This is a genomic window from Parabacteroides sp. AF19-14 (assembly GCF_003635485.1).
GTDB lineage: Bacteria > Bacteroidota > Bacteroidia > Bacteroidales > Tannerellaceae > Parabacteroides > Parabacteroides distasonis.
The window spans coordinates 115,344-230,686 of the sequence record NZ_QTMJ01000004.1 but is presented as its reverse complement, the minus strand read 5'-3'; the positions used below and the strand labels follow the sequence as shown (position 1 = coordinate 230,686).

General features: G+C 46.7%; 95 protein-coding genes, 3 tRNA genes and 1 pseudogene (2 of these 99 cut by a window edge). 51 read left to right on the top strand and 48 right to left on the bottom strand.

The window, feature by feature from the left end; genetic code table 11:
• Window positions 1-502, top strand: the final stretch of a protein-coding gene (locus tag DWX33_RS05945) for an LruC domain-containing protein (RefSeq protein ID WP_122380010.1). It extends 1,751 nt beyond the left edge of the window; the window shows 502 of its 2,253 coding nt (coding positions 1,752-2,253); the start codon falls outside the window, past its left edge; it ends in the stop codon at window positions 500-502.
• A gap of 54 nt (window positions 503-556) precedes the next feature.
• Here the strand turns inward: DWX33_RS05945 and DWX33_RS05940 are convergent, their stop codons facing one another.
• Both DWX33_RS05940 and DWX33_RS05935 read right to left on the bottom strand, forming a co-directional pair.
• On the bottom strand, window positions 557-1,519 hold the full coding sequence (locus tag DWX33_RS05940) for a GNAT family N-acetyltransferase (RefSeq protein ID WP_122380009.1): 963 nt from the start codon (window positions 1,517-1,519) through the stop codon (window positions 557-559).
• A 3-nt stretch (window positions 1,520-1,522) separates the two neighbouring features.
• Window positions 1,523-2,440, bottom strand: a complete 918-nt coding sequence (locus tag DWX33_RS05935) for a DUF2156 domain-containing protein (RefSeq protein ID WP_122380008.1) — start codon at window positions 2,438-2,440, stop codon at window positions 1,523-1,525.
• Window positions 2,441-2,649: 209 nt separating this feature from the next.
• Here DWX33_RS05935 and DWX33_RS05930 point away from each other — a divergent pair, with 209 nt between their 5' ends.
• The 22 genes from DWX33_RS05930 (at window position 2,650) to DWX33_RS05820 (ending at window position 28,421) form a co-directional block, all read left to right on the top strand.
• Window positions 2,650-4,029, top strand: coding sequence for an FAD-dependent oxidoreductase (locus tag DWX33_RS05930; RefSeq protein ID WP_036631485.1), 1,380 nt, complete (start codon window positions 2,650-2,652; stop codon window positions 4,027-4,029).
• 10 nt (window positions 4,030-4,039) lie between these two features.
• On the top strand, window positions 4,040-5,500 hold the full coding sequence (gene gnd, locus DWX33_RS05925; RefSeq protein WP_122246544.1) for a decarboxylating NADP(+)-dependent phosphogluconate dehydrogenase: 1,461 nt from the start codon (window positions 4,040-4,042) through the stop codon (window positions 5,498-5,500).
• 4 nt (window positions 5,501-5,504) lie between these two features.
• Window positions 5,505-6,971 carry a glucose-6-phosphate dehydrogenase gene (zwf, locus tag DWX33_RS05920; RefSeq protein ID WP_008779707.1) on the top strand — a complete coding sequence of 489 codons (1,467 nt, stop codon included), beginning with the start codon at window positions 5,505-5,507 and terminating at the stop codon, window positions 6,969-6,971.
• A gap of 4 nt (window positions 6,972-6,975) precedes the next feature.
• A complete protein-coding gene (gene pgl / locus DWX33_RS05915; RefSeq protein ID WP_036628751.1) occupies window positions 6,976-7,677 on the top strand; it encodes a 6-phosphogluconolactonase in 702 nt (233 codons plus the stop codon).
• Window positions 7,678-7,926: 249 nt separating this feature from the next.
• The gene (locus DWX33_RS05910; protein ID WP_005857710.1) at window positions 7,927-8,451 is read left to right on the top strand and encodes a nucleoside 2-deoxyribosyltransferase domain-containing protein; all 525 of its coding nucleotides are present in this window, start codon (window positions 7,927-7,929) and stop codon (window positions 8,449-8,451) included.
• A gap of 88 nt (window positions 8,452-8,539) precedes the next feature.
• Window positions 8,540-9,415: a glucose-1-phosphate thymidylyltransferase RfbA gene (gene rfbA, locus DWX33_RS05905; RefSeq protein ID WP_005863000.1), complete on the top strand. Its 876-nt coding sequence runs from the start codon at window positions 8,540-8,542 to the stop codon at window positions 9,413-9,415.
• A 25-nt stretch (window positions 9,416-9,440) separates the two neighbouring features.
• The gene (locus tag DWX33_RS05900) at window positions 9,441-10,517 is read left to right on the top strand and encodes a GDP-L-fucose synthase (RefSeq protein WP_121962064.1); all 1,077 of its coding nucleotides are present in this window, start codon (window positions 9,441-9,443) and stop codon (window positions 10,515-10,517) included.
• A gap of 25 nt (window positions 10,518-10,542) precedes the next feature.
• Window positions 10,543-11,694: a GDP-mannose 4,6-dehydratase gene (gmd, locus tag DWX33_RS05895; protein WP_005862995.1), complete on the top strand. Its 1,152-nt coding sequence runs from the start codon at window positions 10,543-10,545 to the stop codon at window positions 11,692-11,694.
• A 107-nt stretch (window positions 11,695-11,801) separates the two neighbouring features.
• Window positions 11,802-12,947 (top strand): OmpA family protein, encoded by a 1,146-nt coding sequence (locus DWX33_RS05890; protein ID WP_005857701.1) that lies wholly within the window; start codon window positions 11,802-11,804, stop codon window positions 12,945-12,947.
• Between the two features lie 96 nt (window positions 12,948-13,043).
• Window positions 13,044-14,441: an undecaprenyl-phosphate glucose phosphotransferase gene (locus tag DWX33_RS05885; RefSeq protein ID WP_005862993.1), complete on the top strand. Its 1,398-nt coding sequence runs from the start codon at window positions 13,044-13,046 to the stop codon at window positions 14,439-14,441.
• Window positions 14,442-14,510: 69 nt separating this feature from the next.
• Window positions 14,511-14,933 (top strand): Holliday junction resolvase RuvX, encoded by a 423-nt coding sequence (gene ruvX, locus DWX33_RS05880; RefSeq protein ID WP_008772415.1) that lies wholly within the window; start codon window positions 14,511-14,513, stop codon window positions 14,931-14,933.
• 3 nt (window positions 14,934-14,936) lie between these two features.
• Window positions 14,937-15,494, top strand: coding sequence for a peptide deformylase (gene def, locus DWX33_RS05875; protein WP_005857695.1), 558 nt, complete (start codon window positions 14,937-14,939; stop codon window positions 15,492-15,494).
• A 20-nt stretch (window positions 15,495-15,514) separates the two neighbouring features.
• Window positions 15,515-17,062 carry an acyl-CoA carboxylase subunit beta gene (locus tag DWX33_RS05870; protein ID WP_005857693.1) on the top strand — a complete coding sequence of 516 codons (1,548 nt, stop codon included), beginning with the start codon at window positions 15,515-15,517 and terminating at the stop codon, window positions 17,060-17,062.
• 12 nt (window positions 17,063-17,074) lie between these two features.
• Entirely contained in the window at window positions 17,075-17,407 is a 333-nt protein-coding gene (locus DWX33_RS05865; protein ID WP_005857691.1) for an acetyl-CoA carboxylase biotin carboxyl carrier protein subunit, read from the top strand.
• A gap of 41 nt (window positions 17,408-17,448) precedes the next feature.
• Entirely contained in the window at window positions 17,449-19,572 is a 2,124-nt protein-coding gene (locus DWX33_RS05860) for a tetratricopeptide repeat protein (protein WP_036650911.1), read from the top strand.
• A gap of 90 nt (window positions 19,573-19,662) precedes the next feature.
• Window positions 19,663-21,618 (top strand): threonine--tRNA ligase, encoded by a 1,956-nt coding sequence (thrS, locus tag DWX33_RS05855; RefSeq protein WP_005857688.1) that lies wholly within the window; start codon window positions 19,663-19,665, stop codon window positions 21,616-21,618.
• A gap of 33 nt (window positions 21,619-21,651) precedes the next feature.
• Window positions 21,652-22,278, top strand: coding sequence for a translation initiation factor IF-3 (infC, locus tag DWX33_RS05850; protein WP_008779711.1), 627 nt, complete (start codon window positions 21,652-21,654; stop codon window positions 22,276-22,278).
• A 55-nt stretch (window positions 22,279-22,333) separates the two neighbouring features.
• Window positions 22,334-22,531 (top strand): 50S ribosomal protein L35, encoded by a 198-nt coding sequence (gene rpmI, locus DWX33_RS05845; RefSeq protein WP_005857684.1) that lies wholly within the window; start codon window positions 22,334-22,336, stop codon window positions 22,529-22,531.
• 106 nt (window positions 22,532-22,637) lie between these two features.
• A complete protein-coding gene (gene rplT / locus DWX33_RS05840) occupies window positions 22,638-22,982 on the top strand; it encodes a 50S ribosomal protein L20 (RefSeq protein WP_005857682.1) in 345 nt (114 codons plus the stop codon).
• Window positions 22,983-23,586: 604 nt separating this feature from the next.
• The gene (locus DWX33_RS05830; protein ID WP_005862983.1) at window positions 23,587-23,832 is read left to right on the top strand and encodes an RNA-binding protein; all 246 of its coding nucleotides are present in this window, start codon (window positions 23,587-23,589) and stop codon (window positions 23,830-23,832) included.
• 127 nt (window positions 23,833-23,959) lie between these two features.
• Window positions 23,960-26,137, top strand: a complete 2,178-nt coding sequence (locus tag DWX33_RS05825; RefSeq protein WP_048928231.1) for a family 20 glycosylhydrolase — start codon at window positions 23,960-23,962, stop codon at window positions 26,135-26,137.
• Between the two features lie 40 nt (window positions 26,138-26,177).
• Complete coding sequence (locus DWX33_RS05820) at window positions 26,178-28,421, top strand: GH92 family glycosyl hydrolase (RefSeq protein ID WP_005862979.1); 2,244 nt, start codon at window positions 26,178-26,180, stop codon at window positions 28,419-28,421.
• A 93-nt stretch (window positions 28,422-28,514) separates the two neighbouring features.
• Here DWX33_RS05820 and DWX33_RS05815 read toward each other — a convergent pair whose 3' ends face one another.
• Together DWX33_RS05815 and DWX33_RS05810 are read right to left on the bottom strand one after the other, a co-directional pair.
• The gene (locus tag DWX33_RS05815; RefSeq protein WP_005862977.1) at window positions 28,515-29,441 is read right to left on the bottom strand and encodes a magnesium transporter CorA family protein; all 927 of its coding nucleotides are present in this window, start codon (window positions 29,439-29,441) and stop codon (window positions 28,515-28,517) included.
• A 325-nt stretch (window positions 29,442-29,766) separates the two neighbouring features.
• Entirely contained in the window at window positions 29,767-30,954 is a 1,188-nt protein-coding gene (locus DWX33_RS05810; protein WP_122380007.1) for an immunoglobulin-like domain-containing protein, read from the bottom strand.
• A gap of 90 nt (window positions 30,955-31,044) precedes the next feature.
• Here DWX33_RS05810 and dnaB point away from each other — a divergent pair, with 90 nt between their 5' ends.
• Window positions 31,045-32,562 carry a replicative DNA helicase gene (gene dnaB, locus DWX33_RS05805; RefSeq protein ID WP_008772408.1) on the top strand — a complete coding sequence of 506 codons (1,518 nt, stop codon included), beginning with the start codon at window positions 31,045-31,047 and terminating at the stop codon, window positions 32,560-32,562.
• 129 nt (window positions 32,563-32,691) lie between these two features.
• Complete coding sequence (gene pulA / locus DWX33_RS05800) at window positions 32,692-34,689, top strand: type I pullulanase (protein WP_087344848.1); 1,998 nt, start codon at window positions 32,692-32,694, stop codon at window positions 34,687-34,689.
• A gap of 91 nt (window positions 34,690-34,780) precedes the next feature.
• On the opposite strand, the gene pgk is transcribed toward pulA, so the two are convergent.
• Both pgk and DWX33_RS05790 read right to left on the bottom strand, forming a co-directional pair.
• Complete coding sequence (gene pgk, locus DWX33_RS05795; RefSeq protein ID WP_005862970.1) at window positions 34,781-36,052, bottom strand: phosphoglycerate kinase; 1,272 nt, start codon at window positions 36,050-36,052, stop codon at window positions 34,781-34,783.
• Window positions 36,053-36,149: 97 nt separating this feature from the next.
• Window positions 36,150-36,611 (bottom strand): hypothetical protein, encoded by a 462-nt coding sequence (locus DWX33_RS05790; protein WP_008772406.1) that lies wholly within the window; start codon window positions 36,609-36,611, stop codon window positions 36,150-36,152.
• 100 nt (window positions 36,612-36,711) lie between these two features.
• On the opposite strand from DWX33_RS05790, the gene DWX33_RS05785 reads away from it, so the two are divergent.
• Window positions 36,712-39,027: an ATP-binding protein gene (locus tag DWX33_RS05785; protein ID WP_122380006.1), complete on the top strand. Its 2,316-nt coding sequence runs from the start codon at window positions 36,712-36,714 to the stop codon at window positions 39,025-39,027.
• Here DWX33_RS05785 and nrfA read toward each other — a convergent pair.
• From nrfA to DWX33_RS05760, 5 genes are all read right to left on the bottom strand, one after another.
• The gene (nrfA, locus tag DWX33_RS05780; protein WP_121962070.1) at window positions 39,024-40,484 is read right to left on the bottom strand and encodes an ammonia-forming cytochrome c nitrite reductase; all 1,461 of its coding nucleotides are present in this window, start codon (window positions 40,482-40,484) and stop codon (window positions 39,024-39,026) included. The two genes, DWX33_RS05785 and nrfA, sit on opposite strands and share 4 nt — an antisense overlap.
• Before the next feature lie 139 nt (window positions 40,485-40,623).
• Window positions 40,624-40,697: transfer RNA gene (locus DWX33_RS05775), tRNA-Arg, on the bottom strand.
• Between the two features lie 28 nt (window positions 40,698-40,725).
• Window positions 40,726-40,799: transfer RNA gene (locus tag DWX33_RS05770), tRNA-Arg, on the bottom strand.
• A 27-nt stretch (window positions 40,800-40,826) separates the two neighbouring features.
• A tRNA-Arg gene (locus tag DWX33_RS05765) sits at window positions 40,827-40,903 on the bottom strand.
• Window positions 40,904-40,979: 76 nt separating this feature from the next.
• Window positions 40,980-43,298, bottom strand: coding sequence for a patatin-like phospholipase family protein (locus DWX33_RS05760; RefSeq protein ID WP_057328350.1), 2,319 nt, complete (start codon window positions 43,296-43,298; stop codon window positions 40,980-40,982).
• 112 nt (window positions 43,299-43,410) lie between these two features.
• Here DWX33_RS05760 and DWX33_RS05755 point away from each other — a divergent pair, with 112 nt between their 5' ends.
• Window positions 43,411-43,734 (top strand): co-chaperone YbbN, encoded by a 324-nt coding sequence (locus DWX33_RS05755; RefSeq protein WP_005862963.1) that lies wholly within the window; start codon window positions 43,411-43,413, stop codon window positions 43,732-43,734.
• 57 nt (window positions 43,735-43,791) lie between these two features.
• Here the strand turns inward: DWX33_RS05755 and htpG are convergent, their stop codons facing one another.
• The 11 genes from htpG to DWX33_RS05700 all read right to left on the bottom strand — a co-directional run bounded on the left by htpG (window position 43,792) and on the right by DWX33_RS05700 (window position 57,540).
• Complete coding sequence (gene htpG / locus DWX33_RS05750; RefSeq protein WP_122144221.1) at window positions 43,792-45,846, bottom strand: molecular chaperone HtpG; 2,055 nt, start codon at window positions 45,844-45,846, stop codon at window positions 43,792-43,794.
• 170 nt (window positions 45,847-46,016) lie between these two features.
• Window positions 46,017-47,621: an MFS transporter gene (locus DWX33_RS05745; protein WP_048928236.1), complete on the bottom strand. Its 1,605-nt coding sequence runs from the start codon at window positions 47,619-47,621 to the stop codon at window positions 46,017-46,019.
• Window positions 47,618-48,688, bottom strand: a complete 1,071-nt coding sequence (locus tag DWX33_RS05740) for an HlyD family secretion protein (protein WP_122380005.1) — start codon at window positions 48,686-48,688, stop codon at window positions 47,618-47,620. Before DWX33_RS05740 ends, DWX33_RS05745 begins: the two co-directional genes overlap by 4 nt.
• Before the next feature lie 15 nt (window positions 48,689-48,703).
• Window positions 48,704-50,023, bottom strand: a complete 1,320-nt coding sequence (locus tag DWX33_RS05735) for a TolC family protein (protein ID WP_008772398.1) — start codon at window positions 50,021-50,023, stop codon at window positions 48,704-48,706.
• Entirely contained in the window at window positions 50,004-50,444 is a 441-nt protein-coding gene (locus DWX33_RS05730; RefSeq protein WP_122380004.1) for a MarR family winged helix-turn-helix transcriptional regulator, read from the bottom strand. Before DWX33_RS05730 ends, DWX33_RS05735 begins: the two co-directional genes overlap by 20 nt.
• Window positions 50,445-50,768: 324 nt before the next feature.
• Window positions 50,769-51,272: a flavodoxin gene (locus tag DWX33_RS05725; protein WP_005857641.1), complete on the bottom strand. Its 504-nt coding sequence runs from the start codon at window positions 51,270-51,272 to the stop codon at window positions 50,769-50,771.
• Between the two features lie 33 nt (window positions 51,273-51,305).
• The gene (locus tag DWX33_RS05720) at window positions 51,306-53,339 is read right to left on the bottom strand and encodes a thiamine pyrophosphate-dependent enzyme (RefSeq protein ID WP_005862955.1); all 2,034 of its coding nucleotides are present in this window, start codon (window positions 53,337-53,339) and stop codon (window positions 51,306-51,308) included.
• A 23-nt stretch (window positions 53,340-53,362) separates the two neighbouring features.
• The gene (locus DWX33_RS05715) at window positions 53,363-54,697 is read right to left on the bottom strand and encodes a dihydrolipoamide acetyltransferase family protein (RefSeq protein WP_005862953.1); all 1,335 of its coding nucleotides are present in this window, start codon (window positions 54,695-54,697) and stop codon (window positions 53,363-53,365) included.
• Window positions 54,698-54,801: 104 nt separating this feature from the next.
• On the bottom strand, window positions 54,802-55,545 hold the full coding sequence (locus DWX33_RS05710) for a lipoate--protein ligase family protein (protein WP_122268214.1): 744 nt from the start codon (window positions 55,543-55,545) through the stop codon (window positions 54,802-54,804).
• A 28-nt stretch (window positions 55,546-55,573) separates the two neighbouring features.
• Window positions 55,574-56,923, bottom strand: a complete 1,350-nt coding sequence (lpdA, locus tag DWX33_RS05705) for a dihydrolipoyl dehydrogenase (RefSeq protein ID WP_122297278.1) — start codon at window positions 56,921-56,923, stop codon at window positions 55,574-55,576.
• A 14-nt stretch (window positions 56,924-56,937) separates the two neighbouring features.
• A complete protein-coding gene (locus DWX33_RS05700) occupies window positions 56,938-57,540 on the bottom strand; it encodes a nitroreductase family protein (protein ID WP_036615787.1) in 603 nt (200 codons plus the stop codon).
• A 234-nt stretch (window positions 57,541-57,774) separates the two neighbouring features.
• Between DWX33_RS05700 and rpmB the strand changes: the two genes are divergently transcribed.
• The 10 genes from rpmB to DWX33_RS05650 all read left to right on the top strand — a co-directional run bounded on the left by rpmB (window position 57,775) and on the right by DWX33_RS05650 (window position 66,215).
• On the top strand, window positions 57,775-58,014 hold the full coding sequence (gene rpmB, locus DWX33_RS05695; protein WP_005857630.1) for a 50S ribosomal protein L28: 240 nt from the start codon (window positions 57,775-57,777) through the stop codon (window positions 58,012-58,014).
• A 19-nt stretch (window positions 58,015-58,033) separates the two neighbouring features.
• Window positions 58,034-58,222 (top strand): 50S ribosomal protein L33, encoded by a 189-nt coding sequence (gene rpmG, locus DWX33_RS05690; RefSeq protein WP_005857628.1) that lies wholly within the window; start codon window positions 58,034-58,036, stop codon window positions 58,220-58,222.
• 16 nt (window positions 58,223-58,238) lie between these two features.
• Window positions 58,239-58,391, top strand: a complete 153-nt coding sequence (locus tag DWX33_RS05685) for a DUF4295 domain-containing protein (RefSeq protein ID WP_005638125.1) — start codon at window positions 58,239-58,241, stop codon at window positions 58,389-58,391.
• 219 nt (window positions 58,392-58,610) lie between these two features.
• Entirely contained in the window at window positions 58,611-59,735 is a 1,125-nt protein-coding gene (gene dnaN, locus DWX33_RS05680) for a DNA polymerase III subunit beta (protein ID WP_005857626.1), read from the top strand.
• A 10-nt stretch (window positions 59,736-59,745) separates the two neighbouring features.
• Window positions 59,746-60,516, top strand: coding sequence for a 3'-5' exonuclease (locus DWX33_RS05675; protein ID WP_005857624.1), 771 nt, complete (start codon window positions 59,746-59,748; stop codon window positions 60,514-60,516).
• A 4-nt stretch (window positions 60,517-60,520) separates the two neighbouring features.
• Window positions 60,521-61,672 carry an iron-containing alcohol dehydrogenase gene (locus DWX33_RS05670; RefSeq protein ID WP_057326452.1) on the top strand — a complete coding sequence of 384 codons (1,152 nt, stop codon included), beginning with the start codon at window positions 60,521-60,523 and terminating at the stop codon, window positions 61,670-61,672.
• A 49-nt stretch (window positions 61,673-61,721) separates the two neighbouring features.
• Window positions 61,722-62,927 (top strand): bifunctional phosphopantothenoylcysteine decarboxylase/phosphopantothenate--cysteine ligase CoaBC, encoded by a 1,206-nt coding sequence (gene coaBC / locus DWX33_RS05665; protein WP_122380003.1) that lies wholly within the window; start codon window positions 61,722-61,724, stop codon window positions 62,925-62,927.
• Window positions 62,924-63,835, top strand: a complete 912-nt coding sequence (locus tag DWX33_RS05660; RefSeq protein ID WP_008772391.1) for a DUF4835 family protein — start codon at window positions 62,924-62,926, stop codon at window positions 63,833-63,835. Before coaBC ends, DWX33_RS05660 begins: the two co-directional genes overlap by 4 nt.
• Before the next feature lie 7 nt (window positions 63,836-63,842).
• Entirely contained in the window at window positions 63,843-65,507 is a 1,665-nt protein-coding gene (gene recN / locus DWX33_RS05655; RefSeq protein WP_005862919.1) for a DNA repair protein RecN, read from the top strand.
• A 75-nt stretch (window positions 65,508-65,582) separates the two neighbouring features.
• Window positions 65,583-66,215, top strand: a complete 633-nt coding sequence (locus tag DWX33_RS05650; protein WP_036615756.1) for a hypothetical protein — start codon at window positions 65,583-65,585, stop codon at window positions 66,213-66,215.
• On the opposite strand, the gene DWX33_RS05645 is transcribed toward DWX33_RS05650, so the two are convergent.
• Genes DWX33_RS05645 through DWX33_RS05625 form a run of 5 tightly spaced genes read right to left on the bottom strand, consistent with a single transcriptional unit; the run spans window position 66,212 to window position 73,436 of the window.
• On the bottom strand, window positions 66,212-66,991 hold the full coding sequence (locus DWX33_RS05645) for a LytTR family DNA-binding domain-containing protein (protein WP_199713274.1): 780 nt from the start codon (window positions 66,989-66,991) through the stop codon (window positions 66,212-66,214). The genes DWX33_RS05650 and DWX33_RS05645 overlap by 4 nt on opposite strands.
• On the bottom strand, window positions 66,984-68,024 hold the full coding sequence (locus DWX33_RS05640; RefSeq protein WP_122380001.1) for a sensor histidine kinase: 1,041 nt from the start codon (window positions 68,022-68,024) through the stop codon (window positions 66,984-66,986). Before DWX33_RS05640 ends, DWX33_RS05645 begins: the two co-directional genes overlap by 8 nt.
• Window positions 68,025-68,027: 3 nt before the next feature.
• A complete protein-coding gene (locus DWX33_RS05635; protein ID WP_122380000.1) occupies window positions 68,028-69,338 on the bottom strand; it encodes a TolC family protein in 1,311 nt (436 codons plus the stop codon).
• 10 nt (window positions 69,339-69,348) lie between these two features.
• Window positions 69,349-72,390, bottom strand: a complete 3,042-nt coding sequence (locus tag DWX33_RS05630) for an efflux RND transporter permease subunit (protein ID WP_122379999.1) — start codon at window positions 72,388-72,390, stop codon at window positions 69,349-69,351.
• 5 nt (window positions 72,391-72,395) lie between these two features.
• Entirely contained in the window at window positions 72,396-73,436 is a 1,041-nt protein-coding gene (locus DWX33_RS05625) for an efflux RND transporter periplasmic adaptor subunit (RefSeq protein ID WP_008772386.1), read from the bottom strand.
• 283 nt (window positions 73,437-73,719) lie between these two features.
• Between DWX33_RS05625 and DWX33_RS05620 the strand changes: the two genes are divergently transcribed.
• The 3 genes from DWX33_RS05620 to DWX33_RS05610 are packed head-to-tail and all read left to right on the top strand — an operon-like array spanning window position 73,720 to window position 75,514.
• Window positions 73,720-74,310, top strand: a complete 591-nt coding sequence (locus DWX33_RS05620) for a thymidine kinase (protein ID WP_122379998.1) — start codon at window positions 73,720-73,722, stop codon at window positions 74,308-74,310.
• 49 nt (window positions 74,311-74,359) lie between these two features.
• On the top strand, window positions 74,360-75,106 hold the full coding sequence (rlmB, locus tag DWX33_RS05615) for a 23S rRNA (guanosine(2251)-2'-O)-methyltransferase RlmB (RefSeq protein ID WP_008779732.1): 747 nt from the start codon (window positions 74,360-74,362) through the stop codon (window positions 75,104-75,106).
• A 27-nt stretch (window positions 75,107-75,133) separates the two neighbouring features.
• A complete protein-coding gene (locus tag DWX33_RS05610; protein WP_122379997.1) occupies window positions 75,134-75,514 on the top strand; it encodes a RidA family protein in 381 nt (126 codons plus the stop codon).
• Window positions 75,515-75,640: 126 nt separating this feature from the next.
• Here DWX33_RS05610 and DWX33_RS05605 read toward each other — a convergent pair whose 3' ends face one another.
• The gene (locus DWX33_RS05605) at window positions 75,641-77,491 is read right to left on the bottom strand and encodes a YgiQ family radical SAM protein (RefSeq protein WP_121960744.1); all 1,851 of its coding nucleotides are present in this window, start codon (window positions 77,489-77,491) and stop codon (window positions 75,641-75,643) included.
• 154 nt (window positions 77,492-77,645) lie between these two features.
• Between DWX33_RS05605 and DWX33_RS05600 the strand changes: the two genes are divergently transcribed.
• A complete protein-coding gene (locus tag DWX33_RS05600; protein ID WP_005862899.1) occupies window positions 77,646-78,647 on the top strand; it encodes a malate dehydrogenase in 1,002 nt (333 codons plus the stop codon).
• A gap of 84 nt (window positions 78,648-78,731) precedes the next feature.
• Here the strand turns inward: DWX33_RS05600 and DWX33_RS05595 are convergent, their stop codons facing one another.
• From DWX33_RS05595 to DWX33_RS05570, 6 genes are all read right to left on the bottom strand, one after another.
• Window positions 78,732-79,886, bottom strand: coding sequence for a carboxymuconolactone decarboxylase family protein (locus tag DWX33_RS05595; RefSeq protein WP_122380051.1), 1,155 nt, complete (start codon window positions 79,884-79,886; stop codon window positions 78,732-78,734).
• 198 nt (window positions 79,887-80,084) lie between these two features.
• Window positions 80,085-82,577 (bottom strand): prolyl oligopeptidase family serine peptidase, encoded by a 2,493-nt coding sequence (locus DWX33_RS05590; protein WP_122379996.1) that lies wholly within the window; start codon window positions 82,575-82,577, stop codon window positions 80,085-80,087.
• A gap of 11 nt (window positions 82,578-82,588) precedes the next feature.
• Entirely contained in the window at window positions 82,589-83,170 is a 582-nt protein-coding gene (locus tag DWX33_RS05585; RefSeq protein WP_048928246.1) for a class I SAM-dependent methyltransferase, read from the bottom strand.
• Window positions 83,167-83,982, bottom strand: coding sequence for a 4-(cytidine 5'-diphospho)-2-C-methyl-D-erythritol kinase (gene ispE, locus DWX33_RS05580; protein WP_048928247.1), 816 nt, complete (start codon window positions 83,980-83,982; stop codon window positions 83,167-83,169). Before ispE ends, DWX33_RS05585 begins: the two co-directional genes overlap by 4 nt.
• Before the next feature lie 793 nt (window positions 83,983-84,775).
• On the bottom strand, window positions 84,776-86,191 hold the full coding sequence (locus DWX33_RS05575) for an MFS transporter (RefSeq protein ID WP_005862883.1): 1,416 nt from the start codon (window positions 86,189-86,191) through the stop codon (window positions 84,776-84,778).
• 23 nt (window positions 86,192-86,214) lie between these two features.
• Entirely contained in the window at window positions 86,215-87,531 is a 1,317-nt protein-coding gene (locus DWX33_RS05570; protein ID WP_122379995.1) for a folylpolyglutamate synthase/dihydrofolate synthase family protein, read from the bottom strand.
• An 83-nt stretch (window positions 87,532-87,614) separates the two neighbouring features.
• Here DWX33_RS05570 and DWX33_RS05565 point away from each other — a divergent pair, with 83 nt between their 5' ends.
• Window positions 87,615-87,872 carry a TIGR03905 family TSCPD domain-containing protein gene (locus tag DWX33_RS05565; RefSeq protein ID WP_005862879.1) on the top strand — a complete coding sequence of 86 codons (258 nt, stop codon included), beginning with the start codon at window positions 87,615-87,617 and terminating at the stop codon, window positions 87,870-87,872.
• Here the strand turns inward: DWX33_RS05565 and DWX33_RS05560 are convergent.
• The 5 genes and pseudogenes from DWX33_RS05560 to DWX33_RS23145 form a co-directional block, all read right to left on the bottom strand.
• On the bottom strand, window positions 87,862-88,545 hold the full coding sequence (locus DWX33_RS05560) for a response regulator transcription factor (RefSeq protein WP_005862877.1): 684 nt from the start codon (window positions 88,543-88,545) through the stop codon (window positions 87,862-87,864). The genes DWX33_RS05565 and DWX33_RS05560 overlap by 11 nt on opposite strands.
• A gap of 24 nt (window positions 88,546-88,569) precedes the next feature.
• Window positions 88,570-90,090: a sensor histidine kinase KdpD gene (locus DWX33_RS05555; protein WP_122379994.1), complete on the bottom strand. Its 1,521-nt coding sequence runs from the start codon at window positions 90,088-90,090 to the stop codon at window positions 88,570-88,572.
• Between the two features lie 83 nt (window positions 90,091-90,173).
• Window positions 90,174-92,555, bottom strand: coding sequence for a response regulator (locus DWX33_RS05550; protein ID WP_121962080.1), 2,382 nt, complete (start codon window positions 92,553-92,555; stop codon window positions 90,174-90,176).
• A 95-nt stretch (window positions 92,556-92,650) separates the two neighbouring features.
• Window positions 92,651-93,532 carry an AraC family transcriptional regulator gene (locus tag DWX33_RS05545; RefSeq protein ID WP_036612620.1) on the bottom strand — a complete coding sequence of 294 codons (882 nt, stop codon included), beginning with the start codon at window positions 93,530-93,532 and terminating at the stop codon, window positions 92,651-92,653.
• Between the two features lie 295 nt (window positions 93,533-93,827).
• Window positions 93,828-93,908: pseudogene (locus DWX33_RS23145) on the bottom strand (cysteine hydrolase); the annotation flags it as partial.
• A 183-nt stretch (window positions 93,909-94,091) separates the two neighbouring features.
• Here DWX33_RS23145 and DWX33_RS05535 point away from each other — a divergent pair.
• Window positions 94,092-96,464, top strand: coding sequence for an outer membrane beta-barrel family protein (locus tag DWX33_RS05535; RefSeq protein ID WP_122379993.1), 2,373 nt, complete (start codon window positions 94,092-94,094; stop codon window positions 96,462-96,464).
• 76 nt (window positions 96,465-96,540) lie between these two features.
• Here the strand turns inward: DWX33_RS05535 and DWX33_RS05530 are convergent, their stop codons facing one another.
• Window positions 96,541-97,152, bottom strand: a complete 612-nt coding sequence (locus DWX33_RS05530) for a MarC family protein (RefSeq protein WP_005862832.1) — start codon at window positions 97,150-97,152, stop codon at window positions 96,541-96,543.
• A gap of 168 nt (window positions 97,153-97,320) precedes the next feature.
• Here DWX33_RS05530 and DWX33_RS05525 point away from each other — a divergent pair, with 168 nt between their 5' ends.
• Window positions 97,321-98,646 (top strand): PhoH family protein, encoded by a 1,326-nt coding sequence (locus tag DWX33_RS05525; protein WP_005857480.1) that lies wholly within the window; start codon window positions 97,321-97,323, stop codon window positions 98,644-98,646.
• Window positions 98,647-98,719: 73 nt separating this feature from the next.
• Here the strand turns inward: DWX33_RS05525 and DWX33_RS05520 are convergent, their stop codons facing one another.
• Window positions 98,720-99,109: a putative quinol monooxygenase gene (locus tag DWX33_RS05520; RefSeq protein ID WP_122379992.1), complete on the bottom strand. Its 390-nt coding sequence runs from the start codon at window positions 99,107-99,109 to the stop codon at window positions 98,720-98,722.
• 163 nt (window positions 99,110-99,272) lie between these two features.
• Between DWX33_RS05520 and DWX33_RS05515 the strand changes: the two genes are divergently transcribed.
• The gene (locus DWX33_RS05515) at window positions 99,273-100,277 is read left to right on the top strand and encodes a DUF4925 domain-containing protein (RefSeq protein WP_005862830.1); all 1,005 of its coding nucleotides are present in this window, start codon (window positions 99,273-99,275) and stop codon (window positions 100,275-100,277) included.
• A 91-nt stretch (window positions 100,278-100,368) separates the two neighbouring features.
• Here the strand turns inward: DWX33_RS05515 and DWX33_RS05510 are convergent, their stop codons facing one another.
• Genes DWX33_RS05510 through DWX33_RS05495 form a run of 4 tightly spaced genes read right to left on the bottom strand, consistent with a single transcriptional unit; the run spans window position 100,369 to window position 105,171 of the window.
• The gene (locus tag DWX33_RS05510) at window positions 100,369-101,454 is read right to left on the bottom strand and encodes an LptF/LptG family permease (RefSeq protein WP_005862828.1); all 1,086 of its coding nucleotides are present in this window, start codon (window positions 101,452-101,454) and stop codon (window positions 100,369-100,371) included.
• Between the two features lie 12 nt (window positions 101,455-101,466).
• The gene (gene tgt, locus DWX33_RS05505) at window positions 101,467-102,597 is read right to left on the bottom strand and encodes a tRNA guanosine(34) transglycosylase Tgt (RefSeq protein WP_057326442.1); all 1,131 of its coding nucleotides are present in this window, start codon (window positions 102,595-102,597) and stop codon (window positions 101,467-101,469) included.
• Between the two features lie 36 nt (window positions 102,598-102,633).
• Window positions 102,634-104,232: a 4Fe-4S dicluster domain-containing protein gene (locus tag DWX33_RS05500; RefSeq protein ID WP_122379991.1), complete on the bottom strand. Its 1,599-nt coding sequence runs from the start codon at window positions 104,230-104,232 to the stop codon at window positions 102,634-102,636.
• A 6-nt stretch (window positions 104,233-104,238) separates the two neighbouring features.
• Window positions 104,239-105,171 carry a DUF362 domain-containing protein gene (locus DWX33_RS05495; protein ID WP_005862822.1) on the bottom strand — a complete coding sequence of 311 codons (933 nt, stop codon included), beginning with the start codon at window positions 105,169-105,171 and terminating at the stop codon, window positions 104,239-104,241.
• A 237-nt stretch (window positions 105,172-105,408) separates the two neighbouring features.
• On the opposite strand from DWX33_RS05495, the gene DWX33_RS05490 reads away from it, so the two are divergent.
• The gene (locus DWX33_RS05490) at window positions 105,409-106,188 is read left to right on the top strand and encodes a hypothetical protein (RefSeq protein WP_121962085.1); all 780 of its coding nucleotides are present in this window, start codon (window positions 105,409-105,411) and stop codon (window positions 106,186-106,188) included.
• Window positions 106,189-106,191: 3 nt separating this feature from the next.
• Window positions 106,192-107,073, top strand: a complete 882-nt coding sequence (locus DWX33_RS05485; protein ID WP_121962086.1) for an aldose 1-epimerase family protein — start codon at window positions 106,192-106,194, stop codon at window positions 107,071-107,073.
• A 69-nt stretch (window positions 107,074-107,142) separates the two neighbouring features.
• Here DWX33_RS05485 and DWX33_RS05480 read toward each other — a convergent pair whose 3' ends face one another.
• Both DWX33_RS05480 and DWX33_RS05475 read right to left on the bottom strand, forming a co-directional pair.
• On the bottom strand, window positions 107,143-107,829 hold the full coding sequence (locus DWX33_RS05480) for a TrkA family potassium uptake protein (protein WP_121962087.1): 687 nt from the start codon (window positions 107,827-107,829) through the stop codon (window positions 107,143-107,145).
• Between the two features lie 12 nt (window positions 107,830-107,841).
• Window positions 107,842-109,662, bottom strand: a complete 1,821-nt coding sequence (locus DWX33_RS05475) for a TrkH family potassium uptake protein (protein ID WP_005857461.1) — start codon at window positions 109,660-109,662, stop codon at window positions 107,842-107,844.
• Window positions 109,663-109,902: 240 nt separating this feature from the next.
• Here DWX33_RS05475 and DWX33_RS05470 point away from each other — a divergent pair, with 240 nt between their 5' ends.
• From DWX33_RS05470 to xylE, 4 genes are all read left to right on the top strand, one after another.
• Entirely contained in the window at window positions 109,903-110,643 is a 741-nt protein-coding gene (locus DWX33_RS05470; RefSeq protein WP_057326437.1) for an NUDIX domain-containing protein, read from the top strand.
• 12 nt (window positions 110,644-110,655) lie between these two features.
• Window positions 110,656-112,140 carry a xylulokinase gene (locus DWX33_RS05465; RefSeq protein WP_122379990.1) on the top strand — a complete coding sequence of 495 codons (1,485 nt, stop codon included), beginning with the start codon at window positions 110,656-110,658 and terminating at the stop codon, window positions 112,138-112,140.
• A gap of 35 nt (window positions 112,141-112,175) precedes the next feature.
• On the top strand, window positions 112,176-113,504 hold the full coding sequence (gene xylA, locus DWX33_RS05460; RefSeq protein ID WP_057326435.1) for a xylose isomerase: 1,329 nt from the start codon (window positions 112,176-112,178) through the stop codon (window positions 113,502-113,504).
• Between the two features lie 96 nt (window positions 113,505-113,600).
• Entirely contained in the window at window positions 113,601-115,148 is a 1,548-nt protein-coding gene (gene xylE, locus DWX33_RS05455; protein ID WP_122379989.1) for a D-xylose transporter XylE, read from the top strand.
• A 74-nt stretch (window positions 115,149-115,222) separates the two neighbouring features.
• Here the strand turns inward: xylE and DWX33_RS05450 are convergent, their stop codons facing one another.
• Window positions 115,223-115,343: the end of an ABC transporter permease gene (locus tag DWX33_RS05450; RefSeq protein ID WP_122379988.1), read on the bottom strand. Its footprint extends 2,327 nt past the window's final position; only the last 121 of its 2,448 coding nucleotides appear in the window; its start codon lies beyond the right edge, outside the window; its stop codon occupies window positions 115,223-115,225.

Genomic DNA, 115,343 nt, shown 5'->3' with positions numbered 1-115,343 from the left:
AAACATAGAACCGAATCCTTCAGCGGCGGTGTTACCTTTGTTTGATGATGCGCATTGGATATTAAGCGGATCGCAGGAACGGACAATGCTGAATACCTCAAATACCTCTAAGACATTTTATCCGGTACGTACCATCATGTATGAATTGACTTTTGCCGGTGGCGTATCACAGGATGATTTGGATATATCTGCTTTGAACTTCTTTATCGTGAATGGCGGAAATGCAAACAATCGTTCAGAAGTACATTTAGCGGGCTATAGACCGACGGATAGAGTGAAAACGGAAACAAATGGTTATATCGCCAATGATCCGAATAACCTAGATAAGAAGATGTGGGGCTTTATAATTCCTACGGAGTTTAAATATGCGGCGGAAAATAATTCTATAAATGATGCCTATCCAGAATTCTCAGAGTGGTCTATAAGTTCAGGCAAACAATATAAAGATTGGTATGAACATCCTAATATGGATCATGTGTTTAAACCGAAAGAAACTGAGTAAAGAATAAGAAATAAAAACGGATTGCTTACCGGCAATCCGTTTTTATTTTAGTCATTAATCCAGCATCAAACTCATATAAGCCATCCTCCCCTGATAACCCATCAGCTGTCGTGTTAGCGTTTGGTTATCCATTTGTTCCAAGTCTTTTTTGGAGACGGGGCTTTCGTGTTGTTTGGATAGCCAGAGGTGAATCATGCGTTTCGTGTCGATGATGCGGGCCATACCCATAGGTAAGGTACCCGGAGGGGTGGGAGGGGTATTGACCGTCGCTTGCGATATGTTATTTTGCAGGGTAAGCTCTTGCAATAGTAATTCCTTGATCTCTTCCGAGTCGTAAAGAAGTTCCTTGATAAAAAGCTTTTTGTCGGACGGCGCTGTACCCGCCTCAAGAGGCAACGCGAAAGCCATGCCAACCACCTTCTCGTTCTCGTCCAAGGCTGTGTACATTCCTCCGTTATCTAATTGCAGATCCCGGAGTATTGTGATGAAATCATCCTGCGAGTGCAAGATACAGGAAGGGCGTTCACGTAATTTACGGTTGAAATAAGCGAACAATTCGTCGGTTGTCGGTACCTCCGGTTGGATAACCGTTATCTTCGGGAGTTGAACCGGCGTATTCGGGCGGATATACGTTTCCACGGAATAATCGAATGCCTCGGTATAACCCTGTTCCCGGTAATAGTCGAATAGCCAAGGATCGGCAGGGATCAAGGCGGAGATAGCGACCTCACGCCGTTCCATTTCCTCGAATGTCTCTTGCAAGAGTCGCCGCATAAGCCCCTGACCCCTTTCTTCCGGAGCCGTGCACACCCCCGAGATATAGGCCACCGAGATCTCGGTACCCAAATAAGTCATCGTATAAGGAACTATCTGCAAGGCAGATACTATTTTACCGTCCTTCTCGATGGTCATTGCGTTCTCGTCCTTGTAAACACGATCAAAATAAAGGCTGATAAATGCCTCGGAATCCCCGAAGCAGGTACGCCATAAGTTTACGATTTGTTGTTTCTTGTCCATAATTTATTTAGTTTGCGTAAGTTGCTTTTTTATTGCGGCGCTCTTCTCTAATAGTATGGTAGGCTGATAAGAAAGCTTCGCTTGGCGCAACCCCGGTATGCCGAGATCCTCCTCCCGGTTCACGTAAGTATACTGTTCCGGAAGGTGAGAAGCGAACTCTTGGTTAATCACCGTATAGGCACCGTCGAAATTCACGTCCGCTTTCTCCACGTGGACCCCGAACGTATTATGGTTGATGGGGGCCCCGAAAGAGAAAGCGATAATCTCGTTATCAACCCGGAGAGCGCCGCCGATCAGGCCTAGGCTGTCAAAATGATGCAAGGCATAGGTAAGGGAGCGACGTTCGTCATTAAGCTCTTCCTCGTCATTATCTCCATTGTTCGCCTTATACCATTTACATTCCAGTTTCAGGCATTGGGGGACGATATCCGGCGTGATAGGGACATACTCGTACGAATATTGTTTCTTGAAATTATTGATATGATTACGCTTGGATTGATATTTCTTGCCCCGTAAGGTAGCTAAATCCTCCCGTAAATAAATATAGTCGAAATAATCCCGTTCCGGGATATAGAAAAAGCTTCCGGGAAGTACGCCTTCCAGTTGCTCCTTGGCGTCGGGGGTGATACCCAGCATGCAGAGCGGATGTCCATATTTTAAGGAATCCTCTTCCAGCAAACGGACGGCACCCGCTAAATCTCCATCCCCGACAGGCATCATATAGGCGAAACGGCTCTTGTCCTCGATCATGAAACGGATTAATAAATAGCCATCCACGATAGCGAATTCACTGTCATATAAGAAACGCCAACTACACATGTTCGCGAATGAGAAATCACAATTGCGATAATCGCTGGGAAATGTAAATGAGGTTATAATCTCTTTGTCTTCTAACCTGATCGGTTTAAACGGTATATCCATAAATTTTCTTGTACTGTTTTACGAACTGCAAATATAAAACTAAAATGCGTGTGCGAATGTTCAAGGAAAAGGAAAAATGGCTAAACTTATAGGTTGAACAGCCATTTTGTAAAATAGGGGCTGGAGCTATTTTTGCAATATGAAATTCGCAACAATTAGGTTAAAACGAATGTTATTTTAATGTCTAACGAAAAGAAGATAAATCAGAGATGAAAAAGTACGACGCGATTATTATTGGTTTTGGGAAAGGTGGAAAAACCTTGGCGGCGGATTTGGCCAACCATGGATGGAATGTAGCTGTGGTGGAGCGTTCGACGGGTATGTACGGAGGTACTTGTATCAATATCGGCTGTATACCGACGAAAGCGCTTGTACATTACGCTCAAGTGACAGGGTATCGCAGACCTTCTACCTTCGAGCAATATGCGGAGGAGTTTAAGCAGGCTATCCTCGCCAAGGAGAAACTGACCTCTTTGCTTCGTGAGAAGAATTTCAAGAATCTGGATGATCGGGAGACCGTAACGGTCTATACCGGAGAGGCTTCTTTTCGTTCCCCTTATGAGATTGTCGTGAAAACGGATACGGACTCTTTCTTGCTGGAAGGCGAGAAGATATTCATCAATACCGGAGCCACGACGATTATTCCTACGATAAGCGGTATCGAGGATAATCCTTACGTATATACAAGTACTTCCATTATGGAACTGGAGAAACTGCCACGGCATCTGGTTATTGTCGGAGGCGGATATATCGGGCTGGAATTCGCTTCCATGTTCGCCGGTTTTGGATCGAAGGTAACGATCTTGGAGGCAGGGGAGGTGTTTATCCCTCGTGAGGACCGGGACATCGCCGATTCGGTGAAGTCTACGCTAGAGAAAAAAGGGATCACCATTCATTTGAATACGGTCGTGCAGACGATCGAGCAGGATGCCGAGCGGGCTACGGTGATCTGCCGTAACGCTATCTCGGGAGATACCTTGCGGCTGGATGCCGAGGCGGTGCTTTTGGCTACCGGCCGTAAACCGAATACGGAAAGCCTAAATCTGCAAGCCGCCGGAATACAGACGACTAATCGTGGCGCTATCGAGGTGGATAGTAAGTTGCGTACCAATATCCCTAATATCTGGGCGATCGGGGATGTACATGGTGGATTGCAATTCACCTACCTATCTTTGGATGATTACCGTATTATCCGGGAGGAGCTGTTTGGTAATGGTTTCCGGAGCTTGGACGATCGGGAAGCAGTGGCTTATTCCGTATTCATCGATCCTCCGTTGGCCCATGTCGGGTTGAACGAGACGCAAGCCCGTAAGATGGAGAAAAATATAAAGGTGGCCAGCCTGCCCGCCGCCGCCATGCCTCGTACCCGTACCATCGAGCAGACGGATGGCTTACTGAAAGCCGTGGTAGATGCGGATACCGGGAAGATCCTAGGATGTACCTTATTCTGCGCCGAGTCCAGCGAAGTCATAAATACGGTTAGCTTGGCGATGCGTCTCGGGCAAGATTACACGTTCCTCCGGGATTCGATATTCACCCATCCGTCGATGAGTGAGGCTTTAAATGATCTATTTGGATTAATAAAATAAAAACATAAATATGAAAACATCAAATATTGGATTAATTGGCTTGGCCGTGATGGGAGAAAACCTTGCGTTGAACATGGAAAGCAAGGGGTTCACTGTATCCGTTTATAATCGTACAGCGCCGGGAGAGGAAGGTGTGGTAGACCGCTTCATGAGCGGTCGTGGAAAAGGAAAGAATTTTATAGGAACCCATACGATACAGGAATTTGTCGAGTCTATCGAGCGTCCTCGCAAGATCATGCTGATGGTAAAAGCGGGTGCCCCGGTGGATGAGCTGATGGCTCAATTGATTCCTTACTTATCACCCGGTGACGTGATTATCGATGGTGGCAACTCGGACTTCCATGATACGGAACGACGGGTGAAGGAGATGGAGGCGCATGGGATGTACTTCGTAGGTACCGGAATCTCCGGAGGGGAGATCGGTGCCTTGTACGGACCTTCCGTGATGCCGGGTGGCTCGCCTGCCGCTTGGCCTTTGGTGAAGGATGTCTTGCAAAGCATCGCCGCCAAGCTGGACGATGGGACGCCTTGTTGCCAATGGATTGGTCCGGGTGGAGCCGGCCATTTCGTGAAAATGGTACACAATGGTATCGAGTATGGAGATATGCAGTTGATTTCCGAGGCGTATTCCTTATTGAAGAATCGTCTGGATCTGGACAATGAGGCCTTGGCTCGTATCTTTGAGGATTGGAACACGGGAGAGCTGGATAGCTACCTGATCGGTATTACGGCCGATATTCTCCGCTTCAAGGACGAGGCGGGAGAGGGCTATCTGCTAGATAAGATATTGGATGCCGCCGGCCAGAAGGGCACCGGTAAATGGAGCGCTATCGCCGCTATGGACGAGAATGATCCGCTGACGTTGATTACCGAGGCTGTTTATGCCCGTATGCTTTCTTCCATGCAGGAAGAACGGAAAAAAGCGTCCTCGCTTTATCCGAAGAGTGGCGTGCTGGGGCAGACCTTGATCTCGGAGAAAGAGATCAAGCAGGCTTTGTATGCCGCTAAGTTGGTTTCCTACGCACAGGGATTCTCTTTGTTGTGCCAAGCCTCCAAGCGATATGATTGGCAGTTGGATTACGGTACGATCGCCAAGATCTGGCGGAAGGGATGTATCATACGCTCTGTCTTTTTGGAGAAAATTACGCAGGCTTATGAGAAGAACCGGAATCTGGAGAACCTCTTATTCGATGAGTTCTTTATTCAAAAGATCGAGTCTTCCTTGTTGGCTTGGCGGCAAGTGGTAGCCGAGGGTGCCTTGCATGGAGTGGCTTTGCCGGCAATGAGCTCGGGGTTGAGTTATTTCGATGGATTGTCTACCCCACATTCTGCCGCTAACCTGATTCAAGCTCAGCGGGATTATTTCGGGGCTCATACCTATGAGCGGGTCGATTGGGAGCGTGGTAAGTTTTTCCATACCAACTGGACGGGTGAGGGAGGAAAGACGGTTTCTGGAACTTATAACGTATAAAGGTATGAAGAAAGCAGATAATCAATTATTAGTTATATTCGGGGCGTCGGGCGATCTTACCAGTCGCAAGTTGCTTCCCTCTTTGTTCGAGTTATATGTCCGGGGCTTGCTGCCCGACCGCTTCTGCATCTTGGGGGCCGCCCGTACCGCTTATGGTGATGAGGAGTTCCGTGCGGAGCAACATACGCATATCTTGGAGGCACAGAAGGGAAAGACTTACGACGAGGGCTTGATCGATGACTTCTTGGAGAATGTCTATTACCTCGCCTTCGATTCCACGAACGCCGATGAATACTACAAATTGCGTGAGCGCATCGAGTTCTTGCAAGAGAAACATGACTTGCCGGATAAGATCATCTATTACTTGGCTACCCCGCCGGTGATGTACGAGATCGTCCCGCAATGTTTGCTGGAGAGCGGTTTGAACAAGACCGAGTCTCCAGATGGTTTCAGGCGGATCATCGTAGAGAAGCCGTTCGGTACCAGCTTGGAGTCTGCCCGCCAGTTGAACGATCATTTACGACATATCTTCCATGAGGAGGAGATTTATCGTATCGACCATTATCTGGGGAAAGAGACCGTGCAGAATATCTTGGTATTGCGTTTCTCAAACGGTATTTTCGAGCCATTGTGGAATCATAATTATATCGATTCCATCGAGATCAGCGCTACTGAGACTTTGGGGGTGGAGAATAGAGGGAAATATTATGATGGAGCCGGGGCGATGCGGGATATGATCCAGAATCACTTAATGCAATTGATGTCGTTTATCGCCATGGAATCTCCCTCTATATTCGAGCCGGAACCGATTCGTGACGAGATCGTGAAAGTATTCCGCTCCATACGCCCGTATACGGTGTTGGATATGGATAAGATGGTTGTCCGCGGACAATATATCGGTTATCGGGAAGAGAAGAACGTAGCTTCCGACTCGAATACCGAGACGTATGTGGCGATGAAATTCTTCATCGATAACTGGCGCTGGAGCGGTGTGCCCTTCTATTTCTATACGGGAAAGAAGTTGCCGGAGAAGTCATCGGAGGTAGTGATCCACTTCAAGTCTACGCCCCATCAACTGTTTGTCGGTCAATGTTCGGGAGGTTCCTGCAATAAATTGACCATCCGTATCCAACCGAACGAGAGTATATCCTTGAAGTTCGGGCTGAAAATGCCGGGAGCCGGTTTCGAGGTGAAGCAAGTCAGCATGGACTTCCGCTACGATTCCCTCTCGAAGAGCTATCTTCCTGACGCTTACGAGCGTCTGTTGCTGGATGCCATGCTGGGCGATTCCACCCTGTATGCTCGTAGCGACGCTTTGGAGGCTAGTTGGAAATTTATCGATCCGATCTTGCTCCATTGGAAAGAGGAGGGTTCGAAGAACTTATTCTTCTATGAGCCGGGCGAGGACGGACCGGAGGAAACTGTTATTTTAGGTGCGGAAAAGAAAGTCTGCGCCTGCCAAAGAAGATAATTTTATGGAAATAAAGAGATACAATGAGATGAAAGAGGCGCTTCGGTCGATGACGGAGGACATGATGGCGATGATTCGCCGCAAAGACTTCGCTCCGTTTAACTTAGCGCTCTCGGGAGGGGAGACGGCGAAGCATATGTTTTCCCTCTGGGTAGATGAGTATAAGGATAAGATTGACTGGAATAACATCCGTTTCTTCTGGGTGGACGAGCGTTGCGTTCCACCAACGAGTCCGGATAGTAATTACGGTCATGCGAATCATTTGCTTTTTAAGCCTTTGCGTATCCCGGCGGACCATATCCACCGGATCAAGGGCGAGAACGAGCCGGGTACCGAGGCGATGCGTTATTCATGGGTCGTAAAGGAATTCTTGCCGTTGTTCAATCAAATGCCTACGTTCGATTGCATCATCCTCGGCGTAGGTGAGGATTCCCATACGGCATCCATTTTCCCTACCACCATGGAGCTATTGTCGGATAGCCGTAACTATGCGGTATCCCAGCAACCTTCTACCGGCCAATACCGGATCACCATGACGGGACCGCTTATCTTGAACGGCGCCCCCTTATTGGTCCCGATACTGGGCACGAACAAGGAACCCGTAATCCAGAGGCTCTCCAAAGGCTATTCCCCCTCAAACGACACGCCTGCGGCCTATATCTTATCGCATGCCGTACAGGCTACGATTTATGGGCTGAACCCATGATTTTGCTACATGCCGAGTCCTTCCAAAAAACATGTACGTGTTTTCGAAAAAACACGTACATATACTCTTCTCCTTGGAGAAGATATACTGCAAGTACCCTAGGAGATATACTTCACCGTCCAAGTAAGTACTACTTCTCGTGATATCCTATTAGTATATACAAGACTGTTGCCCACATTTAAAGTGAATGTATTTGTTGGATTCATGTTTTTTTGCGAAGTTTGTTGCTTGAAAAGTAAGCTTTGAGACATGAATATGAGAAATATTGTACTGTGTATATTATATTTGTTTTTGGTGCCGATGGGAGGGTTTGCCCAATCTGAGGTCGTTGTCTTGTATCCCGATACTGAAAATAAGGATTTGGATGAAGCTGTATACCAAAAAATCTTTTTGGCCGGCACGATCGATATGGGGAAAAGCGTGGATTGGCAGAAGGCTACCTGCGACTGGTTCCGGGCGCTTCCGGAGGGACGGTATCTCTTGTTCAATCCTCGTAGGGATAAAGGGTTGAGCGGGGAGATGTCCGATTTTGAGCATCAGGTGAATTGGGAACTGGAGCATCTGGAGAAAGCCGATCTGATTATCATGAACATTCTGGCGAGCAGCAAATCCCCGATAACTTTATTGGAGATGGGGCTGTTTATGCGCTCCGGAAAGTTGCGGGTGATTTGCGAGCCCGGCTTTTACCGGTATGATAATGTGCGCTTAACTTGTGCGCGCTATGGCGTCCCATTGTATCAGAATATGGACGATTTTTTGAAAACCATGCGCTAATCTATTATTATTTGTTTAACTTTGTATAGTTTTAGGGACGGTGTGGAATCGATCCTAAGCGAGTATTGTCGAACAAAATGGAAAGAATATGAAAGGTATAGTTTTAGCCGGTGGATCGGGTACCCGCTTGTATCCGATCACTAAAGGAGTTTCCAAGCAACTTCTACCTATTTATGATAAGCCGATGATTTTTTATCCGGTATCCGTGCTCATGCTGGCAGGGATACGGGAGATTCTTATTATATCGACCCCTCAGGATTTGCCGGGCTTTCGTCGTTTACTGGGCGATGGCTCCGATTATGGCGTTCGTTTTGAATATGCCGAGCAGCCTTCGCCGGACGGATTGGCGCAAGCTTTCATCATTGGAGAGCGCTTTATCGGTGATGACTCCGTTTGCTTGGTACTTGGCGATAATATCTTTTACGGACAGAGCTTTACCCGTATGTTAAAAGAGGCCGTTGACAAGGCGGAGAACGAACAAAAAGCGACCGTGTTCGGTTACTACGTAAACGATCCGGAACGCTATGGCGTGGCCGAGTTCGATGCGGATGGGAACGTCCTCAGTATCGAGGAGAAACCGAAGGAACCGAAATCGAATTACGCCGTGGTAGGATTGTATTTCTATCCGAACAAGGTGGTGGACGTGGCCAAGAATATCAAGCCTTCCGCCCGTGGAGAGCTGGAGATCACTACCGTGAACCAGTGGTTCTTGAAGGATGGGGAGTTGAAAGTGCAGCTATTGGGACGTGGATTCGCTTGGTTGGATACCGGGACTCACGACTCGTTGTCTGAGGCATCTACTTTCGTGGAGGTGATCGAGAAGAGACAGGGACTGAAGGTGGCTTGTCTGGAGGAGATCGCTTTCAAGCAAGGATGGATTGATGAGAAGCGACTTGAGCAAGTGGCTTTGCCGATGATTAAGAATCAGTACGGCCAGTATTTGATGAGGTTGATTAATAAGTAGAAGTAGTTCAGAATACGAGATATCGATGGAAAAAGACAGTAAAATATTTGTTGCCGGTCACCGGGGCTTGGTAGGCTCCGCCATCCTGAATAATTTGCGTAGCAAAGGGTATACGAACTTCCTGCTTCGTACGCATGCGGAACTGGATCTGACGGATCAAGCCGCTGTGAACGAGTTCTTTGCAGCCGAGCGGCCGGACTATGTGTTCTTGTCGGCGGCGCACGTCGGCGGTATCATGGCGAACAGTCTGTACCGTGCCGATTTTATCTACAATAATTTGATGATCCAGAATAATGTCATTCATGCCTCTTGGAAAAACAATGTAAAGAAATTATTATTCTTGGGAAGCACCTGCATCTATCCTCGTGGGGCTCCGCAGCCGATGCCGGAGGATTGCTTGCTGACATCTCCCTTGGAATATTCCAACGAACCTTATGCGATCGCCAAGATAGCGGGTATCAAGATGTGCGAGAGTTACAACCTGCAATACGGTACGAACTATATCGCCGTGATGCCTACTAACCTCTACGGGCCGAATGATAATTTCAATCTGGAGACCTCGCATGTGTTGCCTGCCATGATCCGTAAGATCCATTTGGCGAAATGCCTGCATGCGGGAGATTGGGAGGCCTTGCGTAAGGATATGGACATTCGTCCGGTAGAGGGCGTGTCTGGGAAGGCCTCCGAGCCGGAGATACTCTCCGTATTGGATAAACAGGGTATCCGTCCGGGCGAGGTGGAGCTGTGGGGAACCGGCAAGCCGCTTCGTGAGTTTTTATGGAGCGAGGAGATGGCCGACGCTTCTGTTTATATCATGGAACACGTGGATTTCGAGGATGTCCGCCAGAAGGAGGGCGAGGTCCGGAATACACATATTAATATAGGTACGGGTATCGAGCTTTCGATCCGTGAGGTCGCCGAACTGATCCGGCGAGAGATCGGGTTCGAGGGCGAGTTGAGGTTTAACTCGTCCAAGCCGGACGGTACACTTCGTAAGCTGACGGATGTAAGCAAGTTGCATGCCTTGGGTTGGCGCCATACGATCGAGATCGAGGAGGGCGTGAAGCGACTCTATGAATGGTACTTGGAAATTGAAAAATGAGAATTGAAAATTGAAAATTAGAGAAATGGGCAAAGTAGCGTTAATAACGGGTATTACGGGACAGGATGGGGCTTATCTTACTGAGTTCTTGATCAAGAAAGGATATACGGTACATGGTATCAAGCGTCGTTCTTCCATGTTCAATACGGATCGTATCGATCATTTGTATCAAGACCCGCATGTGGAAAACCGTAATTTGATTCTGCATTATGGCGATTTAACGGATAGTTTGAATCTTACACGTATCATTGGCGAGGTTCAACCGGATGAGATCTATAATCTGGCCGCCATGAGCCATGTAAAAGTAAGTTTCGACACTCCCGAATATACGGCGAATGCGGATGGTTTGGGCGTATTGCGTATCCTAGAGGCGGTCCGCTTGCTGAACTTGATCCCGAAGACACGTATTTATCAGGCATCTACATCTGAGTTGTATGGCTTGGTGCAAGAGGTGCCGCAGAGGGAGACTACTCCTTTCTATCCGAGAAGCCCTTATGCCGTAGCGAAACTATACGGTTACTGGATTACGGTGAATTACAGGGAAGCCTATCATATGCACGCTTCCAATGGCATCTTGTTTAATCACGAGTCTCCATTAAGGGGAGAAACATTCGTGACCCGTAAGGTAACCCGGGCGGTTTCACGTATCGTTTTGGGTATGCAAAAAAAGGTTTATATGGGTAATCTTTCCTCCAAACGGGATTGGGGACACGCAAAAGATTACGTGCGTGCCATGTACGCTATTTTGCAACAAGATGAACCCTCGGATTATGTCATAGCTACCGGGATTACTACAACGATTCGGGACTTTATCCGTATGGCTTTTGAGGAAATTGGCGTGGGAATCCGCTTTAAAGGAGAAGGGATAGACGAGGTTGCTATCTTAGAGTCGATAGACGAGGGGTTGTTCGTCAAGAAGGTTGGTGATGCCTATCTGGAAAACTTTAAGAAACGTGTGGGTGAGGAAGTTGTAGGAGTAGATCCGCAGTATTTCCGCCCTACGGAAGTAGAGTTGCTGATCGGTGACGCTACGAAGGCACGTACTCGTTTAGGGTGGGAACCGGAGTATTCATTAGCGGCTTTAATTGAGGATATGATGAAGAACGATATAAAACTAATGAAGAAGGAGTCTTATCTGAAAGAGGGGGGATATAAAATTTTGAACTATTTCGAGTGAGTTCGAAACAATTTGAAGATTTTATTTGTTGTAATTACAAAAAGAGTTAATTTTGTGTCAATTTTAAGATATTAGGTAATTGATTGTTTAATTAAAATGTTGAAAATATGAAGACTAAGGTTTTACTTTTAGCTTTGTTATCAGGTTTTGTATTCTCTGTGGCAGCACAGGAATATCAACCGCAGGTGGGGTTCAGCAATGAGGCTGGTTATAAGACTAATTTCAAGAAGAATAAAGCTCGCGACAATTGGTTTATTTCAATTGCGGGTGGAGCCAGCGTATTGTTAGGAGACCAAAATGGAGAGGCTGATTTCAAGAATCGTTTAAACTTCGCTCCACAAGTATCTTTTGGTAAGTGGTTTAATCCGTATTTAGGATTCCGTACCCAGTTAAATGGTGGTATTATCCACGGTTTTGAAGGTGATGGCGCACAGTTTATGCAACATAATAAATATGTAGCCGCTCACGTAGATTTGTTGTGGGATGTTACTAACTTCTGGGCTCCTTACAGAGAATCTAAAGTGTTCCGCTTGATTCCTTGGGTCGGTTTTGGTTATGCGCAGCGTTTCAAGACTACAGAGTCTTATGATCGTCCAAGAACGGAGTCTCCTACGTTGAACGCTGGTATCTTAACCGCTTTCCGTTTGAGCAAACGTGTTGATTTGAATGTTGAGATCCAAGGTTCTTTGTTGAACGAGCAGTTTAACCGTGTCGAGATGAATCACCTGACAGATGGTATCGTTCAGTTGAGCGCTGGTTTGACATTCAAATTGGGTAAGACAGACTTCGAGGTATTGGAGCCGATGGATTACGCTTTGTTGAACGACTTGAACGGCCAGATCAACTCTTTGCGTGCTGCTAACGATGAGTTGAGCAAACGTCCGGTTTCTTGCCCTGAGTGCCAAGAGACAGTTACTGAAGTTGTAAATAACTACGTTGACAATGTGGTTTATTTCCGCATCAACAGCGCTAAGATCGACAAGAACCAGCAGATCAATATCTATAACACAGCTGAGTTCATGAAGAACAACAACGCTCCGATCAAGGTAGTTGGTTACGCTGACAAGAAGACGGGTACTTCTGATTATAACATGGGTCTTTCTGAGAAACGTGCTAGAGCGGTCGCTAAGGAACTTATCGATAAATACGGTATCTCTTCTAGCCAGATCACTATCGAGTGGAGAGGTTCGGACGAACAACCTTATGGCGAAAATAGCTGGAACCGTGTAGTAATTATGAGCGCTAATAATTAATTTACGAATTAATACTTTAAAAAGGCCGTACTTCTAAGTGCGGCCTTTTTTTTGCGCCGAAAAATACTTACTTTTGTGAGAATTTATCGAATTGCTATGATATTGAACAAAAAACATGGTTATTTAATCCAATGGCTGATTGGTGTAGGAGATTTGATCGTATTGAATCTCTTGTTTATGGCCGTTTTTCATCTGCTTGGCCCGAAATACACGGAAGCGATATCCTATAATTTGAGAGAGGTTATTTTGTTATTGAATTTCTGTTATTTCTTCTCTTTATATTTTATCCCGATTCAATTGCATCAGGCGGTCGTGTTTATCGACAAGATTGTGCAACGGGCGTTCGGATTGGTTACCGTACTTATCTTTTTATTCGCTACTTGCTTGATCTTCTTGAATGTAGGGGATATTCTGGCTACCTTCCTCTTGGTCTATTACGGGGTTTCTATCATCTTGTTTTCGCTTTGGCGGGTTTTTGTGCGCTTATCCTTAAAGTTTTATAGGCGAAAAGGCTATAACTTTAAGAAGGTGGTGATTGTGGGTGCGGGAAAGAATGGTATGGAGCTTTACCAAGTTATGAAAGATGATTTGAGCTATGGGTTTAGTGTAAAGGGGTTCTTTGATGACAATGACTCGTTGAAAGACGTTTTACCTAATTATTTGGGTAAGACGAGTGAGGTGGAAGCGTATGTGCTGGAGCATGATATCGATGAGATTTATTGTACCTTGCCGGGTACGAACAACGGAAAGATCGTACGGCTTCTGAATTTCGCCGAGAAGAAGATGGTGCGTTTCTATATCGTGCCCGAGTTTTACCGGGATGTAAAGAAGAGTATGGTGATGGAGGTGATGGAATCGATCCCATTGCTGACGGTCCGCCGGGAGCCTTTGCAATCCGCCTATAACCGGTTCTTGAAACGGACGTTCGATATATTTTTCTCTTTGGTGATTTTGCTCACGATTTATCCGATCCTGTACATCGTGGTCGGTATAATGATCAAGTTAAGCTCACCCGGCCCGATCTTGTTTAAGCAGAAACGTACGGGATTGTATGGGCATGACTTCGAATGTTTCAAATTTCGTACGATGAAGGTGAATGCGCAGGCTGATACCTTGCAGGCCGTTAAGAACGATCCTCGGAAGACCCGGATCGGCGATTTCTTGCGCCGGACGAATCTGGATGAGTTCCCTCAGTTCGTGAACGTCTTGCTGGGCGATATGTCCGTGGTAGGCCCTCGTCCGCATATGTTGAAGCATACCGAGCAGTACTCGGCGTTGATCGATAAGTATATGGTGCGGCATTTGGTGAAACCGGGAGTAACGGGGTGGGCGCAAGTCACCGGTTACCGGGGTGAGACCAAGACGCTGGAGCAGATGGAAGGACGTGTGAAGAGAGATGTGTGGTATATAGAGAATTGGACGTTTTTCCTTGATTTAAAGATTATTGTGGTTACGGTACTGAATATGTTCAAGGGAGAGAAGAATGCGTATTAATCCGATTTGTTGCACACTTTTTGCGGATTTGTGTAATCTGTATTTATATTTATGCTATATTCGCGCTCGATGGGAAGAATAATTGCAATAGATTACGGCCGGAAACGTACGGGGATAGCCGCTACGGATATTTTACAAATGATCGCTAACGGCGTGGCGACAGTCCCAAGTGGAGAGGTTGTGAAATACCTGTCGGATTACATATCGCGGGAACCGGTGGATTTATTTGTGGTCGGGCTTCCGAAGCAAATGAACAATGAGCCTTCTGAGAACATGAAGTATGTGGAGGCGTTCGTGACCCATCTGAAAAGGACGATACCAAGTATCCCGGTAACTTATTACGACGAGCGGTTCACGTCGGTCTTAGCTCATAAGGCCATGTTGGAAGGCGGTTTAAAGAAAAAGAAACGGCAAGATAAAGGATTGGTCGATGAGATTAGCGCCGTTATTATTTTGCAAGCTTATTTAGAAAGTAAAAAATATCAGTTATAACTTATGATTTTACCCGTATTTTTATATGGTCAGCCCGTACTAAGAAAAGAGGCTGAGGATGTACCTAAAGATTATCCCGACTTGAAACAGTTGGTTGCCAATATGTTTGAAACGATGTATAATGCCGATGGGGTAGGACTTGCCGCTCCTCAGGTGGGCTTGTCTATCCGTTTGGTGGTTATAGACGGTGATGTGATGGGAGATGACTTCCCTGAATGCAAGGGTTTCAAGCGTGCGTTGATTAATCCCGAGTTCTTGGAACGTAGCGAGGAGGAAATAGCTATGGAGGAAGGCTGCTTGAGCCTGCCGGGTATACACGAGAAAGTGTCTCGCTCGAAAACGGTTCGTGTGAGATATTGGGATGAGAATTGGGAGGAGCACGAGGAAGTGGTGGAAGGTTTCGCCGCCCGTATTGTGCAGCATGAGTGCGAGCATCTGACGGGGCATGTCTTTATCGACAATGTCTCCGCTATTCGCCGTCAATTGAACAAAGGCAAATTAAATAGTATTATTAAAGGGACGGTTCGTTGCTCTTACCGGGCAAAAGCCGTTGGTAAATAATAAATCTATAAATAATCAATATGACAGATTTAAGTAAAAACATTGAGGCCCTCAGGGAAAAGAAAGCCGTTATCGAGATGGGCGGTGGTGAGGCTGCTATCGAAAAGCAGGTGGCGATGGGTAAGCTTACTGCCCGGGAGCGTATCTTGGCTTTGTTGGATAAGAACTCTTTCCATGAGTATGACATGTTCGTGAAACACGATGGCCGTGATTTCGGTATGGAGAAGAAGGTTCTGCCGGGTGATGGTGTGGTTACCGGTACGGGTACGATCTTTGGTGCCCCGGTTTGCATCTATGCGCAGGACTTTACGGTTGCCGGTGGTTCGTTAGGTTTGCAGCATGCTCGTAAGATCACCAAGATCATGGATCATGCGTTGAAGATGAAATGTCCGATCATCGGAATCAATGACTCGGGTGGCGCGCGTATCCAAGAAGGTGTTGGTGCTTTGGCTGGTTATGGTGAAATATTCTATCGCAATACGATCGCCTCGGGCGTGATCCCTCAGATTTCCTTGATCCTCGGTCCTTGTGCCGGTGGTGCCGTTTATTCTCCGGCGTTGACGGACTTCGTGTTTGTGGTTGAGAACATCTCTAAGATGTTTATCACGGGACCGAACGTTATCAAGACCGTGCTGGGTGAGGATATCTCTATGGAAGACCTTGGTGGCGCACGTGTTCATGCGGAGACTACAGGTAACGCTCATTTCTATGCCTTGAGCGAGCAAGAATGTTTCGATCAGGTGAAACGTTTGGTTAGCTTCATCCCTTGGAATAATCAGGAGCGTGCGAAAGTGGTTGAGCCGAAAGAGCCGTCTGCTATGCTGAATATCGAGCAAGTAGTTCCGGCGGACCCGAAACAACCGTATGATGTGCGAGACGTTATCAGATGTATCGTCGATGACTCGGACTTCTTGGAGATTCAAGAGTTGTGGGCCGCTAATATTGTGATCGGTTTTGGTCGTATGGCAGGAGAAACGGTAGGTTTCGTTGCCAATCAACCGATGGTTTTGGCCGGCGTGCTTGATTGTGATAGCGCTGACAAGGCCGCTCGTTTCATCCGTTTCTGCGACTCATTCAATATTCCTATCATCACGTTGGAGGATATGCCGGGTTATCTGCCGGGCGTAGATCAAGAGCATGCGGGTGTGATTCGTCATGGGGCTAAGGTTCTGTATGCGTATTCGGAAGCTACTGTTCCTAAGATCACGGTTATCTTGCGCAAGGCGTACGGTGGAGGTTATATAGCTATGAACTCCCGTCACTTGGGCGCTGACTTCATGTTCGCTTGGCCGAGCGCGGAGATCGCTGTTATGGGTCCGGAAGGCGCAGCTAACATCATATTCCGCAAGGAGATCATGGAGGCGGAAGATCAGAACGCTATGCGTCAGGAGAAGGTGAAAGAATATATCGAGAAATTCGCGAACCCGTACGTGGCGGCTTCCAAGGGATTTATCGACTCTGTGATCGAACCGAAAGAAACCCGTTCATTATTGCTACACGCACTGAAGCTTTCCATTCTAAAAGAGGAATACAGACCGGCCAAGAAGCATGGTTTGCCTCCGTTCTAAATTGATGAGAGTATGGAAAAGAAACACCAGCAAGAAGAATATGTAGACTTTGTGGTGACGGCACGTAAATATAAGACGTTGCTGACAGCGAAGTATAAGAGCCGACCGATGTGGCATAAGCCGTCGGCTGGTGACGTGGTTTCTCATCTTCCCGGAACGATTATCAAGATTATGGTAGAGGAAGGACAGGCTGTGGAGGCCGGGCAACTTCTGCTAATCCATGAGGCGATGAAAATGCAGAACCGGGTGGTCGCTCCCATATCGGGAGTCGTTGTCGAGCTCAATGTAAAAGAAGGTGATAAGATAACGAAGAATCATTTAATGGTAAAAATAGAGTCTAAGTAAGATAATTTACTTATTTTTGCCTCTCAATCATTTTTAATAGGATGAAGAAGGCAACACTCTTTTTGATATTACAGATATTTACGATTTCGCTTTTTGCGCAGATTAATACGGACCGTGTATTGGCCATTGGTAGGAACGCCCTTTATTTTGAGGATTATGTTCTTTCCATTCAGTACTTCAATCAGGTTATCAAATCCAAACCTTGGTTGGCGGAACCCTATTTTTATCGTGCGGTGGCGAAGATAAATCTGGACGATTTTAAGGGGGCCGAGGAAGACTGTACTTTATGTCTTCAGCGGAACCCTTTTTTAACGCAAGCGTATTACGCTCGCGGCATCGCCCGTCAAAGTCAGGAGAAATACGACGAGGCGATCGACGATTACCAGAAAGGACTTGAGTTCAAACCCGAGGACCGGCAGATGCTGGTGAATATGGCGGTGGCTTTTATCCAGAAAAAAGACTACAACGGGGCGGAGAAGACATTCGATGATTTAATGACCGCCCATCCGAAATATTCCATGAATTATATGACACGGGGCGCTATGTATCTGGAGAAAGGGGATACGTTGAAAGCCTTGGCCGATTATAATAAGGCGATCGAGATGGATCCTTATTATGCGCCGGCGTATGGCAATCGTGCGATCCTTCATTATCAAATGGATGATTACAAGGACGCTTTGGCCGATTTGAACGAGGCTCTACGTCTGGATACCCGTGAGAGCGGATATTATATTAACCGGGGGCTAGTTCGTTATCAGATGAATGACTTGAGAGGTGCGATGGCCGATTACGATCAGGTGATCAGCATGGATAGCCGGAACTTGATCGCACGGTTCAACCGAGGTTTGCTTCGGTTCCAAGTCGGGGATAATAACCGGGCTATCGAGGACTTTGATGTCGTTATCCAGCAAGAGCCAGATAACTATATGGCTTATTACAACCGTGCGTTGCTCCGTTTCGAGACGGGCGACTACCGGGGGGCCGTGCAGGATTACGACGTGGTCTTGAAGCAATATCCTACTTTCCTGCCGGGCTTTGTGAGCCGTTCGGAAGCAAAGCGTAAGCTGGGGGATAACGTGGGGGCAGACCGTGATTATTGGGCAGCCATAAAGATGGAGGAGCAGGCCAAGAACGGACAGCTCCCGAAGACATCGTCTTCTGGCTCCAATACGGCGGTGAACGGAGATGCCAAGGCGGACGATTCGGAGGAGAATACTCGTGAGCAATCCGATAAGAATATCAATAAGTTCAACCGCTTGGTGGTATACGATAAGGAGCAGGAGCGTAAAAGTAAATACCAAAGTGAGGTCCGTGGGCGTGTACAAGACCGGAATGTCCATGTGGATCTGGAACCCCAGTTTGTCTTGACCTATTACGAGAAGGCGGATCCCGTAAAGAAACTTGTTTATTACGACAAGATGGTGGAGGATTACAATGGCCAGATGGTCTTGAAGCGTAAATTGCGTATCACGAACGAGGAGGCCGCTTTGACTGAGGACCAAATCGCCGTGCATTTCGCCTCCATCGACGAGTATTCGGCGGAGATCGAGCGTGATCCGAACAACGCTAACGCTTATTTTGGCCGTGCGATGGACTTCATGTTGGTGCAGGATTTCTCGGAGGCGATCAAGAATTTCTCGGAAGCGATCGAGCGAGACCCGTCGTTCACGATGGCTTATTTCAATCGTGCCGTGGAACGTTATAAGCAATTGATGTACACCCAATCCCAGCAGGCTAGCAAGGATACGTACGACTTGAGTGGCTCGGGAATGAACTTGAATATTGGTAAGTCCGCACAGTCGCAGGTAAACGCCAACACCTCGGTGGACCTCCGGAGCGCTATGCTGAAGGATAATAAGCGAGCCTATGAGCATGAGCAGATCATGAGGGATTACGATATGGTGATCAAGCTGAACCCGGGTTTTGTGTACGCTTACTTTAACCGTGCGAATCTGCGTTGCGCCCAGCGTGATTTCCGTGCCGCTATCGTTGATTATAACGAGGCGATCGAGCGGGACCCTGAATTTGCCGAGGCTTACTACAATCGTGGGTTAGCCCGTCTGTCGCAAGGTGACGTGAACCGGGGCATCGCCGACTTGAGCAAGGCAGGGGAATTGGGTATCTACAACGCCTATAGTATCATCAAGCGAATGACAAGCCGGTGATAACGCAAATTATTCGAGTTAAATGTTTCGCTGATAGAAAAGAAATATTAACTTTGTGGGCTGAATATAAAGAATTTTAGAGAATAGAATATGATAAAGATTACATTTCCGGACAATTCCGTAAGAGAATATGCAAAGGGAACGACTGCTATGCAGATAGCGGAAAGCATTAGTTCTCGTTTGGCACAGGAAGTCCTAGCCGCAAGCGTGAATGGGGAGGTTTGGGACTTAAGCCGTCCTATCAACGACGACGCTACGGTGAAACTTTTGAAGTGGGAAGACGAGGAAGGTAAACATGCGTTCTGGCATTCCAGCGCTCACCTTATGGCAGAGGCTTTGCAGGAATTATATCCGGGTATTAAATTCGGTATCGGTCCGGCGATCGAGAACGGTTTCTATTATGACGTGGATCCGGGTGAGGCCGTGATCAAAGAGGGTGATTTCGCTGCTATCGAGGCTAAGATGCTTGAGCTGGTAGCCAAGAAAGAAGAGATCAAACGTCAGGACATTACCAAGGCGGATGCCATGAAGATGTTCGGCGATAGAGGTGAAGAGTATAAAACAGAGCTTATCAGTGAGTTGGAAGACGGTACGATCACTACCTATACGCAGGGTTCTTTTACGGACTTGTGTAGAGGGCCGCACTTACCGAATACCTCTTATCTGAAAGCTGTCAAGATATTGAGCGTAGCCGGCGCTTATTGGCGTGGCGATGAGAAACGCAAGCAATTGGTTCGTTTGTATGGTATCACTTTCCCGAAAAAGAAGATGTTGGATGAGTATCTGACATTGTTGGAGGAGGCCAAGAAACGTGACCACCGTAAGATCGGTAAGGAGATGGACTTGTTCATGTTCTCCGATACGGTAGGTAAGGGCTTACCGATGTGGTTGCCGAAAGGTACCGCCTTGCGTTTGCGTCTGCAAGAGTTCTTGCGTCGTATCCAAGCTCGTTATAATTATCAAGAGGTAATGTGTCCGCCGATCGGTAATAAATTATTGTATATTACCTCCGGCCACTACGCTAAATACGGAAAGGATTCTTTCCAACCGATCCATACACCTGAGGAGGGTGAGGAATACTTCTTGAAACCGATGAACTGTCCTCATCACTGTATGATCTATAAAAACTCTCCTCGTTCGTATAAGGACCTGCCGTTGCGTCTCGCTGAGTTCGGTACGGTTTGCCGGTATGAACAGAGCGGAGAGTTGCACGGATTGACCCGTGTACGTAGCTTTACGCAGGATGATGCTCATATTTTCTGCCGCCCCGATCAGGTAAAGCAGGAATTCTTGAACGTAATGGACATCATCTCGATCGTATTCAAGACGATGAATTTCGAGAACTTCGAGGCTCAGATCTCCTTGCGTGACAAGGTGAACCGTGAGAAATATATCGGTAGCGACGAGAATTGGGAGAAGGCTGAGCAAGCGATTGTAGAGGCTTGTGAGGAAAAAGGCTTGAAAGCTAAGATCGAATATGGAGAGGCCGCTTTCTACGGTCCGAAACTCGACTTCATGGTGAAAGACGCTATCGGCCGCCGTTGGCAGTTAGGTACGATTCAGGTAGACTATAACTTACCGGAACGTTTCCAATTGGAATATACGGGTGCCGACAACCAGAAGCACCGTCCGGTTATGATTCACCGTGCGCCGTTCGGTTCCATGGAACGGTTCGTTGCCGTATTGATCGAGCACACCGCCGGAAAGTTCCCGTTGTGGTTGACTCCGGAGCAGGTATGTATCATGCCGATCAGCGAGAAGTTTAATGATTACGCTTGGCAAATCGCACGTGAGTTGGGTAATCAGGAAATTCGTGCTATCGTAGATGACCGAAATGAGAAGATCGGTCGTAAAATTCGTGACAATGAATTGAAAAGAATCCCTTATATGCTCATCGTTGGAGAAAAAGAAGCAGAAAATGGTGAAGTTTCTGTAAGAAAACAGGGCGAAGGTGATAAAGGTTCGATGAAAATTGCTACCTTTGCAGCGCTTTTGAATGGCGAGGTAGAGGAAATGATGAATCGCTGGCAAAAAAGTAATGATTAAATAACTAATAACGAGGAGAATAAATCTTTTTGAATGAAGAATGACAATCTGAAAGAACAGTATAGAATCAACGAACGTATTCGTGTTCGTGAAGTTCGTTTAGTAGGTGACAATATTGAGACGGGTGTTTATCCGATCGCTCAAGCGCTGAAAATAGCGGAAGAGCAGGGGATGGATCTAGTCGAGATTTCACCAAATGCTGCGCCCCCCGTTTGTAGAGTAATCGACTACCAGAAATTCCTCTATCAGCAAAAAAAGCGTCAGAAAGAGCAAAAAGCGAAATCTGTGAAAGTGGTCGTGAAGGAGATTCGTTTCGGGCCTCAGACTGATGATCATGATTACAATTTTAAATTGAAGCACGCTAAGGGATTTTTGGAGGAAGGTTCGAAGGTCAAAGCCTACGTGTTCTTTAAAGGCCGTTCTATCCTTTTCAAGGAACAGGGAGAAGTCCTGCTGCTTCGTTTTGCCAACGATTTGGAGGATTATGGAAAAGTAGAGCAGTTGCCGGTATTGGAGGGAAAACGTATGATTATCATGCTTACTCCGAAGAAAGCGGGCACTGGTTCAGCCCCGGCTGCGGCCGCAGCTCCGAAAGTTGTAAAGAAAGTGATCACGACACCTAAGCCTAAAAGCGAGGGTGATAAGAAAACAGAAGAATAAAATCCGTCCCTGATAGAAGGGAGGTTAAGTTTAATAATTAAAATATAATTGGAAAATGCCTAAGATGAAGACTAATTCCGGTGCCAAAAAGAGGTTCGCCCTTACCGGATCAGGAAAGATCAAAAGAAAACACGCTTTTAAGAGTCATATCTTAACAAAGAAGACTAAGAAGCAAAAGAGAAATCTTACTCACACGGGTTTGGTAGCTAGTGTTGACGTAAGCAACGTAAAGCAGATGCTTTGCATGAAGTAATCTTTATTCATTAAGCGAGTTTTATAACGATTTTTATTAACCGAATGCATTTAGCAATCAAGTTCATCCTAAGAGATGACGCTAACATTCAAAACAGATTAGAATTATGCCTAGATCAGTAAATCATGTTGCTTCAAGAGCAAAAAGAAAACGGATTTTAAAACTAACCCGTGGTTATTATGGTGCACGTAAGAACGTTTGGACCGTAGCGAAGAATACATGGGAAAAAGGTTTGACTTATGCTTTCCGCGACCGTCGTAACAAGAAACGCAATTTCCGTGCTTTGTGGATTCAGCGTATCAACGCTGCCGCTCGTATGGAAGGTTTGTCTTACTCTCGCCTAATGGGTGCTTTGCACGCTGCCGGTATCGAGATCAACCGTAAGGTTTTGGCAGACTTGGCCGTTAACCATCCGGAAGCATTCAAGGCTATCGTAGCTAAAGTAAAATAAGATTTTTGCTATATAGTTAATAAAGAGCCTCCCCGAAAAGGAGGCTCTTTTTTTGTTGTTTTTGTTTGGTTATGTCGATACGATTACATATCTTTGTAACAAGAAAAAGATAAACAGGGAATGAGTTAAGCCGCACTTGTTCGATTGGGAAACTCATCAGTTTATTTTAATTCCGAGACATAGCTCTTGTCGCCAATGGCGGGCCGCGCCCTTCGGGGTATGCTTAGCACGGCGGATTACAAAGGTGGCAAAGCACTCAAATCCTGTCATACGGAGTTTGTTCACATCTACAGTGCGGCTTTTTCAAATAGGGAAGAGGATCTTTAATTAGATTCTCTTCTTTTTTATGCGGTTCACGCAGGTAGTCTCGTTAGCTCATATAAGTAGTCTTCTGAGGATAAAGTGAATTATTTTGAAAATAAATTAGGTTTTATAGTTGGTAATCCAAAAAGAATGCTTTCCTTTGTACCAACAAACAAAAGATAGTTTGTCTTGCTCTTTATCTTCGAGTTTCTATTCTCAGTAATGATAATATATTCTTCTAGAAATCGATCTTCACTAACATCACTTGTTTTATTATTAATTTATTTTTAATTTTTTTCGTATGAATATTTACATTGGAAACTTGAGTTATCGAGTAAGAGAGTCTGATTTGCAACAAGTATTAGAAGAGTATGGTGTTGTTGATTCAGTAAAGTTAATTGTTGATCGTGATACTAGACGTTCTAAGGGTTTTGCTTTCGCTGAAATGCCTAACGTAGACGAGGCTCAAAAAGCTATCGAGGAATTAAACCAAGCTGAGTACGAAGGTCGTCAGATGGTTGTAAAAGAAGCAATTCCTAGACGTTAATTTTAGAAGATATACATCTTAAAATAACTCTGAAGCGGGGAGACGATAGTCTTTCCGCTTTTTTGATATTGTCTATTATTGTTGTATATTTACGCACCAAGAATAACACAACTAAAAAATAAGTATTATGACGTTGCCAAAACGGTCTTACATGAAAGTAACCGGACTTGCTCTCGCTTGCTCCTCGCTACTTTTTTCCTGTGTTCCCAAGGAGGTTCCGCAGGTGAATTTAATCCCTAAGCCGGCCCATATCGAGGTGACTGGCGGTTATTTCAAAGTAGATAGTAATCTCATATTCGGGAATGATCAATCGGGTACGATCCGTTACGTGGTCGATGAGTCTTTCAATGGCGGAAATCCGGAGGGATATGCGTTGAACGTGACCAAGAAGGGGATCGAGTTGAGAGCCGCCTCTAAATCCGGATTGTTTTACGGGGAACAAACGTTGCGCCAGCTGTATACGTCGAAAGGGATTCCTTGCGTATCGATCCAAGATAATCCCCGTTTCCCGTATCGTGGCTTGCATCTGGATGTCTCCCGTCATTTCTTCCCGAAAGAGGAGGTGATGAAGTTATTGAACGTCATGTCTTATTATAAATTGAATACGCTTCATATGCATTTGACGGATGCCGGTGGTTGGCGTATCCAGATGGATAAATACCCGAAACTGACTACGGACGTGGCTTTCCGTACGGAATCCGATTGGCAGAAATGGTGGGATGGAAAGGATCGCAAGTATCTGCCGGAAGGAACTCCGGGGGCATATGGCGGTTATTTTACGAAAGAAGATATCCGTGAGATCGTGGATTACGCTACGGCTCGGCATATTAATATAATACCGGAAATCGAATTCCCGGGGCATTCGGACGAGGTGTTCGTGGCGTACCCGGAGTTGAGTTGTGCCGGTAAACCTTATACGACGGGTGATTTCTGCATCGGCAACGAGAAATCGTTTACGTTCATGGAGGATGTATTGTCCGAGGTGATCGAGTTGTTCCCTTCCGAATATATCCATATCGGGGGAGACGAGGCCGGGAAGGGAGCTTGGAAGACCTGCCCGAAATGTCAAGGCTTGATGCGCCGGAATGGGATGAAGGACGTGGATGAGTTGCAGAGCTATATGATTCATCGTGCCGAGGAATTCCTGATTTCCAAAGGCCGCAAATTGATCGGTTGGGATGAGATTCTGGAAGGGGGTTTGGCTCCGGAGGCTACCGTCATGTCTTGGCGGGGCGAGGAAGGGGGAATCAAGTCCGCTCGCATGGGACACGACGTGGTCATGACACCGGGTGGTTATATGTATTTCGATTTCTATCAAGCCGATCCGAAGACACAGCCGTATGCCATCGGCGGTTATACGCCGATCAAGCGGGCGTACAGTTATAATCCAGTGCCTGTGGATTCGTTGACTGCCGAGGAAAGTAAGCATATCCTAGGGGTACAGGCGAATACATGGACGGAGTATATCAAGGATGAGAAGCATCTGGAGTATATGATGTTCCCTCGTGCCTTGGCGGTCGCCGAGATCGGATGGACTCCGCAAGAGGATCGTAGTTGGGAGGATTTTAAGCCTCGTATGAATGCGAATATCCCGGTTCTGCAACGGATGGGTATCAATACGTTCACGCTCTCGGACGAGATCGAGACCACGATGGAGGTAGATACCTTGCGGCGAGAGATCAAGGTCATGTTGGATGCGGAGAAATATCCGGCGGAGATACGTTACACGACAGACGGCTCTATTCCCGCCGCCTCTTCCCGGGTCTATAACGGCCCGATCGTGGTGAAAGACTCCGCTGATATCAAGGCCGCTATCTTCCGTGACGGGCAGCTTCAAGGAACGCCTACCGAGAAGAAGGTGGATTATCACCGGGGTATCAATAAGCCTATACATTATAATAGTAAGCTGTATAGCGGTTATATGGCGGGTGGCATGAACGCCTTGCTGGACGGCTACAGGGGAGGCTTGACTTATCTGGACGGTCGTTGGCAGGGTTATTTGAATGACTTGGATTGCGTGGTGGACATGGGCGAGGTGACGGATATCCATAAGGTATCGTCCCGCTTTATGCAATTGATCGGCCCGGGCGTGTACCAACCGGGAGAGGTGGAGTTGCTGACATCGGAAGACGGGGAGAGCTATATCTCGCAGGGAGTTATCCCTACTACGATATCCAATACGGATAAAGACCTGTCTTTTCAGGAATATACGTTTAACGGCGATTGGAAAGCCCGTTATATCCGTATCAAGGCAAAAGAGGCAAATAAGGGTTTCATCTTTACGGATGAGATCGTGATCTGGTAAGTATGAATCAATTAATTATCAACTAAAATACATTTATCAAATGAAGAAACAGTTAATGACCTTCCTGTTGTGTGGCAGTCTGTTCGCTACGGCGCAGCAACCGGTAGATTATGTGAACCCCTTCATCGGTACGAGCAATTACGGTACGACGAATCCCGGCGCGGTTTGTCCGCAGGGTATGATGAGCGTGGTTCCTTTCAACGTCATGGGGTCGGAGAAGAATCGTTTTGACAAGGATAGTCAATGGTGGTCTACTCCTTACTCGGCAGACAATAAATTCTTTACGGGATTCGCCCACGGCAGCTTGAGCGGCGTGGGATGCCCGGAGCTGGGAGGTTTGCTATTGATGCCGACGACGGGCGAGTTGAACGTGGACTATAAGGCTTACGGCAGTGAGTACAAGGACGAGGTGGCTCATCCCGGTTATTATAGCAATACCTTGACCAAGTATAATATCAAGGCGGAGGCTACTGCCAGCATGCGTACGGGCTTGAGCCGTTTTACCTTCCCGAAAGGGGAGAGCCATATCCTCTTGAACCTAGGCGAGGGCTTGACGAACGAGACCGGCGCTACGGTACGTATCGTGAATGATACGGAGATCGAGGGGAGTAAGCTTTTAGGTACGTTCTGCTATAATCCACAGGCCGTATTCCCGGTTTACTTCGTGATGAAGGTAAACAAGGCCCCGAAGAAGATGGGTTATTGGAAGAAACAACGTGAGATGAAGGGGGTAGAGGCCGAATGGGATATCTACTCCGGCAAGTATAAGTTATATACCAGTTATACCCGTGAGATGAGCGGAGACGACATCGGCGTATGGTTCGATTATGATACGGACGAGGGCGAGGCTATCGAGGTGAAGATGGGTATCTCGTACGTGAGCATCGAGAACGCCCGCCTGAACATGAATACGGAGCAGCCCGGCTTCGATTTCGACAAGGTCCGTACGGCGGCTAGCACGATGTGGAACAAGGATCTTTCCAAGGTACAAGTGGAAGGAGGTACGAAAGACGAGAAAACGATATTCTATACCGGTATGTATCATTTGCTGATCCATCCGAATATCCTGCAAGACGTGAACGGCGAGTACCCGATGATGGAGAGCCTGAAAGTAGGCCATACCACCGGAAACCGTTATACGGTCTTCTCCCTGTGGGATACGTACCGCAACGTAAGTACCCTGATGACCTTGCTCTATCCGGAGCGTCAATTGGATATTATCCGTACGATGCTGGATATGTACCGGGAAAACGGTTGGTTACCGAAATGGGAGCTTTACGGACGTGAGACCTTTACGATGGAGGGCGATCCCTCGATCCCGTATATCGTAGACGCATGGATGCGCGGCTTGCGTGACTTTGATGAGCAAACCGCTTATGAGGCGATGCGTAAAGGCGCTACTACCCCGGGAGAGTTCAACCTGCTTCGTCCGGACGCGAACGATTATTTCAGCAAGGGCTATGTTCCTTTGCGTGAGCAATACGATAACTCCGTATCTCATGCGCTGGAATATTATATCGCCGACTGGAACTTGGCTAATTTCGCTCAAGCTTTGGGTAAGAAAGAGGATGCCAAGTTATTCCGTGACCGTTCTTTAGGTTACAAACATTATTATAGCAAGGAGTTTGGAACGCTGCGTCCTATCTTGCCGGATGGCACTTTCTACTCTCCGTTCGATCCGAAACAAGGCGAGAACTTCGAGCCTAGTCCCGGTTTCCATGAGGGCAACGCATGGAATTATACGTTTTATGTTCCTCACGATATCAAGGGACTGGCCAAATTGATGGGAGGCGATAAGAAATTTGTCGATCATTTGCAGAAGGTATTCGATGACGGCAATTATGATCCCGCCAACGAGCCGGATATTGCTTATCCTTATTTGTTTAGCTATTTCAAGGGAGAGGCTTGGCGTACTCAGAAGTTGGTCCGTCAGTTGTTGAAGGATTGCTATCATAACGCCCCGAACGGTGTCCCGGGTAACGAGGATACAGGTACGATGTCCGCTTGGGCTATTTTCTCCATGATGGGCTTCTACCCAGCTTGTCCGGGCGACGTGAACTATGTATTGACTTCCCCGACTTTCGATAAGGTTACGATCCAGCTCGACAAGAAATTCTATCCTAAAGGCGAATTGGTAATCGAGTCTAAGCATAGTAATCCGGAAGCGATCTACATCAAGGACGTTTTCGCCGGCGATAAAAAGCTAAAGGGCTACACCATCTCGCAAGAGGACTTGGTAAATGCCGGAACCTTGCGTTATATCCTCGAGGATACGCATAAGTAAGCCAAGATAAAGATATACCGAATTTGATATTTACCGGACGCAGATGACACCGACAAGCACGGGTGATCTGCGTCCGGTTTATTTTTTGATATCCTAAAACCATTTGATCTTCCTGAATATAAAAAAGGCCGTAGCGGATAGCAAGATCGAGAGCAAGATGATAACCACGAAACCATGCGGCATATCCTCCATGTAGATCGGGACGTTCATCCCGTAGAAGCTAGCGATTAATGTCGGAACCATTAAGATAATGGAAAGTGATGTCATACGTTTCATGATCGTGTTCACGTTGTTGGAGATGATAGAGGCGAAAGCGTCCATCGTACCCGTAAGAATATCGCTATAGATATTTACCGTGTTATGGGCCTGTTTCAACTCGATCTCCACGTCCTCCACCAAATCCTTGTCGATATATTCCGGCTCTTGGAAAATATTCTGGAGCTTGGCCAGCATCACCTCATTCCCGCGGATGGAGGTGTTGAAGAATACCATGCTCTTCTCCAGCTTCATCAACGCTAGCAGATCCTCGTTGCGGATGCTTTTCTCCAACGCCTTTTCCGCCTCGGTGACGGCGTAATTGATTTGTTTCAGGTATTTAAGGAACCATACGGCCGATGAGTGGATCAGCCGGAGGATCAACTCATACTTGTTTTTAATCTGGAGTTCCTTCCGTTGGGTATAGCGGATGAAATCGGGGATCAAGTCCGTCTTATGGTAACATACGCTTACGATGATCTCATTGTTCGTGATGATACCGATCGGCACCGTATTGAACGGGATGTCATGATCTTGGTTCTGCAACGGGATACGTAAGATGGTAAGCAACCAATTCCCCTCGTACTCGATACGGGGACGCTCGTCCGTATCGGCTATATCGCTCAAGAATGATTCGGGTACGTTAAATCGATCCATCAAGAATTGAAGATCTTCGGGAGTCGGGCACTCTACGTTTACCCAACTGTTAGGAAGCCATTGGTTCTTCTCCACATAACCGGCCTCACAATAAAGAAATTGTCTCATTATTGCCTCCTTTCGTGTTTAATCCGAGCAGAGGATCAATGAAACCCTCCGCCTCGTTAGTTCATACTCTGTTCTGTTTCTAGCGGGATACTGTCGTCCATAATTTGAAAATTACTTTTTACGGGTGCAAAGATAATACTTTTTTACGTAAGTAAAGTTATGTCGCTGTATGCTGACAGCAATATTGTTGCCAGTTTACGTTAGCATAGGCTTACTTCTCTGAGAGTATTGCGATACTTCTGGTAATAGTACTGGAGTACTTTCATGGAAGTACCCGAGTACTGCCTAAGAAGTACTCCAATACTTCTTAGGCAGTACTGGCCATCTATTCAATCCCGCATTTCCCCTCTTCGTTGAAGTAGAAGAAGAGCCCGGTATCTATGCTGACCGGACCATGGATACGGTTTACGGCGGGTTCCCATGCGGGCATCAACCGGAGTACCCGTAAGGCTTCATCGCGGAACTCATCATAGGTTTTCCCCGTATCGCGAGGATACAGTATATTCTCGGGTAGGCTTACGGGATTCTGTAACATACCTAAGGAATCGATCGTGAAGGAGTAGAAGAGTCGTACCTTCGTGCCCGTACCTTTATAAGATTCGGGATAACGCAGGTTCTGTTCGAAGAAACGGATCATGGCTTCTCTTCCTCCCTTGAACTCGGCCATGGGGCGAGGCTCGTGGAGCCGGCTGGCGAAGCGTGTGTATTCCTCATAATCTTCCGGGTTATCGGATAGGTAGAACGTGGCGGCCAAAGGATAATGGACGATGCCGGCGCCCTGTCCGGTGATGACGGTCTTGCGCACCCGGTACAATCCCGGAGGGTTTTCCTTGAGCTCAGGCATCAAGGTGGCCGAGAAATCGTCTCTTGTCTGGTTAGGAAAGATCGGATAGCCGAGAGCGACGAAGGCGGTGGGTTGCGGGATTCCTTTCCATGCCCTCCCGTCGAAACGCTCGATGAAATACTCTTCGCCTCCCATCCCTTCCAGGTCGGTATGGTTGGTGATAGCGATCTCGATCCGCTCGATGTTGGTTGGGTAGACGTTCGGTCTTACTCGCATGGAGAAGTGGGTGGTGTCCATGCTGATAGCTTCCTCGGGTGGCCGGTCGTAAGGGCCTCCGCCGATCCGGATGAGGGGTGAATTGAATACGTAAGTCTTGAAAGCCTCCACATACTCCTTCTCCGCTATGATAAGCTGTAGGAAGACGGAGTCGTCCGTGTTCCAGAGGGAGGTCAGGTTGCCGCGGATCTTCCGTAGATGCGGGGGAAGGGTATCGTATTCCTTGCCGAAGAACAATTCTATGCTGTCCCGTATCTGCTTGGCGGTCCATCCTTCCGTGGAAACTGAAGATGCGGCATGGGTATCAATCGGTAACGGTAGGGTATCTTGCCGTGCTATGGATTGGGAGTCGGCTGAGTAGTCGCTACTGTTTTCCCCTTTCTCTTGTTTGGTATGGCAGCCGTATAATAGGCAACCTCCCATGATAACTAATCCGATAAAATACGCTTTCATGATTCGACAGGTTTTAATTCCTAAATATAAAGAATCTTTTTCAGAAATGGGTAAAAGATATTACCTTTGACTCCCCAAATAGAAAGAATGATGGCAGAAGGAACAAGAAATACAGGAAGAGGAAGGAAAAAGCCTGTGGAGATGCTCCCCGATATGGGGCGTCTTCAGCCACAGGCCCGTGAGTTGGAGGAGGCTGTGTTGGGTGCGTTGATGCTGGAGAAAGACGCGTACTCGATCGTCAGCGAGATCTTGAAGCCGGAGTGTTTCTATGAGAAAGCGCATGAGAAGATTTATGCCGCTATCGTAGACTTGGCGTTGAGCCAGCGTCCCGTGGATATGCTTACCGTAACGGAGCAATTGAAGAAACGGGGAGAATTAGAGGATGTAGGCGGACCGTTCTATATCTCTCAACTTACCAGCAAGGTGGCCAGCAGCGCCCATATCGAGTATCACGCCCGGATCATCGCCCAGAAATATCTGGCGAGGGAGTTGATCTCTTTCACGGCGATGATCCAAGGAAAGGCATTTGATGAGACGCTCGATGTAGAGGACCTGATGCAAGAGGCGGAGGGCAAGTTGTTCGAGATCTCGCAACGCAACGTAAAGAAGGATGTCACCCAGATCAACCCCGTCATCAAGGACGCTATGGAGATGTTGCAAAAGGCGGCCCTCCAGAAGGAAGGTCTGAGCGGATTGCGCACGGGCTTCGAGGGCTTGGATAAGATGACTTCCGGTTGGCAGAATTCAGACCTTATCATTATCGCTGCCCGTCCGGCCATGGGCAAGACGGCTTTCGTGCTTTCCATGGCGAAGAATATGGCGGTGAATTTCAATACGCCTGTCGCCCTGTTCTCGCTCGAGATGAGTAACGTGCAGTTGGTAAACCGTCTGATCGTGAATGTCTGCGAGATACCGGGCGAGAAGATCAAGAGCGGACGCTTGGAGAGCTACGAGTGGGAACAGCTGGACTTTAAGATCAAGGAGCTTTACGACGCCCCGATCTTCGTGGACGATACCCCGAGCTTGTCCGTCTTCGAGCTGCGAACGAAAGCCCGTCGTCTGGTGCGTGAGCATGGCATTAAATGTATCATTATCGACTACCTTCAGTTGATGAACGCTAGCGGTATGAACTTCGGTAGCCGTGAGCAGGAGGTGAGTACGATCTCCCGCTCGTTGAAGGGATTGGCGAAGGAATTGAATATCCCGATTATCGCCTTGTCGCAGTTGAACCGTGGTGTGGAAGCTCGTCAAGGCGTGGAAGGTAAGCGTCCGCAGCTAGCCGACTTGCGTGAGTCCGGAGCTATCGAGCAGGATGCCGATATGGTATGTTTCATCCACCGTCCCGAATATTATAAGATTACGGAAGACGAGCGGGGAAATTCCCTGATCGGCCTCGCCGAGATTATTATCGCCAAGCATCGTAACGGTGCAGTGGGGGATGTCCGGCTGCGCTTTAAGAGCGAGTTCGCCAAGTTTATGAACGTAGAGGAAGATATAGCGGTAAGGGAATTCTCCTCGACCATGAACGGTGGAGACCCGATGCCCCCGATCCCATCGGCGGGAGCTGACTTCTTGAGTCAAGGTAGCAGTAACGAGGTTCCGTTCTAATATAGCATGAATGAGCGAAAGAGGCGAAAACGTTTGCGGTAGATTTTTCGCCTCTTCTTTTCTGTTTCGTTGGCGAATCCGATTCGAAACTTCTATCTTTGTGATTGAAAACAAATTACTGAATCAGCCATGACGAGACACTTAGTTCCGGTATCTATATACCTGTCGCTGTTGCTTAGCTGCAACTCACCGAAAGAATACAAATCCTTTGATGAATACCCTTCCTATGAGGGAGACGATCTGGAGTTGTTCTATTCCCCCACGAAATCCGTGTTCACCCTTTGGGCCCCGACGGCGGAAGAAGTCCGCTTGAATCTTTACGCCTCCGGTGAGGGAGGGGAGCCTATCCGCCAGTTGCCGATGAAATCCTCGGACAAGGGTACGTGGCGTATCTCCGTGAGCGAGGATCTGAAAGGTTCCTTCTATACCTTCCAGATCCGTATCGGCGATAAATGGCTGGATGAGACTCCCGGTATCTGGGCGAAAGCCGTCGGGGTGAATGGAAACCGTGCGGCCGTGATCGATTGGGCGGCTACCGATCCGGAGGGCTGGGAGGCGGATAAATCTCCCGAGTTGAAAAGCTTCTCCGATATTATCATCTACGAGATGCATCATCGGGATTTCTCGATCGCCGCGAACTCCGGCGTGACGCATAAAGGTAAGTTTCTCGCCTTGGCGGAGGAGGGCACGAAAGGGCCGGGCGGCGTGGCTACCGGCGTGGATCATCTGAAGGAGTTGGGCGTTACCCATGTCCATATCCTTCCTTCCTATGATTATGGCTCGGTGGACGAGACCCGCTTGCAAGATAATGTGTACAATTGGGGGTATGATCCCAAGAACTATAACGCCCCCGAGGGGAGCTATTCCACCGATCCTTACAATCCCGAGGCTCGTATCCGTGAGTTCAAGGAGATGGTGCGGGGGTTGCACCGGAATGGTATCCGTGTGATCATGGACGTGGTTTACAATCATACCTTCGTGGGGGATGGGTCGAATTTCAGTTTGACCGTTCCCGGTTACTTCTACCGTCATAAACCGGACGGAAGCTATTCGGATGCCTCCGGCTGTGGTAATGAGACCGCTTCGGAGCGGGCGATGGTACGCCGCTATATCGTGGAGTCCGTGAAATATTGGGCCGAGGAATACCATGTGGATGGTTTCCGTTTCGACTTGATGGGCATCCATGACGTAGAGACCATGAACGAGGTAAAAGCCGAGTTAGCTAAACTAGATCCTTCCATCTTCGTATACGGCGAGGGCTGGACCGCCAGCGATTCCCCGCTACCGGAGGACCAGAGGGCGATCAAGGTAAACGCCCCGAAACTGAATGATGTGGCCGTATTTAGCGATGACCTGCGGGATGCTTTAAAAGGAAGCGTATTCGAGACTACACAGGCCGGTTTCGCCTCCGGAAAGCCGGAAGGTAACGAGGAGTCTATTAAGTTCGGTATTGTAGGCGCTATCCGCCATCCGCAAATCGACTATAACCAAATATTATATTGCAAAGCGCCTTATGCGAACAAGCCTACGCAAGTGATCAACTATGTCTCTTGCCACGATGATCTTTGTTTGATGGATAAGTTGAAGCTCTCGGCCCCGAAAGACGCTACCCCGGATGAGTTGATACGATTCGGCAAGTTGGCCCAGACCATCATCTTCACCTCGCAAGGAGTACCCTTCATGCGGGCAGGAGAGGAGTTGCTGCACGATAAGAAAGGTGTACATAACAGCTATCAATCGCCCGATTCAATCAATGAGATCGACTGGTCTTTAAAGGCAAAAAACAAGGATGTTTTCAACTATTACAAGGATTTGATCGCCCTTCGTAAGTCGCACCCGGCTTTCCGTATCGCCACGGCCGAGGGAGTGAGGGAGGCCCTTCAATTCCAAGAAGTGAACCAGCCCGGTGTCGTAGCGTATACCTTAGGGGAACATGCGAACGGGGATAGTTGGAAGAAGATTATGGTTATCTTTAACGGGAACCGGAAGGCGGTAACGGTTTCTCTGCCGGAAGGAACATGGATTCCGGTTTGTAAAGACGGTCGGATTTATCTGGACGGTAAAGGTTCCGTACAGGGTAAAACTACCGTAAGCGCCTCTTCCGCCTTGATCTTGAAACAAGATTAATACGGAACTAAATCAAAGAAAATCCCCCGGGACATCTCGATGAATACCGAGCGTCCCGGGGGATTTTTTATTAAATCACTTACTTATCTGATTATTTGTAAGCCTCGCCTTTTACAGCTGCGATACCCGGAAGAACCTTACCTTCGATAGCCTCAAGAAGAGCGCCACCACCTGTAGAAACGTAAGATACGCCGTTAGCCAAACCGAATTTGTTAACGCAAGCAACAGAGTCGCCACCACCTACTAAAGAGAAAGCGCCGTTCTTCGTAGCCTCAACGATAGCCTCGCCAACCGTGCGAGATCCGTGCGTAAAGTTCTCGAACTCGAATACACCCGTAGGACCGTTCCAAAGGATCGTCTTAGAGTTCTTGATAACGTCAGCGTAGATAGCCTCGGTCTTCGGACCTATGTCAAGACCTTCCCAACCATCAGGAATCTGATCTACCGGAGCGAAATCAGTCTTAGCGTCGTTGCTGAAATCGTCAGCGATCTTAGCGTCAACAGCCAATACCAAGTTTACGCCTTTTTCTTTCGCTTTCTTGATCAAATCAAGAGCAAGATCCAACTTATCGTCCTCGCAGATAGACTTACCGATCTTACCGCCTTGCGCTTTCGTGAAAGTATAAGTCATACCACCCGTGATGATCAAGTTGTCTACCTTGTTCAACAAGTTCTCGATGATCTCGATCTTGGAGGAAACCTTAGAACCACCCATGATAGCGGTGAACGGACGTTGGATGTCGTTCATAACCTTATCGACAGCCTTCACTTCTTTCTCCATCAAATAACCGAACATCTTGTTGTCCGTATCGAAGTAGTCAGCGATCAAAGCCGTAGAAGCGTGAGCGCGGTGAGCGGTACCGAATGCGTCGTTTACATAGCAGTCAGCGTAAGAAGCCAATCTCTTCGTGAACTCTTTCTGGCTTTCTTTAACGGCTTTCTTGGCAGCCTTCTTCTCCTCGTCGGAAGCGTCTTCAGCCAAACCTCTTGGTTTGCCTTCTTCCTCAGCGTAGAAACGAAGGTTCTCAAGCAACAAAGCTTCGCCCGGTTGCAAAGCGGCAGCCTTAGCGCCGGCTTCTTCGCCAATACAGTCGTTTGCAAACTGAACATCTACGCCTAACAACTCAGAAAGGTGCTTCAATATGTGCTTTAAGGAGAACTTATCAGTAGCGCCTTTCGGACGACCTAGGTGAGAACCGATAATTACGCTACCACCATCCGCTAAGATCTTCTTTAATGTAGGAAGAGCGGCACGCATACGAGTGTCGTCGGTGATGTTGAAGTTTTCGTCCAATGGAACGTTAAAGTCAACTCTTACAAATGCCTTTTTGCCGGCAAAATTGAAATTGTCAATTGTTTGCATAACTATTGTATTTAATGTCTGTATTAAAATGTTCCTTTAATCGCTTGCAAACTTACATAAAATATTTTTATTTGACCGTTTGCGCTTGCTTTAAATTTTATACCAATTTGAAACGTAGCCGTAATCTCCCGTCGGCATAGTCGTAATTCAACAGCTTGAAATGTCCGATCTCGGATGTATTCGCCACGTGCGATCCGATACATGCGCAGGCATCGTAATCGCCTATGCGTACGATACGTAATGTATCGCTGGCATCGTCGGGCAATTTACTTAAATCCACGATATCTCCGGCCTCTTCTTTTGGCATGAACTCGATGGTTACGGGCAGGTGCCGGTCGATCACCTCGTTTATCTTCTTCTCAACCTCGGCCATGACCTCTGCGCTGGGCTCTTCCGCCAATAGATAATCGCATTTAGACTTCTTCCTTTCTATGTGTGCGTTCTTGGATCTGGGACATCCGAACATCCGTACCATTGTCTGGTTTAAGATATGTTCCGCCGTGTGCATAGGAGGATACTCTTGCTTGTTGTGTTCGTTCAGTTGGATTTCTTGTTTCATATATTTGATGTTTTGATTGTATTTCGTGAAAAATATGCTCAAATGTACGAAATAAATCTTTAGTTTTGTAAAGTCATAGAAAACACCTTAAAGGAACGATATGCCAGCTAAGCGCTTATTTGGAATAATATCCATCATATTTCTCTTTGTTACCTGTATATCATGTAAATCCTCTACAGACTTATCGGAGGAGAAGCGTATACTCGTGATTCAATCTTACGAAAAACATTTTCCCGCCTATGAGAAGATAAAGGAAATCATGTCGAGTGATTTGCGGAAGAAGGGGATACATGCGAGTGTCTATTCTTTTTATTTGGATTGTGAGCAATATTCGGAGAAGCAACAGCGACAGAAATTATTCAAGAAACTGAATGAGTTATCGACATGGAACCCGGATATTATTCTGGTCAATGACGATCAAGCCTTGAACGCTTTGATAAGTAGCAGGCATCCCCTCGCTAAATCGATCCCGGTCGTGTTTATGGGGGTTAGTTATCCCAATATCCCGATCATCCGGAAATATCCGAATATGACGGGCTTTTATGATAAACCGGATTATAAGAGGAATATAGAATTGATACGGCGGCTTGTTGGTAATTGCATCGTCATAAGAGTCTCGGACGATACCTTTCAGGATAATATGATGCTGGCGGACATGAATGCGCAGATTCAGGATATTTGTGCCGTGAACAATATATATTCCTTGGATCGGGTACGTTTATCCGGAAAGAACGGGATTTCGATATCGGATATACCTAAGATAAAGCCGGATACGATGTATATAAGCACACTCAGTACGAAATCGGCGAATGCCCTGATTAAGGGATTCGGCGAGAATTATTATAATAAAGCGTATCTGGCAACCAAGAGGGATTATATGACAATCTCGTTGGGGCGGCTCAGCGCCTTTCCATGTTTCTCCGTGATCAATGAGTTGATCGGTAATCAGAATGGCGTAGTTGGCGGGTATGTAACTGTCTTTAAGGATGAGGTAGAGGCAGCTGTAAACCGGGTCGTCTCTATCTTGAAAGGAACGCCCCCGTCCGATTTTCCGCAAATCGAAGAGAGTAACAAGGCTTATGTTTTTGATTACGGTGTGTTAGAACGCTGGGGCATTGATAGTAGTAAATTGCCGGAAGGAGCTATTATCGCGAATATGCCGTTTGTCGTTCAATATAAATATTATATATGGGCTGCCGGCTTTATTCTGGTGGTGATGTTGCTTCTGCTTTTTAGTTACCAAAGAAAGCGATATATACAGGAGGCTTTACATAAGAAGGATGCGCAGGAGAAGTTAAAAAGGGAGAAGACTTTTCTTTCTTTTGCGTTGGATAGCGGCAACATTTTCGCTTTTCGGTATAGCAAAGGGGTATTCGAGTTTGATAATAGATTCTACCATTACTTAGGTATGCCCTGTGTGCCGATGAAAATCGAGGAGTTTCAGGATGCTATACATCCTGAAGAACTGGATAATTTCCTTCGAGACCGGAATCTGCTGGATAGTGGCTTTCTTTCCCGGAAAGTGACGCAACGTCGTTGTAACTTTAATAAGAAGGGGTATGAGTGGTGGGAATTTCGCTATGCCCAAAATAAGAATGAGAAAGATTCGGTTTCCGGTGACGAAGCTGTTGAGGTAAGTGGCTTATGCTTGAATATCCAGCGGATAAAAGACACGGAGAATAGCCTTATAGCCGCCCGCCGGAAAGCGGAGGAATCCGATCGGATGAAATTAGTCTTTCTGGCGAATATGAGCCATGAGATACGTACGCCTCTGAATGCGATCGTAGGCTTCTCCCAATTGCTCAATTCGGATATGCCTTTGGAACCGGAGGAAAAGGCGGAGTTTATAGATCTGATTACCAAAAACAGTGACCTGTTGCTTAAGCTGATCAACGATATCTTGGATCTATCACGCATAGAATCCGGTAGCATGTCTTTCTCTTATGAGAACCTCGATCTGAGTAAACTGATGGGAGATATCTTCCATACGCATCAATTGATGATGCCGGAGGGAGTGGAGTTAAAGATAAGGGTTCCCCATGAACCTCTTATCATCCGTTCGGATCATTTCCGGTTGACGCAGGTTTGTACCAATTTCATTAATAATGCGGTGAAGTTTACCGCTAAGGGATATATCGAGATCGGATACGAACTTAGCGCAGATGGAAAATCGATCCTTATTTCCGTGAAAGATACGGGTAAGGGCATTCCTGATGATAAAAAGGAAAAGGTATTCGAGCGTTTCCAGAAACTGGATGAGTTTGCCCAAGGTACAGGCTTGGGGTTAGCGATCTGCCAGAGTATCGTTCATACGTTTCATGGAAGCATATCGCTGGAATCCGAGGTTGGCGTAGGTAGTATGTTTACGATCTCGCTACCTTATACCCCGGGATTGGAGCTGGAGGAAAGAACTTAATTACCTTCGATGAATCGTTTATTGGCCCTCGCTTCTTCCTGCCATTGGGGGATGACGGTTTCTAAAAACTTTTGTTTGGCCTGTTGCTCGGCTTCCATATCGAGGCCGATATATTGCTGGGCTTTCGCTTTCGTGGAGATATCCGGCATCGGAACATCTTGGGTATAGCCTAGCTGCGCTAAGACCTTCATGATCTGGATGCGGGCTTGGGTAGCCTTATCGAGTCCGCTGCCCAAGATACGTGTGACTTCTTGGGGCGCGTGGAAAGCCGCCCCATGTGAGGCCACGGCGAAGTCCCAACGCCATTGTGCCTGCCGGAGCAGTTTTAATACGTTTTTCATTTGAGATTCCGTAGCGCCTTTGTCCCAAGCGAATTTCGCTTCTATATGGGCTTTTGTCAATTCTTCCTCTACACGCATGCGTATGGCGTAGACTTTGTTTTGCCGTTCATAAACATCCTTGCGTAAGGTCTCCTCACTTTCCCGGTGGCAGGCTTGGCAAGTACGGTCTATCATCGCCAACGGGCTTTTGATATGATGGTTGTTGTACCGGTTCTCATCTTCCCCGACAGCAGGCATATGGCATTCTCCGCAGGAAACGCCTCTTTGCCCGTGAATGCCCATCTGGAATAACTCGAAATCCGGATGTTGCGCCTTTATCAAATGTGCCCGGCTTAATTTATGGGTGAAATCGGTGAAGTTTATGCTATCGTAATAGGCTTCTATATTTTCTACCGTATAACCTTGATCCCAAGGTAAGGTTAGTATACGATCTTCTCCTTGGAAATAATATTCGGCGTGGCATTGGGCGCATACTAGAGATCGCATCTCTTGCTCGGTTGCGTCCTCTATACGTAATCCGTTGCGCTTATAGGCACTTTTCAAGAATGAGCGGGTCACGCGCAATCCCATGCTTTGCGGTTCATGGCAGTCTGCGCATCCGATTGGATTTACGATCTCGTTGCCTAGCTCCGCCCATTTCTTCTTATATAAGGTCTTGGCATCGGTGGTCGTTAATAAGCGGGGTATGTCCGGACTTTTACATGCCCAGCATGCGGCAGGCTGGGGGCCACTCGTCGGGGTCATGGGAGCGCCGGTCCGCAGGCTTTTGTATAGATCTTCTATGGAATACATATGCCCTCTGGGACTTAGATAATCTTTGGAGAAAGCGTATCCTGCCCATAATACCACCATTCCGGGATGTTCGGCCAAGATATCAGCTTGTTGGTTCCCATTAAACAAACTGCGGAAAGTCGTGTCCGAGGTTTGTTTCCAACTTTGGTACTCATTGGAATAACGAAGGTCTATAGAGTCGCTGTTTTGTTGATCTATTGGCTGATCATCGGTATCGTCGATGAATTTGATGCTATCTTGTCCGGTAACAGTGGTACGTAAGATCACTAATACGATAATGACGATTAGACTTATGGCTATAGAAGTTTTATAGTGTGCTTTCAAGTGTTTACCTTTTATCTTAAATAAAATATTCTTTGTATTAACTGCGAATATATGAATAATAATGATACGACCGGTAGAAATTGAAAAAATCCTTATTTCATTGCTTCCGAAGACGCTGAATGAAATAAGGATTCTCAAGTGACTCGCATAGGATTCAAACCTATAACCTTCTGATCCGTAGTCAGATGCTCTATTCAGTTGAGCTAGCGAGCCAATCTGTAAATGAATTTGAATATTCAAGTGACTCCTAAAGGATTCAAACCTTTAACCTTCTGATCCGTAGTCAGATGCTCTATTCAGTTGAGCTAAGGAGCCAAGATATATTCTATTGCTATCTTCGAATGGTGACCGCGACAGGATTCAAACCTGTAACCGGCTGATCCGTAGTCAGCTACTCTATTCAGTTGAGCTACGCGGCCATTGTTTCGTGATTGCGAGTGCAAAGGTACGTTTTTGTTTTAAATATGCAAACGTTTCGACTACTTTTTTGCGAATTTAATCTAACATTTTTGGATTGAAGATCAGATAACCAATGTTTAAGCCAAAGTTGAAATTCTCCTTCGGATAACTGTATCCGTTGGCGTACAGACTGATACATAAGAATGGCAATTGCAATACGACCGCCGCTTCACCCATATAATTAAACGAGTGCAAAAACTTACCATAATGCGGGATTCCGACATATGGGTTGTTTTCCGGCACCGTCTTTTGTATTTCATAGAGCGGAGCGAAGCCATACATATCCAACCGGAAGTGCAGAAGCTTGCTTAACTTCAAGATCGGGGAAAGCCCGAAAGCCACATATTGGTTCGCCCGGAACGCCTCGTTGAATACAATCTCGCTATGGGGTGTCGGGGTAAACGCCGGGGCCTGTAATACGCTAGCCGTATAGTTATTCATGAGGTTCTTGCTGGATATGACCATTTCCGCCAAATAACCTAAGTTGAAACGGTTGCTCAGCGTCTGGTATTGGTTCCAGCGCCCTTTCAGTTGCAGCCAGCTATGCACTTTGCGACCAATCGGGGCTTCCGTCGTGGCGGAAGTGGGGGATGGAGTGTACTTCTCCGTACCGGTTACGTATTGGGCGATTAGGAATTGCTGTTTTCCGCTTATCGGGTATTGTTTGGCGTTGAGTGAGTTTTGCTCGATACTTAACGAACCGCTGAATAAATCGTACCAGCTATGGTCGAAAGAGGCGTTCGGGAAAGGTATCGTGGTGCTCTGCAAATAGAAATCGTTCAGCCGTCCGTAGGCGAACCCGATCTCCGCTTTCGCGTGGTTGAGAAAGGGGAAGCCTAATTTTAGTTTCATGTACAGTTCTTTCTGCTTAATCATGGCGGGCACTATATCCTCATAAAAGAGGGATTGGCTTTCCGTATATTTCTTGTCCGAGAAGACTCCTTGCCAATTTAAATAAGTGGGGATTTGCGTTTGCAGGTACATCCGGCCACTCAACATGACACCACTAAAGGAGTTACCCACTTGAAAGTTCGAGTTTACGTCGGCGGCGAACCGTCCCAGATATTGATACCCCAATCCTAGGTATAATTGATTCGCTTGATGAGACGATACGTTTCCACCGAAGCCAACCGTGATCTCTTCTTTCATCTTCACGTCCAGATAAAGATCGAATTTCTTCTCTTTCCGGTTATAAACGGCATGCGGCATGATTTCCCTAATCTTGGAATAGGTCAGCATCTTGAAATAAGCCCGCTTGAACTCTTCCATGGAGAATTCGTTATTGATATCCCTGTGTAATTGGGCCTCTATGTATTTACGCTGGGCCTCGGATACGCCCGTCACGTAAATATTACGGAAGATCAGCGGGGGAAGGTTCTCTTTATAGGCTTTTCTTCTTTCGGTAACCTCATTTAAAGGCACTTCCCGGGGAACCCGTTGCTTGATGGAGTCGATCATGGAAAGGGTACGTTTATACCCGATGTCCATAAGCTCCTTGCCTTTCTGGAAATCCAATAAGGAGACGGTGGGAAAACTGAATTTAATCATCATGCCATCTTCCTCCGGTACCTCGTAATCGGTCTTTTGCATGATCATGGTCTCGATCTGGTTATAAGGATTCTCCGAAGGCTTTTTATTCCCTCCCGATACCGTCGATCCGAAAATGAAATCCGGGTGGAACGCGTCTTTCATCGGGCCTACCGGGAAATTATCGTAGATACCTCCATCGAATAAAGGAATACTGTCTTTCCATATGGGCTGGAAGAAAAACGGGAAAGTCATGGAGGCACGTACGGCGTCTCCCAGATCCCCATTCTTAAAGATGATCGGCTTTTTAGTATATATATCCGAGGCCACGCAACGGAAAGGGACAAACAGGTTGTCGAAATTCCACCCCGCCTTTGCCGTCGCCTGCGAGAACAAGGCCATGAACGCCTGATTCATCTGTATGGGATTGATCAAGCTTTGCGGTAAGAAGCTAGCCTTGATCTGTAGGGAATCGGACATATCGATGGAGAAATGCGCGAATTCCGGGGTCGGGTAAGGCTCCTTGAAATAATAGGTATATTGCTCCTCCACCGTACCTGTTTGCCAATAGGCGAACTCCTTGGAAAGCATCAGCTCCAGCATCTCCTCGGGGGAATATCCCATGGCGTATAAACTACCGATAATCGCCCCGATGGAGGTACCGGTAATGTAATCGATCGGTATATTATTTTCTTCCAGCGCCTTGATCACTCCGATATGTGCCGCTCCTTTGGCACCGCCGCCACTGAGTACCAACCCTACTTTCTGGGCGGAAACAATCTGAATGGCAGCAAGGAATAAGGCTATGATAACGGTTATTTTCCTCATATGAACCCAATCTGTTTTTCTTCTCCAAATGTAAGAAGTATTTCTTTAGAAACATAAACATTTTGTTTTTTCGTATTGTTGAGTTATCAATACAATTAAAACAGATGATGTTATGAAAGAGAAAGAATTGAATAGGGAAGAGCGGAATAAGACCGTTATGGAGACCGGTGCTTTGGTCATGGCTGAGTTTTATGCGGATTGGTGCCCTCATTGCCAGAAAATGATGCCGATCGTGAAGGAGTTCAAGGAATTGGAGAAAGGAAAATTAGAAGTGGTACAAATCAATATCGAGGAGGAGAGCGCTCTTGCCGATTTGTATACGGTGGAATCGATTCCTACTTTTATCCTGCTACGGAAAGGGGAGGCTTTGTGGAGACAATCCGGCGAGATGAGCTTGGATAGGTTGCGGAAAGTGGTCGAGGATGTCGTGGGCTGAAACTAAAAAAACCGTTCCCCCGAGAAGGAACGGTTTTTTATATATGTGAGGATTGGTTTATCCGATCAGTTCTACGCTACGTTTGATGAATTGGCTTAAGGCCTCTCCCTTCAGCATACCGTTTCCTAACAAAGCAAGGTCGATCAACTGACTAACTGTCTTGTTCGTGCCGGCGTACTCGGCCAGAACTTGGTTGCGTTGCTCACGAAGCTCATCCAGCTTATGGTCGGTGTTGGTCATATCCTCTTTCTCTTGCGCCGTGATCTCATCTTCTTTCTTTTTGCTTTGAGCCTCACGTAAGTCGGCTTGACGAGCCTCCCATCCTTTGATATCGCTAAGGATCGGTTTTAACTTCTCGTCGCAAGCTTGCTCCTCTTCAGTTAATACTTTCTTGATCAACGGATGATCCGTATTCAATACGAAGTTGAAGCTATCCGGCATCTCGCCATAGAAAGACATACCCGGTTGCATAGCGGACATCTCACGCATTCTTCGCATATACTCGCTTTGTGTCAACATGACAGGGTTCGCGTTTTCGCCCAATGCCTCGAATGTTACGTAGAACTCGGTCTTGTTCAATTTCGGCATCTGACTCTTGAATACTTCCTGCATGGCCATTTTCTGCTCCTCGCTCAAGGTTACCTTATTCGAGTCTTCCTTGCGGATCAGGTTATCGATCGTATCGCTATCCACACGAACGAAGCGGCTCTTCTCGAACTTCTGCTCCAATTGTCCGATCAAGTGTACATCCAATTGTCCGTCCATTTCCAAGACGCTGTAACCTTTGTCCTTTGCGGCTTGTATATAGCTGTATTGCTCGTCTTTATTGGTGGTATACAGATAGATTAAGTTACCCTCTTTGTCTGTCTGGTTGTCCTTGATCAAGTTCTTGTATTCCTCGAAAGTGAAGTATTTGCCTTCGACGTCCTTGAATAAGGCGAACTTAACCGCGCGGTCGTAGAACTTCTCATCAGTCAACATACCATATTGGATGAATAGTTTCAAGCTATCCCATTTCTCCTCGAACTGCGGGCGGTCGTTCTTGAAGATCTCTTCCAAGCGGTCTGCCACCTTCTTCGTGATGTGGTTGGAGATCTTCTTCACGTTCTGATCGCTTTGCAAATAGGAACGGGATACGTTCAACGGGATATCCGGCGAATCCAATACACCATGCAATAATGTCAAGAACTCAGGAACGATACCCTCTACGGAATCCGTAACGAATACTTGGTTGCAATATAACTGGATCTTGTTACGATGCAAGTCGATATTGCTCTTGATGCGAGGGAAATATAAGATACCGGTCAAGTTGAACGGATAGTCTACGTTCAAGTGAATCCAGAACAACGGCTCATCCGTCATAGGATATAAGTCACGATAGAACTTCTTGTAATCCTCGTCGGTCATATCGGCCGGTTTGCGAACCCATGCCGGTTTGGTGTCGTTGATTACGTTATCTTCGTCCGTATCTACATATTTGCCATCCTTCCACTCTTGCTTCTTGCCGAATGCGATAGGAACCGGTAAGAAACGGCAGTATTTTGTCAATAAGCCATTGATCTTATCCTTGTTCAAGAAATCTTTATTCTCGTCGTCTATATACAGGATGATATCGGTACCACGATCCTCTTTCGTCGTTTCCTCCAAGGAGTATTCCGGCGTACCGTCGCAGCTCCATTTCATGGGAACAGCGCCTTCTTTGTATGATTTCGTCACGATCTCTACTTTCTTGGAAACCATGAAAGAGGAGTAGAAACCAAGACCGAAGTGACCGATGATAGAAGCGGCGTCGTTCTTGTATTTCTCAACGAACTCCTCGGCGCCGGAGAAAGCGATCTGGTTGATGTACTTATCGATCTCCTCGGCCGTCATACCGATACCCCGGTCAGAGATCGTGATCGTTTTGTCATCGAACTTAACCTGTACGGTCAAATCGCCGAGTTCGCCTTTAAACTCGCCTACGGAAGAAAGCGTTTTTAACTTCTGGGTAGCATCTACCGCATTAGAAACAAGTTCACGAAGGAAGATTTCGTGATCACTGTATAAGAACTTCTTGATAATCGGAAAGATGTTTTCCGATGTTACTCCGATGTTACCTTGTTTACTGCTCATAGTCTGAATATCTTATTATTTTTATTGTTATTTTGTGCGTATTCCTGATCCTGATCATTCTCAAGATCCGCCTATTCCTATACAAAACGAATGCCAAAATGTTTCGGATAAACTATAAATGACAAAAAGGCAGATGCCGGCTGATAGATTTGCAGCCGGGCATAGTTTGATCAAACCATATCATCTCCTGTCTTGGCGAATGTAACACGGATGGTTTTATGGAATGGGATAAAACGGGATACGATCGCTATGAATAAGGAGATGGCTAATAAATACCCCAGTACCTCTTTTAACGCCAATAATAAGCTTTGTTGCTGTAACGTATTATAGAGTGTATTGGTAGCCATTTGCGCTGCCTCGTCGTAGGGATGCCCTTGGGTCAAGGCGTTGCCAAGCGCCTGATTATAACGTGAGGCGGCTAGAGGATCGGCCAGCGTAACGGTTTCTGATAAGGAATACATATATTTTTGTTCCAAGCGATATAGTATATTACTGTAAAAAGAAGTCGCCATGATAGGGGATAGTACCGAACGGAAAATGATGAGAAAGAAAGCGTTTGACAATAAATATTTAGGATTTAAATCTTCCACGGCAAATAAGGCAAAAGCTATGATAAGAATCATCATGCCCAATCCCCTGAGGAATATAGGAAAGTAGAGCATCTCGTATCTGCTATCCGGTGAGATCCCGAAATAAAGGCTCCCGAAGAACAGGACGAAACAACTCATTCCTCCCGCTATCAAGAAACGAAACCGCCAACGTTGCCACCGGAACCACCAAAAACAGATGAACGCCCCCAAGACATATCCCGGAAGCAAATAAGTATAAAGGGAATAGGTATGGGTACTGTCTACCTTTAAGATACTGGTCAGGTAGCTGGTCAACAAGGTAGTCGAAGTACTGAAAAACATGACAAGCATCATATAGAAATAACCGATAATGGCTTTCGGCTGGTATAAAGGCGCCAGATTCACGTACGGACGTTCCGAATGATATTGATACCAAATAAATAAAGCGATCAATATCGGGGCGATCATGATATAAAGGCAAATCTTGGGGGATGCCATCCAGTCGAGTACTTTCCCGTAATTAATGACATACATAAGCATTAACAATCCGGTGGATATGATGAACATTTCCCGGATGTGTAGATCGGCCAAGGGGATGGACTTGATCGGCCGGTTATGGCGGAAGCAGATGATTACCACTACTATGGCCAATAAAATCATTAGCATCATGAAGTAATACATATATTTCCAGTCGTAATGGTAGGCTAACTGTGCGGTAACAAGCATGGACGCTTGTCCCCCTCCGAAAACAAAAGGATAGAAGTAGGAGTAGAATTGGCTACGTATATTTTTAGGGCTGAATATCTTTTGTGCGTACCGGATAAACCACAGCATGAGAAACCCTTTCAGGAAACCGATCGCGAAACTACAGACGATCAATATGTCGGCGTTCTGGGAGCGGGCACAGATCCAGCTTAAGAAGAACTGGGCGACTAAATTCGCTAACAATAAGAATTTTATAGAGAAGGCTTCTAATATCTTCGGAATAATCGGATAGGATACCGCCATTCCCGCCGCTGCCGCGTAATATCCCATGGTTATATCCTCGGTGTTCGTGCCTAGCGTGTTTGATACCTCCAGCATACTGCCGGTGTACGAACCGTTTAGCATCGTAACCGGAAGGATAACGATGAAGATGCAAATCAATCCTAACCAGTCCGGCACCCATTGGCGGATCGGTGCCCCAAGCTCTTTCATCGTGATCATTTGCGTAAGGCTTCTGTTTCAACCATCATGCCTGCTCTTAAGTATTGCGTATCTTCTTGCGATAGATTTTCCAAGTCTATCCGTACCGGGATACGTTGTTGTACCTTGACGAAGTTTCCGGCGGAATTGTCGGTCGGGACCAATGAGTATTTGGAGCCTGTGGCGTCGGAGATTGCGGTTACCTCCCCGTTGAATATCTTTCCCGGCAACGCGTCTACCTTGATACGTACTTTTTGCCCGATATAGATGTGGGGGATCTGGGTCTCCTTGTAATTGGCCGTGATCCATTTGTCTTTATCTCGTACGAGGTAGGATATCGTTTGTCCGGCTTGCACGTATTGTCCGGGCTCTAAGGTCCGTCTGCCTACATGACCGTCGTAAGGGGCGGTTATAACGGTATAGGAAAGGTTTAACCTCGCTAAATCCAGATCCGCTTCTTTTCGTAAGATCGCCGCCTCGGCTCCTGTTGTCTTCTTGCTGGTTTCGGTGAATTGGGAGAAAGCGGCTTTCTTTTGTTCCACCAACGCCTGATATCGGGCTTGCGCCGCCTCGAAAGCGGCTTTGGATTGCTCGTATTGTTGCTCGGGGACCGATTCTTCTTTCAGCAGCCGCTCAAATCGGTGATAATCCTGTTCCAGTTGCCAAAGCTTGGCTTTAGCTTCGGCGATGTTGGCGTCTTGTACGGCGATGTTCGTATGGGAGGTCTCGATACCGGAACGAAGTACGTCTTGTGATCCTTGGGCATCGATCAACGCGGCCTCTGCCTCTTTTACCTTGATCCGATATTCCCGATCGTCCAGTATGAGAAGTGTGTCCCCTTGGTGAACGTACTGGTGTTCCTTGAAACGGACCTCTTTTATGTAGCCGGAGGCACGTATATTTAGTGGGGCGATATATTGGTCCACAAAGGCATCGTTTGTCACCTCATAATTGATGTAACGCCAGAAATAATTGGCTGTCCACCAAATGCCGGAACCGGCTAAAAGGATACATATGGAGTTTAATACTATATTCCGTGTCCTTACTTTCTTTAGTCTATGATGTTTCTCTTTTAATTCGTTTGCCATAGTCGTTGTTTCTTTTTAGAGACGGCCGCAAGCCTTCTGTAGTTGATAGTAAGTGTAAATCACGTGGGTACGGGCATTCGTGAGCTGTAGCTCCGCGTTGAGGAGAACCGAGTTCGCGTCGAGTAAGTCGGTTAGGATCGCCAATTGGTTTAAATACCGGTTTTGCATGATCCTGTAGTTCTCTTGAGCTTGCCGTACGGATAACTTCAAGGCTTCCACTTCTTGTAGGGCCTCCTTATGACGTAAGAACGCGGTGCGTACTTCCATGCGGATTTTCTGCTTTTTCTGTTCCTCCTCGTTTTTATGTAACGAGACCATCCATTTGCTTTCCTTTATTTTATGGTTGTTTTTATATAAAGAGGATAAAGGGTAGGAGAGCGACAGTCCTATGTTCCAGTTGTTATTGTACATATCCGCTAATGTTCGGGAGACTGGACGTGCCAATGTGTTCGACGCATATAGCGATAGGCTGGGTAGCGAGGAGGCTTTAGTCAAACGTATATCATTTTGGGCTAACTCTGTTTGTTTCCGGAGTAGACGTATCGCCGGATCATTGGAATAGGCTTGGGCTACATAATCTTCGTAAGTTTCTAAAGATACGGTTTGGTCCAGTAACGTGGTATCTGGTTTGAGCAATAGATTTTCATCGAGACCGATCAGGATATCCAATTGCTGTGATACCAGTATGAGGCTATTATCCGTTTCTTGCAAGGATAGGCGGTCGTTGGTTAATTGCATCTCGCTTCTTAATACGTCGTTATTGGTTATCAGTCCCTCTTTTTTCATACGCCGGATATCTTGCAGGCGGCGTTCCGATTCCTCGATATTACGGGAAAGCACCTCACGTTGTTTAAACAGGCTGAAAAGACCGATGTATTGATTTAATAGACCGAGCTTGATCTCACTCTGGTCTGTGAGCGTTTGTAAAGAGGCGACTTCTTTCTCCAGATCCGCTTTCCGGATGGAATACCGGATTTTACCGCCTTGGTATATCGGTTGGGTAAGGTCGATGGCATAGTTCTGGGACCAATCGGGCGCTTCCGGGCGAGTCGGATGGGCGAGTCCTTGCTCAAAGAGGATCGGTTGCCCTACATATCCACCTTTCAAGCCGATTTGCAGGTCTGGCAATTGTGCGGAACGTGCCGTATGGGTTCTCTCTTGCGCTATCGATTCTTTTAAGACGTCTGCTTGGATCTGCAGACTATGCCGTACGCCTCTCTCGAAAAGCTGGTCGATGGTCAAGAAGAGCGAATCGGTTTGGGCGATTGCCGGAAATGTAGCGACCGTCATACAAAAGAGGCTCAATACGTGCTTTTTATATATTCTCAAGGACATTATGTACTGCTTTTAATTCGGATAACATGGTTTCTACGTTCTCTATTCCGATAATATGCTCCGCATGTACATAAAACTGATCAAGGATCGGGCGAATTTGCTTTTTGAATTCTTCTCCTTCCGGGGTTAGGAAAACCAGTTTGTTCCTCCGGTCCTCAGGATCTTCTTTCCGATGGACGTAGCCTTTCTTCTCTAAATTGTTCATTAGGTTTGTCAGACAAGCCTTATCCTTTGCCGTTCTCTCTGCCAAGACCTGTTGGGTGATACCTTGTTCGTGCCATAGGCAACTCAAGATTTGAAGCATCTCAAATGTTATACCGGCGTTGTTCTTTTTCAGCGTTCGTTGCATAGACCGACGAAATGCCATGCGTGTGCGGACAACTTGTAACATAAGTTCCCGGAATTCTTTACCTTCTACCATTACTTATAATTCTTTTAAACTTGCTGGGCGCGAAGATAGCGTTTTTTCTCGGATTAGTCAAATGTTTAACTAATTAGCGTCTCGCTAATAAAGTATGTTTGCCATCTAGGTGGCACAGCTTTGCCATCGGCGTGGCACGGGCTTGCCATCACTATGGCACGGGTATGCCATCAGCGTGGCACAGCTGTGCCAAGGCGATGGCAGATGTTGGCACAGTATGTGTATGAAAGACAGGTGTATAGAATGAAGGCGTAACAAACCCGTGGAGTGATTCGTTACGCTTTCTGTTTAGTTCTCGTTTACGAGTTTAAGATGCATTCTTCTTTATCCAAACGCCTCCTTCAATTGCTTCACCCATCGCTCGATTCGTTTGTCGGTTTGATCCGGTTGGTTTTCCAAATCGAGGACTAAGCCTAGTAGTTTGCCATTTTTCAAGGCTTTGGAGGCATTAAAGAAATAATCATCCGAAGAGGTCTCGCCTACTAAAGTCGCTCCACAGGAGGTGAAAGCGTCTGCCAATATGCCGACTCCATCGGCGAAATTATCCGGATAATTCGTTTGATCTCCAAGACCGAAAATAGCGACCTTCTTATTTTTAAGGTCTAAAGTGACCAGTTCCGGGATGATCTCGTCCCAATAGGTGGGAAGCTCGCCATCGAACCAAGTAGAGGTTCCTGCGATTATATGGTCGTAAGCCTCGAAATCTCTTTTCCATGCGCTTTCAATAGGGATGATATCGATCTGATCCTCCCCGAAAGCTTTTCTTATTTTATTGGCGACAAAGGTTGTTTTCTCTGTGCCCGTTCCGTAAAATAATCCTGTTTTCATTGTGATACTTTTAAAGATTTAACGAATGTGGATCTAATAAAGCAGCAGTTCTTTTGCCGCATGATAGATGGTCTCCTCGTTGGGGAGGATGGCCCGTTCCAAGACCGGATGGAAACCAACCGGAGTGAATAGGGAACCTACCCGTTGGATCGGAGCATCCAAGTACTGGAATAGTTCCGAGCCGATGATGCCGGCAATTTCCGCTCCGAAGCCAGAGAAGACCTTGTCCTCATGTACGATCAATACTTTACTGGTTTTCTTCACCGAGTTGAAGATCGCCTCTTTATCCAATGGTATCAAGGTACGAAGATCGATAACCTCCAGTTCCCAGCCTTTTTCTTTGTAAAGAAGCTCGGCTACGTTGAGGCAAAGATGGGTCGTATTGCCATAAGTGATGATTGTCAGATCTTTTCCCGGACGGCGTATGCGGGCTTTCCCAAATGGAACCTCGAAATCCTCGGGGACAAAGGTGGAGGCTTCTACTGCGTTGTAGAGCGCTTTCGGTTCCAGATAGAGCGTAAAGCCTTTAGAACGCATACTCGTCCGCAACAGTCCGGCGGCATCATCTGCGAAAGAGGGATAAACAATCCGGGCACCGGGTAATGAGGTCAATGCGCCCTCAATGGTCTGGGAATGATAAAGCCCTCCTCCGATATAGCCTCCGGAGGCTAGGCGCAAAGTGATGTTTGGGGTAAATTGCCCGTTGCTGCGCCAATACTCATGCGTACATTCCACGTATTGCTCGACGGCCGGCCAGAAGTAATCGGCGAATTCCGCGCCCTCGATCACTACATGGATCTTCGGGTCAAAGCGGCACATACCGTTCGCTGTCCCTACGATATAATCCTCGGCGATAGGGGCGTTGAAGACTCGCTCGATACCGAATTCTTGCTGCATGCCTTTGGTGATGTTGAATACGCCACCCTTTTCTTTATTGGCTACATCCTGTCCCCAGATAAACGTATCCGGGTTGTGCCGGAACTCCGCTTTCAACGTCTTGTTGATCGCCGTAACTAGCGTTTCTTTCTCTCCTTCCTCGTTTTGAACACCTTCTTTGTATTTTTGAGGTTGATAAGGTTCCGGGAGGACGTAATCCTTGACGGTAGACGGATCGGGATCGGGGGCGGCCATCGCTTTCCGATTGGCGGCTTTCAGGTCTTTAGCCGCTAGATCCGCGATCTCTTTCAATTCTTCCTCGGTGAAACGTCCGTAACGAATCAGCATGCGATGGAATTTGTATAAAGGATCGGCGGATTTTACATAGGTAAGCTCGTTCTCATCACGATACAAGGTATGTTTATCGGAGTTTGAGTGGGAGCCTATCCGTACGCAATTGGCCTGAACGATTACGGGAGTCCGGTTGGCGATCGCGTACTCTTTGGCCTCGGTCATGGCATTCATGGAATCGAACACGTCTTTTCCATTGCAATGGATAATACGTAAATTCTTGAAGCCAGAGAAGTTATCGGCAACTTTACGATTGGCCGTCTGGTCCTTTTTGGGGACAGAGATACCATATCCATTGTCTTGGAAGACAAAGATAACCGGCAGTCGCTCATTGCTGGCGCCATTGATTGCCTCATACACATAGCCTTCGGAAGCGGCCGATTCACCGTGCGAGGTAATCGCTACGCCTTTCTGTCCATAGTAAACCATCGCCCGTGCCACGCCGGCGGCATGGAGATCGTGAGTCGCCGTAGCGGAAGAAACGTTCTCGATATGCCATTCCATCTTAGAGAAGTGGTTAGACATGTGGCGGCCGCCACTGGTCAGATCGGTCGCCTTGGAGATACCGTTCAGGATGATCTCCTCGGCAGTCATTCCCGCCGAGAGAACCGTCAACATATCCCGGTAATAGGGGAAGAGAAAGTCCGTGTCCTTATCGAATACTTGTCCCATGGCGAGTTGTATCCCGTCGTGCCCGGCATACGGGGCATGATAAGACCAGCCGAGAGATTGCAATAAATAGGAGGGAGCCTTCTCATCGATCGCCCTTCCGAGTGTCATAAGGTAAAACCATTTCCTGAGAGTCTCCTTATCTGTTGTTTTTATATCATACTTTTTCATGTTGTTCTATTATATATAATGTATTAAGCGTTCCAATTCTCTAGTTCGTCGGCGATGGAACGTAAAAAGGCTCCCGCCAAAGCTCCGTCCACGATACGATGATCGTAGGAGAGTGAGAGGTACATCTTGTGACGGATAGCGATCGTATCTCCCTCGGGCGTCTCTACTACCGCAGGCTTCTTCTCGATATAACCGACGGCTAGGATCGCTACTTGAGGCTGATTGATGATCGGGGTGCCGAACAGACTCTTGAAGGTTCCGAAATTCGTAATCGTGAATGTTCCGCCTTGGATGCTATCCGGGGCGAGCTTATTCTCACGGGCTTTAGCCGCCAAGGTATCTATTTGTGAGGCGAGGCCACTTAGGTTCAACTTATCGGCATCGTGTATAACCGGGACAATTAAATTTCCGTCGTTTAAGGAAACCGCTATACCTATATTAATAGGCTTCTTTAGGATGATATTGTAACCGTCCACGGATGAATTTACTAATGGATAGGCTTTCAACGCTTTGGCGGTCGCTTCGGTAATAGCCGGCATATAAGTTAGGTTGATGCCTTCTTGCTTGAAGAATTGATCCTTCACTTTTTTACGCCAGTTAACCAGTCGGGTCACGTCTACCTCGATAACCGACGTCACATGCGGAGATACTTTTTTCGATAATACCATATGGTCCGCAATGATCTTACGTACACGATCCATTTCTCTCACCTCGTCTCCTTGAGCGAGTGGAGCGGATGGGGTGGCCGCTGTCATAGGCATGGAAGGAGCGGTCGGCGGCGCTACCGTAATTGTTGGCGTGCTCGTAGCCGTTTGCTGCATGGAAGAAACAGGAGCCTGTTTCGGCTTCGGCATTTCCGTACCTTTATTTTTGTGATCGATATACGTTTGAATATCTTTCTTACTGAGACGTCCCAGATATCCGGTACCCGGAATATGATCCAGTTCATCTTGCGATACACCGGCAGCTTTCGCTAATTGCAATACGACGGGAGAATACCAACGATCTTCCTCTTGGGAATTCTTTGATAATTCCTCTGGGACGGGAGCGGGGACTTGTTCTTTCGGTTGAGTAGCCTCCGAGGTTTCCGGCTGAACTCCGTTATCCTCTCCTTCACCTTCGATCTCAAGGATCGCTACGACTGTACCGACCGCTACGGTGTCTCCCTCATTAAAAAGAAGTTGTTTTACTTTTCCCTCAACGGGGGATGGAATCTCAGCGCTTACTTTCGCTGTGCTTACTTCGAAAAGGACATCATCTTCCTCTACGGTATCACCTACCTTTACCGACCATGAGATGATGGTTCCTTCTGTAATACTTTCGCCCAACTTAGGCATCTTTATCTCAAATGTAGCCATATTTTGATTTTTTAATTACTGTTATATAGTGGGGAGACGGGGCGTGCCCCGTCTCTACAAACGGTATATAATAAGAACAAAGATCAAGAAGGTAAGTTTCTGTATTATAGTGTATAAGTGTTAAAGTTCCAGCTGGCTGTAGCATATTTCTGCTCTTTAAGCCGATAGATGGCTTCCAAGTCTGCTTGCGTGAAGGAATAATCCTGTATGCCGGGATTATTGATCGTGAAATAGTAAAGAAGCGCTTTCTTAAAATGCTGGATGGAGATAGAAGCCGGAAGATGGGCGCTGATATTCGTGACCGGACTCCGTACAGATTTAACGAATGTCGATCGTTTACCTCCTGTTTTCTTTGGTGTTTGATGGGATGTACTTTTCAAGGAGGTGACGAGCCTATCCAGATCGGTGGAAAACAATAAGGTAGCATGGTGCATATACCGATTCTTATGGATACTCTGTGCGCTACCCGATATTTTAAATCCTCCGATAGTTAATCCTTTCCGTTCATCCACCTCGACATGTACTCCCAATGTCTTGAGAAAATTCATGATCTGGATGGTATATTTGTCGGTCTGCATAATCTGGCCGGTCTCTATAAATGTAAGATTCAGGTTTCCCGGATCATGGTAAACGGCACCACCACCGGAAAACCTGCGTGCTATCTTGATTTGTTGGTCTTGTACGAATTTGAGATTTACCTCGGCCCATACATCCTGATGCTTACCGATCACGATTGATGGTTCATTCTGCCAAAGCATGAAAATATTCTCTTTGAAATTCTTGAGCAGATACTCTTCGGCGGCCAAATTGAAGTATGGATCCGTTTGTGTATTGTGAATGCAAAGCATCAGGAAACTGTTTTAGTTAGGCGTTTTATTAGATATATAAACTTTCGTGGAGGATCTCACTGACTGTCGGATGCGGGAAAATATTTTTCTTAAATTCATCGATTGTATAACCATTCTCGACAGCGATTCCGGCGGTGACGATAATCTCGGATGCCGGATTCCCTAGTAGATGGCAACCGATGATACGATCCTCGTCGTCCGTGATCAGTTTACATAAACCATTACTATTCTCGTTCTCTGCGACGAAACGTCCGGAATAGGTCATCGGGATCTTTTGAACACGAAAACTTTCCCCGTTCGCTACCAATTCCTCTTCTGTCTTACCCACGCTCGCCAATTCCGGATTCGTATAAACTACCGCCGGAATGGCTTTATAGCTCATCTCGTCCGGTATGCCTAGGATATGGTGTATGGCAACTTCCGCTTCCCGGTAAGCCGTATGTGCCAGCAGGGAAAAACCGGTAATATCTCCAGCCGCATATACATGTGGATGGGAAGTCAGCATATGTTCGTTCACCTTTACGCCGGCCCCTTGTATTTCGATCGCTAGATTTTCTAGTCCCAGACTCTTTGTAATCGGACGGCGGCCCACGCTCACCAATATTTTATCGGCTTCAATCGTGTCTGCCTTGCCGTTTTTCTCAACAAAGACTTTCTCTGCCGATACCTCTGAAACTTTGGTATTCAAGAAAAACTCTACGCCTTTTTTCTTATACTCGGATCGAAGCATCGCTGAGGTTTCTTTATCCATATTCCCTAATATCTCGGGTAGCATCTCGATTACCTTCACCTTTACGCCCATACTGTTAAAGAATGAGGCGAACTCCATTCCGATCACGCCACCACCGATAATCGCTAACGATTTTGGCAAATCGTTGAGATCAAGGGCTTCCCGGGAAGTCCAATACTTGACCTCTGATAACCCTTTGATAGGAGGGATCACGGTTTCAGAGCCTGTGCATACTAACACATTCTTCACTAAATACTCTTTTCCATCGCAGTGAATCCGTATATTTCCAAACTCCTCTCCGGTGATTCGTGCCTCTCCTTCTACGATGGTGACGCCGTTACCCGTAAGCCGGGCTTTTACCCCGAGCGTAAGTTTACGGACGGTCTTGTTCTTCCGGTCGATAATCTTTGCCAAGTCGAAACTTGGGTCTTTCATCGCCACTATACCATATTTGGAGGCACTTTTGATACTGTCTAGTATCTTGGCGGAGTATAAAAGAGTTTTTGTCGGGATACATCCCTCGTTTAGGCAGACGCCACCGATAGCGTTCTTCTCGAAAAGGATCGTTTTTAATCCATTCTCCGAAGCCCTTTCGGCGGCGGTGTAACCCGCAGGTCCACCGCCTATGATTGCTATGTCATATTCCATATACATTATTATAATTATTTGAATACTAAAATTCGTTCCTCTAATGGAGCGAATTGTTTTTCTCCCGGTTCCTGGGTAGAGGTTCCGAACGGCATCTCGGCGATCAGTTTCCAGTTCGGATTGATATGCCATTGTTTAGCGACCGCCTCGTCGATCAACGGGTTGTAATGTTGCAAAGAAGCGCCGAAGCCGGCGTCTTCCAGCATAGTCCATACCGCGAATTGATGCATAGCCGATGTCTGTTGGGACCATACCGGGAAATTCTCTTTATAAGAAGGAAATTGCTTCTGTAAGCCTTCTACTACCGCTGTATCCTCGAAAAAGAGGACCGTGCCATAGCCAGCCTCGAAAGAATTATCTATCTTTGCCTCGGTAGCCTTATAGGCTTCGGCGGGGACGATTTTACGAAGCGTGTCTTTTACGATTTCCCAAAGCTTCTTGTGGCTTTCACCCAGTAGCAGTACGATTCTCGTAGACTGCGAATTGAATGCGGAGGGAACGTGAGTGACCGCTGTCTTAATAATCTCATGAATCTCGTTGTCGGAAATGGGAGAGTTGTTACCTATTCCATAATGTGTCCGGCGATGCTGGATCGCTTCTTTAAAACTTCTTGCCATAATGAATATCATGTTATGTTGTTATATACCTATAACTAATTTAAGACATGATTTGTTGAGGAAAAAATATTTGAGAATTCTTGCGGATAAATCAAAATAATTCTTACCTTTGCACCCTGTAAAGATAAGACTCTATTAGAATCTTCGTTTTTGTTCATGATGCTAGTTCAGAAAGGGAAGACACATAGCAGGAGTTGACTTAAATTTCGTATAATTTAAAAGAACAGATTAGAAATGTCTAAAATTTGTCAAATTACTGGAAAGAGAGCAATGGTTGGAAACAACGTTTCTCACTCAAAGAGAAGAACGAAGCGTAAGTTCAATGTCAACCTGTTTACGAAGAAGTTCTACTGGGTAGAGCAGGATTGCTGGGTTAGCTTGAATATATCTGCGGCTGGCTTACGTACAATCAATAAGTTAGGTTTGGATGCGGCTATCAAGATGGCGGCTGAAAAAGGTTATTTGAACGCATAATTTGTGGAGGATATAGAAAATGGCAAAAAAAGCAAAAGGAAATAGAGTACAGGTAATCCTTGAGTGTACAGAGCACAAGGAAAGTGGAATGCCGGGTATGTCTCGCTATATCACTACGAAGAATAGAAAGAATACTACTCAGAGATTGGAATTGATGAAATACAATCCGGTTTTGAAGAAGATGACGTTACACAAAGAAATTAAGTAATAGGAGATTTTAAACGATGGCAAAAAAAGCAGTTGCAACATTTAAGAAAGGTGACGGTCGTACTTATTCCAAAGTGATTAAAATGGTTAAGTCTCCGAAAACAGGTGCATACATCTTCCAAGAAGAAATGATCCCTAACGAAGCAGTAAAAGATTATTTCGCTAAATAATTAAGTAGCGAATAATAAAGAATATAAGAGGCTTCTCTCCGATAAAGCGGAGGGAAGCTTTTTTTGTACCCTAAACTTTTGAAAGTATAGTTGGTTACAAATAAAATATTTTCTTAATTTTGTTGGGTTAATTTGTAGAGATGGGGCATGCCGTGTCTCTTCCCATCCAAATGGTAGTTTGTGTGAAATAATAATATAACAAGATAAAATATTAAAGCTATGAGATTCGATGTATCCAGCACTGCGCTATTATCACGTTTACAGTCTATAAGCAAGGTTATCGCTTCCAAGAACTCTTTACCGATTCTGGACAGCTTCCTTTTTAACCTAGAAGGAAATACGCTTACGGTGACAGCTTCCGATGCCGAGACCCGGTTGGTGACTTCCGTAGACGTCATGAATGCCCAAGGTGCCGGACTCTTTGCGGTTTCCGCCAAGATACTGCTCGATCCGCTGAAAGAGCTTCCCGAACAACCGCTTACTTTTGATATCAATGATGAGAATTTGGAGATTTTCATTCATTTCCAGAATGGTAAGTATAATTTTATCGGTCAGAAAGGGGACACATATCCGCAGCAGAAGCCGTTGAATGATAACGCTATCTCTATCTCGATGGATGCCCAGATGCTGTTAAACGGCATCAGTCGTTCCTTGTTCGCCACGGCCGATGATGAGCTTCGCCCTGTAATGAATGGTGTCTATTTCGATATCCATACGGATGATTTGACGTTCGTGGCATCAGACGGACATAAATTGGTTCGCTTGCGTAACTTGGCGGTGAAATCCCCGGAACGGGCTTCTTTCATTTTGCCGAAGAAGCCGGCTAATTTATTGAAGAATTTGTTGGCGAAGGAGTCGGAGCAAGTATTGATTAAGTTTGATGATAACAATGCGTATATTACTTGCACGAACTTCGAGATGGTTTGTCGTTTGATCGAGGGGCGTTACCCGAACTATAATAGTGTGATTCCTCAAGAAAACCCGTTTAAGGTAACGATCGATCGTATCTCTTTCTTGAATGCTTTAAAGCGTGTTTCTGTCTTTTCTAATCCGGCGAGCAGCTTGGTGAAGTTGCACTTGAAGGATAGCTTGATTACGGTTTCCGCCCAAGATATCGATTTCTCCACTTCTGCGGAAGAGCGTATTGTTTGTCAGTTTGACGGGACGGAGTTAAGCATCGGTTTTAAGGCTACATATCTGATCGAGATCCTTGGAAATATCAGCTCGGAAGAGGTTGTATTAGAATTAGCGGACCCTTCACGTGCCGGCTTGATCGTTCCTTCTGAGAATGATGAGGACGAGGACTTGCTCATGTTGCTGATGCCGATGATGTTGAATGACTAATAAATAAATAATGCAGTTAAACTTAAGGAACCCGCTGGTCTTTTTTGATTTAGAGACCACGGGTATAAATATCGTAAAGGACCGTATCGTAGAGATTTCCTACGTGAAGGTCTTCCCTAATGGGAAAGAAGAAACGAAGACACGCCGGATAAATCCCGGTATGCCTATTCCCCCCGAATCTACCGCTATTCATGGTATAACCGATGAAGATGTAAAAGATTGTCCGACCTTTAAGGAGATCGCTAAATCTTTGGCAACCCAGATCGAGGGTTGTGATTTGGCCGGATATAATTCCAACCGTTTTGATATACCCATGCTTGCCGAGGAGTTCCTGCGTGCGGGTGTGGATATTGATTTGAACCGGCGCAAATTTATCGATGTACAGACGATTTTCCATAAGATGGAGCAACGTACGTTATCTGCTGCTTATAAATTCTATTGTAATAAAAGCTTGGAGAACGCTCATACGGCTGAGGCTGATACGTTGGCTACGTATGAGGTGTTGAAAGCGCAGCTGGATCGCTATCCGGATTTGAAGAATGACGTAGCTTTCCTTTCCCAATATTCCTGCTACTCGAATAATGTGGATTTCGCCGGACGTATGGTTTACAACGATAAAGGCGAGGAGGTTATTAACTTCGGTAAGTATAAAGGCCGTTTGGTAACGGAGATCTTGAAGTCGGATCCGGGTTATTATTCTTGGATCATGAATGGCGATTTCCCGTTGAATACGAAGAAAATGTTGACAGAGATCCGTTTGAGAGACTTTAATTCAAAATAAGGCGATGAATAATTTTGAGTTTTGCAATCCTGTAAAGGTTGTGTTCGGCAAAGGAAGTATTGCCCGTTTGTCTGCGTTAATTCCAGAAGGAAGTAAGGTTCTGGTGGTATACGGTGGCGGTAGCATTAAGAAAAATGGCATTTATGAGCAGGTGACGGCAGCTTTGAAAGACTTCTATACCTATGAGTTTGGTGGTATTGAGGCGAATCCCCGTTATGAGACTTGTATGAAGGCTGTTGAGTTGGTGAAGGGGGAGAATATCGATTTCTTGCTGGCGGTAGGCGGCGGATCAGTGATCGACGCTACGAAATTTATCGCTTCGGCTACGTTTTTCGAGGGAGATCCTTGGGATATCTTGTCGAAAGGTGGCGTGATAAAGAAAGCGCTTCCTTTAGGAGTAGTGCTGACTTTGGCCGCTACCGGTTCGGAAATGAATGAACGGGCGGTAATTTCCCGGGAATCTGTCCATGAGAAATTGAATTTCATGTCTCCGTTGGTGTTCCCTAAGTTCGCTATCTTAGATCCGCAGGTAACTTATTCTTTACCAGAGCGACAGGTGGCTAACGGTGTCGTTGACTCGTTTATCCATGTGGTCGAGCAATACCTGACTTATCCGGTGAACGCTAAGGTTCAAGATTATTTTGCCGAAGGATTGATGAAGACAATCGTGGAAGAAGGCCGCAAGGTCTTGCAAAACCCGAATGATTATGATATTCGTGCTAATTTGATGTGGGCGGCTACGAATGCCTTGAACTGTTGGATCGGCCAAGGAGTACCCCAAGACTGGTCCTCACACCGTATGGGATATGCATTGACGGCGCAGTTTGGCTTGGATCATGCCCAGACTTTGGCGGTTATCTTGCCGGGTGTCATGACCTATATGCGTAAGGAGAAAGCGGCGAAACTGATCCGGATGGGAGAGGTCGTATTTGGTATTACCGAAGGATCTGCCGATGAAAAGGCGCAAAAGTCAATAGAGGCTACGGAAGATTTTTTCCATTTCATGGGATTAAAGACCCGTCTTTCCGACTATGGGATCAAGGAGTCCGACTTGGATGCTTTGGTGGAACCTATCGATCGAATGGGATGGAAACTTGGCGAATATGGCAATATAAACTCAAAAGTAGCCAAAGAGATTCTTTTGTTGAGGTTGTAGAGACGCAACGTGCTACGTCTCTACTGGCAAAGATAAATTGATTCGATATATGACATTGAAAGATAAACATATTATATTAGGAATTACGGGGAGTATAGCCGCATACAAAGCCGCTTATATCATCCGGGGATTGGTGAAAAAAGGAGCCGAGGTACAAGTGGTTATCACGCCGGCGGGAAAAGAGTTTATCACTCCGCTTACGTTATCGACGTTGAGTAGCCACCCTGTAATCAGCGAGTTTTTTTCCAATAGGGATGGTACATGGAATAGCCATGTGGATCTGGGGCTTTGGGCGGATGCCATGTTGATTGCTCCGGCTACCGCTTCCACGATCGGTAAGATGGCGAACGGAATCGCCGATAATATGCTAATAACTACTTATCTTTCTTGCAAATCCCCTGTATTCGTGGCTCCGGCCATGGATTTGGATATGTTCGCTCATCCGAGTACCCAACAGAATCTGGAGCGCTTGCGTTCATTCGGTAACCGGATTATCGAACCTGCCGAGGGGGAATTGGCGAGCCATTTGGTTGGTAAAGGCCGGATGGAAGAACCCGATAAGATTATCGAGGTTTTGGAAGACTTCTTTTTCGTTCAAAAAGATCTTGAAAAAAAAAAGATCTTAATAACAGCAGGTCCGACATATGAAAAGATAGATCCCGTACGTTTTATAGGTAATTACTCTTCCGGTAAGATGGGGTTCGCTTTAGCGGAAGCTTGTGCGGAGAGAGGGGCGGAGGTGACTTTGGTCGCTGGTCCAGTCTCTTTAAAAACACATCATCCGGCTATTAAACGAATCGATGTTGAGTCTGCCGGGGAAATGTACCAAGCGGCGATGACCGCATTCCCGAGTAGCGATGCTGCCATATTATGTGCCGCTGTCGCCGATTACCGTCCGGAGAATGCTTCCGAGCAGAAGATCAAACGGGAAACAGAGGGAGAGATGACGCTTCATTTGGTTCCGAACCCGGATATCGCCGCCTCTTTGGGTGCGATCAAGCGGGAAGGACAGGTCATGGTGGGGTTCGCCCTGGAGACGAATGACGAGGCCACTCATGCCGAAGGTAAACTGAAGCGGAAGAATCTCGATTTCATCGTCTTGAATTCTTTACGAGACCAAGGTGCCGGTTTCCGTTGCGATACCAATAAGATCACGATTATCGACAATGCCGGAGGAGTAACGAGCTATCCGCTCAAAACGAAGCGGGAGGTAGCCTCTGATATCGTAAATAAGTTGGTAACATTATTGAAATGAGAAAAGTAAGAAGACTGTTTTATCTATTCATGCTTTGCGCCGCTCCTTTTTGTGGGAAGGCGCAAGAGTTGAACGCCCGTATCACGGTAAACGGAGACAAGATCGCGACCGCTAACAAGCAAATCTTCACGACCTTGCAGAACTCCTTGACTGAGTTCGTGAATAACCGGAAATGGACGGATGCCACGTTTGCTGTCAATGAGAAGATCGATTGTACGATGACGATTATCGTGAATGAATTGGATGAGACGAACTTCAAGAGCGAGATCCAGATACAAGCCCGCCGTCCGGTCTATAATTCCAGTTATACGACCACTCTTTTGAATTTCCGGGACCAACAGTTGGATTTTGAATATACGGAGGGAGAGCCATTGGACTATAACTCAAATACGCTGACCAGCAATCTTACGGCCACTATCGTGTTTTACGTCTATGTGATCTTGGGGCTTGATTTCGATAGTTTCGCCCCGAAAGGTGGAACTACCTATATACAGCAGGCCCAACAAATCGTGAACATGGCCCAGTCCGAGATGTCGTGGACGGGCTGGAAAGCTTTTGATAGCAACCAGAACCGCCATGCCGTAGCGACGGCTTTGCAAGATAACGCATCCGACGCTTTCCGGGAAATGTGGTACACGTATCACCGGAAAGGACTCGATGAAATGGCGGCAAATCCGGATCGCGGACGTACGACGATCATCGGTGCGCTTCCCGCCTTGCAGGAAGTAAAGAAAGCCCGGCCTACTTCTGTGCTTCTACAAATGTTCGCCGACGCTAAATTAGATGAGATTATCGCGATTTATTCGAAAGCGACCACACAAGAGCGGCAAGAGGGCTATAAGATGCTGTTCGAGATCTATCCGGCACAATCCACTCGCTTGGAAGAGCTTCAAAAACCAGTAAGGTAAAATAGTTATGTTGAAATCCTTATTTATACAGAACTTTGTCTTGATAGACAATTTGGATATCCGCTTTGATAAAGGCTTCTCGGTGATAACGGGTGAGACCGGAGCGGGAAAATCTATTATATTAGGAGCCTTGTCATTGGTGCTGGGACAACGTGCGGATGGCAAGAGTATAAAGAAAGGTTCGGATAAATGTGTGATCGAGGCCGTATTTGATGTCTCAAAATATCAGTTGGAGCCTTTCTTCCTAAGTAACGACCTTGAGTACGACGCGGATAGCTGTATCTTGCGTCGGGAGCTTTATGCCTCCGGCAAATCCCGTGCCTTCGTCAATGATTCTCCGGTTTCCCTTACGATCTTAAAAGAGTTGGGAAGCCGCTTGATCGATATCCATTCGCAGCATCAGAACCTATTGTTGGGCGATAACCGTTTCCAGCTGAAAGTGATCGATGTAATGGCCGAAAATGAGATCTTGCTCATTCTTTATAAGAAGGAATTTACCCGTTATCAGGCGTTGCGAAGGGAACTGAAAGATTTGAGGGACAAAGCGGCTCAAAGCAAGCAGGAGGAAGACTATATCCGTTTTCAATTGGAACAATTGGACGAAGCCAACCTTCAACCGGATGAGCAGGATGAGTTGGAGCAAGAGCAAGAAACTCTCTCGCATGCGGAGGAGATCAAAAGTTCTTTATATAAGGTAACCGAACTCTTGGACGGCGAGGAGCAAGGAGCCATCCAAATACTCAAGGAAGCCCTTTCCACCGTGGATTCCTTAGAAAGATATTTCCCGAAAGCCAAGGAGATCTCCGAGCGAATCCGCTCGGCTTATATCGACTTGAATGATCTGGCTTCCGAGACAGACGTTTTAAAGGAAGATGTAGAGTTCAACCCGGAACGATTGGAATGGGTGAATGAACGCTTGAATACCCTTTATACGCTCCAGCAAAAACACCGTGTCTCCACCGTGAATGAATTGATCGCTATACGGGATCAATACCAAGAGCAATTGCGTGCGATCGATTCTTTCGATGAGCAAATCGGTTTGTTAGAAAGTCAATTGGATGCCTCGTATAAAGAGTTGCTTCAACAGGCCTCAGTGCTTAGCGAGCAGCGTAAAGTCGCTTCCACGGCGATGGCCTCGCAATTGGTCAAGATGATTATTCCGTTGGGGATGCCGAATACCCGTTTCCGTGTGGACATCCTTCCTCGCAAAGAGCCGGAGAGCGATGGAATGGACGATATCCGATTTATGTTCTCCGCCAATAAGAGCGCGGAATTGCAGCCGGTAGCCCAAACCGCTTCCGGAGGTGAGATCTCCCGGTTGATGCTCTGCATTAAGGCTATGATTGCCGGGTTCACCGCTTTACCTACTATTATCTTTGATGAGGTAGATACGGGGGTATCGGGTGATATCGCCGATAAAATGGGGGATATCATGCAAGAACTCGGAACAAAGATGCAAGTTTTCGCTATCACTCACTTGCCTCAGATAGCGGCGAAGGGGCAAGCTCATTATTTTGTTTATAAGAAGGATACCAAAGACCGTACGCTGACCCGTATCAAGCAATTAGAGGGGGAGGAACGTGTGAACGAGGTGGCCCGTATGTTGAGCGGAGCCTCGTTAACAGAGGCTTCTCTTGCCAATGCGAAAGATTTGTTGGGTATCAAGGATTAAACCTTTCTGAAGTAGGGCAGTCTTAGATAAAAGAACAAACGATTCGCTTTATTATTAACTTAAAATTGAAAAGACATGAAACGATTCAGCTTACTATGTGTGTTGGCTATATTGTGCAGTTTACCCGCTTACAGCCAGTTTTGGATCAGTTTTGGGTGGAATGAACCGCATTGTCAAAATTGTCTTTGGATGGAGCAAGCGATGCATTTGCCCGCTCGCCAAGCAGCGGAATACCATAAGATCATCCATAAGTACGGACAGAAAATAGAGAAGGAGGCCCGCCGTGACTATCGGTATTGGGACCGGGCAGCTCGTCGTATTTACGATTTGCGCATGGAAAGGGATCGTAAGATCCAACGTATATTGACTCCAGCCCAGTTCAATCTATATGTCCGTTTTGTAAGGGAGCATCCGCAACGTATCCATGATTATCGGGGATGGTATGCGAATCCGAGATATCCGGATCGCCGCCCGTCCCATGACTGCCGTCGATATGAGGATAACTATTGGAATTACCGCTGGAGTACCATTCACCATGACAATCATTGGAGAGACGACCGGCATGACTCAGATAGACATTGGGATCGTGACAATCATCGTCATGACTATCGGAAACCAGCGAAACCGGATAAGCCCAAACCTAAAAAGAATAAGAAGGATCGGGACGATAGAAAAGAACGGTATTATAGCAATGGGCGAAAGGTCTAATAATTCAACCATAGCTTGAAAGAGGCCCATTTTTCTTTGCTGACCAATATTTTCTCTTTATGTTCCGGCTTTATGTGGACAATGACCTTATTCTGAAAATAGGGCTCTATTTTCACGATGGATTCGATATTTATGATCGTCTGCCGGTTCGTCCGGAAAAATTTATCGGGATCTAATTGTTCCATGAGTTTATCCAGCGGGAAATCGATTATGTACTCCTTGTTTTGGCGTGTGACAGCGAAGGTGATCTTGTTTAATGAATAAAAGTAGGCGATATCCTCCACCTGTAAAGTGATCAGTTTCTCGTTGCCGGAAATAAGGAAACGGGTCCTGTATTTCTTGCCGGGATACGTGAGGGAATGGAGTACTTCCAATAAATCATTTTGCTCTAAGAGCTTCTGGTTGTACTTAGACGTGACATGCTCGAATTTTTGGATGGCTTCCTCCAATCTCTCTTGTCGTATCGGTTTGAGTAGATAATCAATACTGTTTACCGTAAAGGCCCGGACTGCATATTCATCGTAAGCGGTCGTAAAGATAATGAGACTTGTAGGACAAGCCTGTTCTATAAATAAAAAAGAATTTCCATCCGACAACTGGATATCCAGAAAAACGATATCCGGATGCGGATGGGAAACGAACCAAGCCACGGATGATTCGATGCTTCCGGGTATCTTGATGATATCCCATTGCGGGCGTAATTTCTTTATCATACCTTCCAGTAACCGGGCGGCCGGTTTCTCATCTTCGATAATGGCTACTTGAATATTATTCATAAATAAGTGGGATTGATACGGTGAATTGGTGATCATTTTTACGGATTTGGATATCCTGCTTACATAGTAATTGATAACGCTCCGACAAATTCTTTAATCCTTTACCGGATGCGTTTGAGACTTTTTTAGGTCGTAATGTATTGCTGACGCATAGATATCGACCGTTCTTTTCAGTATATACTCGTATGGTCATCGGGTTAAAATCGTCGATATAATTATGTTTCACGACATTCTCGGCTAGCAGTTGCAGTGTCAGTGGGGGCAATTGAAGGTCAATGACGTTGTCGGGAAGATCGCGTTCCAACGACAAACAATCTCCCAGCCGGACTTGATGGAGGAATATATAGGAATCCAGAAAATCAAGCTCCTCTTTTAAAGAGACGATCTGGCACTGTTGCTGGCGGAGCACGTAACGGTATACCTCGGATAGATGCTGCGTAAACTTGACCGCCGTAGATGGATCATACTCTATCTCCGCTATCAATGTATTCAAGCTATTAAACAGGAAATGAGGATTTAGCTGGCTTTGGAGAGCGGTATATTTAGCTTGTATAGATTCTGCTTCCAATCTTTGTTTCTCCTTATATAAATTCAATGTATAACGCATCGAATAATTAATCAAGAGAAGGCTGAAAATGATCATCTCCACGAACCAGACGGCTATTACTAAACCGGCCCCTTTTGCCCGGATCACGAAAGGATCGCCAATGCTTGTGATCCATTTCAACGAGATAAACAGGGTACAATTCATAAGTAGCAATAGGATCGCTACCAGCAGATAATGCCATAACATTCGGCTCTTATCGATATAATACAATGGGTAATTGGTAGCCATCCAATTACTGCTGACTAGTAAACTGAAACCGAACAGGTTGAATACCGCTATCGTGATGGATAAAGCGATCAATGAGATTTTTATATCGGGGATGCGCTCTTGTAGCTCCGTATGATATAACAGCAAGAAATAGGAAAAGACCCCTAATGCCGAAAACAAAAGGATACATGCCGATTTCCCGTATGATATTTCTTTCATGACCTATTCTTTTTCGCGAAGATAATAAATTGCCCGTTCGAAATCCGTCTTCGCCATCTGTGCGTTTAGTTTGGATTGTATATAATTAACCTGAGCTTGCTGATGATATAGTTGAGCGTTGATAACCTCGACGATGGAAACATTCCCCTCCTTATAACGCTCCATGGCCATTTGTTCACTTTCGGATGCTTTTGATAATGAGCTCTCGGTTAGTTTGACTTTATCGATAGCTTGCTTATAGTTGTAATGGGCGGTTTGTATTTCCAGCCGGATCTTATCTTGCGCCTTGCTGAGATTCTGTTGAGCCATATGGATGGCGTACGAGGAAGCGTTGCGGTTACTCTTACGTTTTCCCCATTCGAAGAGCGGGATACTGAGCTTGGCGTAGATCGCATAGTTCGGATCTAGTTCGGATTTGAAGTTATATCCCGGTGAGGAATAACTTCCATCTACTCCAATATGGAATTGGGGTAAGAAACGGGCATCCGCTATTTTCCGGGATGATTCCTGTAACTCGATCTTGTTTTGGGCGATCCGGTATTCCGGCCTGCTGGTTATCGCATTATCTATCTCATCCGATAAAGGGATAAATTGTTTGAGGGCGATTACGGAATGATCGATCGGCAAGGTATCGCTCGGGTTTACACCAGCGAAAGAATTAAGGGCTAAACGTGCGATCTCGGCGTTATCACGAGTTTGCAATAACTGTAAATCCGCGTCGTTTAGTTTTACCTCTGCCATAAGAAGATCGTTTCGATCGATATATTCGACTTCTACCCGGTGGTGTACGACATCCACTAGTTGCTGTATAGATGTACGAAATGCCTGTGCCACGAAAACCAGCTCGTGTTGGGCTACTGCGTTCCAATAGTAGATATCGGCGTCGTGTAGGGTATTGCTTTTTATACGATTGGATTCATTGGATGCCAACTCTTTTTCTTGTTTCGCTTTTTGGTAGTTAGCACGAAGGCCGCCTCCGGTATAAATAGGTTGTGATAGGGAGAGAGTCGCCCCATATTTCAGATCTTTACCTTGAAAATAAAGGGGGGAACTCATAGATGGCAAATCAATCGATAATTCTAGCGGATTACCGGTATAATTGAAATTACCTCCCGCCGAGAGTTTCGGTTTGAAATCCGCACGGGCCGATTTGATCATTTCCTGCTTCATGGCCTCGTTGTATCCCGCTGCTTTCAAGTCTTGGTTGTATTCCAAGACTTTTTCCCTATATTGCGCTTGATAATCGCTGTTTTGTGCGATTAACGGGAAGGATAGGAAGGATAAGAGACCGCTGATAATATATACTTTGTCCATTTTTAATCGTTTATTTGTGAGGTGAATGAATCCGGTAAAACAATGCGTATAACGTCGGGGTTACGAATAACGTAAGTAAGGTGGCGAAGGTGAGTCCGAAGATAATAGTCGCCGCCATTCCACCGAACGCTACGTCGAAAAGTAAAGGCACCATTCCTAGAATAGTCGTGGTAGCCGCCATCAAGACCGGACGAGTCCTTGAGATGGTTGCCTCTATGATCGAGTCGTATGGAGAGATACCGTTACGACGTTGCGTGTTAATCTCGTCTAATAATACGATTACGTTTTTGATAATCATACCCAAGAGCCCCAACCATCCGGCGATCGGGAAAAAGCCGAAATCGAACCCGGTAAGTAACATACCGATCGCTACCCCGATCAGGGAGAGAGGGAGCACGCAAAGGATGATTATCGGTTGACGGAAATTGGAGAATAAAGCGACCAATATAACGACCAACATCAAGAAAGCCAACGGAAAGAATTTGACAAGGGCTTGCAATCCCTCCGTCTGGTCTTTGTATTGTGAATCCCAGAAGAAGCTATATCCTTCGGGCAGGTTCATCCGCTCGATCTCTTCCCGGATCTCACCGTGTACCTCGGACATAGTGTAACCGTTTTTCACGCCGCACATCGCTGCCATAGACAATTGCCGGTTGTAGGTCCTGATCTGCGGATATTCCCATGCGGAGGTTACCTGTCGGGTTACTTGCGACAAGGGCGCGGATTTCTCTCCGTTCCACACCGAGAAATCACCTAATGAACGGGGGTCGTTGATCCCGCTCGTCTCCGATTTCAATAAGACCGGAACTTTCTTTTCCTCATCCCGGTAAATCCCGATAACCGCACCTTCCTCGATGGATTTGACGGATTCCATCAAATGAGCCTTGGTGATACCTAAGGAACCGGCTTTTACCGGATCGTATGCCGGGCGTATCATATAGGTCATATTACCCCATTCATTCCGGGCATCGGTTACTTTCGGGTTCCTTCGCATAATGTCGATAGCTACTCCAGCCAAAGAGTCCAATACCGCCGGGTCCGGCCCGAGGAAACGGGCTTCTATCAAGGCTTCCGTAAGCGGGCTCAGCTCAAACTTATTCACCTTGATGAGCGGTTCCGGATATTTTAAGCGAATAGAGTCTTGTAGCAAGGCATGCAATTCCCGGGCCTCTCCGGATGTCTTACATTTTACCAATAATTGGGCATAGTTTGGTTGGGGACCGAAGCTAACGTTCGATAGATAATAACGGGGCGGTGTCCGTCCGATATAAGAGGAAACCATTTCCGTCTGCGAATATTCTTGGATGGATTCGGCCATATCGGTAGCGTATCGATCGGTTTCCTCGATGGCTGTACCTTCCGGTAGCCACATATCTAAAGTGAAATACTGCTTATCGAGCGAGGGCACGAACACTTTCGGGATAAACTGGAAACTCCATGCGGAGATAACCAATAGAACGGATAAGATACCTACTGTAGCGTATCGGTATTTGATGACAAGGCGTAGGGAAGACCGAAAATAATCATAGTATTTTCCGGAGAATAATTCCCCTGTTAACTCTTCCGGTCTGGGGCGCCGTACAAACTCTTGGATGAAGAATGGGGTTTGCGTAAGCGCGAACACCCAGCTGAACATCAAGGATACTCCGATCACGATCACTAAGGATGAAAGTAATTCGCCCGTGATATGCGGTGAATAGTAAATGGGCAAGAACGTGAGGATCGCGATAGCCGTAGCCGCCAGTAGAGGCAGGGCGGTGGATGAGCAAGCCCTCATGATTGCGATACGTTTGCGCATGTCTCGTTGCATATTTACCAAGGCAGAGTCCGATACTACGATGGCGTTATCTACCAACATACCCATCGCGATGATGATAGCGGCAAGAGACATTCGTTGCAAGGCGATCCCGTTGGCGAACATGACAATTAAAGTGGCGAAGATAGAGAAAACCAATCCGCTACCGATCAAAAGGCCGTTTTTGAAACCGATAAAGAACAATAAGATCGCTACTACGGTCACGACGGAGATGATCAAGTTTAAGATAAATCCTTGGTTGGCCACGGCGGACTCATATCCTTGGTCGTATATGGAGGTGAGCTCAAAACCCTTGGGCATGGTCTCCGAAAATGATTGAATACGCTTTTTCACGGCCTTGGCCATATCGACCACGTTCCCGGTCGGTACGGTAGAGATAGCGATACCGACCGCTTGCTTGTTATTGATGCGCATGAAGTTTTGGGGCGGAGTCTGGTAACTCTCCTCAATGCGGGCGATATCGCCTAGCCGGAAATGTTCGCCGGAATGAGATACGATCGTAAGGTTACGGATATCATCCAAGGAGTAAAAATTACCGGTGGATTCGATACGTATGCGAGTCTCCCCGTTGCGAATACTCCCGGCGTCTACCACTTTATTCTGTCCGTCGAACGCCCGTTTGATATCAGCTGTCGTAATACCCCGATTGGATAAGATCGTGGGGTTTATCCGGATATCGATTACGGGAGTTTGTATGCCGTAGATCTCTACCTTTGCCACGTCTTTTACTTTCAGTAAATCGTCTTTGATCAGTTTGGCTTGATCCTCCAGTTCCCGATAGGTATAAGATTCTCCGGTCAATCCGTAGAAAACACCCAATACATCGCCAAAATCATCATTGACGATGGAGGTTCCCGCTCCGGAAGGTAATTTGCCTTGTACGTCGTTTACCTTTCGGCGTAGTTTATCCCATAACTGCTGCATCTCGTCGGCCCGGATTTCCTTTTTCACGTAGACCGTGATCTTGGAAAGTCCAGCCCGGTTCTCTGTCTTCAGATAGTATAACTCGCCTAAGGATTGAATGGCTTCTTCCAGCACATCCGTCACTTGGGACTGAACTTCCGAGGGGGAGGCGCCGGGATAAGGGGTAAGTACCAAGGCTTGCTTGATCGTAAACGGGGCATCTTCCAGTTTTCCCATCTTTGCGTAAGAGAACACTCCCCCTGCCAAGATCAGGACTAGCAGGAGCCATGTAACCGCTTTGTTTTTCAGGAAATATTTGATGAATTTTTGCATCTTACTTATTTTTGGATGGTTACGGTACTATTTTCGGAAAGGAAACGTTGCCTTGTCAATACGACAAGGTCATTTTCCGTGATTCCTTCCACGATCTCTATCTGGTTATTTCTTTGCTCACCGAGTTTGACGGGAACGGAGTTTACCTTGTCTCCTTTGACCACCCATACATAATCTCCTTTTTGGGGGCGATGGCAGATAGCCGTTAAGGGAAGCCATAGATTTTGAGACCGCTCTTCTTTGGGTAGGTCGATCGAGAGGATTCCACTCATTCCGCCCAGCCACTCCATATCTGGATTTGGGACAATGGCGGTCAGCAGATAAGAGAGGTTATTGTTTGTCGTACTTTTAGACACATATAAATCGGAAGGGGTGATTGTCCGTTCGGGAGCCGTATCGAAATGGATTCCTATTTGACATAGCTTCTGTTTTTCTTTATCATATAAGTGTAAGGCGACTTCCTCTGGTATATAGGTCTCGATCTTGAGCCTGTCCAGTTCTATGAAGGTAAGGATTGGCTCGGTCGCTTTCACGTCTTGGAAAGGTTCGATATGGATATTTTGGATATATCCGTCGTAAGGGGCGGACAGATGGGTATCGCTTAGGGCGTTGACGGCGGTCTCGTAATTGGATTTGGCAACAAGGAAATCCGCTTTCGCCTTCTCATAATTACTTCCGGAGATGTTATTCTTTTTGTAAAGGGCCTCGATCCGTTTATACTCTTGGTTGGTTTGCGAATAGAGCGCCTCTGTTTGCTGCTTGCGAATCAAGAAGTCACGGTTATCGATCGAGAGGATCGTGCTGCCTTTGGAGAACGCTTGTCCGGGCCGTAAGTCGAAATTCAAGACGGGGCCATTGATGCGGAAAGATAGGACCGTCTCATTGTAGGGCCTTGATAAAAAGGTGTATTCACGACTTCTGCCGATCTCTGTCTTTTTTATTGGAGAGATCACCTCGACAGGTAAGTTCGTGCCTTCGGACTTTGTGTTCTTTTGGCATGCCGATAAAAGGATGCCCAGAAGCAGGATGTATGAAATTCTTCTCATAAGATATACCTAGTTATTTGTTACCGGGCAAAAATAGAGGCAATGGATGAAGGAATAAGGCGGATTTTTACTGAACCGGAAGATACCGTCGCTCAACTGGAAAATAGACCGGCCCAACCTTAATTTATAACGAGGCGGACGATGGATGCCTTATACCGTGTATCACTATAGGCAATGCCCACTGCAACGCCTGTGCAGTGACAATTAGAACCGATGATACGGTGAGTAAACTTCCGCGGTTCCGCTTTTTTATGTACTTTTGCCGGCAAAAAAGGAGAAAGTAATGACATTGCCTTCAGAAGAACATATATTCCAGTATCCGGGACAAGGGCGGATCGAGGTGATTTGCGGTTCCATGTTTTCCGGTAAGACGGAGGAGCTTATCCGCCGTTTGAAACGGGCTAAATTCGCCAAGCAGCGGGTGGAGATTTTCAAGCCTGCGATCGATACCCGTTATTCGCAGGATAACGTGGTCTCGCACGATAGTAATTCGATTCCTTCTACTCCGGTGGATTCTTCCTCCAGTATCCTATTGTTCACTTCCGAGATCGATGTGGTGGGGATAGACGAGGCCCAGTTTTTCGATGAGGGATTGGTAAACGTGTGCAATCAATTGGCCGCTAACGGTATCCGGGTGATCGTGGCTGGGTTGGACATGGACTATAAGGGAGTTCCTTTCGGTCCTATGCCGGAGCTATGCGCTATTGCCGATGAGGTGACGAAAGTGCATGCCATCTGCGTGAAATGCGGACGTTTGGCTTACGTGTCCCATCGTATCGTGGGAAATGATAAACGGGTGCTCTTAGGGGAACAATCCGAATACGAGCCTTTATGCCGGGAATGTTATGCGAAGGCCGAAGGCTTGAAGAATTGATTATTTATCCCTACATTTGTGAAATTAATAGTTTTGCGTTATATAAAGTATGAAAGAAAACGAGATGGTGTTCGGCATTCGTGCCGTGATTGAGGCTATACAGGCTGATAAGGAGGTAGATAAGATCCTTGTGAAAAGGGATTTACAAGGGGATCTATCCAAAGAGTTATTTGAGGTACTGAGAGGCCGTGAGATACCGGTACAACGTGTTCCGGCTGAACGCTTGGATCGTTTGACTCGAAAGAATCATCAGGGGGTGATCGCTTTTATGTCGGCGGTTACCTACCAGAGCTTGGAAGATATCATTCCTTTTGTGTATGAGCAAGGAAAAGATCCTTTCATCGTATTGCTGGATGGGGTTACGGACGTGCGTAATTTCGGCGCTATTGCCCGTACCTGCGAGTGTGCGGGAGTCGATACGATCGTGATTCCGGCAAAAGGAAGCGTTTCGGTAAACGCCGACGCGATCAAGACCTCTGCCGGTGCCTTGCATGTATTGCCGGTTTGTAAGGAGAAGAGTATCAACCAAGCGATCCGTTTCTTGCAGCAAAGCGGGGTGAAGGTATTTGCCGCCAGCGAGAAAGCGGCGGAGAATTATACGGCGGTGAAGTATGAAGGACCGGTAGCGATCGTGATGGGAGCGGAAGATACGGGTGTGTCTCCGGAGAACTTGCGCATCTGCGATAATATGGTAAAGATTCCGCAATTCGGAACGATCGGTTCCTTGAATGTGTCCGTAGCCACTTCCATTTTGGTGTACGAGGTGGTTCGCCAACGTATGAACGAGCAACAATAATAATATGTATATAAACTAAAGAAGAAAATGAAGAAAGTTATCGCTACAAAAAACGCTCCCGCCGCTATCGGTCCGTATAGCCAAGCGATGCAAGTAGGCAATATGCTGTTCGCTTCCGGACAGCTGGGTATCGATCCTGCTACGGGACTTTTCGTTGAGGGATCCGTAAAGGAACAAACCGCCCAAGCGTTCAAGAATGTTCACGCTATCTTGGCAGAGGCAGGTTATAGCATCAATGATGTCGTAAAAACAACCGTATTTTTAGCGGATATGGGCGACTTCGCCGTTATGAACGAGGTATACGCCTCTCAGTTCGAAGGTGCGTTTCCCGCACGTTCGGCGGTAGCCGTTAAGACACTGCCGAAGAATGGTTTGGTAGAGATCGAGGTGATCGCCGTGAAAGAATAATCATAAGGAATAACGAGAGTAGTCTCATCACTTGTCGAGACTACTCTCGTTATCCATCAAGACTACTCCCGTGATACGATGCGACTACTCTCGTAATTCATCGATACAGCTAATCTCAAAAGCCTATTATCTTCTTTTTCTGGGAGCGGGATTCATGTCACCCCTCTGTCCGAATAATTTCTCAATCAAATCCTTTCGTCCCATCTTTTGCAATACTTGCATGATCTGACGGCGTGACTCGGGTTTATACCAGAAGAAGAACTGGCGTTGTGCCAACTTTTGTTCTTTTGAGCGGGCCGTATATACTTTCTCCAACGTATAAGGATGATATCCGGTATAATACATCTCCGTAGCCAATGTCATCGGCGTAGGCGTGAAGTCTTGTACTTGCTCCAACTGGAAATGCAAGCTCTTGGTGATCACTGCCAGTTCCGCCATATCCGCCTCGGTACATCCCGGATGGCTGGAAATGAAATAGGGGATGAGTTGCTGGTTCAACCCGTATTGCCGGTTTACCTTATCGAATATCTTCTTGAACTGTCCGAATTGCGAGAAAGACGGTTTACGCATTTGTTTCAACACCTCGTCTTGCGTATGCTCCGGGGCCACTTTCAAACGGCCGGATACGTGGCGGGCGATTAATTCCTCGGTATAGGTTTGAGCTGCCTTGTTTAAAGACTCATCCGCATAACGGTGCAATAAGAGGTCATAGCGTACGCCGCTTCCGATAAACGATTTCTTGATCCCGGGAAGTCTATCTACCGCTTTGTAGATATCCAGTAGCGGCGTATGGTCCGCGTTCAAGTTCTTGCAAACGACGGGGGAGATGCAAGACGGTTTCTTGCATTTGGCGCAAATCCGCTCATCTTTCCCCTTCATACGGTACATATTGGCGGAAGGGCCTCCCAAATCGCTTAGATATCCCTTGAAATCCGGCATTTCGGTAATCGCTTTCACTTCCTTCAAGATCGATTCCTTGCTTCGGGAGGCGATGAACTTCCCTTGATGCGCCGATATGGTACAGAACGCACATCCTCCGAAACAACCCCGGTGGATATTCACCGAGAACTTGATCATCTCGAAAGCCGGTATCACTTTCCCTTTATATTTGGGATGCGGCAAGCGGGTGTAGGGAAGGTCGTAGGAGGCATCTATCTCCGCTTCCGTCATTGGAGGGAAGGGAGGATTCACCACAATCACTTGCTTTCCTACCTTTTGCAAGATACGTGAGGCATTGTATTTGTTGGATTCCTCTTCGATATGCCGGAAATTCTTCGCTTGTTTCAATTTATCTTTTAGGCATTCCTCGTGTGAGAAGAGCACGATATCATCGTCTTTCGCATCCTCTTTGTCTGCCAGATAAACCGTTTGGCGGATGTCCTTGATCTCGTTGAAAGGAATGCCGGACTTTAGGCGGCGCACCAACTCCTTGATCGGCTTCTCGCCCATGCCGTAAATCAATAAATCGGCCGGGCTACTGGCAAGGATTCCCGGTAATAGCTTATCTTGCCAATAATCGTAATGCGTAAGCCGGCGCAATGAGGCCTCGATGCTACCCAATACGACGGGGACATCCGGATACAATTCTTTCAGTATTTTAGTATAGACGATGCTCGGATAGTCCGGACGCATTCCCGGACGTTGGTCCGGCGTATAGGCGTCGTCGCTGCGTAATCGCTTATTGGCAGTATAATGGTTGATCATTGAATCCATGGCACCGGCGGATACACCGAAGAAAAGCCGGGGAACGCCCAGCTTCTTGAAATCCCGGTAATCTCCCCGCCAATCCGGTTGCGGTACGATCGCTACCCGTAATCCTTCCGCTTCCAATACACGACCGATCACGGCCGCCCCGAAAGAGGGGTGATCCACATAGGCGTCTCCTGAGAAAAGGATCACGTCGAGGTAATCCCATCCCCGTGCCTCGACTTCTTTCTTCGTTGTGGGCAACCAATTGTCTAGTTTAAATGTTTTCATAATACAAAGGTACGTGATAATCTTGGAATAATCATAGAGACGCTATTCATAACTTTTATTTATGGGGGATTCGTTTTTATGATTAGGACAAGAGTTCTCAATCTCGTATCTTTGTGTCGAAAAGAAAAATAAACATTTAAAAACAAGGTTTCTTATGAAAACACTCACAGACGAGAAGCTGACGATTGTCGGCGCAGCAGGTATGATCGGTTCTAATATGGCACAGACCGCTATTATGATGGGACTAACTTCCAACATTTGTTTGTACGACCCTTACGCACCGGGTTTGGAGGGAGTTGCTGAGGAATTATTCCATTGTGGTTTCGAGGGTGTAAACATCACTTTTACCTCAGACATCAAGGAGGCTTTGACTGGCGCTAAATATATCGTTAACTCCGGTGGTGCCGCAAGAAAGGCAGGTATGACCCGTGAGGATCTCCTAAAAGGAAACGCCGCTATCGCCGAGGAGTTCGGCAAGAACGTAAAGGCTTATTGCCCGGACGTAAAGCATATCGTGGTTATCTTTAACCCGGCGGATATTACCGGTTTGATTACCTTATTGTATTCCGGCTTGAAACCTTCTCAGGTTACGACGTTGGCCGCATTGGATTCTACTCGTTTACGCAGTGAGTTGGCAAAACATTTCGGTATCTCTATGGATCAGGTTGAGAATTGCCGTACGTATGGTGGCCATGGCGAGCAAATGGCTGTTTTCGCCTCTACCGCTAAAGTGGATGGTAAACCTTTAACTGAGCTTATCGGTACGGATGCCTTGACGAAAGATCAATGGGCGGAGATACAGACAAAGGTTACGAAGGGTGGCGCGAACATTATCGCCTTGCGTGGCCGTTCTTCCTTCCAAAGCCCATCGTATGTATCTATCGAGATGATCGCTGCGGCAATGGGTGGTAAACCGTTCCGTTGGCCGGCTGGCGCTTATGTATCAAACGGTAAGTTCGATCATATCATGATGGCTTGGGAGACCTCGATTACGAAAGACGGCGTAACGTTGAAAGAGGTGCATGGTACACCGGAAGAAGAGGCTGCCTTGGAGAAGAGCTACAAGCACCTTTGCGCTTTACGTGACGAGGTGATCGCTATGGGCGTGCTTCCCGCTATTTCCGAATGGCATAAATTGAATCCGAATATCAAATGATCGAATAACAAGTAATTTAGATTTTCATGGATATATGGAATCCCCGCTTAGATGGCTTCGTGCCGGAAAGCGGGGATTCTTGTTTTATTTTATCTTTAGTCCGGGGATCAGGGGCGTGCTATCTACCAGTTCCAACTCTTGCACCATCTGTAATGTTCCTTGTTTGTATTTCTGGAAATGGGGCGTTTGGATATGGCTTTTATAAGCGTCTTGATCCGCGTAAATCTCTAGGATGGTTACTTTATGCGGATGTTCTTTCTCCGATACGGCATACAGTGTAAGAACACCCGGCTCTAGACGCATGGAAGCCTCGATCTCTTCTTTCAGAAAGGCGTTATAACGCTCCAACTGGGCGGGATCGACCGTGATCTTGGATAGGCGGACTAAGTTCTTCTCAGGGGCGGGCTGAGAGGATTCCTTAATGATCTTCAACGCTTTGATAGCGGAAGGGAAGCCGATATAAGGAAGACATTGTATAACCGCCGCCGTTAAGGTCTCCTTGCTATTGCCGGCCAGTAAGTTCCCTTCGAGATGCGAGTGTAGTTGGCTTTCGGCTTCAAGGGTCGTTAGTATGCAATAAGCCAGTAACTCCCGGGTTTTGAGGTCTAGCCCGTTGCGAGTATAGATATCTCCGAAGCAGAATTCGGTGAGGAATCGCTCTACTTCCGGACCCATATTTCCCGGGACGTTCCTCATGGCCTCTTTGATTCCCTCGCCGTAAAGCCGGCTTTGTATGGCTTGTCCTTTCTCGTGGCGATCTTCTTCCGTAACGGTAGCTTGTCTCTCCAGAGGCAAAGCGATGCCTTGTTGCTTAAAGACTTCATTGATGGTATTTAAGGCATTCAATGTCTTCGGGAAACCGATGAACGGGACACATAGATATATTGCCTCCCGTAGCTCGATGGGAGTGACGCCTACGTTTAGCGCCGCTTTGGCGTGGGCGTTCAGTTGGGGCAAGGTTTGCATCGTGGCTAATATGGTGCAAGTGATAAGCTCCCGGGTCTTTTTATCAAGATCTCCTGTGCGGAATACCTCCCCGAAGATGAATTTCTGGAGAATGTCCATCATTTCCGGATCTGTTCCTTGTCCGGTCAATGCCTCGCCTCCGAATAGCTCGGTGTAATTCTTTTTACAGCGTTCGATTCTGTCCATATTTTGTTCTGTTTTAGAAGTTGGGATATCTTGTGCGAAGGCTGGTATGAAGCCTAGCAGGAAGAGTACGATTACTTTTGTTTTCATGAGGATATCGTTATTGTTTGACATCACAAAGATATTCGGATTTATCTCAAGTATATGTATATATATTACGGATCTTTGTATCAAAATTACCGTTCGTAAACGGAGCTGATCCGGATGACAGCCGGGGTTGGGCAAACGAATAAAGCGCCTGCGATTCCCTTGCGGGAGACACAGACGCTTTCGTTCAAATAAATATTCTTATAAAGTACGATCCGGATATAAGGCTTTCCACCATTCCGGCTCGTCTTTCAGCCATTTGGCGAACCATGCGTAGATGGTATTTTGCCAGCCTATACGTTTCTGATAGCCTACGATACCATGATTCTCGCCATCCACCTGCACGAATTCCACGGTTTTCCCTAGGATCTTCAAGGCGGCGAACATCTGGATACTTTCCCCGATGGGTACGTTCGTATCGGCGTTGCCGTGAAGCAACAGGAGCGGGGTCTTGATCTTATCGGCGTTGAACAACGGGCTTTGCTTGGTAAAGAACTCCGGGGCGTTCCAAGGATAAGTGTCGGCATTCGCTACGGAGCAATAGCCATATCCCCAATAACCTTCTCCCCAATAGCTACTCAATGCGCTAATACCGGCATGGCTGATAGCGGCGGCGAAAATGTCCGTACGGGTTTGTAGGTATTGTGTCATGAATCCGCCGTAGCTGGCACCGATGCAACCGATCTTCTTCTCGTTCACGAACGAATGCTCCTTGCAGAACAGCTTGGTGCCTTGGATGATCTCATCGGCGGTCTTCAGGCCCCATGCGTTCACATGGCGGGCGGCGAATTCCTGTCCGAAGCCCGTTGTTCCACTCGGATTCAAGGTGTAGACCACGTATTCGAGAGCGGCGTACATATGCATGGAATAACGCATCTCCAGCGCACGGTTCGTCGGGGAAGTACCGCCATAGTAATAAACGATCATCGGATATTTCTTATTCGGATCGAAATGAGGCGGCAGGTAATAACGACCTTGGATCGTCGTACCGTCATCCGACTTGAAGTTCCAGTCGTGTACCTCGCCTAAGGCGATATCTTTTAATTTATCTTGCGAGAGATCATACACCAAGCGGTTCTTTCCACCTTTCAGGTCGTAAGCGTAAAGGCGGTTGGCGTTGGACGCGCTCTGTCCGTAATAGAAGAGAACCGGAGCGTTGTCGGCCAACGCATACGACATGATAATATCCTCGGAGGCGGCTACTTGCTTGATCTTCCCGTTTGCCGGGTCGCACGTATAGATCCGTTGGTAATCCTCATCCTCACAGAGGATATAGATTTGCCCGTTGAAGCGGTTCCATACGGCATCGATCACGTTCGGATTGAAGTCCTTGGTGAGAGGGGAGGCTTTACGGCTTGCCAGATCGTATAGGAATAACTGCCCGTCGTACGAGTTGGAGATCTGTCCTTGCTTGATATTTTGTCCGATCCCGTCGAAAGCGTCGCCTGCCCCAGCTACCAATAACTGTTTACCGTCGGGCGAGAAGGCGGCTTGGTTTACGTACGGGGCTTTCTCCCAGATCGTATCGATCGCCATGGTCTGCAAATCCAATTTATAAAGGGAGTTGCGGGAGTGCGGTAAGGAGGTGTACACCCGGTCGCTGGTGCTGAACAATAGATAGCGGCTATCAGCGCTGATATCATTGATATAAGTGTCCGTATGCCCGAAAGTAAGTTGCTCGTACAAACCTGTTTTTAAGTCATACCGCCAGATAAAGGAGCGGTCACGGAAATCCGGGATACGGTCTGCCGGCTCTAATACACGGATCAATTCCGTCCCTTCCTTGGGACCTTCCTCTTCTACGGTATAGAGAAGCGTGGACTCATCGGGGGTGAATACGAACCGCCCTTTCGGAAGGTTCGGGACTAATACCGTTTGTTGGTAGGTCGCCGGATCTACGGTTACCAACTCCGTACCGTCCAGACCGGTGCGGGTGTAATACAATCGATTGCTTTTAGGCATCCATTTGGCGGTTGTCAAGAAACTTCCGTCTTGCAATAAGACCCGTCCCGTAGCGGCATCCATCAATTGCCCGTACGATTCGCTCTTGCCCTCCGGGAATCGATTGACGTATTTTACCAAGGCATACTTCCCGTTCGGGGAGACACTTACGCCTTGGAAATCCTTTCCTTCTAGGATATTCAGAAGGGTGTAGCGTTTCTCCGGGTTCAAGGAAGCTACGACTTTCGCTTCCGCCTCGCTCTTGAAGGTAGCCTTTAGGCTGGGAGGACAAGTGTCTGTTTCCGCTGTCAGGTATTTAACGACTACTTGATAGCGGCGGGGTTCCATCACCAACTCGGAAGAGGCTCCGACCGGTTTATCATTGACGAATACTTCGAACGCCCCGGGACCCGATATATCGAGCGTGCCTTTTACGTACCGGTCGCTGTTCAAGAAGAAAGAAAATAGATGCAGGGCATATCCCTTTTGCGGGGCGGCGAAGGTGATCGCGCCTGCCGTGTCGGCGTCGAGTACCGTGGCGTTCGCAAGCGTTTGCTCGAACGGTAAGGTCGCTTTTAATAGATTCTTCGCCTCGAAAGGCTTGCCGTTTACGTTGAGGCTGTCCGCTAGGATCGGCTTGTTGACCGTGAACGGGCCTGCGTGCTGGAATTGCGTTACTTTCACGTCTTCCATGGCGTAAAGCGAAAGGGCGGAAAGAAGCAATGCCGGAATTAAGTTAGTTTTTCTGTTCATATATAATTAGTTTAGGATAAACGTTTTCCGCAAACGATGTAAAGCTGTTCGGTATCCTCTACGACGAGCGGAAGAAGATAAGGCTCCATCAATGCCGCCACCTCTCGGGCCGGGGGCAAGGGCAGCGATAATCGATCGGCGTGCCGATGGTGGTGCGTATTGATCTTTTCCTTGCTCTCGCTGTGGCAGATAACCAATTTACCGCCGGGCACGAGCAAGTCGCTCATATGCTCGATCAACCGTTCCGGCCGCATGAAATGCGGGTAAGCGCTATATAGGATAATATAGTCGAATCCTTTCCCCTCGTAGCTCATAGCGTCCTCTTGGAGGAACTCGATGAGCGGATGATCCGGATATTTCATGCGTGCTTTCTCGATCATTTGGCCCGCTATATCGATAGCTACGATTTGGCGGGGTTCGTACGGCAGCAGGTAACTTTCCAATATCCCCGTGCCGCAACCGACATCGAGGATGCGGGCGTTCTGCCGCAGGTTGGTACGATCCAATATCGTCCGGATCTTTCCCGGATCATGTACGCAGACAGCATCCCAGCGTTCCGCCATCGTATCAAAAAAGATCTCTATTTGATTCATGATAATTGTCCTTCCCATAGAAAACAATCGCTGAACAGGGATTGTTCCTTGAAATGGGTTGGTTTTTCGAACAAACCGAACACGGACGATCCGGAGCCGGACATGGCGGCATATAAGGCGCTTCCCTCGTATAAGGTATCCTTGATCCGCTCGATCACGGGATGCTTCGGGAATACGCTTCGCTCGAAATCGTTCACCATCCGCTCTTTCCATTCGGATACCGGTAGCCGGATGATCTCTTTCAAGGAGGTCTCGGGCGCGGCGGGTGTTACCATCGAATAGGCTTCGGGAGTGGAGACGGCTACATCCGGTTTTACCAAGCATAGATAATAATCCTTCAAGGACAAGTCCACGGGCTCGAATTGGTTTCCCGTGCCGGTCGCGAATACCGGCGTGTTACGGATAAAGAACGGGCAATCGGCTCCGATGGTGGACGCTATCGCCTCCAACTCATCCGGGTGAATATCCAAACCGCAGAAATCATTGACCAGCTTCAACATAAAAGCGGCATCGGCGGAACCTCCTCCAAGCCCGGCGCCAAAAGGTATCGCTTTCAACAAATGGATCTCTAGCGGGGGAATCTCGTATCTCGTCTTTAGGGCGTTCAGCGCTTTTATGACGAGGTTCTTCTCTTGGGGAGCGTCTACCGGGATTCCGGTTTGCGTGAAACTGGGCTGATCCGAGGCAACGATCTCGAGGGCATCCTTCACGGGGATCGGATAGAAGATGGTCTCTATATTATGATAACCGTCCGGACGTTTGCTTACCACGTTCAGACCTAGGTTTATCTTTGCGTTCGGGAAACAGATCATAGTATTTAATGTTTGTTTTATATGATACGCGAAGATAAGAAGATATCCTTATAAACGTTCTGTTTTATCGGGTGAACTATATACGGCTTTAATAAGGGGCCCACGATGGGCATCACGCGTAAAAGAGTAGGTTTGACGTTTTGACATTCTGTAATCTGAACTCCCGGAGAAGCGTTTTTTCCGGACTAAGGTACGCCTTGCTTCCGAAAACGGCATAAAATAATGGCATCTGATTGTCTTGTAGCTCTTTATGGAAATAGGCTCTTTCATTCTAGCGAGATTAATTCATCTTATCTCATATTCTTAGATGAAAATAGCCTTTTATACGGGTGCGTCTTCCGATTCTATAGGACGTGAGGGCTGTTTCTTCCTTATGTATTGCCTAATACATACGGTCGCGTTACCTAACACATACGGTCGTGTTGCCTAATACTGCCTTTTGTGTTACCTAACTCTATTACTTTTGGGTCTAAACAGGGGTGTTTATGTAAAGAAATGAGGGAAAACGTATGATTTCATCATAGGCTTCTCCCTCATTTCCTCTATTCGTAAAAAGGTCTTGACATCGTTATTCTGTTATTTTGATCATAATGTCAAGATTATAGTGTTTTAGCTTACGGTCCCTATCTTATTAGTCTTTCCAACTGGCTACAATTTGTAGTTGTTTCGCTACTCCTCTTTTTCAAACGAACTTTTTGTGTGTTCCAATGACGATGGTTTTCAGTCTTCAAAAAGAAAGGCGCTGTAAACTTGATTTACCGCGCCTTCCATTTATTTAGGGTTATGAGCTTTATTAAGGCTCCGCGATCATCTCTTTAGCGATTATCTCGGCCTCGGCTTTATCGGCGTCCTTTTGGATGTTTGGCAATTCAAGGCCGTAGCCTTTGATCCGGTCCTCACGTTTCAACATCAAGGCGATGAAGAGGGCGAGTACACCGAAGCAGGTGAAGACTGCCATCGGTATCGTATAGTCGTAAGCCGGTTTGCCCGTACCATTGTCTATTTTGCAATACGTATCCAATATCCAGCCGATTAATAAGGGAACCATACTCAGACCGATATTCTGTACCCAGAAAATCAAGGCATAAGCCGTGCCTAATTGCTTCTCCGGGATAATCTTCGGAACAGATGGCCACATCGCCGATGGAACCAAGGAGAAAGCGATACCCAATACGATCATCACGATTGTCGCGAACCACCACTGATTCAAGATCGGAAGTGTGAATAATAAATGCACGCCGATCAACATCAAGGCACCATAGATCATGATCGTCGCCCCTTTACCTTTACGGTCGTATAAGTTACCGAAGAACGGAGTCAGAAGAATCGTGCCGAAAGGTAAGATAGCCGGGATGTTTCCCGCCAACTCCGGATCTACGTTATATTTATTGACCATCAAGTCCGTAGCGTATTTCAAGAAGGGGAATACGGCCGAATAGAATAATACGCAAAGCAGAGCGATCAACCAGAAACCCTTATTGGTAACGATCAATAAGATATCTTTCAAACGGAAAGGCTCTTCCTCCTCGGCTTGCTCGATAGCGTCCATCGAAGCGTCCAGCTTGCGATCCATCACGCAAAATACGAGGAAGGCGATCAAACCGATACACAACATACAAAGACAAAGCAAGATAGGAGCGGAGATACTACCGAAGTACTTGGCGGCGGGAACCGTGATAGATAAAGCCAAGGCCGTACCCAAACGAGCCGTAGCCATCTCCAAGCCCATAGCCAACGCCATCTCTTTTCCCTTGAACCACCGTACGATAATCTTAGATACCGTGATACCGGCGGTCTCCACGCCGACACCGAAGATCGCGTATCCGAGGGCGGCCACCATCACTTGCGCTTTCCATCCGAAAAGCTCTCCTTCCATCGTAAACGCGTCCGAGATGGCGTAATATTTAATGGAACAACCGATAATCATCAAGATACAGGAAGCGACACCCGTGAAACGGACACCCATCTTATCCAGAACGATACCACCAATAATCAACATGAAAAGAAATACGTTGAACCAACCGTAAGCGCTGGTGAACCAACCATATTCCGTACTCGTCCAGCTTAGCTGTTCTTCCAACATCGGTTTAAGCGGAGCCATTACATCCGTAAGGAAGTATCCGCAAAGCATCGTGAATGCCGCCAAAGCGAGTACACTCCAGCGTGCGACTTTCGAGTCGCTTAGTTTCTGATGAATTTTTTCTATCATGATATTTGTTTTATAGAGTTATATTATTTGTATACGTCTTCTTTCATGAACAAGGGGAGAGCGTCCGCTACGATAAAGGTGCTTCCGCCGATAAAGATCAAGTCATCCTTGTCGGCACTTTTTAACGCTTTCTCGACCGCCTCTTCCACCGTTTCGCAAAGGACTCCGGGCAGTCCCTTCCGCATGGCTTTCATGGCGAAATCCTTTACGGGCATCGCTCTCTCCACGGAGGCTTGCGTGAAGAAATAAGAAGCATCTGGTGGCATCAAGGATAATACGCCGTCGATATCCTTGTCGTTCACCATACCGACGATCATATAAATTTCGCGGAAACGGCTTCTCATGGCATTCAGGTGTTCCGCTATGTGTTTCCATCCACCCACGTTGTGCCCGGTGTCGCAAATGACGGTCGGTTTTGTCCGCAAGGTTTGCCAGCGGCCCATCAAACCCGTCAGTTGGGTCACGTGCCCGAACCCTTCATGGACGGCCTCGGGCAGGATGTCAACGCCGCACTTCTCGCGGAGCAGGTGCAGGGCGGAGAACACCGTGATGGCGTTGGCTTGTTGTACCTCTCCGGCAAGCTCGCCGATCACCTCGCCGTATTCTACGGAGGGGAACTTCCAGTGTACCATCGACAACCCTCCGGTCCCCTCCAGCATTCCCATGCTCAAGGCGTAGTGGAAGGGTGCTCCTGCCTTTCTCGCCTCGTTCTGGAAGAGGTCGAAAACGGAGCGTTTCTCTGCCTCCCCCAGAAGGACGGGTACGCCTTTCTTGATAATGCCGGCTTTCTCCGCCGCTATCTTCTCCTCCGTATCTCCCAAGAATTGCGTATGATCCAGACTGATATTCGTGATAATACTCAAGATCGGAGTGATAATGTTCGTACTGTCCAAACGACCGCCAAGCCCGACCTCGATAACCGCGTAATCTACCTGCTGGTCGCGGAAATACTCAAAAGCCATACTGGACGTCAGCTCGAAGAAAGAAGGATGGAGAGGCTCGAAGAAAGAACGATGGCGTTTGACGAAATCGACCACGTAATCTTGGGAGATCTTTTTCCCGTTCACCCGGATGCGCTCCCGGAAGTCCACTAAGTGGGGAGAGGTATAAAGCCCGACCTTGAAACCGGATTGCCGGAGAATGGCCGCCAATAGATGACTGACCGAGCCTTTGCCGTTTGTCCCGGCTACATGGATGGTCTTATAGGCTTTATGCGGATTTCCCAGATAATCATCTAGGGCGATACTTGTACCAAGACCGGGTTTGTAAGCGGAAGCTCCGCTGTGTTGGAAGACCGGGATGCTGGTATATAGATAGTGTAGCGTTTCCTCGTATGTCATGTTTTTGTAAATTAGATGCTACAAATGTAGTTAAATTTATTTATACCTTTGCGACTCGTTTATAAAAAGGAGAGAAAAAGAAAATGGAAACACGACGTATAACCTATACGCCTCAAGGAGGCGTTTGTTCTAAGTTGATGGTGATCGACGCGAAGGAGGACGTGATCGAGAATGTGCAGATTGTAGGAGGTTGCCACGGTAACGGGCAAGGCATGTGCGCCTTATTGAAAGGTATGCGCATCGAAGACGCTATCGGCCGTTTGTCTGGCATCGATTGTCATGGAAGGGGAACTTCATGCCCGGACCAGATGGCACAGGCATTGAAGCAATTCAATCGATGATCAGCTTATATCCGATTCCCCGGATATTCAAAATCTTGATAGACTCGTCTTTCGATAACTTATGACGTAGCTTGGTGATAAAGACATGCAGGCTGCGTGCGTTGAAGAAAGAATCATCTCCCCAAAGGTCTATCAAGATCTCTTTCATCGGTAATACTTGGTCCTTATTGTCGCAAAGGCGCTTCAATATCTCGGATTCCCGGTTGCTGAGGAGTTGTTTCTCTCCCCGGTAGACCAATGTCTGCGTGATGGAATCGAACGTATAAAGCCCGATACGGAAAGAGGTGGCTTCCGGTCTTTGGACGGACACCTTATGCAGTAACGCCTTGATGCGCACGATCAATTCCGCCATGCCGAAAGGCTTTTTCAGGTAATCGTTGCCGCCTGTCTCGAAGCCCTCTACCACGTCGTTGGCTGCGGAACGGGCCGATAGGAATAGGACAGGGGTGTGCGTATCCGTCTTACGGATCAATTTGACCATCGTGAAACCATCCATCTTGGGCATCATGATATCCGCTACGATAATGTCCGGGTTGATCTCCGCATAACGGGAGAGGCCCTCCTCGCCATTCGCCGCTAGGGTGATATCGAACTCGTTCCCATCCAGCGTATCCTTGATGATCATGGCCAATGTAGGCTCGTCTTCTACTAGTAGTACTTTTATCTTTTCCATATTTGATACTTGATTTTCGGATTATTATTTAAAATGCAGGGTAAAGGTGGAGCCTTTGCCGGGGACGCTTTCCACACGGGCTGTTCCTCCATGTTTACCCATCATGTCTTTTACGTAATATAATCCTAGGCCATAACCTTTCACGTTGTGGATATTCCCGCTGGGAACCCGGAAGAACTTGTCGAATATCTGCCGCTGGTTGGCTTCGCTGATACCCGGGCCGTTATCGGTTATGGAGATTGTCGTTTCGTGATTGTCTTGCCGGGCTGTCGCTTCGATGCGGCAAGGTTCCTTGTCGGCGTATTTGATCGCGTTATCGATAAGGTTGCTCAACATATTATATAGGTGGGTACGATCGGCCACCAATTCTATATCCTCGGGGATGGAGCAAGTAAACTCCACGGGTTTGCTCGCTTTCAGTTTGTATTGCTCGATGAGGGAGTTCACCAACTCGTTTAATGAGATGGTTTCGGGGCGCAAGCGGAAGGTACTGCGGTTCTCTACGGCGAGTGTCAAGATTTGTTCCACCAATCCGGTAAGATGGATAAGTTGGTCTTTAACGATCGTCAGGTATTTCTTCTGTTTCTCGTTGACGGGATCGCTAAAGTTCAATAATGCGTCTACGGCGGCATAGCTGACGCTGATCGGGGTTTTCAGCTCATGCGTCATATTGTTGGTGAAATCGGTCTTCAATTCTTCCACGGTCTTTTGCTTTAAGATGGTGCGGAGTAAGTATATGAAAGCGCAAATGATCAGCAAAAGTAATAGGAAGGAGGAGATCAGGATGCCTTTCATCTGGGTGAGTATCACGCTGGCCGGCGATTTGAGGAACAGGCGATATTGTAACGTGCTCTCGTTATGGAGCGGGTAATCGAAATGCACGGGGTTTTTCCACGTAGTGAATCGTTCCGGCTTGTCCAGATGCATCCAACCCTTCTCGTCCCCGTTGTTTGGTTTATAAATCGTTACCAGCTCATGTTCCGTTACGATGTTTCTTGCCTCCAGCTCCGAGGTTAATAATTTGTTGTAGGTCTTGAAATCAATTGGTTTTATAGAATCTATATTCGCGTGCATCGCTTGCTGCACCATGTCCTCCACCTCGCCGATTACATATAGGTAATCCGTTAGGGTAGAGTCTATCGAGCTAAAGTCCTCCTCATCCCCGTAATCGATATGTAGTTTCATGTGTGAGTCGGGATTTGCCGTCTTGAAGATATCTTCCCGGTTAAGGTCAGGATCTTCTTTCTGCGGAAGGATCGAAGCTTTTGCGTCCATCTTCTGCTTATTAGACGGATCTAGCTCTGAGCTGAAGTACACATCTTGGGTTTGAGGTCCCAGCGCTCCCTGTTCTTTTTTGATAGATCGGATGCGCAGGAACAACTCCTTATAGTCGGCGATCTTCATCGCTTCCTCTATATTGATCTCCATCTGTTTATATAATGTATCATATAAACCTTTCAGCCAGTATCCTTGGAAAACCAAAAGCCCGGCCAGCGATAGGACGATCAACAAAGCGATTAACTTAAAACGAAGTCTGATGTTCATGAAGTCTCTTTATGCTTATAATCGAATTGATCGCTAAAAATAGACAATTTTATTACATGAACTTTTAATACGCAAGATAAACTTTATGCGGGCGCTTGTAAATATTTACTAAGGATGCCCATCAACGCCCCAATATCAATCGGTTTAGCCAAATGATAATTCATGCCCGCTTTGATAGCGTTTGTCACGTCTTCGGAAAAAGCGTTGGCGGTCATGGCTATAATTGGCATATGTGCGATATCCCTTCGTTGGAGGGAACGAATCTGCCGGGTCGCCTCATAACCGTCCATGATAGGCATCTGGATATCCATCAGTATTATCTGGTAAAATCCTTCTTCCGATTGGGCGACTTTATGTACGGCGTCGAGCCCATTTATCGCCGTATCGATAGTGATACCGGTGCTGCCGATGATCTCTACGGCGATCTCACGATTTAACTCGTTATCCTCCACCAGCAAGATGCGCTTGCCGGAATAATCGACGTTTGATAACTTGAATGGGCGGATCGGTTCCGGCTGGTCTCCTTCGTCAAGGAAAGATCTCAATACTTGGAGTAGCTTGGACTTATAGAGAGGCTTGGTGATGAATCCATTGGCCTTAACCTCCTTAGCCTCTGCCTCATATTCCTCAAGATCGTATGCGGAGAGAATGATGATCGGTACGTCCGCTCCCACGAAACGTCTGATTTGCCGGGTTGTTTCAATGCCGTTCATTTGAGGCATCTTCAAGTCAATGATCACGGCGAAATACTCTTTCTCCGCTAAATGATGCTGTCGTACTTTTTCTATAGCTTCGCTACCTGAGTATACGCATTCACTGTTTATCCCGATCTCTTGCAAACAGCTAGACGTGTTTAGACAAGCGATCTTATCATCATCTACCACAAGAACCTCTAAACCTTCTACCTCTATCTTATCATCGGGCTTCTGATCCCGGCAAACCAATGGCATGTCGATGGTGAAGCGGGAACCTTTGCCATATTCACTCTCCACCTTGATATCTCCTCCCATCATCTGAATGATCTTATGGCTGATCGACATCCCGAGGCCAGTGCCTTGTATCCTCTTGATCTCATCATCGCTCGCACGCTCGAAAGGCTCGAAAATCTTATCCAGAAACTCCGGTTTCATACCTCTTCCGTTATCCTCAAACACGAATTGATAATTTCCGATGCCATTATGAGGGTCCTTCTCGTAGATTTCTATCGTGATTCGCCCATTCTCCGGCGTATACTTAATTGCGTTCGAGAGGATATTCATCAATACCTGTTTGATACGCTGCGTATCGCCTTTTACATTCTCATGCCTAAGGTTCTTGACGTGTATATTTAAAGTTTGTTGTTTGTTTTTGATCTCTGGTTGCATCATAACGACCAAGTCTTGCAAGAGCTCACCCACATTGAACTCATCCTCCGAAAGAATTAACCTGCCACTTTCGATCTTGGACATATCGAGAACCTCATTAATCAGACTCAATAATAATTTAGAGGCTCCATTGATTTTTTCCATACAATCTAGTATTCTTTCATGTTCATCTACATGGGCTTTGGCTATAGTCGCCATTCCCATGATGGCGTTCATGGGTGTACGGATATCGTGACTCATGCGGGCGAGAAAATCAGATTTGGCTTGGTTGGCTTGTTCCGCCGACTTTAGTGCTTCTTTAAGTTGCTTTGACTGTTTCTCCAGTTTCTTTTGCAACTCCCTCTGTTCGGTAATGTCGGTGATATTGATGTAAACGATAAGATAGATAGGCTCGTCGCCTTCCCAGCCGATACATTCCCCGTTCAACTGTAGCCAAGCGCCGTTGCCGTTTTTGTCTTTCGACTGGATAACGAAATGTACAGGTTCCCCTTTTAGCATACAGGGGATATGTGCGTTCATCGTATTACGACTTGTTTCATCTAAACGGGAGAAAGGACTGAAAGATAAAAAAGAATTTTTATCGATACCAGAGAAGTCCATATATTTATCATTTGCCTCCAGCAATGTAAAACTGCCGTCTTTATGTACTTTATGCTTGGATATGAAGCCGGGGATATTATCATAAGTGATCGTTTGCTCGATCCGCCTTCGCATTACGTCCTCTACATCGGTCATTACCGTATAGGAGATAGGGATGCCGTCTTGTAGTTGGTCGGTAAACGTTGAGGTGATTTTAGTCCATCTTTTTCCTTTTCTCGTTGGCATCTGGATAACGGTTTCGTAACCGCTGGCTTTATTAGCTATCGTCTCGTAAACATTCTTGGATAATATATTCCAAGCTTCATCATAACCTTTAAAATACAAATCGGGTTTATTGTGGAAAAGAGCTTCATATTCTTCTTTGGGGTAACCTATCATATCGTAATAGAAGTCATTTGCCCATAAAAGTGTAAAATGCTCATCCAATAAATGTTTGCTAACGCTAGCTCCCGTAAGCCCCATCAATAAGTTGTATTCTAGATCCGTCTCTCGCCCTTCCATCGTATGTCTTTTTATATTATCCTACAAAAGTAAAAATTATAAAAGGTACCCTTGAAATTCTTCTTTTTGATAATATGTTCCGTTTTTGCTTTCAGCTAGTCGGATGTTTTCTGGTAACAAGAATAGGTATACGATTTACCCCTGTATTCTTGTGGAGTCATGCCTACATTTCGACGGAAGAACTTATTAAAGAACGATAGATTATTAAAGCCGAGGTCCATCGCTATGTTCTTGATTTCTCGGTTGGTCCCTTTCAACTGAGCCTTAGCGTCTATGATTATTGTTTGCGTGAGGATCTCTTGAGGAGTCTCTCCGATCGCTTTTTTGATGGATGTCGAGAAATAAGAGAACGTGAGGCCCAACTTCTCGGCATAAAACGATACGTTGTGCTCTTTCGTATAGTATCTCAATACCATATTTAGGAACTCTTGATAGATTTGTAACGGACGTGTAAGTTCCTGTTTCTCTAATGGGTAATTTTTACTGTATATTTCTATGATACCTTGACTACACATCATGAAAATGGCCTTTATCATCTCTTTATTGTTCAAGATATCGGGATATACGGCATATTGATAGAGAAGCTCGTAGAAGTTCGTGATCAGGTTGGCCCTGTTTTGGGATATTTTTATAATCGGATACCTGTAAATCATCAGTAGATAACCCATCGTGCTCTTGATAAAATTGGTGTAACACATAAAATCGAAAGAGAACGCTATGAAATAGATCAAGATGTCGGGGGATATCTCATGTATTTGTATGCGACTATTGGGCAATAGCGTTACAACATTGAGTTTCGAAGTGGTCAATTCTGACATATTGATAGTTGAGCGTATTTGCCCTTCCATGCAAAGGATAAAGACCCCGGCTTTTATCTTACAAGGAATATTTATAAACTCCTTGAGTTCATCGGCGGATATGTATTTACCAACCATAAAGTCCGTAGGTGAATCAAGGCAGAGGAACTGTTTATCCATATTGTAAGATTTTTGACGTCAAATATAAATATTAATTGAAACTCAAATGTTGTAAAAGGAAATATGGAACATATTATCCAAAAAAATAGTTAGCCAAGACTAAATAAGATCCTTTACACCCATAAACTTGAACGGTTGCGCCGGCTTAAAGTCTTGTGCGACCAGTCGCTACCATCCCGTTTGTTCCCGAATAAACTACTCTTGTACACATGATTTTCAACTTTTAATAGGTTATCTTCAAATATTTGATTGATATATCAACAGTTAGAACCTCTTAATGTTCAGTTTACGTTTTCGCGTCAAAGAGTACGGCGGCCTTGAAACCTTTTTCCTGCAATTCCCTTAGGTGAGATTTAGCATAAAGGATACCACTCATACTACTTTTCCGAAGGTGTTTTCTAGATTACCTTGTTCCTCTTTGTTGGGTTTGATAAATGGCGATAAGACTAAATAACATTCCTGATAAGACAAGGTAAGACTTCGTAAGTGAGTGGTAACATAGTTTCTTTTAAGAATACGTTTCTTTTGTATGAACGAAAAATGATAAAAACAAACCGATATGAAACGTACTATTTACTACATGATTTTATGCTTGCTGATGAGTCTCGGTGAGATTATGGCACAAGGTATTTCCGGGAAGGTGATGGATGGCAAGGAACAGCCGGTAGATGGAGTGGCGGTGATTTTACAGACCCTCGACTCTGTATATGTGGATGCCGTGGTTACCGATACGCTTGGGGATTTTCGATTGAATCATCCGCTAGACCAGTCGTATCGACTTATTTTCCAACACATCTTATATAATATGGTAGAGAAAGAGATAATTACCGCCAACGTAGGTACGGTGGTGCTGGAGGAGAAAGATTATCAGTTGGCCGAGATTACCGTAAAGGGAGAACGCCCGCAAGTGAAACTGGAGGGAGGCAAGCTGACGTATGATGTCCCTCAACTGATGAAGGATAAGACTGCCACGAACGCTTTTGAGATCATCAAGGACTTACCGGGGCTTATCGAGCGGAATGATAATCTGGAGCTGGTAGGGGCCAGTCGTTTGAATATAATCTTGAATGGGCAGTTGACGACAATGTCGGCAGATCAATTAATCCAGTTACTGAAAACTATGCCGGCCTCAAGGGTCGAAAAGGCTGAGGTGATGTATAACGCTCCAGCTAAATATAATGTCAAGGGGGCGTTACTCAATGTCGTATTGAGTAAGAATGAGTCCGAGACTCCTTCTTGGCAAGGTGAAACGGGTGTGGATTACACCCAATATCGCCATGCGGGGGGAGATGCGCATGTGAATTTACTTTATACGAATAAGGGCTTTAGCATAGATTTCCTGTTGAATGGTAATAAGAGACGGGATGTGATGGGGGAGGATATGTTGGCCCGCCATACATTAAATAGTGGTATGACGGAAATAAGCCAACATAATCGGGCCCTTGTCCATGTAAATAGAGGAACGGTTCGTCTGGGAATGGATTATACGTTTGCGAATGAGGATAAACTCTCTTTGGCATATTATCTGAAGGGAGATAAAGTCTTATCGGACCGTGATGCCTTTACCTCATATCTGGATCTGTCGAAGCCGGAAAATAAAAGTGAGAGTACGAGCTTGGTCCGTGATGACGGGCACTCCGCTATTCATAATATACGTTTACAGTATGACGGACATGCCGGGATATCGGCAGGAGCGGATTTCACCCGTTATCATTCGCCCTCGGTACTTGATTACCAGGATACGAATACGAATACGAATGGTTCCCGGACTGATATGATAAATAATACGAGACAGGATGTATCCCGCTGGTCCGTATTCCTAAATAAGACACATAGTTTCGCTTCCGGGTGGGGATTGAATTACGGCGTGCATGGAGGTTACGCTTCGTCGAAAAACTATTCGGAGTATTTATATGATCAAGGTGCTGGCTATGAGATGGACGAGGAAGCGTTGGAGGATAATACACAAAAGGAATACATCGCTGATATTTTCGCCGAGGTATCGAAAAGCTTCGGAGAGCGTTTCTCTGCTACGGTCGGGCTGAAAGGGGAGTATTTTAAGTCTGACTACGCCTCTAGCCGGGAAAATATGAACCTATGGAATGAGGGGGCGTTGTTTCCCACCGTATCCCTGAGCTATACGTTTTCTCCCCGACATATTTTACAGTTCGATATAAGTAGCGATAAGACCTATCCCGGCTATTGGCAAGTCTCCCCGCAAGTAACGCCTCTAAACTCTTACTCGGAGGTGGCGGGAAATCCCTTGTTGAAACCTTATCGCACGTATGAGGGGCAGATGGTCTATATCTTCCGCCAAAAGTATATGCTGGTAGCGTTCTGTGAATACACGCCGGATTATTTCGCCCAACTTCCTTATCAAAGCGATACGGAACTGAAGACCGTTTTTCGTTTCGAGAATATGGATTATAGTCTGGAAGCGGGATTGGCGGTGATCATTCCTTTTAATGTGGGCCGTTTTTGGAATAGCCGCATCACACTGCGAGGTTGGAGGATGCAAGAGAAGAATGATAACTTCCACGGCATCTCATATAACCGTGAGGCTTATCTCGGGTTAGCGCATATGAGTAACACATTTAACCTCTGTGATAAACCGAATTTAAAAATGACGATAGACGGCCAATACGTGACTCCCGGTGCCATCCAAGGTATATACGACTTGGGTTCCATGTATGAGATATCCGCTGGATTAAAATGGACTTTCTTGAATGACCGTGCCAGCTTGACACTTAAAGGAGACGATATTTTCGCCAGCAGCATTCCACGTACCATCAAGATAAACCAAGGCAATCAATGGAGCCGGATGAGGAAATTGAATGATGAGAGATGTCTGAAATTATCTTTTGTCTGGAAGTTTGGTGGTTACAAGGAGAGGGAACATGATTCGATAGACACATCCCGTTTCGGAAAATAATAGATGCCTTGTAGTTTCATCCTAATGAACTCTTTGTTTCAATAGGATGAAACTGGATGCTCTTCTAAAGGAAATCCTATATTGCTTTCGTACTCGCTTCTATCTGTTCCATTAGCAGGGTGATATTGCTCATGAATAGCTTGACGGAGATCGCCAGCAGGATGATACCGAAGAATTTACGGATCAGGTATATGCCACCTTTCCCCAAGACTTTCTCTACCTTGCGTGTCATGCGGACAACAAAGTAGACCCATAGCATATTCAGTACCAAGGCTACGATAATATTCACGCTGGCATATTCCGCACGGAGCGACAACAAAGTGGTGAACGATCCCGCTCCGGCTAGCAACGGGAATACCAGCGGCACCAACGTAGCTTCCTTGATCGGCCCTTGGTTCTTGAAAATCTCTATGTCGAGAATCATCTCCAAAGATAGGAGGAAGATCACAAAAGCGCCGGCCACGGCAAACGACTCGATGTCCACATGGAAAAGCCTGAGTAATATATCCCCGGCGTAGAAGAACCCTAATAACAATAGAAAGGAGATTAGGGTTGCCTTCAACGCATTGACATCCTTGCCTTTATCCTTTAGGTCTATGATGATGGGAATAGCTCCGATTATATCGATAACAGCGAATAATACGATGAATGCGCTAAGTATTTGTTGGAAATTGAAATTTGTGAACATGACGTTACCCTCCTCTATTTTTTAATCCTCGTAAAGATACATATTTTTCCTTGAATTGGTCAATATGACGAAATTATTGGTGTGTGTAACTAATTTTAGCAGGCCTGAACTATCAACGTGTCAGAATTGTTCTTATATTAGAAGCAATAATCATTAAATCGAAAGGCCATGGGAGCAAAGAAGAATTTTGTGTTGGACACGAATGTCATATTACATGACTATAAGTGCATCGAGAACTTTCAGGAAAATGATATCTATCTACCCATCGTGGTATTAGAAGAGTTGGACAAGTTCAAGAAGGGGAGTGAGCAGATCAATTATAATGCCCGTGAGTTTGTTCGGGAGCTAGACTTATTGACCAGTAATGACCTGTTCTTGAAAGGCGCCTCACTAGGACCGGGAAAAGGTACACTCTATATCGTGACCGGTGATAAGTACCAGGAGAAAATAGCGCATTCTTTTCCGGATAAAACGCCAGATCACCGTATCTTGTCTTGTGCGTTGACGATCGCCGAGAAGAATCCGAAGATCAAGACAACCTTGGTCAGCAAGGATGTGAACCTTCGTATGAAGGCTCGTTCTTTGGGTATTCCCGTTGAGGATTATATCACGGATAAGGTCGTGAATGTAGATATTTTCGAGCGTGCGCAAGAGACCTATGAGAATATAGACCCCGATTTGATCGACAAGATCTACAGCTCTCCGGAAGGCGTGGACGCAGATTCGTTGGATATCAAGTCTAAGCTCGACCCGAACGAATGCTTTATCTTGAAAAGCGTACGTAATAGTGTATTGGCTCGCTACAATCCGTTTACGGATAAGATCAAGAAGGTGGATAAAGGCACGAACTTTGGTATCCAGCCCCGTAATGCCGAGCAGAGTTTCGCTTTCGAGGTGTTGAACGATCCGAATATCAAGCTGGTGGGGCTGACCGGAAAGGCCGGTACCGGAAAGACGTTGTTGGCGTTGGCCTCTGCCTTGAAACAAGCCGGCACGTATAAACAGATACTTTTGGCCCGTCCGATCGTCGCTTTGGCGAATAAGGATCTCGGTTTCCTTCCGGGTGACGAGAAGCAAAAGGTCGCTCCTTATATGCAACCTCTATTCGATAACCTGAACGTGATCAAGACTCAGTTTGCCCCGGGTAATCCCGATGTCCGTAAGATCGACGATATGCAGAAGAACAATCAGTTGGTGATCGAGGCGTTGGCCTTTATCCGGGGTCGTAGCTTGTCCGAGACTTATTGTATCATCGATGAGGCCCAGAACCTCACGCCGCATGAGATCAAGACGATTATCACCCGTGCGGGAGAGGGAACGAAGATGGTCTTCACGGGAGATATCCAACAGATTGACTCCCCGTATCTAGACGCCCAAAGTAATGGCTTGGCCTATATGATCGACAAGATGAAAGGACAGGACTTGTTCGCCCATATCAACTTGATAAAAGGCGAGCGAAGCGAATTATCTGAGTTAGCGTCAGATCTTTTGTAATTAATATAGGGAATTGAAGATTGAAAATAAACGCTTATGTGAAGCTTGATTTTTAATCTTCAATTCTTAATGATTAGTTATTTACACTCGGGCAGACATAAATCTTCCGGAAACTACCTTTATAGGAAGGGTCTCCCATATCTTTGATCTCATTCAGATGTTGTTTAAGATGGGCGGTTTCGCCGTGCTTTTGTAATTCCCCGTCGTTTTTCCAAGTCTCGGCGATAAAGAATTCGGTGCTATCGGTGAGGGACTGGTACATGCCGTAGTCGATACATCCCGGTTCTAGCAACGTGCTTTCCTTGCATTTCAAGAATGATTCCTTTAAGGCGGAGACACATTCGGGTTTTACTTTCCGTTTGATATTCAGTACGACTTCCATGGATTCTTTATTGCTTCCTCCATTCGTGCAACCGGATAGAGCGATTAATACGCAGGCCATTGAGATAAACACTTTCTTCATGATAGATTGTTTTTAAGTATTTGATACGACAAAAGTAGTGAATTTTTGATCTAAACACAGGAATCGAACATCTGATATTAAATTATTGTTGTTCGTGGAAGTTGGAATGGATATATTTGTGATAATATTAATAGCTATTTATGTTAAATTTAAAACAAGAGTCATGAGAAAGAGTTTGTTGTATGTATTTGCCGTGATTTGCACGATGGGTTTTTTTACGGCATGTGGTGATGATGACGATTCAAGTTCTTCCGGTAACTGGCAAGACCTGTCGAAAACATACGAGGGTAAGAGCGTAAATCTGGTAATGGGAGAAGTGACAATCCCTGTTGACGGTAAATCGGTCGTGATTGCCGCTTCTTCTGCGGAGAAGGCATCAGTAACCTTGAACAATATCATCCCCGAAAATAAGTCGGTCGCTATTGATGCCGCATTGAAGGAAGCGGACGGCACTTATACGTTTACCGGCGAGAGTACGGTTGGCGATTGCGTGGTATCGGTAAATGGTACGGTGAAAGGGGGCGTAGCTTCTGTTGTTTATACTCGTAAATTAACTTCTTCTATCGTAGGTAATTGGAGCTTGAAAGCGGGCGTGGAAGCTATCTATGCGAATATCGTTACCGGAAATTCTACGATCGATGATCTCGTGCGTATGATAAAGCCAGTTATCAGTAACTTGATTTGGGGCAAAGTAAGCGTTGTAAATGTTAACTTACCGGAAGATGGAATCTTCGATGTTTCTTGGAGACCTATAGGGGCTTCTGAGGATAAAGGAATCGGTGAGATCACGAAAATGGCAAGTATCCAATATTGTGTGGTAGACGGGAAATTTATGGTGGCTGTGGATAAAAATTATGTGACAGTCTTGACTACTTTATTACAACAGGCTGCTGGTGACAAATTGGAGGCCGCTGGTATCTCTATTGACGAGATCATGAAGCTTTTGGTTGATTTAGGAGGTTATTATGGTCTACCTCTTAACATGAAGGTGGATGGAAGTGAGGCTACTTTTTATGCGGATAAGGATTTAATCGTACCGGTTTTGACCATGATAGCTCCTATCTTGAAACCGATGGTTCCGGAGAATTATCAGCAAATGGTAGATATGGTATTGCAACTACTTCCGAACGCAAAAACGTTAGAGTTTGGACTTAATTTCACGAAATAATTGAAAATCCTAGGTTGTAGAGACGGGGCACGCCCCGTCTCTACAACTGGATGAAATTTGGCAGAGTTATACCAATATAGGAGTTAATCAATTACCTTGGTGCTTTCTGATATAAGAATATCGCTATAAATGTATAAACTATATTCGGTATCCAAGCTGCTACGGCAGGACTCACATAACCATTAATAGCGAAGGTGGAAGTAACCGTCATAAACAGGATGTAAGAAAAACTCAACGCCAATCCGATACCAATATTCATACCCATACCTCCCTTTATTTTCCGGGAAGACAACGAAGCTCCGATAGAAGTCAAGATAAACGCCGCCATGATCGTGGCGAAGCGCTTATGATACTCGATCTGGAAGGTCTGTATATTCCCGATACCTCTTTTTTTCTGCCGGTTGATATACGTATTCAGCTCGGGCGTTGTCATCGTCTCGCAATCATTCACGGAAATCAGGAAGTCCGAGGGCACGATGGTCAAGGTCGTATCCTTACGGGAGCCTTGGAAAATATGTTCCCGCATGCCATCAAAATCACGGATCATATAATCAATAACGGTCCATTGATAAAGCGAGTCGTATTTGATTGACTTGGCGGTCAGACGGGAGATCAATTTCTTATCCTCGAAATGCTCCAGAGAGAAACGGTATCCCATGTTCGAGCGAGCGTCATAGCTATCGAAATAAGCGATAATACCCGGCTCGATCTCCAATTGGGCGTTCTTTACGTAGTCCACCTTCTTGTTGCGGATATACTTGTTCTGGAAATCGATACGAGTCTCATTCGCCGGGGGAATGATGTAAGCGTTCAGGATAAACGTCACGATAGCGATAATCGTAGCCGAGACCGCGTAAGGAAGCATTAACCTACGGAAACTCATACCGCTGGCAAGCATCGCTATGATCTCCGAACGATCCGCTAGCTTCGACGTGAAAAAGATCACGGCGATAAATGTGAACAACGGACTGAACAAATTGGCGAAATAGGGGATAAAGTTCAAGTAATAATCCACGATGATCGCTTTTAAGGGGACATCCGGATTCAAGAACTTATCGATCTTCTCGTTTATATCGAAAACGACGGAGATAGAGATAATCAAGGCGATAGCGAACACGTACGTGCCCAGAAACTGCTTGATGATATACCAATCGATCCGTTTTAGTTTAAATTTCATCTGTCTCGTTTTTTATAACCGGTTCGCTAATTGACGGACCATACCACTTTTCCATGTAGTAAAATCGCCAGCGATGATATGTGCCCTCGCTTCTTTCACCAACCATAGGTAGAAAGCGAGGTTATGGATAGAAGCGATCTGTAAGCCAAGCATTTCTTTCGCCTTGATCAAGTGGTGCAGATAAGCCTTGCTATATAAGGTATCCACGTAGGAATGTCCGTCCGGATCGACTGGCGAGAAATCGTTCTCCCATTTCTTGTTACGCATATTGATAGTACCGAAGCGGGTGAAGAGTTGGCCGTTGCGTCCGTTACGGGTCGGCATGATGCAGTCGAACATATCGATGCCTCGTTCGATCCCTTCCAGCAGATTGATCGGGGTTCCTACGCCCATCAAGTAACGAGGCTTATCTTTCGGCAAGATCTCGTTCACGACCTCGATCATCTCGTACATCTTATCGGTAGGCTCGCCAACGGCCAATCCCCCGATAGCGTTTCCATCGGCACCTTTTCGGGCCACGTTCTCCGCCGCCTTCTGCCGCAAGTCCGTATAGACGCATCCCTGTACGATCGGGAAGAGACTTTGCCGGTAGCCGTATTTCGGCTCCGTGCTGTTGAAGCGGGCGAAACAACGATCCAGCCAACGCTCGGTCAGGCCCAGTGATTGCTTGGCGTAATTGTAGTCGGCATCTCCCGGGCAACACTCATCGAAGGCCATGATGATATCCGCGCCGATAGAGCGTTCGATATCCATCACCTTCTCCGGCGTGAACATATGCTTGGAGCCGTCGAGATGCGAGCGGAACTCGGCTCCCTCTTCATGCAGTTTACGATTGTCGGAAAGGGAGAATACCTGAAACCCCCCGCTATCGGTTAATATCGGCCGATCCCACGTATTAAACTTATGCAAGCCTCCGGCCTGCTCCAAGATCTGGATACCGGGACGAAGATACAGATGGTACGTATTCCCCAAGATGATTTGTGCCTTGGTATCTTCCTTTAGCTCGGTCATATGTACACCCTTTACCGTACCTTGCGTACCCACGGGCATAAAAATAGGCGTCTCGATTACCCCGTGATCGGTGGTAATCAAGCCCGCCCTAGCGTTCGATTTCGTATCGTTATACTGTAATTCAAATGTCATGTATCAAAAATTTGTGACAAAGGTAGCATTTTTCTCTTAGAATCCGAAGTCATCTATTTCTACCTTTTTCACCTCTTCCTCTTTGGGCTTCTCCACGAACTTGTGAACCTCGTTCGCCTTAATGATGATCGCTCTCATCGGGCGTACGGGACAGATCGATTCGCAGCCGCCACAACCGATGCAAAGATCCGGGTTTACTTGCGGGATGGTAAGCGTGCCCTCGTAAGGAACCATATGCACGGCTTGGGTAGGGCAGTGCTCCGAGCAGGCCCCGCAGTCCGTCCCCTCCGTCTTTACGATACAGCGGTTGATGAAGAAGGTGGCGATGCCCACTTGCGTAGTAGCTTTCTCTTCCTTGGTAAGCGGCTTTATAGCGTGCGTGGGGCAAACCTCCGAGCAGACCGTGCATTCGTAGTTGCAATAACTGTCGATGTAAGCGATACGGGGTTTCAACATATAATCAAAGCCGTACTCCAGTCCCGTGGGACGTAGTACATGACTCGGGCATTGAGTCACGCAAATCTGGCATCCGGTACATACATCCTTGAAACGCTCTAAGCTGATCGCTCCCGGCGGTACGATAGGGGGCCATTTCTTGCCGTGCTTACCTTGCCCGTGCTGCCCTTTGCCATGCCCTTTTTCCATTCCTTGGGCAATGGTGGATACGATCGGGAGGGAGGCTGCGGCGGTAGCCCCTGCCGAGAGAAATGTACGGCGGCTGTTCGGAGCGGTAGCCTGTTGGATCACGTCTGTTTGTACGCGAGCTGTTTCGGCTTCTTTCTTGAAGGAAGGCTTGAAACGGTATTGCAATCCTCCTTTAGCGCACGAGGATACGCAGTTGAAGCAATCTACGCAACGGGAGGTATCTACGGTGAGGTTCTTGCTGTCGATTGCCTCCGCCTTACAAGTATGCTCGCAATTACCACAATGCGTACAAGCTTCTTTGTCAAAGGAGATCCGGAAAAACGAATACCGGGAGATCAGGCTCAACAGCGTTCCTACCGGGCAAAGCGTATTGCAGAACAACCTTCCCCGGAATACGACCATGAGGATGAATACGAGTAGCGCAACCAAAGCGGATATCACGCCGAATACCGTCACGTTGCTGATCGTGACGTGATAAAGCGTATAGTTATCCATCCGTGCCAATCCGTCGGCCAGCAGGTTATTGACCCACATGACGACCGGACGGGACAGGTTGTTCGCTATACGGCCGAAGTTACTGTACGGATCTAGCAACGTACATAATTCGATCATCCCGAAAACAGCCAGTACGAATGTAAGCCCGAGAATAGAGTACCGTAAGATATTCATGGGCTTATGATAGCTGAACCTGCGTACTCCTTTCTTTTTCTTCTTTCCGATACAGAAAACCCGGTTGATAATATCTTGCAATACGCCCGCCGGGCAAATGACCGAGCAATAGATCCGGCCGAACAATAAAGCCAATACGAATTGGAAGACCACCAACCCCGCCATTCCCCCTAAAATAGCGGGCATGATCTGGAGATGCAACAACGTGTGCAGGTTGTCCGGCAATACATCGGCGAAATCAACGAAGAATAAAAGTATGGGTGCGAAAATGAGGATCGCGAGTACGACCCGCAATCCTTTTAGGTAATTAGGCTTCTTCATCCTCGATTATATCTTAATACGTTTGATCGTGACATTATCCAGATTCGTCGTACCCAGCTTTAAAGCCTCGCCTTTACCGATATGACCTACGGCGGCCATATCCAGCTTCTTCACTTGGTTGAACAGGCGAAGGGCAGCGGTGTCGATAGCGACGATATTGGTGGAGGCGATCAAGGATTTCAAGGTAGCCACATCGGCTGCGCTCTTTCCTTGCGGGCCGTTTTGGTGCATGATACGATAAGCGTCCACGATGTTCAATACCGGTTTCTTTTGCCAAGTGCAAATATCGGCGATGCATTGTTGCAAATCATTTTGATGGAAGAAACGGCGATCCCATACGATTCCCATATAGTTCTTCATGGCGCAAGTCATCTTCGCCCCACCATGGTTCTTCAATACGGGGACGTTGATCCATGCGTCAGCCTCGATCAGGGCCTCATGGATCTTAGCGCTTTTCAGGTTCACGCCACCCGGGATGGATACTTCCTTGAAATATTTCTCATCGTTGGCAGGCATGATGATACCTCCGGCCTCTTTTACGGCCTCGGCGATCCCGCTCGTCTCGTAGCATTTCTGCCAGTTATCGCAGGTGTGGTCGAATACGGTCACTTTAGAGGCGCCGGCCTCCAAGCATTTCTTGACCAAGGCTTTCACTAATTTGGGGTTCGTATTACCGGCCAATTCAGGAGAGCGGTCCCAACCGATATTCGGCTTGATCACGATCTTTTGTCCTTTCTTTACGAAGTTTCCGATACCGCCAAGGGCTTCCAAGGCTTTATCTAGCATTACCTCCGGCTCTCCACCCATAACGGCTACCATATCGGGAGCCTTTTCTACGGCTACGGTGTTCGTGGAAAGGGCCGCTTGCAGACCTTCAAAATTTAAGGATAGAGCTGCGCTAGCGATGACACTGGTCTTTAAAAAATCACGACGTTTCATAATTGTATACTATATTGGTTTATACTTGATTTACGGTACGGTTTTTTTTTACTCGCTTGTTATTCCGAACAAAGATAATGATTATTTTGATATGCGAGTCAACTCCTTTTACAAAGTAGAACTGCTTTTTACTGCAACCCGGGTTGCAGTGATCTTGCGTAATAAGATAAATTCTTGTCGGAAGGCATATCGGTTCTGATAATATTTTTCTACCTTGCGAGGCAAAAAACAGATTGTATGGTTTTATATTGTAGAGTATCATTGAACGCTTTTGTCGAAAGCTTTCGGAATACCTCGGGGCCTGATTCCTTTTTCACGCTTCCGGCGAAGGGGTTGATGCATATCGTGCCGCAAGAGGAGATCGAGTATGGGCTTTCCTTGCTTAGGGAGTCTATCGGTTTGTATGAGGAACGCAAAGGGATACCTGTGGAAAAGAGCAAGAAAGCGATGCCCTTTTTCAGACAGGACAGCCGGATGCTGGTGGGGCCGGAGATAGGCATGTACGTGATCCCTTTGTATGAGAAACCCGGTGAGCCGGCCCGGTCTGCCGAGCCTTCTCTGGTCCTTGAGCTGGACTATCAGTCGTTGGGCGAGCTTTGCCTGTTCGAGAATTATTCCCTGTTGTCCTGCAAGTATGAGAAGGAGCCTATCTTGAACCATTTTACGGCACAATTGGAAAAGGAATACGATACCTTCTTTTTTGATGAGGAGCACACGGGCTTTACGCCTGATTCCCGCTTTTTCTCGATGTTGTGTAACGCCTGTCTGGAGGTGAAGCAGCCTTCCTCGGTGGGGGATAAGGAATGGCGGTTGGCCTCGCTGCAAGCTACGGATGAGGTGCTCTATCGTTATGAGCATGGAAACTTGATCCCATACGTTCCGGTATCGATGCCGGTAGACTGCCTGAAACGGGTTTATCTGGAAGATTTCCGGCGGCGTCCCTTATTATTCGGGACTTTGAACGGTTTCTTGAAAAGCAAGGGACTTCCCGCCGAACAATTACTAAACTTATCATAAGGAATGAAGACAGTATCAAATCAAGAACTAACGATCCGTGTCTCCGAACATGGAGCGGAGTTGAGTAGTATCGTAGCGAACGCTACGGGAAAGGAGTATCTCTGGCAAGCGGACCCCGCTTTCTGGAAACGTCATTCCCCGGTATTGTTCCCGATCGTCGGGAGCGTATGGAAGGCCGAGTATCGGAACGAGGGAACCGTGTATCCGCTGTCGCAGCACGGCTTTGCACGGGATATGGATTTTACGTTGATCGATGAGGCGGAGAACGAGTTGCGTTTCGCGCTGGAAAGTACCCCGGACACGCTGAGAGCCTATCCGTTCCCTTTCCTTCTGGAGATCGGGTATCGTTTGGAGGGCAATAAGGTGGAGGTGCTTTGGCGTGTGAAGAATACGGGAGATAAGACAATGCATTTCCAGATCGGCGCTCATCCGGCTTTCCTGTACCCGAATTATGAGGTGGATCAACCGGATCGAGGGTATTTCGCTTTCGATGTGAAAAAAGATCTCGTATACCGTGCGCTGGTGGAAAAAGGGTGCGTAGGGGACGTGGTTCGTCCGGTACCTTTGGATGTGGACGGCTTGCTGCCGTTGAATATCCATACGTTCGATATCGATACGTTTATCTTGGAGGACAGCCAGATTAAGCGGGTGGACTTATTGGATGTGGAGAAACGTCCGTACCTTTCGCTCACCTTTACGGCTCCGGTGGTAGGCTTATGGTCTCCGCCTACGAGAAACGCTCCGTTTGTCTGTATCGAACCTTGGTATGGGCGTTGCGACCGGGTGGATTATACGGGTGAGTATAAAGACCGGGATTGGGTATGGCATTTGGAACCGGGAGAGGTCTTCGATGCCTCCTATACGATAGAGATAGCGGGGGCTTGATCGCTTCGTTGATATTAGCCGTAGGCAGACGACGCTGATTATATCGTGATCGTCTGCCTATGTTTTGTTTTAGATATTGGCTATTTTATTCAATAGCTCCATCTTCCCGAATAAGATCAGTAGATCATCCGCCTCGATCATCAATTCCTCGGTGATACGGCTGATTACCTTGTATTCTGTTTGTGTGAGTCCGATCAGGTTCTTTTTCTCGTAAGGACGTTCGATCGCTACCAGATGGATACCGAAATTCTCCTCGAAATCGATGTTCTTGATGGTTTGCCCGACAAGAGTGGCCGGTGTCTTGATCTTGTAGAGATGTTCCGTCTCGGTTACTTTATACCAATGCCGGAACAGGCCGCCTAAAGACGCTTGGGAGGTGTACATCGTAGAGAAATCCTTTTCCGGGGTGATAATCTCGCTTACCCCGATCGCACGGATCACTGTCTCATGGATCGAGGAGATCGCCCGCACGATCAGTTTGCCCGCATCCAAGCTTTTCAATAAGGCGACAGTCTGAACGGAAGTCCCGAAATCCTTACCGAATGTTACGATAATGGCATCCATCTCGCTCAATGGCAGGGTGCTCAATGCCTCTTTGTCCGTGGAGTCCAAGGCGATCGCCCCCGCTATGTCGTTCTTTAGCATATCGACACGATGCAGATCCATGTCTACGCCGATCACCTCATTGCCGACACGTGTCAAGTCCTTCGCTATCGCACGTCCTAAATTCCCTAATCCGATTACTAAATATTTCATGCTATCTTATTTTTACATTAATATATTTTCTTGTGGATATGTATAGTCCTTTTTCGTGTATTCCTTGCAGAAACTTACGAGGAAGGCCAATACCCCGATACGTCCGACCAGCATCGTGCTGATAATGATGATTTTCCCGATAGGGGTGAGGTGAGGGGTATAATCGATACTCAAGCCTACGGTACTCAAGGCGGAAACAACCTCGAACAATAGGGAGAACAGCGGCGCCCCTTTTTCCGTATAGGATAATACCCACGTAGCGATCGCCACCCACATGAAGTACATCATGATGATAGCGAATGCCCGGCGGATGGCGAATGGGGCGATCTCCCGTTTTCTCACTTCCACTTTATCTTTCTCACGTGCGGCGTTCAAGGTCGTAACCAGAGCTACGAAAACGGTGGTCACTTTCAAGCCGCCGCCGGTGGACATAGGGGCGGCTCCGATTACCATAAGGATCAACGTCAGCATTAAGGTCGGAGGGGCCAATGTAGCCATATCCGCTACGTTGAATCCTGCCGTTCTAGGCGTGACGGCGCCTAAGAACGCATTTGCCAGTTTCCCCCGCAGGGGAAGGTCGCCCAAGGTATTGTCATACTCGAAAAAGAGGTAGAAAGCCGTTCCGGTAATTAACAGGATCAAGGTAGATATAACAACAATGTACGTATGTACATTAATAATACGGGGCGTATGGATATAATGCTTTTGCTTACCGATCAATATCTTGATACCATTCATCAGCAAGTGATGCAAGAGTTTCAGGTAATTGAAGACGATCGGGAAGCCCAAGCCTCCGAATATAATCAGCATGGCTATCCAGAAATGGAGGTTGTACTTATCCGCCACTAACGGATCGTACATATTACCGCTCAAGGTAGAGATCCCTGCGTTACAAAAAGCGGACACGGCATGAAACATTGCGTAGAATAATTCCTGCTGCGTACCTCCCGGCAGGCTTCCCCGTACGTCCATATAAATAAAATAGGCGCCGATTCCCTCGATAAACAAGGTCACGAAAAGAATGTTTAAGATGACCCGGAACAACCCTCCCGTCCGATCCTCGTTCAACATATCTTTCAGCATCATCTTGCTCGTAAAAGAGGATTTCCCCATGAAGGAGAGGGCGAAGAAAGAGGTAAATGTCATGACCCCGATACCGCCGATCTGTATTAAAATCATGATGATAATATGCCCGATATGCGTGAAACTAGTGGCTACGTCGACGGTGGTTAGTCCGGTTACGCATACCGAGGTCGTGGAGATAAACAAAGCGTCGATAAACGGAATCCGGTGCGTAGTGGCGTTCGGCAACGATAGCAACCCGGCCCCGACCAATATCACGAACACGAAACTGAGCAAGAAAAGCAACGAGGGCTTGATCCGTGTCTGCATCAGCGTGAACGTCTGCCGGGATAAGTGAATCGTGCTAAGCAGCAATAATAAGACATATACGAAGAGAGGTTTCGTAAGGAAAGACAAATAAGGCAAAGAGTGCGCTATGGCATCCTTGAAAAATATCTTGCTGGATAATACGGCGAATAAAAGGAAATAGATGCTGATATCGAGATACAACATTTTCTCCTGTATGATTTCTTGGAACCTCACCACGTACCGGAGTGTTATGCCCGTGAAAAAAGCTAGCAGGATGAATGGGCGGGAGCGCTCTAAGATATGGACGGAATCGGGAGTCTGTACAAAGCCGAATTGGTAGATCAATACGAAGAAAGAGGCTAAGGAGGCGAGTAGGATAATCGCTTCCGCTATCCCGTTCAATAATCCCTTCATTTTACCCCAATAAATCAGCCAAGAGAAGTATATGTTTTTTAGATTCATGTCCGATGTTTTATAAATATAACAAATGTAGGAAATAAAAGTTAGAGGTACGTGAAAGCGCCTTCATTATTTGTTCTCATACTAATTGTTTTACTTACATTATGTGTTGTATAGCATATTGTATGATGTACGATACTGAAATATCAGAAAAATAATCAATTAGGAGGTGCAAAAAAGACCTTTTGTAATTGCTTTGTTTAGAAAAATACTTATATTTGCGCAAATCTAATTACTGATATCATGGATACACAAAACGAGAATAGAGAGATGCTTTCCCCCTATGTTTCCGTAGACTGCGTTCTTCTCGGCATCAATGATGACAAGCTCACCGTGCTGTTGGCGGAGCGGAAAAGTGAGGAAGGCGAGTTGATCGGCTATAAATTACCCGGCAGCCTGATCTATGAGAACGAGGATTTAGATGACGCCGCCTATCGGATACTGAATGATTCGACCGGCTTGAAGCGCGTCCAATTGAAACAATTCCGTTGTTTCGGTTCCCCCGCCCGTACCTCGAACCGGTTGGACGTGATGTGGCTGGAGGCGACTTCCAAGGTGAAGATCGGACGGTTGATCACGGTCGCTTATCTCGCCTTGTGCAAGAATAGCAGGAAGACGTGTCCGGCCGATAAATCCGACTCGATCCGTTGGTGCCCTATCGACGAGCTTCCTCGCTTGCCATTCGATCATAAAGAGATTATCGAGGCTGCCATACAGGAGATCCGTAATTGGGTAGAGAAGGAGCCCGCCATCATTTTCGACTATATGCCGATGAAGTTCACGGCGTTCCAGCTTAGGCGCACGTACGAGGTGATCTATAACCGTGAGATGGACGTGCGCAATTTTCATAAGAAGATGAATTCCTTGGATTACGTGGTGCCCACGGACGATATGCAAGATGGGGTCGCCCATCGTGCCGCCCGGTATTATCGGTTTGATAAGGTGAAATATAATCAACAACGTTCGAAGTTTAATAAGATATAAAACCATACGATTATGTGTTTGTTAGGATGTGATATTGGAAGTTCTTCCATCAAGGTCTCTATCGTCGATGAGGAGACCGGGTTAACAATAGGTGCGGATTTTTATCCCAAAGAAGAGGCCCCGATCAAGGCGTTGCGTCCGGGGTGGGCGGAGCAAAATCCGGAGGATTGGTGGTCGTACGTGAAGATCGCTATGAAAGGTGCCATGAGCAAGGCGAAGGTGAAAGGCGAGGATATCAAGGCGATCGGTATCTCGTACCAGATGCATGGCTTGGTGGTGGTGGACAAGAAGATGGAGGTGCTTCGTCCATCTATTATCTGGTGCGATAGCCGTGCTGTTCCTTATGGCGAGCGTGCGTTTAAGAATATAGGCGAGAAGCGATGCCTTTCCCACCTATTGAACTCGCCGGGTAATTTTACCGCTTCTAAGCTGGCTTGGATCAAGGAGTACGAGCCGGATATCTACGACCGTATCCATAAGATCATGTTGCCGGGAGATTTCATCGCTATGCGCCTGACGGGGGATATCGTGACTACGGTTTCCGGTTTGTCGGAGGGGATTTTCTGGGACTTCAAGAATAATGCCTTATCGGAGGATTTGATGAATTATTATGGATTCAGTAAGGATCTGATCGCCGATATCCGTCCGACGTTCGGTTTGCAGGGCGAGGTTACCGCCTCGGTCGCGGCCGAGTTGGGATTGAAGAAAGGTACGCCGGTTACCTATCGTGCGGGTGACCAACCGAATAACGCTTTATCATTGAATGTATTGAATCCGGGCGAGATAGCGGCTACCGGCGGGACTTCCGGAGTGGTGTATGGCGTGAACGGCAAGGTGAATTACGATACGCTTTCCCGTGTGAATACGTTCGCCCACGTGAACCATACGACAGAGCAGACCCGCTTGGGTGTCTTGTTGTGCATCAACGGGGTCGGTATCCTTAATTCTTGGATCAAACGGAATATAGCGCCGGAAGGTATCAACTATAATGAGTTGAATGATTTGGCGGCTACGGTTCCCATCGGCTGCGATGGTCTTTCGATCTTGCCGTTCGGAAACGGGGCGGAGCGTATGTTGCAGAATAAGCAGATCGATTGCTCGGTTCATGGATTGAACTTCAACATACATACCAAGGCCCATATGGCTAGGGCGGCGCAAGAAGGTATCGTGTTCGCCTTTAAATACGGTATGGATATCATGAATGAGATGGGGATCGATATTCAGGTAATCCGTGCGGGGAACGCGAACTTGTTCTTAAGCCCGATCTTCCGGGATGCCTTGGCGGGCGTGACGGGTACGGTGATCGAACTGTATGATACGAATGGCGCGGTAGGAGCGGCCAAGGGGGCCGGTATGGGTGCCGGTATCTACAAGAACGCGGAAGAAGCGTTCGCTTCCTTGAAGAAGATCAACGTGATCGAGCCGGACGGTTTCAAGGCGAATGCTTATTGCGGAGCGTTCGAGATTTGGAAGGAACGATTGGAACAATCTATTTAACGGCTGAATTATTTACATTTTTAATATATATTATTATGAGTTACTTTAAAGGAGAGAAAGAATTTTTCCCGGGAATCGGACAGATTCAGTTTGAGGGACGTGAGTCAAAAAATCCGTTGGCATTTCATTATTATGACGCGGATAAGGTAGTAATGGGTAAGACACTAAAGGATCATTTGCGCTTCGCTATGGCTTATTGGCATACCTTATGTGCTGAGGGAGGTGATCAGTTTGGTGGTGGAACAAAATCATTCCCTTGGAATGACAGTGCGGACGCTATCACCCGTGCGAAGTACAAGATGGACGCCGCTTTCGAGTTTATGACCAAATGTAATATTCCTTACTATTGCTTCCACGACGTGGACGTGGTGGACGAGGCTCCTACGCTGGGCGAGTTCGAGAAACGTTTGCAGACGATGGTGGAACATGCCAAGGAGCATCAAGCCGCTACCGGAAAGAAGCTTCTATGGTCTACCGCGAACGTCTTCAGCAATAAGCGTTATATGAATGGCGCCGCTACGAACCCTTATTTCCCGACCGTGGCATGCGCTGGCACGCAGATCAAGAACGCTATCGACGCTTGTATCGCCTTAGGGGGCGAGAACTATGTATTCTGGGGCGGTCGTGAGGGTTATATGAGCCTATTGAACACGAACATGAAACGTGAGAAGGATCATTTGGCTATGATGTTGACGATGGCCCGTGATTATGGTCGTAAGAACGGTTTCAAGGGTACGTTCCTGATCGAGCCGAAACCGATGGAACCGACGAAACATCAATATGACGTGGATTCGGAGACCGTGATCGGCTTTCTTCGCCATTATGGACTGGACAAGGATTTCGCCTTGAATATCGAGGTGAACCACGCTACCTTGGCCGGACATACATTCGAGCATGAGTTGCAAGCCGCCGCCGACGCCGGCATGTTGTGCAGTATCGACGCGAACCGTGGCGATTACCAGAATGGTTGGGATACGGATCAATTCCCGATGGATATCTATGAGCTGGCACAGGCTTGGCTGGTTATCCTTGAGGGAGGTGGCCTAACTACCGGAGGTACGAACTTCGACGCCAAGACCCGCCGTAATTCTACGGACTTGGAGGACATCTTCATCGCTCATATCGGTGGTATGGACGCTTTCGCCCGTGCTTTGATGATCGCCGCCGATATCCTTGAGAACTCAGACTACCGCAAGATGCGTGCCGAGCGTTACGCTAGTTTCGATGCCGGTGAGGGCAAGGCATTCGAGGATGGCAAGCTTACGCTGGAAGATCTTCGTACGATCGCTTTGCGTGACGGCGAGCCGAAACAGATCAGCGGTAAGCAGGAATTATACGAGATGATTGTAAATCTGCATATCTAAATAATTGAAAATCGAGAATTGGGAATTGAAAATTATCGTGCGTAAGCCCTAGTTTTCAGCTCTCAATTCTCAGTTTTTAATTAATAAATCTATTCCATGAAAAGTAACAACACTTATATTTTCGCTCTTACCTTGGTCGCTACCTTGGGAGGTCTGCTGTTTGGGTATGACACGGCGGTGATCTCCGGTACGGTGGAGTCTTTGCGTAAGTTCTTCATCGAGCCGCAAGGATTTCCGTTGGATCAAGCCAACGCCTTGGAGGGGTTCGTGGTGAGTAGCGCGTTGATCGGATGTATCCTCGGCGCCTCGTTCGCCGGGTGGATCAGCCAGCGTTACGGCAGGAAGCCTACGTTGATACTGGCCGCTATCCTTTTCTTGCTTTCCGCTATCGGCTCGGCTTGGCCGGAGCTGTTTATCGGCATGCCCGGAAGTGGCGATCATACGTTTATGTATGCGTTCGTGGCTTATCGTATTCTGGGAGGTATCGGCGTGGGGCTGGCCTCCATGGTATCGCCGATGTATATCGCCGAGGTGGCTCCGGCCGATCGCCGGGGGAATCTGGTGGCATGGAACCAGTTTGCCATTATCTTTGGTATGCTGGTGGTATATTTCGTGAATTACACGATCGCCCTTCAAGGAGATGCCGCTTGGCTGAATACGATCGGCTGGCGTTGGATGTTCGCTTCCGAGATTATTCCGGCGGTATTGTTCCTCTCGTTCTTGATGTTCGTGCCGGAGACGCCTCGTTATCTCGTGATGCGTGGGCGTACGGAGAAGGCGTTGGGCGTCTTGAGCCATTTGATGGATCAGGCGGACGCTGGCCGTGAGCTGGAGGATATACGGAATAGTTTCAAGGAGAAAGCTCCGTCGATGAAGCCTTACTTCCGGTTTATGGGGACTTGGCTGGCGCTGTTCTTGGCCGGCTACGGGTTGTTGTCGTGGGCAGGTAATACGAACGCGTTGGAGATCGCCTTGTTGGCTAGTTTCTGTATCGCCTTGCTGTTCCCGATCCGGTCGTTTGGCGTGCTGATCATCTTGGTGGGCGTGTTGCTCTCCGGTTTCCAGCAATTCGTGGGGATCAACGTGGTGCTTTACTATGCCCCGGAGATCTTCAAGACGATGGGAGCGGCCACGGACGCCGCCCTTTTGCAACAGATCGTGGTAGGGGCGGTGAACCTGTCGTTTACCGTATTGGCTATTTTCACGGTGGATAAGTTCGGACGCCGTCCGTTGATGATTATCGGGGCGCTCGTCATGGCGGTATCTATGTTGATCTTGGGAACTACTTTCTATACGCGTTCGGTGGGTATGGGATCATTGGTCTGCATGCTGGTTTATACGGCGGGATTCGCTATGTCGTGGGGCCCGGTCTGCTGGGTGCTGCTGGCCGAGATCTTCCCGAACTCGATCCGCTCCACGGTGATGAGTATCGCCGTAGCGGCGCAGTGGATTGCCAACTTCTTGGTATCATGGACATTCCCAATGCTGGATAAGAATCAATACTTGACCGATACGTTCAATCACGGTATGGCCTATTGGATCTATGGCGTGATGGGTATATTGGCGGCGTTGTTCATCTGGAAATTTGTCCCCGAGACGAAAGGAAAGACGCTGGAGGAGATGGAAGGTTATTGGGAACGGTAACCAAACCTGAGACAAGATAATATATGAGTAAAAAAGGACGGATCAATCTACCCGTCCTTTTTTCGTAATGAACCTTAATGCCCCAATTTAGACGCCGGATTCGCCATCGCCGCCCGATAGCTCTGGAAAGTAACCGTAGATACGGTCAGTGTCATTATGATTACCAAAGCCACTAAAAATACCCATATGTAGATC

Coding starts and splice junctions, on each gene's coding strand:
- DWX33_RS05860 (WP_036650911.1), top strand. CDS start 17,449: ATGAAGAAGGCAACACTCTTTTTGATATTACAGATATTTACGATTTCG.
- DWX33_RS05465 (WP_122379990.1), top strand. CDS start 110,656: ATGTGTTTGTTAGGATGTGATATTGGAAGTTCTTCCATCAAGGTCTCT.
- DWX33_RS05520 (WP_122379992.1), bottom strand. CDS start 99,109: ATGAAGAAAGTGTTTATCTCAATGGCCTGCGTATTAATCGCTCTATCC.
- DWX33_RS05685 (WP_005638125.1), top strand. CDS start 58,239: ATGGCAAAAAAAGCAGTTGCAACATTTAAGAAAGGTGACGGTCGTACT.
- coaBC (WP_122380003.1), top strand. CDS start 61,722: ATGACATTGAAAGATAAACATATTATATTAGGAATTACGGGGAGTATA.
- DWX33_RS05545 (WP_036612620.1), bottom strand. CDS start 93,532: ATGGATAAACAGTTCCTCTGCCTTGATTCACCTACGGACTTTATGGTT.
- DWX33_RS05815 (WP_005862977.1), bottom strand. CDS start 29,441: ATGAGACAATTTCTTTATTGTGAGGCCGGTTATGTGGAGAAGAACCAA.
- DWX33_RS05650 (WP_036615756.1), top strand. CDS start 65,583: ATGAAACGATTCAGCTTACTATGTGTGTTGGCTATATTGTGCAGTTTA.
- gnd (WP_122246544.1), top strand. CDS start 4,040: ATGAAAACATCAAATATTGGATTAATTGGCTTGGCCGTGATGGGAGAA.
- DWX33_RS05760 (WP_057328350.1), bottom strand. CDS start 43,298: ATGAGGAAAATAACCGTTATCATAGCCTTATTCCTTGCTGCCATTCAG.
- rpmG (WP_005857628.1), top strand. CDS start 58,034: ATGGCAAAAAAAGCAAAAGGAAATAGAGTACAGGTAATCCTTGAGTGT.
- DWX33_RS05550 (WP_121962080.1), bottom strand. CDS start 92,555: ATGGAAGGGCGAGAGACGGATCTAGAATACAACTTATTGATGGGGCTT.
- dnaB (WP_008772408.1), top strand. CDS start 31,045: ATGGCAGAAGGAACAAGAAATACAGGAAGAGGAAGGAAAAAGCCTGTG.
- DWX33_RS05885 (WP_005862993.1), top strand. CDS start 13,044: ATGATATTGAACAAAAAACATGGTTATTTAATCCAATGGCTGATTGGT.
- rplT (WP_005857682.1), top strand. CDS start 22,638: ATGCCTAGATCAGTAAATCATGTTGCTTCAAGAGCAAAAAGAAAACGG.
- DWX33_RS05730 (WP_122380004.1), bottom strand. CDS start 50,444: ATGGTAGAAGGTAAAGAATTCCGGGAACTTATGTTACAAGTTGTCCGC.
- DWX33_RS05590 (WP_122379996.1), bottom strand. CDS start 82,577: ATGAACAGAAAAACTAACTTAATTCCGGCATTGCTTCTTTCCGCCCTT.
- DWX33_RS05555 (WP_122379994.1), bottom strand. CDS start 90,090: ATGAACATCAGACTTCGTTTTAAGTTAATCGCTTTGTTGATCGTCCTA.
- DWX33_RS05510 (WP_005862828.1), bottom strand. CDS start 101,454: ATGAAATTTAAACTAAAACGGATCGATTGGTATATCATCAAGCAGTTT.
- DWX33_RS05565 (WP_005862879.1), top strand. CDS start 87,615: ATGGAAACACGACGTATAACCTATACGCCTCAAGGAGGCGTTTGTTCT.
- DWX33_RS05500 (WP_122379991.1), bottom strand. CDS start 104,232: ATGAAGAAGCCTAATTACCTAAAAGGATTGCGGGTCGTACTCGCGATC.
- DWX33_RS05560 (WP_005862877.1), bottom strand. CDS start 88,545: ATGGAAAAGATAAAAGTACTACTAGTAGAAGACGAGCCTACATTGGCC.
- DWX33_RS05600 (WP_005862899.1), top strand. CDS start 77,646: ATGAAAACACTCACAGACGAGAAGCTGACGATTGTCGGCGCAGCAGGT.
- DWX33_RS05900 (WP_121962064.1), top strand. CDS start 9,441: ATGGAAAAAGACAGTAAAATATTTGTTGCCGGTCACCGGGGCTTGGTA.
- DWX33_RS05930 (WP_036631485.1), top strand. CDS start 2,650: ATGAAAAAGTACGACGCGATTATTATTGGTTTTGGGAAAGGTGGAAAA.
- DWX33_RS05940 (WP_122380009.1), bottom strand. CDS start 1,519: ATGGACAAGAAACAACAAATCGTAAACTTATGGCGTACCTGCTTCGGG.
- DWX33_RS05625 (WP_008772386.1), bottom strand. CDS start 73,436: ATGAGAAGAATTTCATACATCCTGCTTCTGGGCATCCTTTTATCGGCA.
- DWX33_RS05725 (WP_005857641.1), bottom strand. CDS start 51,272: ATGAAAACAGGATTATTTTACGGAACGGGCACAGAGAAAACAACCTTT.
- xylA (WP_057326435.1), top strand. CDS start 112,176: ATGAGTTACTTTAAAGGAGAGAAAGAATTTTTCCCGGGAATCGGACAG.
- DWX33_RS05670 (WP_057326452.1), top strand. CDS start 60,521: ATGAATAATTTTGAGTTTTGCAATCCTGTAAAGGTTGTGTTCGGCAAA.
- DWX33_RS05630 (WP_122379999.1), bottom strand. CDS start 72,390: ATGCAAAAATTCATCAAATATTTCCTGAAAAACAAAGCGGTTACATGG.
- DWX33_RS05575 (WP_005862883.1), bottom strand. CDS start 86,191: ATGATAGAAAAAATTCATCAGAAACTAAGCGACTCGAAAGTCGCACGC.
- gmd (WP_005862995.1), top strand. CDS start 10,543: ATGGGCAAAGTAGCGTTAATAACGGGTATTACGGGACAGGATGGGGCT.
- DWX33_RS05910 (WP_005857710.1), top strand. CDS start 7,927: ATGAATATGAGAAATATTGTACTGTGTATATTATATTTGTTTTTGGTG.
- ruvX (WP_008772415.1), top strand. CDS start 14,511: ATGGGAAGAATAATTGCAATAGATTACGGCCGGAAACGTACGGGGATA.
- DWX33_RS05645 (WP_199713274.1), bottom strand. CDS start 66,991: ATGAATAATATTCAAGTAGCCATTATCGAAGATGAGAAACCGGCCGCC.
- DWX33_RS05525 (WP_005857480.1), top strand. CDS start 97,321: ATGGGAGCAAAGAAGAATTTTGTGTTGGACACGAATGTCATATTACAT.
- pgk (WP_005862970.1), bottom strand. CDS start 36,052: ATGCAAACAATTGACAATTTCAATTTTGCCGGCAAAAAGGCATTTGTA.
- DWX33_RS05785 (WP_122380006.1), top strand. CDS start 36,712: ATGCCAGCTAAGCGCTTATTTGGAATAATATCCATCATATTTCTCTTT.
- DWX33_RS05700 (WP_036615787.1), bottom strand. CDS start 57,540: ATGGCAAGAAGTTTTAAAGAAGCGATCCAGCATCGCCGGACACATTAT.
- rpmI (WP_005857684.1), top strand. CDS start 22,334: ATGCCTAAGATGAAGACTAATTCCGGTGCCAAAAAGAGGTTCGCCCTT.
- pgl (WP_036628751.1), top strand. CDS start 6,976: ATGGAAATAAAGAGATACAATGAGATGAAAGAGGCGCTTCGGTCGATG.
- DWX33_RS05790 (WP_008772406.1), bottom strand. CDS start 36,611: ATGAAACAAGAAATCCAACTGAACGAACACAACAAGCAAGAGTATCCT.
- DWX33_RS05585 (WP_048928246.1), bottom strand. CDS start 83,170: ATGAATCAAATAGAGATCTTTTTTGATACGATGGCGGAACGCTGGGAT.
- DWX33_RS05865 (WP_005857691.1), top strand. CDS start 17,075: ATGGAAAAGAAACACCAGCAAGAAGAATATGTAGACTTTGTGGTGACG.
- ispE (WP_048928247.1), bottom strand. CDS start 83,982: ATGATCTGTTTCCCGAACGCAAAGATAAACCTAGGTCTGAACGTGGTA.
- DWX33_RS05825 (WP_048928231.1), top strand. CDS start 23,960: ATGACGTTGCCAAAACGGTCTTACATGAAAGTAACCGGACTTGCTCTC.
- DWX33_RS05710 (WP_122268214.1), bottom strand. CDS start 55,545: ATGCTTTGCATTCACAATACACAAACGGATCCATACTTCAATTTGGCC.
- DWX33_RS05675 (WP_005857624.1), top strand. CDS start 59,746: ATGCAGTTAAACTTAAGGAACCCGCTGGTCTTTTTTGATTTAGAGACC.
- DWX33_RS05475 (WP_005857461.1), bottom strand. CDS start 109,662: ATGAATCTAAAAAACATATACTTCTCTTGGCTGATTTATTGGGGTAAA.
- DWX33_RS05830 (WP_005862983.1), top strand. CDS start 23,587: ATGAATATTTACATTGGAAACTTGAGTTATCGAGTAAGAGAGTCTGAT.
- DWX33_RS05535 (WP_122379993.1), top strand. CDS start 94,092: ATGAAACGTACTATTTACTACATGATTTTATGCTTGCTGATGAGTCTC.
- DWX33_RS05605 (WP_121960744.1), bottom strand. CDS start 77,491: ATGAAAACATTTAAACTAGACAATTGGTTGCCCACAACGAAGAAAGAA.
- DWX33_RS05720 (WP_005862955.1), bottom strand. CDS start 53,339: ATGAAAAAGTATGATATAAAAACAACAGATAAGGAGACTCTCAGGAAA.
- DWX33_RS05745 (WP_048928236.1), bottom strand. CDS start 47,621: ATGATCACGATGAAAGAGCTTGGGGCACCGATCCGCCAATGGGTGCCG.
- DWX33_RS05640 (WP_122380001.1), bottom strand. CDS start 68,024: ATGAAAGAAATATCATACGGGAAATCGGCATGTATCCTTTTGTTTTCG.
- DWX33_RS05870 (WP_005857693.1), top strand. CDS start 15,515: ATGACAGATTTAAGTAAAAACATTGAGGCCCTCAGGGAAAAGAAAGCC.
- rlmB (WP_008779732.1), top strand. CDS start 74,360: ATGAAAGAAAACGAGATGGTGTTCGGCATTCGTGCCGTGATTGAGGCT.
- DWX33_RS05715 (WP_005862953.1), bottom strand. CDS start 54,697: ATGGCTACATTTGAGATAAAGATGCCTAAGTTGGGCGAAAGTATTACA.
- DWX33_RS05490 (WP_121962085.1), top strand. CDS start 105,409: ATGGTTTTATATTGTAGAGTATCATTGAACGCTTTTGTCGAAAGCTTT.
- zwf (WP_008779707.1), top strand. CDS start 5,505: ATGAAGAAAGCAGATAATCAATTATTAGTTATATTCGGGGCGTCGGGC.
- htpG (WP_122144221.1), bottom strand. CDS start 45,846: ATGAGCAGTAAACAAGGTAACATCGGAGTAACATCGGAAAACATCTTT.
- dnaN (WP_005857626.1), top strand. CDS start 58,611: ATGAGATTCGATGTATCCAGCACTGCGCTATTATCACGTTTACAGTCT.
- thrS (WP_005857688.1), top strand. CDS start 19,663: ATGATAAAGATTACATTTCCGGACAATTCCGTAAGAGAATATGCAAAG.
- DWX33_RS05620 (WP_122379998.1), top strand. CDS start 73,720: ATGACATTGCCTTCAGAAGAACATATATTCCAGTATCCGGGACAAGGG.
- DWX33_RS05530 (WP_005862832.1), bottom strand. CDS start 97,152: ATGTTCACAAATTTCAATTTCCAACAAATACTTAGCGCATTCATCGTA.
- DWX33_RS05570 (WP_122379995.1), bottom strand. CDS start 87,531: ATGACATACGAGGAAACGCTACACTATCTATATACCAGCATCCCGGTC.
- DWX33_RS05735 (WP_008772398.1), bottom strand. CDS start 50,023: ATGTCCTTGAGAATATATAAAAAGCACGTATTGAGCCTCTTTTGTATG.
- tgt (WP_057326442.1), bottom strand. CDS start 102,597: ATGACATTTGAATTACAGTATAACGATACGAAATCGAACGCTAGGGCG.
- infC (WP_008779711.1), top strand. CDS start 21,652: ATGAAGAATGACAATCTGAAAGAACAGTATAGAATCAACGAACGTATT.
- rfbA (WP_005863000.1), top strand. CDS start 8,540: ATGAAAGGTATAGTTTTAGCCGGTGGATCGGGTACCCGCTTGTATCCG.
- def (WP_005857695.1), top strand. CDS start 14,937: ATGATTTTACCCGTATTTTTATATGGTCAGCCCGTACTAAGAAAAGAG.
- DWX33_RS05485 (WP_121962086.1), top strand. CDS start 106,192: ATGAAGACAGTATCAAATCAAGAACTAACGATCCGTGTCTCCGAACAT.
- DWX33_RS05495 (WP_005862822.1), bottom strand. CDS start 105,171: ATGAAACGTCGTGATTTTTTAAAGACCAGTGTCATCGCTAGCGCAGCT.
- DWX33_RS05635 (WP_122380000.1), bottom strand. CDS start 69,338: ATGGACAAAGTATATATTATCAGCGGTCTCTTATCCTTCCTATCCTTC.
- lpdA (WP_122297278.1), bottom strand. CDS start 56,923: ATGGAATATGACATAGCAATCATAGGCGGTGGACCTGCGGGTTACACC.
- DWX33_RS05820 (WP_005862979.1), top strand. CDS start 26,178: ATGAAGAAACAGTTAATGACCTTCCTGTTGTGTGGCAGTCTGTTCGCT.
- DWX33_RS05935 (WP_122380008.1), bottom strand. CDS start 2,440: ATGGATATACCGTTTAAACCGATCAGGTTAGAAGACAAAGAGATTATA.
- DWX33_RS05470 (WP_057326437.1), top strand. CDS start 109,903: ATGGATACACAAAACGAGAATAGAGAGATGCTTTCCCCCTATGTTTCC.
- DWX33_RS05740 (WP_122380005.1), bottom strand. CDS start 48,688: ATGGCAAACGAATTAAAAGAGAAACATCATAGACTAAAGAAAGTAAGG.
- DWX33_RS05810 (WP_122380007.1), bottom strand. CDS start 30,954: ATGAAAGCGTATTTTATCGGATTAGTTATCATGGGAGGTTGCCTATTA.
- DWX33_RS05660 (WP_008772391.1), top strand. CDS start 62,924: ATGAGAAAAGTAAGAAGACTGTTTTATCTATTCATGCTTTGCGCCGCT.
- rpmB (WP_005857630.1), top strand. CDS start 57,775: ATGTCTAAAATTTGTCAAATTACTGGAAAGAGAGCAATGGTTGGAAAC.
- pulA (WP_087344848.1), top strand. CDS start 32,692: ATGACGAGACACTTAGTTCCGGTATCTATATACCTGTCGCTGTTGCTT.
- DWX33_RS05480 (WP_121962087.1), bottom strand. CDS start 107,829: ATGAAATATTTAGTAATCGGATTAGGGAATTTAGGACGTGCGATAGCG.
- DWX33_RS05595 (WP_122380051.1), bottom strand. CDS start 79,886: ATGAAAACAAAAGTAATCGTACTCTTCCTGCTAGGCTTCATACCAGCC.
- recN (WP_005862919.1), top strand. CDS start 63,843: ATGTTGAAATCCTTATTTATACAGAACTTTGTCTTGATAGACAATTTG.
- DWX33_RS05890 (WP_005857701.1), top strand. CDS start 11,802: ATGAAGACTAAGGTTTTACTTTTAGCTTTGTTATCAGGTTTTGTATTC.
- DWX33_RS05755 (WP_005862963.1), top strand. CDS start 43,411: ATGAAAGAGAAAGAATTGAATAGGGAAGAGCGGAATAAGACCGTTATG.
- DWX33_RS05610 (WP_122379997.1), top strand. CDS start 75,134: ATGAAGAAAGTTATCGCTACAAAAAACGCTCCCGCCGCTATCGGTCCG.
- DWX33_RS05515 (WP_005862830.1), top strand. CDS start 99,273: ATGAGAAAGAGTTTGTTGTATGTATTTGCCGTGATTTGCACGATGGGT.
- xylE (WP_122379989.1), top strand. CDS start 113,601: ATGAAAAGTAACAACACTTATATTTTCGCTCTTACCTTGGTCGCTACC.